The sequence below is a fragment of the Cylindrospermum stagnale PCC 7417 genome (assembly GCF_000317535.1).
GTDB classification, from domain to species: Bacteria; Cyanobacteriota; Cyanobacteriia; order Cyanobacteriales; family Nostocaceae; genus Cylindrospermum; species Cylindrospermum stagnale.
This window is the reverse complement of record NC_019757.1, coordinates 6,051,603-6,166,083: the sequence shown is the minus strand read 5'-3', so window position 1 is coordinate 6,166,083 and position 114,481 is coordinate 6,051,603. Positions and strand designations below refer to the sequence as shown.

The 114,481-nt window shown below is 41.9% G+C and carries 121 protein-coding genes, 2 tRNA genes and 8 pseudogenes (1 of these 131 running past the window's edge); 61 read left to right on the top strand and 70 right to left on the bottom strand.

Annotated elements, in window-relative coordinates; all coding sequences use genetic code 11:
- Positions 1-50 precede the first annotated feature (50 nt).
- The gene (locus CYLST_RS26080) at positions 51-659 is read left to right on the top strand and encodes a class I SAM-dependent methyltransferase (RefSeq protein ID WP_015210734.1); all 609 of its coding nucleotides are present in this window, start codon (positions 51-53) and stop codon (positions 657-659) included.
- Between the two features lie 19 nt (positions 660-678).
- Here CYLST_RS26080 and CYLST_RS26075 read toward each other — a convergent pair whose 3' ends face one another.
- The 4 genes from CYLST_RS26075 to CYLST_RS26060 form a co-directional block, all read right to left on the bottom strand.
- Positions 679-1,098 carry a type II toxin-antitoxin system VapC family toxin gene (locus tag CYLST_RS26075; protein WP_015210733.1) on the bottom strand — a complete coding sequence of 140 codons (420 nt, stop codon included), beginning with the start codon at positions 1,096-1,098 and terminating at the stop codon, positions 679-681.
- Positions 1,095-1,379 carry a hypothetical protein gene (locus CYLST_RS26070; RefSeq protein ID WP_015210732.1) on the bottom strand — a complete coding sequence of 95 codons (285 nt, stop codon included), beginning with the start codon at positions 1,377-1,379 and terminating at the stop codon, positions 1,095-1,097. The genes CYLST_RS26075 and CYLST_RS26070 overlap by 4 nt, the downstream gene beginning before the upstream one ends.
- 119 nt (positions 1,380-1,498) lie before the next feature.
- Positions 1,499-1,786: a type II toxin-antitoxin system RelE/ParE family toxin gene (locus tag CYLST_RS26065; protein ID WP_245587435.1), complete on the bottom strand. Its 288-nt coding sequence runs from the start codon at positions 1,784-1,786 to the stop codon at positions 1,499-1,501.
- The gene (locus tag CYLST_RS26060) at positions 1,761-1,991 is read right to left on the bottom strand and encodes a hypothetical protein (protein ID WP_015210730.1); all 231 of its coding nucleotides are present in this window, start codon (positions 1,989-1,991) and stop codon (positions 1,761-1,763) included. The genes CYLST_RS26065 and CYLST_RS26060 overlap by 26 nt, the downstream gene beginning before the upstream one ends.
- A gap of 317 nt (positions 1,992-2,308) precedes the next feature.
- On the opposite strand from CYLST_RS26060, the gene CYLST_RS26055 reads away from it, so the two are divergent.
- The gene (locus CYLST_RS26055; RefSeq protein WP_015210728.1) at positions 2,309-3,319 is read left to right on the top strand and encodes a hypothetical protein; all 1,011 of its coding nucleotides are present in this window, start codon (positions 2,309-2,311) and stop codon (positions 3,317-3,319) included.
- 19 nt (positions 3,320-3,338) lie between these two features.
- Entirely contained in the window at positions 3,339-6,089 is a 2,751-nt protein-coding gene (locus CYLST_RS26050; protein ID WP_015210727.1) for a dynamin family protein, read from the top strand.
- A gap of 164 nt (positions 6,090-6,253) precedes the next feature.
- Here CYLST_RS26050 and CYLST_RS26045 read toward each other — a convergent pair whose 3' ends face one another.
- Together CYLST_RS26045 and CYLST_RS26040 are read right to left on the bottom strand one after the other, a co-directional pair.
- The gene (locus CYLST_RS26045; protein WP_015210726.1) at positions 6,254-6,667 is read right to left on the bottom strand and encodes a type II toxin-antitoxin system VapC family toxin; all 414 of its coding nucleotides are present in this window, start codon (positions 6,665-6,667) and stop codon (positions 6,254-6,256) included.
- Complete coding sequence (locus CYLST_RS26040) at positions 6,667-6,957, bottom strand: hypothetical protein (RefSeq protein ID WP_015210725.1); 291 nt, start codon at positions 6,955-6,957, stop codon at positions 6,667-6,669. Before CYLST_RS26040 ends, CYLST_RS26045 begins: the two co-directional genes overlap by 1 nt.
- Before the next feature lie 359 nt (positions 6,958-7,316).
- Here CYLST_RS26040 and CYLST_RS26035 point away from each other — a divergent pair, with 359 nt between their 5' ends.
- Positions 7,317-12,950 carry a trifunctional serine/threonine-protein kinase/ATP-binding protein/sensor histidine kinase gene (locus CYLST_RS26035; protein ID WP_015210724.1) on the top strand — a complete coding sequence of 1,878 codons (5,634 nt, stop codon included), beginning with the start codon at positions 7,317-7,319 and terminating at the stop codon, positions 12,948-12,950.
- Positions 12,951-12,999: 49 nt separating this feature from the next.
- Here CYLST_RS26035 and hypB read toward each other — a convergent pair whose 3' ends face one another.
- The 11 genes from hypB to CYLST_RS25975 all read right to left on the bottom strand — a co-directional run bounded on the left by hypB (position 13,000) and on the right by CYLST_RS25975 (position 23,832).
- On the bottom strand, positions 13,000-13,836 hold the full coding sequence (hypB, locus tag CYLST_RS26030; RefSeq protein ID WP_015210723.1) for a hydrogenase nickel incorporation protein HypB: 837 nt from the start codon (positions 13,834-13,836) through the stop codon (positions 13,000-13,002).
- On the bottom strand, positions 13,827-14,168 hold the full coding sequence (gene hypA, locus CYLST_RS26025; protein ID WP_015210722.1) for a hydrogenase maturation nickel metallochaperone HypA: 342 nt from the start codon (positions 14,166-14,168) through the stop codon (positions 13,827-13,829). The genes hypB and hypA overlap by 10 nt, the downstream gene beginning before the upstream one ends.
- A 76-nt stretch (positions 14,169-14,244) precedes the next feature.
- A complete protein-coding gene (gene hypE / locus CYLST_RS26020) occupies positions 14,245-15,336 on the bottom strand; it encodes a hydrogenase expression/formation protein HypE (protein WP_015210721.1) in 1,092 nt (363 codons plus the stop codon).
- A gap of 49 nt (positions 15,337-15,385) precedes the next feature.
- Positions 15,386-16,504 (bottom strand): hydrogenase formation protein HypD, encoded by a 1,119-nt coding sequence (hypD, locus tag CYLST_RS26015; protein WP_015210720.1) that lies wholly within the window; start codon positions 16,502-16,504, stop codon positions 15,386-15,388.
- A 129-nt stretch (positions 16,505-16,633) separates the two neighbouring features.
- Positions 16,634-16,882: a HypC/HybG/HupF family hydrogenase formation chaperone gene (locus CYLST_RS26010; protein ID WP_015210719.1), complete on the bottom strand. Its 249-nt coding sequence runs from the start codon at positions 16,880-16,882 to the stop codon at positions 16,634-16,636.
- Positions 16,883-17,032: 150 nt separating this feature from the next.
- On the bottom strand, positions 17,033-19,417 hold the full coding sequence (hypF, locus tag CYLST_RS26005; RefSeq protein WP_015210718.1) for a carbamoyltransferase HypF: 2,385 nt from the start codon (positions 19,415-19,417) through the stop codon (positions 17,033-17,035).
- Positions 19,418-19,532: 115 nt separating this feature from the next.
- Complete coding sequence (locus CYLST_RS26000) at positions 19,533-20,723, bottom strand: NHL repeat-containing protein (RefSeq protein WP_041233913.1); 1,191 nt, start codon at positions 20,721-20,723, stop codon at positions 19,533-19,535.
- A gap of 286 nt (positions 20,724-21,009) precedes the next feature.
- Positions 21,010-21,876, bottom strand: coding sequence for a NifU family protein (locus CYLST_RS25995; protein WP_015210716.1), 867 nt, complete (start codon positions 21,874-21,876; stop codon positions 21,010-21,012).
- A gap of 428 nt (positions 21,877-22,304) precedes the next feature.
- A complete protein-coding gene (locus tag CYLST_RS25985; RefSeq protein ID WP_015210714.1) occupies positions 22,305-22,529 on the bottom strand; it encodes a hypothetical protein in 225 nt (74 codons plus the stop codon).
- Positions 22,530-22,537: 8 nt separating this feature from the next.
- Complete coding sequence (locus CYLST_RS25980; RefSeq protein ID WP_015210713.1) at positions 22,538-22,804, bottom strand: asr0689 family protein; 267 nt, start codon at positions 22,802-22,804, stop codon at positions 22,538-22,540.
- Between the two features lie 56 nt (positions 22,805-22,860).
- Positions 22,861-23,832, bottom strand: a complete 972-nt coding sequence (locus CYLST_RS25975; RefSeq protein WP_015210712.1) for a tetratricopeptide repeat protein — start codon at positions 23,830-23,832, stop codon at positions 22,861-22,863.
- A gap of 609 nt (positions 23,833-24,441) precedes the next feature.
- On the opposite strand from CYLST_RS25975, the gene CYLST_RS25970 reads away from it, so the two are divergent.
- Both CYLST_RS25970 and CYLST_RS25965 read left to right on the top strand, forming a co-directional pair.
- Entirely contained in the window at positions 24,442-25,404 is a 963-nt protein-coding gene (locus CYLST_RS25970) for a hydrogenase small subunit (protein ID WP_015210711.1), read from the top strand.
- Between the two features lie 260 nt (positions 25,405-25,664).
- A pseudogene (locus CYLST_RS25965) lies at positions 25,665-26,174 on the top strand (nickel-dependent hydrogenase large subunit); the annotation flags it as partial.
- A 191-nt stretch (positions 26,175-26,365) separates the two neighbouring features.
- On the opposite strand, the gene CYLST_RS25960 reads toward CYLST_RS25965, so the two are convergent.
- The 8 genes from CYLST_RS25960 to CYLST_RS25925 all read right to left on the bottom strand — a co-directional run bounded on the left by CYLST_RS25960 (position 26,366) and on the right by CYLST_RS25925 (position 32,866).
- Complete coding sequence (locus tag CYLST_RS25960) at positions 26,366-26,878, bottom strand: DUF1993 domain-containing protein (protein WP_015210710.1); 513 nt, start codon at positions 26,876-26,878, stop codon at positions 26,366-26,368.
- A gap of 515 nt (positions 26,879-27,393) precedes the next feature.
- Positions 27,394-28,245 carry a hypothetical protein gene (locus CYLST_RS25955; RefSeq protein ID WP_015210709.1) on the bottom strand — a complete coding sequence of 284 codons (852 nt, stop codon included), beginning with the start codon at positions 28,243-28,245 and terminating at the stop codon, positions 27,394-27,396.
- A gap of 181 nt (positions 28,246-28,426) precedes the next feature.
- Positions 28,427-28,945 (bottom strand): DUF2059 domain-containing protein, encoded by a 519-nt coding sequence (locus CYLST_RS25950; protein ID WP_015210708.1) that lies wholly within the window; start codon positions 28,943-28,945, stop codon positions 28,427-28,429.
- A gap of 184 nt (positions 28,946-29,129) precedes the next feature.
- Positions 29,130-29,477, bottom strand: a complete 348-nt coding sequence (locus CYLST_RS25945; protein WP_015210707.1) for a hypothetical protein — start codon at positions 29,475-29,477, stop codon at positions 29,130-29,132.
- Positions 29,474-29,818 (bottom strand): DUF5674 family protein, encoded by a 345-nt coding sequence (locus CYLST_RS25940; RefSeq protein WP_281172834.1) that lies wholly within the window; start codon positions 29,816-29,818, stop codon positions 29,474-29,476. Before CYLST_RS25940 ends, CYLST_RS25945 begins: the two co-directional genes overlap by 4 nt.
- 26 nt (positions 29,819-29,844) lie before the next feature.
- Positions 29,845-30,063: a hypothetical protein gene (locus tag CYLST_RS25935; protein ID WP_015210705.1), complete on the bottom strand. Its 219-nt coding sequence runs from the start codon at positions 30,061-30,063 to the stop codon at positions 29,845-29,847.
- A 215-nt stretch (positions 30,064-30,278) separates the two neighbouring features.
- A complete protein-coding gene (locus CYLST_RS33735) occupies positions 30,279-31,223 on the bottom strand; it encodes an HNH endonuclease (RefSeq protein ID WP_051056155.1) in 945 nt (314 codons plus the stop codon).
- Positions 31,224-31,399: 176 nt separating this feature from the next.
- Positions 31,400-32,866 carry a site-specific integrase gene (locus CYLST_RS25925; RefSeq protein ID WP_015210703.1) on the bottom strand — a complete coding sequence of 489 codons (1,467 nt, stop codon included), beginning with the start codon at positions 32,864-32,866 and terminating at the stop codon, positions 31,400-31,402.
- Positions 32,867-32,982: 116 nt separating this feature from the next.
- Between CYLST_RS25925 and CYLST_RS25920 the strand changes: the two are divergent.
- Positions 32,983-34,083: pseudogene (locus CYLST_RS25920) on the top strand (nickel-dependent hydrogenase large subunit); the annotation flags it as partial.
- Between the two features lie 183 nt (positions 34,084-34,266).
- Positions 34,267-34,689 (top strand): hypothetical protein, encoded by a 423-nt coding sequence (locus CYLST_RS25915; protein WP_015210702.1) that lies wholly within the window; start codon positions 34,267-34,269, stop codon positions 34,687-34,689.
- A gap of 187 nt (positions 34,690-34,876) precedes the next feature.
- On the opposite strand, the gene CYLST_RS36140 is transcribed toward CYLST_RS25915, so the two are convergent.
- From CYLST_RS36140 to CYLST_RS25900, 4 genes are all read right to left on the bottom strand, one after another.
- A complete protein-coding gene (locus CYLST_RS36140; RefSeq protein ID WP_245587434.1) occupies positions 34,877-35,113 on the bottom strand; it encodes a type II toxin-antitoxin system PemK/MazF family toxin in 237 nt (78 codons plus the stop codon).
- A 20-nt stretch (positions 35,114-35,133) separates the two neighbouring features.
- Positions 35,134-35,430: a ribbon-helix-helix domain-containing protein gene (locus tag CYLST_RS25905; protein WP_015210701.1), complete on the bottom strand. Its 297-nt coding sequence runs from the start codon at positions 35,428-35,430 to the stop codon at positions 35,134-35,136.
- Positions 35,431-35,453: 23 nt separating this feature from the next.
- Positions 35,454-35,555 carry a DUF6887 family protein gene (locus tag CYLST_RS36865; RefSeq protein ID WP_425389055.1) on the bottom strand — a complete coding sequence of 34 codons (102 nt, stop codon included), beginning with the start codon at positions 35,553-35,555 and terminating at the stop codon, positions 35,454-35,456.
- 184 nt (positions 35,556-35,739) lie between these two features.
- The gene (locus CYLST_RS25900) at positions 35,740-36,108 is read right to left on the bottom strand and encodes an SET domain-containing protein (protein ID WP_015210700.1); all 369 of its coding nucleotides are present in this window, start codon (positions 36,106-36,108) and stop codon (positions 35,740-35,742) included.
- Between the two features lie 162 nt (positions 36,109-36,270).
- Here CYLST_RS25900 and CYLST_RS25895 point away from each other — a divergent pair, with 162 nt between their 5' ends.
- Positions 36,271-36,747 (top strand): hydrogenase maturation protease, encoded by a 477-nt coding sequence (locus tag CYLST_RS25895; RefSeq protein ID WP_015210699.1) that lies wholly within the window; start codon positions 36,271-36,273, stop codon positions 36,745-36,747.
- Positions 36,748-36,761: 14 nt separating this feature from the next.
- On the opposite strand, the gene CYLST_RS25890 is transcribed toward CYLST_RS25895, so the two are convergent.
- From CYLST_RS25890 to CYLST_RS25880, 3 genes are read right to left on the bottom strand one after another with little or no spacing between them, the layout of a single operon-like run.
- On the bottom strand, positions 36,762-37,136 hold the full coding sequence (locus CYLST_RS25890; protein WP_015210698.1) for a hypothetical protein: 375 nt from the start codon (positions 37,134-37,136) through the stop codon (positions 36,762-36,764).
- Between the two features lie 18 nt (positions 37,137-37,154).
- A complete protein-coding gene (locus tag CYLST_RS25885) occupies positions 37,155-38,441 on the bottom strand; it encodes a nitroreductase family protein (RefSeq protein ID WP_015210697.1) in 1,287 nt (428 codons plus the stop codon).
- Positions 38,428-38,892: an ankyrin repeat domain-containing protein gene (locus tag CYLST_RS25880; RefSeq protein ID WP_015210696.1), complete on the bottom strand. Its 465-nt coding sequence runs from the start codon at positions 38,890-38,892 to the stop codon at positions 38,428-38,430. Before CYLST_RS25880 ends, CYLST_RS25885 begins: the two co-directional genes overlap by 14 nt.
- An 803-nt stretch (positions 38,893-39,695) precedes the next feature.
- On the opposite strand from CYLST_RS25880, the gene CYLST_RS25875 reads away from it, so the two are divergent.
- Complete coding sequence (locus CYLST_RS25875) at positions 39,696-39,905, top strand: TOBE domain-containing protein (protein WP_015210695.1); 210 nt, start codon at positions 39,696-39,698, stop codon at positions 39,903-39,905.
- A gap of 175 nt (positions 39,906-40,080) precedes the next feature.
- Here CYLST_RS25875 and CYLST_RS25870 read toward each other — a convergent pair whose 3' ends face one another.
- From CYLST_RS25870 to CYLST_RS36135, 13 genes and pseudogenes are all read right to left on the bottom strand, one after another.
- The gene (locus tag CYLST_RS25870; RefSeq protein ID WP_015210694.1) at positions 40,081-40,338 is read right to left on the bottom strand and encodes a FeoA family protein; all 258 of its coding nucleotides are present in this window, start codon (positions 40,336-40,338) and stop codon (positions 40,081-40,083) included.
- A 137-nt stretch (positions 40,339-40,475) separates the two neighbouring features.
- On the bottom strand, positions 40,476-40,775 hold the full coding sequence (locus CYLST_RS25865) for a 2Fe-2S iron-sulfur cluster-binding protein (protein ID WP_015210693.1): 300 nt from the start codon (positions 40,773-40,775) through the stop codon (positions 40,476-40,478).
- Positions 40,776-41,089: 314 nt separating this feature from the next.
- Positions 41,090-41,461 (bottom strand): HesB/IscA family protein, encoded by a 372-nt coding sequence (locus CYLST_RS25860; protein WP_015210692.1) that lies wholly within the window; start codon positions 41,459-41,461, stop codon positions 41,090-41,092.
- 118 nt (positions 41,462-41,579) lie between these two features.
- Positions 41,580-42,368 (bottom strand): HesA/MoeB/ThiF family protein, encoded by a 789-nt coding sequence (locus CYLST_RS25855; RefSeq protein ID WP_015210691.1) that lies wholly within the window; start codon positions 42,366-42,368, stop codon positions 41,580-41,582.
- Between the two features lie 10 nt (positions 42,369-42,378).
- Positions 42,379-42,696, bottom strand: coding sequence for a nitrogenase-stabilizing/protective protein NifW (nifW, locus tag CYLST_RS25850; RefSeq protein WP_015210690.1), 318 nt, complete (start codon positions 42,694-42,696; stop codon positions 42,379-42,381).
- A complete protein-coding gene (locus tag CYLST_RS25845; RefSeq protein ID WP_015210689.1) occupies positions 42,693-42,893 on the bottom strand; it encodes a CCE_0567 family metalloprotein in 201 nt (66 codons plus the stop codon). The genes nifW and CYLST_RS25845 overlap by 4 nt, the downstream gene beginning before the upstream one ends.
- A 163-nt stretch (positions 42,894-43,056) precedes the next feature.
- The gene (locus CYLST_RS25840) at positions 43,057-43,533 is read right to left on the bottom strand and encodes a NifX-associated nitrogen fixation protein (protein ID WP_015210688.1); all 477 of its coding nucleotides are present in this window, start codon (positions 43,531-43,533) and stop codon (positions 43,057-43,059) included.
- Positions 43,530-43,943 carry a nitrogen fixation protein NifX gene (nifX, locus tag CYLST_RS25835; RefSeq protein ID WP_041233910.1) on the bottom strand — a complete coding sequence of 138 codons (414 nt, stop codon included), beginning with the start codon at positions 43,941-43,943 and terminating at the stop codon, positions 43,530-43,532. Before nifX ends, CYLST_RS25840 begins: the two co-directional genes overlap by 4 nt.
- 37 nt (positions 43,944-43,980) lie before the next feature.
- Positions 43,981-45,309: a nitrogenase iron-molybdenum cofactor biosynthesis protein NifN gene (gene nifN / locus CYLST_RS25830; RefSeq protein ID WP_015210686.1), complete on the bottom strand. Its 1,329-nt coding sequence runs from the start codon at positions 45,307-45,309 to the stop codon at positions 43,981-43,983.
- Positions 45,310-45,412: 103 nt separating this feature from the next.
- Positions 45,413-46,780, bottom strand: coding sequence for a nitrogenase iron-molybdenum cofactor biosynthesis protein NifE (gene nifE / locus CYLST_RS25825; protein WP_015210685.1), 1,368 nt, complete (start codon positions 46,778-46,780; stop codon positions 45,413-45,415).
- Positions 46,781-46,918: 138 nt separating this feature from the next.
- On the bottom strand, positions 46,919-47,248 hold the full coding sequence (locus tag CYLST_RS25820) for a Mo-dependent nitrogenase C-terminal domain-containing protein (RefSeq protein WP_015210684.1): 330 nt from the start codon (positions 47,246-47,248) through the stop codon (positions 46,919-46,921).
- Between the two features lie 168 nt (positions 47,249-47,416).
- Positions 47,417-48,952, bottom strand: a complete 1,536-nt coding sequence (gene nifK / locus CYLST_RS25815; RefSeq protein WP_015210683.1) for a nitrogenase molybdenum-iron protein subunit beta — start codon at positions 48,950-48,952, stop codon at positions 47,417-47,419.
- A gap of 254 nt (positions 48,953-49,206) precedes the next feature.
- Positions 49,207-49,368: pseudogene (locus tag CYLST_RS36135) on the bottom strand (nitrogenase molybdenum-iron protein alpha chain); the annotation flags it as partial.
- 414 nt (positions 49,369-49,782) lie between these two features.
- Here CYLST_RS36135 and CYLST_RS25800 point away from each other — a divergent pair.
- From CYLST_RS25800 to CYLST_RS25755, 10 genes are all read left to right on the top strand, one after another.
- On the top strand, positions 49,783-51,084 hold the full coding sequence (locus CYLST_RS25800) for a site-specific integrase (protein WP_015210682.1): 1,302 nt from the start codon (positions 49,783-49,785) through the stop codon (positions 51,082-51,084).
- A 216-nt stretch (positions 51,085-51,300) separates the two neighbouring features.
- Positions 51,301-52,443 carry an AAA family ATPase gene (locus CYLST_RS25795; protein ID WP_015210681.1) on the top strand — a complete coding sequence of 381 codons (1,143 nt, stop codon included), beginning with the start codon at positions 51,301-51,303 and terminating at the stop codon, positions 52,441-52,443.
- Complete coding sequence (locus tag CYLST_RS25790; RefSeq protein ID WP_051056154.1) at positions 52,436-52,756, top strand: hypothetical protein; 321 nt, start codon at positions 52,436-52,438, stop codon at positions 52,754-52,756. The genes CYLST_RS25795 and CYLST_RS25790 overlap by 8 nt, the downstream gene beginning before the upstream one ends.
- A 379-nt stretch (positions 52,757-53,135) precedes the next feature.
- Complete coding sequence (locus CYLST_RS25785; protein ID WP_015210679.1) at positions 53,136-53,435, top strand: hypothetical protein; 300 nt, start codon at positions 53,136-53,138, stop codon at positions 53,433-53,435.
- A gap of 588 nt (positions 53,436-54,023) precedes the next feature.
- Positions 54,024-54,602, top strand: coding sequence for a hypothetical protein (locus tag CYLST_RS25780; RefSeq protein WP_015210678.1), 579 nt, complete (start codon positions 54,024-54,026; stop codon positions 54,600-54,602).
- Between the two features lie 326 nt (positions 54,603-54,928).
- A tRNA-Thr gene (locus CYLST_RS25775) sits at positions 54,929-55,004 on the top strand.
- Positions 55,004-55,077, top strand: a tRNA-Ile gene (locus CYLST_RS25770). The genes CYLST_RS25775 and CYLST_RS25770 overlap by 1 nt, the downstream gene beginning before the upstream one ends.
- Before the next feature lie 426 nt (positions 55,078-55,503).
- Entirely contained in the window at positions 55,504-57,030 is a 1,527-nt protein-coding gene (locus CYLST_RS25765; protein ID WP_172642201.1) for a slipin family protein, read from the top strand.
- A gap of 287 nt (positions 57,031-57,317) precedes the next feature.
- Entirely contained in the window at positions 57,318-57,656 is a 339-nt protein-coding gene (locus CYLST_RS25760; protein ID WP_041233271.1) for a hypothetical protein, read from the top strand.
- On the top strand, positions 57,619-58,338 hold the full coding sequence (locus CYLST_RS25755) for an AAA domain-containing protein (protein ID WP_041233270.1): 720 nt from the start codon (positions 57,619-57,621) through the stop codon (positions 58,336-58,338). The genes CYLST_RS25760 and CYLST_RS25755 overlap by 38 nt, the downstream gene beginning before the upstream one ends.
- Before the next feature lie 255 nt (positions 58,339-58,593).
- Here the strand turns inward: CYLST_RS25755 and CYLST_RS25750 are convergent.
- Positions 58,594-59,142 (bottom strand): annotated as a pseudogene (locus CYLST_RS25750) (nitrogenase component 1); the annotation flags it as partial.
- A 242-nt stretch (positions 59,143-59,384) separates the two neighbouring features.
- On the bottom strand, positions 59,385-59,552 hold the full coding sequence (locus CYLST_RS34855; RefSeq protein ID WP_015210676.1) for a hypothetical protein: 168 nt from the start codon (positions 59,550-59,552) through the stop codon (positions 59,385-59,387).
- A gap of 216 nt (positions 59,553-59,768) precedes the next feature.
- On the opposite strand from CYLST_RS34855, the gene CYLST_RS25745 reads away from it, so the two are divergent.
- The 9 genes from CYLST_RS25745 (at position 59,769) to CYLST_RS25705 (ending at position 65,174) form a co-directional block, all read left to right on the top strand.
- The gene (locus tag CYLST_RS25745; protein ID WP_015210675.1) at positions 59,769-60,419 is read left to right on the top strand and encodes a hypothetical protein; all 651 of its coding nucleotides are present in this window, start codon (positions 59,769-59,771) and stop codon (positions 60,417-60,419) included.
- Between the two features lie 45 nt (positions 60,420-60,464).
- A complete protein-coding gene (locus CYLST_RS25740) occupies positions 60,465-60,839 on the top strand; it encodes a hypothetical protein (protein WP_015210674.1) in 375 nt (124 codons plus the stop codon).
- A 59-nt stretch (positions 60,840-60,898) separates the two neighbouring features.
- Positions 60,899-61,270, top strand: a complete 372-nt coding sequence (locus CYLST_RS25735; RefSeq protein ID WP_015210673.1) for a hypothetical protein — start codon at positions 60,899-60,901, stop codon at positions 61,268-61,270.
- A 100-nt stretch (positions 61,271-61,370) separates the two neighbouring features.
- The gene (locus CYLST_RS25730; RefSeq protein WP_015210672.1) at positions 61,371-61,694 is read left to right on the top strand and encodes a hypothetical protein; all 324 of its coding nucleotides are present in this window, start codon (positions 61,371-61,373) and stop codon (positions 61,692-61,694) included.
- Positions 61,695-61,718: 24 nt separating this feature from the next.
- Positions 61,719-61,997: a hypothetical protein gene (locus CYLST_RS25725; RefSeq protein ID WP_015210671.1), complete on the top strand. Its 279-nt coding sequence runs from the start codon at positions 61,719-61,721 to the stop codon at positions 61,995-61,997.
- Between the two features lie 182 nt (positions 61,998-62,179).
- Complete coding sequence (locus CYLST_RS25720) at positions 62,180-62,986, top strand: Arm DNA-binding domain-containing protein (protein WP_015210670.1); 807 nt, start codon at positions 62,180-62,182, stop codon at positions 62,984-62,986.
- Positions 62,987-63,897: 911 nt separating this feature from the next.
- Positions 63,898-64,260 carry a hypothetical protein gene (locus CYLST_RS25715; protein WP_015210669.1) on the top strand — a complete coding sequence of 121 codons (363 nt, stop codon included), beginning with the start codon at positions 63,898-63,900 and terminating at the stop codon, positions 64,258-64,260.
- A gap of 142 nt (positions 64,261-64,402) precedes the next feature.
- Positions 64,403-64,585 carry a hypothetical protein gene (locus CYLST_RS25710; RefSeq protein ID WP_015210668.1) on the top strand — a complete coding sequence of 61 codons (183 nt, stop codon included), beginning with the start codon at positions 64,403-64,405 and terminating at the stop codon, positions 64,583-64,585.
- 139 nt (positions 64,586-64,724) lie between these two features.
- Positions 64,725-65,174: a KilA-N domain-containing protein gene (locus CYLST_RS25705; protein ID WP_015210667.1), complete on the top strand. Its 450-nt coding sequence runs from the start codon at positions 64,725-64,727 to the stop codon at positions 65,172-65,174.
- A 207-nt stretch (positions 65,175-65,381) separates the two neighbouring features.
- On the opposite strand, the gene CYLST_RS34850 is transcribed toward CYLST_RS25705, so the two are convergent.
- Complete coding sequence (locus CYLST_RS34850) at positions 65,382-65,531, bottom strand: hypothetical protein (RefSeq protein WP_157162641.1); 150 nt, start codon at positions 65,529-65,531, stop codon at positions 65,382-65,384.
- Positions 65,532-65,639: 108 nt separating this feature from the next.
- Between CYLST_RS34850 and CYLST_RS25700 the strand changes: the two genes are divergently transcribed.
- Positions 65,640-66,254, top strand: a complete 615-nt coding sequence (locus tag CYLST_RS25700) for a Uma2 family endonuclease (protein ID WP_015210666.1) — start codon at positions 65,640-65,642, stop codon at positions 66,252-66,254.
- Here CYLST_RS25700 and CYLST_RS25695 read toward each other — a convergent pair.
- From CYLST_RS25695 to nifB, 8 genes and pseudogenes are all read right to left on the bottom strand, one after another.
- Entirely contained in the window at positions 66,237-67,640 is a 1,404-nt protein-coding gene (locus CYLST_RS25695) for a site-specific integrase (RefSeq protein WP_015210665.1), read from the bottom strand. The genes CYLST_RS25700 and CYLST_RS25695 overlap by 18 nt on opposite strands.
- A gap of 77 nt (positions 67,641-67,717) precedes the next feature.
- Positions 67,718-68,653, bottom strand: a pseudogene (locus tag CYLST_RS25690) (nitrogenase component 1); the annotation flags it as partial.
- Positions 68,654-68,826: 173 nt separating this feature from the next.
- Positions 68,827-69,720: a nitrogenase iron protein gene (nifH, locus tag CYLST_RS25685; protein WP_015210664.1), complete on the bottom strand. Its 894-nt coding sequence runs from the start codon at positions 69,718-69,720 to the stop codon at positions 68,827-68,829.
- Positions 69,721-70,018: 298 nt separating this feature from the next.
- Complete coding sequence (locus tag CYLST_RS25680) at positions 70,019-70,372, bottom strand: group I truncated hemoglobin (RefSeq protein ID WP_015210663.1); 354 nt, start codon at positions 70,370-70,372, stop codon at positions 70,019-70,021.
- A 188-nt stretch (positions 70,373-70,560) separates the two neighbouring features.
- Complete coding sequence (gene nifU, locus CYLST_RS25675) at positions 70,561-71,472, bottom strand: Fe-S cluster assembly protein NifU (protein WP_015210662.1); 912 nt, start codon at positions 71,470-71,472, stop codon at positions 70,561-70,563.
- A 171-nt stretch (positions 71,473-71,643) separates the two neighbouring features.
- Complete coding sequence (gene nifS, locus CYLST_RS25670) at positions 71,644-72,849, bottom strand: cysteine desulfurase NifS (protein ID WP_015210661.1); 1,206 nt, start codon at positions 72,847-72,849, stop codon at positions 71,644-71,646.
- A 56-nt stretch (positions 72,850-72,905) separates the two neighbouring features.
- The gene (locus CYLST_RS25665) at positions 72,906-73,250 is read right to left on the bottom strand and encodes a 4Fe-4S binding protein (protein WP_015210660.1); all 345 of its coding nucleotides are present in this window, start codon (positions 73,248-73,250) and stop codon (positions 72,906-72,908) included.
- A 148-nt stretch (positions 73,251-73,398) separates the two neighbouring features.
- On the bottom strand, positions 73,399-74,868 hold the full coding sequence (gene nifB / locus CYLST_RS25660; protein WP_015210659.1) for a nitrogenase cofactor biosynthesis protein NifB: 1,470 nt from the start codon (positions 74,866-74,868) through the stop codon (positions 73,399-73,401).
- Between the two features lie 1,085 nt (positions 74,869-75,953).
- Between nifB and CYLST_RS25655 the strand changes: the two genes are divergently transcribed.
- The 4 genes and pseudogenes from CYLST_RS25655 (at position 75,954) to CYLST_RS25640 (ending at position 78,396) form a co-directional block, all read left to right on the top strand.
- Positions 75,954-76,901, top strand: a complete 948-nt coding sequence (locus tag CYLST_RS25655) for an NAD(P)-dependent alcohol dehydrogenase (protein ID WP_015210658.1) — start codon at positions 75,954-75,956, stop codon at positions 76,899-76,901.
- 211 nt (positions 76,902-77,112) lie between these two features.
- A pseudogene (locus CYLST_RS25650) lies at positions 77,113-77,686 on the top strand (Uma2 family endonuclease).
- Positions 77,687-77,749: 63 nt separating this feature from the next.
- Positions 77,750-78,007, top strand: a complete 258-nt coding sequence (locus tag CYLST_RS25645) for a type II toxin-antitoxin system Phd/YefM family antitoxin (RefSeq protein ID WP_015210657.1) — start codon at positions 77,750-77,752, stop codon at positions 78,005-78,007.
- A complete protein-coding gene (locus tag CYLST_RS25640; protein ID WP_015210656.1) occupies positions 77,992-78,396 on the top strand; it encodes a type II toxin-antitoxin system VapC family toxin in 405 nt (134 codons plus the stop codon). The genes CYLST_RS25645 and CYLST_RS25640 overlap by 16 nt, the downstream gene beginning before the upstream one ends.
- Before the next feature lie 479 nt (positions 78,397-78,875).
- Here the strand turns inward: CYLST_RS25640 and CYLST_RS25635 are convergent, their stop codons facing one another.
- Complete coding sequence (locus tag CYLST_RS25635) at positions 78,876-79,127, bottom strand: DUF6364 family protein (protein WP_015210655.1); 252 nt, start codon at positions 79,125-79,127, stop codon at positions 78,876-78,878.
- 598 nt (positions 79,128-79,725) lie between these two features.
- On the opposite strand from CYLST_RS25635, the gene cysE reads away from it, so the two are divergent.
- From cysE to CYLST_RS25600, 7 genes and pseudogenes are all read left to right on the top strand, one after another.
- Positions 79,726-80,493 (top strand): serine O-acetyltransferase, encoded by a 768-nt coding sequence (gene cysE, locus CYLST_RS25630; RefSeq protein ID WP_015210654.1) that lies wholly within the window; start codon positions 79,726-79,728, stop codon positions 80,491-80,493.
- A 2-nt stretch (positions 80,494-80,495) separates the two neighbouring features.
- Positions 80,496-80,753: an Asr1405/Asl0597 family protein gene (locus CYLST_RS25625; RefSeq protein WP_015210653.1), complete on the top strand. Its 258-nt coding sequence runs from the start codon at positions 80,496-80,498 to the stop codon at positions 80,751-80,753.
- Between the two features lie 328 nt (positions 80,754-81,081).
- A complete protein-coding gene (locus CYLST_RS25620; protein ID WP_015210652.1) occupies positions 81,082-81,279 on the top strand; it encodes a DUF2949 domain-containing protein in 198 nt (65 codons plus the stop codon).
- 377 nt (positions 81,280-81,656) lie between these two features.
- Positions 81,657-82,790 (top strand): homocitrate synthase, encoded by a 1,134-nt coding sequence (gene nifV / locus CYLST_RS25615; protein WP_041233901.1) that lies wholly within the window; start codon positions 81,657-81,659, stop codon positions 82,788-82,790.
- Positions 82,777-83,065, top strand: a pseudogene (locus tag CYLST_RS25610) (nitrogen fixation protein NifZ). The gene nifV and the pseudogene CYLST_RS25610 overlap by 14 nt, the downstream one beginning before the upstream one ends.
- Positions 83,040-83,243, top strand: a complete 204-nt coding sequence (gene nifT, locus CYLST_RS25605; protein ID WP_015210648.1) for a putative nitrogen fixation protein NifT — start codon at positions 83,040-83,042, stop codon at positions 83,241-83,243. The pseudogene CYLST_RS25610 and the gene nifT overlap by 26 nt, the downstream one beginning before the upstream one ends.
- A 137-nt stretch (positions 83,244-83,380) precedes the next feature.
- Complete coding sequence (locus CYLST_RS25600) at positions 83,381-83,920, top strand: (2Fe-2S) ferredoxin domain-containing protein (protein WP_015210647.1); 540 nt, start codon at positions 83,381-83,383, stop codon at positions 83,918-83,920.
- A gap of 272 nt (positions 83,921-84,192) precedes the next feature.
- Here CYLST_RS25600 and CYLST_RS25595 read toward each other — a convergent pair whose 3' ends face one another.
- Positions 84,193-84,621 carry a hypothetical protein gene (locus tag CYLST_RS25595; RefSeq protein ID WP_015210646.1) on the bottom strand — a complete coding sequence of 143 codons (429 nt, stop codon included), beginning with the start codon at positions 84,619-84,621 and terminating at the stop codon, positions 84,193-84,195.
- Between the two features lie 236 nt (positions 84,622-84,857).
- Positions 84,858-85,544, bottom strand: a complete 687-nt coding sequence (locus tag CYLST_RS25590; RefSeq protein WP_015210644.1) for a hypothetical protein — start codon at positions 85,542-85,544, stop codon at positions 84,858-84,860.
- A 424-nt stretch (positions 85,545-85,968) separates the two neighbouring features.
- Here CYLST_RS25590 and CYLST_RS25585 point away from each other — a divergent pair, with 424 nt between their 5' ends.
- On the top strand, positions 85,969-86,544 hold the full coding sequence (locus CYLST_RS25585; RefSeq protein ID WP_015210643.1) for a Uma2 family endonuclease: 576 nt from the start codon (positions 85,969-85,971) through the stop codon (positions 86,542-86,544).
- 151 nt (positions 86,545-86,695) lie between these two features.
- On the opposite strand, the gene CYLST_RS25580 is transcribed toward CYLST_RS25585, so the two are convergent.
- Both CYLST_RS25580 and CYLST_RS25575 read right to left on the bottom strand, forming a co-directional pair.
- Positions 86,696-86,908: a hypothetical protein gene (locus CYLST_RS25580; RefSeq protein WP_015210642.1), complete on the bottom strand. Its 213-nt coding sequence runs from the start codon at positions 86,906-86,908 to the stop codon at positions 86,696-86,698.
- Positions 86,909-87,217: 309 nt separating this feature from the next.
- Entirely contained in the window at positions 87,218-88,597 is a 1,380-nt protein-coding gene (locus CYLST_RS25575) for a hypothetical protein (RefSeq protein ID WP_015210641.1), read from the bottom strand.
- A 95-nt stretch (positions 88,598-88,692) separates the two neighbouring features.
- On the opposite strand from CYLST_RS25575, the gene proS reads away from it, so the two are divergent.
- Together proS and CYLST_RS25565 are read left to right on the top strand one after the other, a co-directional pair.
- The gene (gene proS, locus CYLST_RS25570) at positions 88,693-90,501 is read left to right on the top strand and encodes a proline--tRNA ligase (RefSeq protein ID WP_015210640.1); all 1,809 of its coding nucleotides are present in this window, start codon (positions 88,693-88,695) and stop codon (positions 90,499-90,501) included.
- Between the two features lie 677 nt (positions 90,502-91,178).
- Positions 91,179-91,790 carry a GerMN domain-containing protein gene (locus CYLST_RS25565; protein WP_015210639.1) on the top strand — a complete coding sequence of 204 codons (612 nt, stop codon included), beginning with the start codon at positions 91,179-91,181 and terminating at the stop codon, positions 91,788-91,790.
- Positions 91,791-91,864: 74 nt separating this feature from the next.
- On the opposite strand, the gene CYLST_RS25560 is transcribed toward CYLST_RS25565, so the two are convergent.
- From CYLST_RS25560 to efp, 3 genes are all read right to left on the bottom strand, one after another.
- Positions 91,865-92,212, bottom strand: coding sequence for an ArsR/SmtB family transcription factor (locus CYLST_RS25560; protein WP_015210638.1), 348 nt, complete (start codon positions 92,210-92,212; stop codon positions 91,865-91,867).
- 57 nt (positions 92,213-92,269) lie between these two features.
- The gene (accB, locus tag CYLST_RS25555) at positions 92,270-92,788 is read right to left on the bottom strand and encodes an acetyl-CoA carboxylase biotin carboxyl carrier protein (protein WP_015210637.1); all 519 of its coding nucleotides are present in this window, start codon (positions 92,786-92,788) and stop codon (positions 92,270-92,272) included.
- A 112-nt stretch (positions 92,789-92,900) separates the two neighbouring features.
- On the bottom strand, positions 92,901-93,458 hold the full coding sequence (gene efp / locus CYLST_RS25550; protein ID WP_015210636.1) for an elongation factor P: 558 nt from the start codon (positions 93,456-93,458) through the stop codon (positions 92,901-92,903).
- Between the two features lie 287 nt (positions 93,459-93,745).
- On the opposite strand from efp, the gene CYLST_RS25545 reads away from it, so the two are divergent.
- Complete coding sequence (locus CYLST_RS25545; protein ID WP_172642200.1) at positions 93,746-94,852, top strand: peptidylprolyl isomerase; 1,107 nt, start codon at positions 93,746-93,748, stop codon at positions 94,850-94,852.
- Positions 94,853-95,279: 427 nt separating this feature from the next.
- A complete protein-coding gene (gene thiL, locus CYLST_RS25540) occupies positions 95,280-96,302 on the top strand; it encodes a thiamine-phosphate kinase (RefSeq protein ID WP_015210634.1) in 1,023 nt (340 codons plus the stop codon).
- A 60-nt stretch (positions 96,303-96,362) separates the two neighbouring features.
- Here the strand turns inward: thiL and CYLST_RS25535 are convergent, their stop codons facing one another.
- Positions 96,363-97,376: a type I glyceraldehyde-3-phosphate dehydrogenase gene (locus CYLST_RS25535; RefSeq protein ID WP_015210633.1), complete on the bottom strand. Its 1,014-nt coding sequence runs from the start codon at positions 97,374-97,376 to the stop codon at positions 96,363-96,365.
- Between the two features lie 116 nt (positions 97,377-97,492).
- Positions 97,493-98,119: a nicotinate (nicotinamide) nucleotide adenylyltransferase gene (gene nadD, locus CYLST_RS25530; protein WP_015210632.1), complete on the bottom strand. Its 627-nt coding sequence runs from the start codon at positions 98,117-98,119 to the stop codon at positions 97,493-97,495.
- A 405-nt stretch (positions 98,120-98,524) separates the two neighbouring features.
- Between nadD and murC the strand changes: the two genes are divergently transcribed.
- From murC to CYLST_RS25510, 4 genes are all read left to right on the top strand, one after another.
- Positions 98,525-99,982, top strand: coding sequence for a UDP-N-acetylmuramate--L-alanine ligase (gene murC, locus CYLST_RS25525; RefSeq protein ID WP_015210631.1), 1,458 nt, complete (start codon positions 98,525-98,527; stop codon positions 99,980-99,982).
- A 126-nt stretch (positions 99,983-100,108) separates the two neighbouring features.
- On the top strand, positions 100,109-101,110 hold the full coding sequence (murB, locus tag CYLST_RS25520) for a UDP-N-acetylmuramate dehydrogenase (RefSeq protein ID WP_015210630.1): 1,002 nt from the start codon (positions 100,109-100,111) through the stop codon (positions 101,108-101,110).
- Between the two features lie 185 nt (positions 101,111-101,295).
- Positions 101,296-101,643 carry a YbaB/EbfC family nucleoid-associated protein gene (locus tag CYLST_RS25515; protein ID WP_015210628.1) on the top strand — a complete coding sequence of 116 codons (348 nt, stop codon included), beginning with the start codon at positions 101,296-101,298 and terminating at the stop codon, positions 101,641-101,643.
- A gap of 95 nt (positions 101,644-101,738) precedes the next feature.
- Complete coding sequence (locus CYLST_RS25510) at positions 101,739-102,254, top strand: low molecular weight protein-tyrosine-phosphatase (RefSeq protein ID WP_015210627.1); 516 nt, start codon at positions 101,739-101,741, stop codon at positions 102,252-102,254.
- Positions 102,255-102,261: 7 nt separating this feature from the next.
- On the opposite strand, the gene CYLST_RS25505 is transcribed toward CYLST_RS25510, so the two are convergent.
- Positions 102,262-102,945: a response regulator transcription factor gene (locus CYLST_RS25505; RefSeq protein WP_015210626.1), complete on the bottom strand. Its 684-nt coding sequence runs from the start codon at positions 102,943-102,945 to the stop codon at positions 102,262-102,264.
- 343 nt (positions 102,946-103,288) lie between these two features.
- On the opposite strand from CYLST_RS25505, the gene CYLST_RS25500 reads away from it, so the two are divergent.
- From CYLST_RS25500 to CYLST_RS25485, 4 genes and pseudogenes are all read left to right on the top strand, one after another.
- Complete coding sequence (locus tag CYLST_RS25500; RefSeq protein WP_041233267.1) at positions 103,289-103,489, top strand: hypothetical protein; 201 nt, start codon at positions 103,289-103,291, stop codon at positions 103,487-103,489.
- A pseudogene (locus CYLST_RS25495) lies at positions 103,462-103,998 on the top strand (RNA-guided endonuclease InsQ/TnpB family protein); the annotation flags it as partial. The gene CYLST_RS25500 and the pseudogene CYLST_RS25495, both read left to right, overlap by 28 nt.
- A gap of 250 nt (positions 103,999-104,248) precedes the next feature.
- Complete coding sequence (gene smpB, locus CYLST_RS25490; RefSeq protein ID WP_015210625.1) at positions 104,249-104,716, top strand: SsrA-binding protein SmpB; 468 nt, start codon at positions 104,249-104,251, stop codon at positions 104,714-104,716.
- A gap of 128 nt (positions 104,717-104,844) precedes the next feature.
- Positions 104,845-105,315, top strand: a complete 471-nt coding sequence (locus CYLST_RS25485; protein WP_015210624.1) for a DUF4079 domain-containing protein — start codon at positions 104,845-104,847, stop codon at positions 105,313-105,315.
- A 91-nt stretch (positions 105,316-105,406) separates the two neighbouring features.
- Here the strand turns inward: CYLST_RS25485 and CYLST_RS25480 are convergent, their stop codons facing one another.
- Positions 105,407-106,096: a DUF1997 domain-containing protein gene (locus tag CYLST_RS25480; protein WP_015210623.1), complete on the bottom strand. Its 690-nt coding sequence runs from the start codon at positions 106,094-106,096 to the stop codon at positions 105,407-105,409.
- A 179-nt stretch (positions 106,097-106,275) separates the two neighbouring features.
- Here CYLST_RS25480 and CYLST_RS25475 point away from each other — a divergent pair, with 179 nt between their 5' ends.
- Both CYLST_RS25475 and CYLST_RS25470 read left to right on the top strand, forming a co-directional pair.
- Positions 106,276-106,935: an SDR family oxidoreductase gene (locus tag CYLST_RS25475; RefSeq protein WP_015210622.1), complete on the top strand. Its 660-nt coding sequence runs from the start codon at positions 106,276-106,278 to the stop codon at positions 106,933-106,935.
- Positions 106,936-107,164: 229 nt separating this feature from the next.
- Positions 107,165-107,782 carry a glycoside hydrolase family 24 protein gene (locus CYLST_RS25470; protein ID WP_015210621.1) on the top strand — a complete coding sequence of 206 codons (618 nt, stop codon included), beginning with the start codon at positions 107,165-107,167 and terminating at the stop codon, positions 107,780-107,782.
- Between the two features lie 394 nt (positions 107,783-108,176).
- Here CYLST_RS25470 and menH read toward each other — a convergent pair whose 3' ends face one another.
- Both menH and CYLST_RS25460 read right to left on the bottom strand, forming a co-directional pair.
- Positions 108,177-108,989 (bottom strand): 2-succinyl-6-hydroxy-2,4-cyclohexadiene-1-carboxylate synthase, encoded by an 813-nt coding sequence (gene menH, locus CYLST_RS25465; protein WP_041233266.1) that lies wholly within the window; start codon positions 108,987-108,989, stop codon positions 108,177-108,179.
- A gap of 361 nt (positions 108,990-109,350) precedes the next feature.
- Positions 109,351-109,752 (bottom strand): metal-sensing transcriptional repressor, encoded by a 402-nt coding sequence (locus CYLST_RS25460; RefSeq protein WP_015210619.1) that lies wholly within the window; start codon positions 109,750-109,752, stop codon positions 109,351-109,353.
- 395 nt (positions 109,753-110,147) lie between these two features.
- Here CYLST_RS25460 and CYLST_RS25455 point away from each other — a divergent pair, with 395 nt between their 5' ends.
- The 5 genes from CYLST_RS25455 to CYLST_RS25435 form a co-directional block, all read left to right on the top strand.
- Entirely contained in the window at positions 110,148-111,362 is a 1,215-nt protein-coding gene (locus CYLST_RS25455) for an HhoA/HhoB/HtrA family serine endopeptidase (RefSeq protein ID WP_015210618.1), read from the top strand.
- A gap of 171 nt (positions 111,363-111,533) precedes the next feature.
- Positions 111,534-111,812 (top strand): hypothetical protein, encoded by a 279-nt coding sequence (locus CYLST_RS25450; protein WP_041233265.1) that lies wholly within the window; start codon positions 111,534-111,536, stop codon positions 111,810-111,812.
- On the top strand, positions 111,797-112,195 hold the full coding sequence (locus CYLST_RS25445; RefSeq protein WP_015210617.1) for a type II toxin-antitoxin system PemK/MazF family toxin: 399 nt from the start codon (positions 111,797-111,799) through the stop codon (positions 112,193-112,195). Before CYLST_RS25450 ends, CYLST_RS25445 begins: the two co-directional genes overlap by 16 nt.
- 164 nt (positions 112,196-112,359) lie before the next feature.
- Positions 112,360-113,070, top strand: coding sequence for a hypothetical protein (locus tag CYLST_RS25440; RefSeq protein ID WP_015210616.1), 711 nt, complete (start codon positions 112,360-112,362; stop codon positions 113,068-113,070).
- A gap of 499 nt (positions 113,071-113,569) precedes the next feature.
- Positions 113,570-114,481, top strand: partial view of a GH116 family glycosyl hydrolase gene (locus tag CYLST_RS25435; RefSeq protein ID WP_015210615.1) — the 5' portion only. It continues 1,539 nt past the right edge of the window; the window shows 912 of its 2,451 coding nt (coding positions 1-912); it begins with the start codon at positions 113,570-113,572; the stop codon falls past the right edge of the window.

The window sequence follows — 114,481 nt, the reverse complement described above, 5'->3', positions numbered from 1 at the left end:
TCATTAATATAAGTGCAACACTCTTATTTAATCCGGAATTAACAAAAGCAATGATTAACAATTTTATCAATAACAAAAAGCAACTTTTTGACCGCTGGGCACCAAGCTATGATTGGACATTCCCATCTATTATTTACCAAGCAATTCATAAAAGATTACTCACAAAAATAGAATTACCAACACAAGCAAACGTACTTGATTTAGGCTGTGGTACCGGACGTTTACTAAACCGCTTGGCAACTAATTATCCTGAATTGCGCGGCACAGGATTAGATTTTTCTCCCCAGATGTTGCGGGTAGCTAGACAAAGCAACCGCCATCATCCCCGCTTAATTTATCTTGAGGGAAATGCTGAATCTCTACCCTTTGCCGAAGGTCAATTTGACGCAGTTTTTAACTGTATCAGCTTCTTACACTATCCAGAACCACAACAAGTTTTAAATGAAGTAGCGCGGGTGCTTTCTCCCGGTGGACGTTTCTACTTAGTTGATATCACCTCCAAAAGTGAAACAGCATCTCAACTAATAGCAACCTCCCCCGCCAAAATTAGATTTTACAGCCCAAAAAGCCGGGAAAACCTAGGCGCAGAAGCTGGATTATTCTGTTTAGGTCACTATTATTTATTAGGCCCAGTTTTACTAACTATTTTTGAAAAATAGGAAACCTGGTGTAAGTAAGTCAAGGAGTATTTGTTAATTCCTCAATCAATTGCTCAGGAATTAGAACTCGCGGAGTAACAACAGGGAAATCTTGAGGATTACGGGTAATAATTGCATCTAATTGATTTAATACAGCAGTGGAGTATTGAATAGCATCTTCAAAATCTCTAAAATTAGCTGTGAGAGCCATTGTAATTACAGCCTGATTTACTGTAGCAATTTGACAGAAGGTAACTAACTGATTTAAATAAGTAAGCGTCCAATCTCGACCTCTTGCCCTACGGATAATGTAATACAAATCACTAAAAGTTGAAGCTGAAATATAACCTTCTATTTGCCCTTGTTCAATCTGTGATAAAACTTGCTCGCTAGCATCCCAAAAAGGTTCTCTTTCCAGAGCATCATCAACAATAATATTAGTATCTAGCAAGACTTTCACAGGTTATGTTTCTCCTTTAAATATTCCCATTTGGCTTGTTCTGGATCAAAGTCTGCTGGAACGGGTGGGGCATTTTCAAATAAACCCTCAAATGCTTTTATCCTAGATTTTCTCTTTGGTGTTTCTGGTGCTGGTTCACTTGCTGGGACTTTAGTATTATCAAGCGTCTCAGCAGTTGACCAGACTATCACCTCCACATCTCCGGGGGGTAAATTCACAGGTTCGGTAATTACCAAGTTACCAGATGAGTCAATTTTTCCTTTGAGTTTGTATGCTTGCATAATATTTTTCCTATAACTCTGTTTTTAAATTATCTCGCGTAAGCTCGTCTAAAGCAAAACCTACCTTTACTAACTGTATTTTATCTCTAAATTCAAAGACTCTGTCTCGATTTTACCATTTAATAAACCTCATCGTGACTGCCAATATCAATCAATAAAAGAACCATTTCTAACAACTTTTTATCCTCAGTCAAATTAAAAATAATTCTACAATCATAAGTAACCGAACAAGACCAAAATCCCGCTAAATCTCCTCCTAACTTATGAGACTTCAAAGACGGTGTAAATGGATCATCTGCCAAAAGCCTTAATACCTTAACAATTTGATTTTTTAATCGCGGGTTATTCTTTGTAATCTTCCTAAAAGACCGCTTAAATCCACTACTCCAGACAACTTCCATCATCATCTCCTAGTAAATCAGCAATCAAATCATCAACGCTTCCCCGCGTTGCTGTTCCATCCTTAAAAGCCTGCATCACCTCCTGAGCATTAGCCAAAATTTCAACCCGCCGATTCTCAATTCGTTGCTGTCGAAGAAACTCAAATAAATACTCTCGCTCTTCTGTAGGCAAACTTTCAATAGAATTAATAATTTCTTGTAAAGTCATCATAGAACCTCCTTTAAACTAAATCTTACCTTTGATAACTCTATTTTAATCTCTAAATCCAAAGCCTCAGCCTCTAGCATCTGTGCCACCAAATCCGTAGTTAAAGCCCTCATCCACCACCTCATCAGGAATCCCTAGCGGTATGGGTTTCAATCCCGGTTTTATGCAAATTGAAATTTACCTAAACTTTATATTCATTCGTGAATTAGTATATTCTCCCAGCATTGAGTATAATTTATGATATTAAACGCTGCTACTAAATTTGATGGCAGCCCATTATTAGTACATTGCAAAAAATAAACTAAAAAAGGTAATTACCCGTGTCTGAAGATTCCCAGCGGAATGCTGCTGTCAATGCTGCTGCGACAACCAACATTCACCACGCCAATTTACAGGATTTACCTTTAAGTACAGCACGTAGATTTTATAAAAGTGGAATTCGCCCTGGTGAACCTACAAGAACTAGAGTACAAGCCCAAGAAATGTTAGAGAAGATTCCCCCTTCTCAACGCGCAGGTATAGATAGCCAATCTGCGGCTAGTAATGCCGAACAGTACCTATCTGATAAGCACGCTAGTCACATCAAACCTCACAGCAAAGGAGGTTCTAATAATCCGAACAATATCAAATGGGAGAACGGCAAAGCCAATATTGCTCGTGGTAGTAAAACCATGACTTGGCAAGAGAAAATGAGATTAGATGCCAAATGGCAATTTGACAACCTAACTGGTGCTGTCAAAGCCGGTTTTCAAGCTGCACCTATGGGGGCTGCTGTAGGTGCGTTAACAGCCGCTCCTTTTTCGCTTCTAACTAATGCTCTGCGTGTAGTCCGAGGCGAAATTTCTGCACAGGAAGCGACTACAGCAACGTTAAAAGATACCGTTATCGGTGGTGCAGTTGGGGGTACAACAGCATTTGCAACTGCAACATTAGCAGCAGCTTTTCCACCAATTGGAGTTTTATTAACCACAGTAGCACCTGCATTAGCTGTTGTTGGTGCTGCGGGTATGGTTTCCGAGTTTTTCAAAATCCTCGATGACCATAAACAGGATGTAAGAGTATATTACGAGTCTTTAACTCAGCACGAACTAGCGCATTTGCAAGCAATTGAAAATGAACTGATTTATGAACACAATAAAAATCTAGAATTTTTGGCTGAAGCGGAAGCAATTAATCAAAACATTACAAATCGCCCTATTGCACCAGGTGTAGAAGGGGCTATGCAACGTTTGCGGGAATCAGTCGCTATTGCGAAATCTTTAGGACTCACATCAGCAGATAGTAAGTTATTGCCTGATTCTCAACTTCCTTACCTTCCTCCTCATTCCTAGATAATTAGTCAAAAAATCTATGATTTTTATCCTACCTTTTGTTTTCGGTGCTGTAGGTGTAGCCGTTGGTGCTGTTGCAGGTGCTTTTACTGCTCATGCTGTTGGCGAAAAGGACAGACAAGCAGCCAAACATCACAGACAAGTTGCCAATGAATTAACAGAAAAATACGCAGATTTAGAGAAAAGATATCATAAATTTGCTGATGAAAGCAAAAAGCAGATTAATGATTTAACTCGTCAACACGCATTAAGTGAAATAGAAAAAGACTGTTTGCGTTTAGCAGTGAGATTGCAACAGAGTTTGATTTATCTGATGTGGGAGATTGATAGAGAACCTACAGTAGATGTCTTAAAGCAATTTATAGGAGCAGTAGAACATACAAATAATGTTCTCTCCCGAATCAATGAAGAATTAGTTAGCGTACCTAGTGATTACTATGAACGCAATTTCACCAAAGCTGTTAAATCTACCAGAGAAACAGCAGAATTTCCATCAGATAGACCAAAACAAGAAAAAACTTCCCCAAACAAAAAACCTAATCAGGAGAAACAAGTAATGAAATCCTATTCTCAAGAATTTCAGGATACCTATAACAGAGTTAACTTTACAGGTAACAGACTCTTAAGTTATCTAAAAGAACTGCGTGCGGGAAGACTCAAAGAAGGAGATAGTACCCCAGGATTGCAAAGCGTTGAAGATAGTATTTCAAAAGCTTTGCAAGCCTTAGTTAAACAAAAATATCAGGTAGCTGTAATTGCAGCGATGAACGCAGGTAAGAGTACTTTCCTCAATGCCTTAATTGGTGCAGATGTGTTAGCAACTGACATGGAAGCTTGCACAGTTTTTCGTACAGATATCCGTCCAATTGATGCGGGACAAACACCCAGGCTTTTAGAATATCGACAAAGACAAGAAAATCCTCACATTCTAGCAATCGGTGATGCAGGAGAAATTAAGCATAAGTTTATAGAACGTACAAATCAGATACGAAAAACTCAGAAAAATTCAGATCAAACTATACGCTTTGAATTAGAATATCCCATTGAAGCAATTAGTAAATTGCCATCTCTAGCTGGTTTTACCTTAGTTGATACTCCTGGCCCAAATGATTGGGATGCCGAAAGTTTTGACACAGTAAATTTAAAACAAACTGCTCTAGAAGCACTCCGTACCTGTGATGCTATCTTATTTATTCTGGATTACACATCCTTCCAAGACGATATAAACTTAGAATTGCTTCAAGATTTAATTGAACAGCGTCGGGATTTTTTGTTACAGAATACAGGTCAAATTTATTTTGTGCTTAACAAAGTAGATAGGAAAGAGGAAAGTAATAGACCTATTTCTGATGTTATTGAATCTTTAAGAAAGAGTTTAGTTAAATTTGGCATTCCTGAACCAAACATTTACTCAGCCAGTGCAAGACAAGGGTTGTTATCGAAGCTAATTCTTCAAGAAAAGGCAACTGATAGCGATATTCAAGACTTTAAGATTTTTTATAGTGCTAGATATGCAACTGAAGATGAAGAAGGAAACCAGATTATACCTGCACCGCGTAAAATTGCATCACAAGCTTTAAAAGATAGTGGTATTCCCAAAATTCAAAATACAGTAATTCAAAATATCTCTCAAAATTCAGGATGGAATTTATTGAGTGATGTCTTGGCTGTTTTTAACAAAGCTGCTCAATCTGTAGCTGATACACTGATTACGGAAATTCGCGGATGGGAGTTAGAATTTGCGGAATTACAAAAAAAAATAGAGGCATATAAACAACGTTCTGATTCAGCTAGGAATAAGGTGGCAAATGTAAAAAAGTCTGTAGAATCACAAAAGCGAATATTAGTCACCACCTTTAGCCAAGGAATTAATGAATTTGCAGAAATGGCTAAAAATCGTATAGCAGTAGAAATTGATAAGGTAGCAGAAAATCAATTTAAAAAATCTATTTCTTTATCTAGTAAAGAAAACCAAAACCTTCTCTTAGCTATCTTGAATAAAGTCAGTTCGTTTTTTGAAGATGATTCAAATTCAGACAGATATAAAATCAAGGCTAATAACAAAGAAGATGCTGAGAAAATCGGTAAAATTATTAATGAATACTGCACTCCTATTATCCACAATTTCTGGTTAGACACACAAGACAGACTGGTAAGAGAGGGAACAAAGATTCGTGAGGACTTAGTTAAACAAATTCAACAAGAAATCCAGTCTATCTCTGATGAACTTTCTGAGTTTATTGGTGATGCTTTACAAGTAGAAATTGGTACTAATGCAATTCAGTTTCCTAAGTTTGAATTTTCTGGTATTGATGCCAAGATTCAAGAACAGCAAAAAGTAGTTGTAAAAATTAAGGACGAAGTAAAAACAAAGAGTATTCCCTGTAAACCTGATAAAGTTTATACAGTACAAGTACCTTATGAGGAAAAGGTATTTTACCATGAAATTGATTTAAGACAGATTGCTCAAGGAATTCATAAAAAGATAGATGAGCAAGTGCAGAGAAACCTGAAGTTACTTGAGCGCGTTATTGAAAAACAAGTAGGAGAAGACTTTCGGAAAGGGGAACAGCAAATCAATGATTACATCAATAGATTTCAGGCTGATTTTGACAACTTGCTGATAGAACGGGTAAACAGGGAAGCAGAATCTCATGAGATTGTTTCTACTCTTAAGAGTCAAAAATCTCAAGCGAGTGAATATCTAAATGAATTGATATTTATTAGAGAAATGCTGGATAATTGGAAGCCATCACCTATTAACCGATAGGATGAAATACAATAAAGGGCGGGGAAACCCCGCCCCTACTTTGCGATTTAAAACTGTACCTCATTGATCTGAAAATCGCTATATAATATTTACCTCGTTCCCAGTCTCAGACTGGGAATGCCTTCTAGGAGGTTCTACCTCCCGTTTAAGCGGAAGAACCGTTTTTAATGTATTTCCAAACTAATACCACAGCGAGTAGCTGCCTCTGCTAATCGAGTATCAAGTGTTGCTAATGGTAATTGCAACCTCAAAGCTAATTCTAAATAAGCCGCATCATAAGCTGCTAAACCTTCCTGTCTTGCTAAATTTAGGGTTGCATCTAAGGCTTTAGTATCTGTAGCTGTATCAACTTGAATTAAGAGAGACTGTAACAAAACAATAGCTTGCTCAGATTGTCCTTTGGTCATGCGATTACGTCGTTCAGCTACAACAAGAGTATTAGCAATCTCCAGTGACCAAATTCCTGGTACAAAGGCTTCAGAATCAGGTATTATTGCTAATATCGCGTTAGCATAATCATTATTTTCATCTACCAAACACCAGCTAATTGCTACAGAACAATCTAAAACAAACTGCATTAAAATCTTCTGCCTTCTTCAATCATTTGACGAATTGAGTTTTTATCTAAAGCAACTTCTTGCCGCAGTTGTTGCATTCTATTAATTGCTTCTTGAATTGATTTTTTAGTGGTAGGTTTTCCCCAAGCATTATATTTGGGTAAACTTTCCTCTTTAGATGAAACTTTTATATTATCTAATGGTTGCACAACTAACAGCACTTCTACAGATTTATCTTTAAAATCTGTATGTGTCTGGATTTGTAATATCCCATCTGCACCAATATGTGTCAGCAATTTTATAGTTTCCATTTCTCACCATGCGGATAGATAATTTCAGCTTTTTATAAACTCTATCAATCGAGGACTTGTTTCTACCATCATCTTAACGTTTATTATATATTTTAAATAACTGCAATAGCATTAACACTTAACTATACAAAAAATTAACCTGTTTTAACGGGTTAAATTCCTATTTCCTATGGAACACTGCGCTTATCGACCACAGGAGATAGAGAGGGCTGAAGCCCTCACTACAAACTTTTAACGCTACTTTGAGAATCAATTAGGATTTGTAACGGCTTGTGAAAGAGTGCGTAGTTTTGTCTCAAATACTGTAGTTATAAACTTGCATGGGCACTTTAAGGATACTTCTATTGCCCCCGAATACAATGACAGCCACTTTATCCGGTTATCAACTCCTTGAAACCCTTCACTCCGGTAGTAAAACCGTCATTTATCGTGGACGGAGAGAAACCGATAACGCTTCTGTCGTGATCAAAACTCTGCTGTGCGAACATCCACCCCTAGAAGATGTGGCTCGACTGCGCCACGAATATCAAATCATTGAGCCGCTGCGAATTCCAGGCATTGTTAAACCTTATGAGTTAAAGAATTATCAGCATGGTCTGGCTTTGGTTTTGGAATACGTTCCCGGTTACTTGCTCAAGGAAGTGATTGCAACTCAAGCAACTACATTGATTACTTTTCTCAAGGTGGCGATTAATCTGGCGCACACCTTAGGAGAGTTGCACGCCCAAAAGATTATACATAAAGATATTAAGCCACACAATATTTTAATTAATCCTGAATCTGGGGAAGTTAAACTGATTGACTTCAGTATTTCCTCGCGCCTTGATCAAGAAAATTCAACCTTGAGCAATCCTAATTTGCTCGAAGGTACTCTTGCTTATATGTCACCTGAGCAAACGGGTAGAATGAACCGGGTATGCGACTATCGCACCGACTTTTATTCTTTGGGTGTCACCTTGTATGAAATGCTGACGGGTACTTTGCCGTTTCATGCTGCTGACCCGATGGAGTTGATTCACTGTCACATTGCCAAAATGCCAGCCGCACCCTGTCAAGAAACCGTGTGTCGTGTTCTGGGAGAAGTGCCAGAGGCGATTAGTGCGATTATTTTGAAGTTGTTAGCAAAAACAGCAGAGGAGCGGTATCAAAGCGCTTGGGGACTGAAAGCGGATTTAGAGGAATGCTTGTTTCAGCTGCAAGTGACTGGCAAGATTGAAAACTTTGTGCCGGGAAGACGGGACAAATCTGGGCATTTTTTGATTCCGCAAACTCTGTACGGACGCAAGGCAGAAGTAACAACTTTGATGACTGCCTTTGAGGGTGTGGCAGGTGGTAGCAGCGAAATGATGCTCGTCTCTGGTTATTCAGGGATTGGCAAAACAAGCGTTGTGAATGAAGTTCATAAACCGATTGTGGGCGCAAGGGGTTATTTCATTACAGGCAAGTTTGACCAGTTCAAGCGCAATATTCCCTATGCGTCGTTGATTCAGGCGTTCCAATCTTTGATTCAGCAATTGCTCACCGAAAGTGCTGCCCAAATCCAAGGGTGGAAAGAGAAACTGTTAACTGCGTTGGGGGAGAATGGGCAGGTCATTATCGATGTGATTCCGGAAATCGAACTAATTATTGGTACTCAGCCACCTGTAACACAACTGGGGGCGACAGAATCTCAAAATCGCTTCAATCGCGTCTTTGGGCAATTCATTGGGGTATTCACGACGCAAGATCATCCGCTGGTTGTTTTCTTGGATGACTTACAGTGGGCTGATTTGGCATCGCTGAACTTAATTGAGTTATTGATGACGGATTGCGATGGGCTACGCCCCGCTGTTCGCGATCGCACTCCGCACAGCACCAAAGGCGATGGACTACGCCCCGCTGTTCGCGATCGCACTCCGCACAGCACCAAAGGCGATGGGCTACGCCCCGCTGTTCGCGATGCCTACGGCGGCAAGCTACGCAACTATTTACTGTTAATCGGCGCATATCGCGATAACGAAGTTTCGCCCACCCATCCACTCATGCTCAGTTTAGACAAGATCCAAGCAGCAGGTGCGGTGGTGAATAACATCGTTTTAGCACCGTTGCAGTTAACGGATGTGGCAGCGTTAGTTGGCGATACGTTGAATGACACAGAATGCACAAAACCCCTAGCAGAGTTACTGTTCCACAAAACTGGGGGGAATCCGTTCTTCTTAACGCAACTGCTGAAAACCCTGCATCAAGAAGACTTGTTAACCTATGACTTCGAGTCTGGAATGTGGCAGTGGGATATTAAACATATTCAAGCGATCGGCATTAGCGACCTGAATGTGGTTGAATTAATGGCGAGAAATATTCGCAAACTCTCACTCCAGACGCAAAAAGTCCTGAAACTGGCGGCTTGTATTGGCAACACCTTTAACTTAGATGTATTAGCGATCGTCAACGAAGCATCTTCCCTCACAACTGCGGCACAATTGTGGTCAGCGCTGCAAGCTGGGTTAATTTTGCCCTTAACTCATGACTACAAAATTCCCTTAGTGTTTAGTCAAGAGGAATCTGGCGGAATTGCTTTAACTGACATCAAGGTTGACTACAAGTTTTTACACGACAGAGTGCAGCAAGCAGCGTATTCTCTGATTCCCGATGAACAAAAGAAAGTAACGCATCTGAAAATTGGTCAATTATTGCTGCAAAATACTACACCAGAAGAACGCAAAGAAAATATATTTGCTTTAATTAATCAACTCAATTACGGTACTGAATTACTAATATCTGAAACAGAAAAATATGAACTTGCACAACTCAATCTCATCGCAGGTCAGAGAGCGAAAGCAGCCACAGCACACGATTCCGCTGTTAAATATTTGCAAGTGGGTTTAGGACTTTTAGCAGCAGATAGCTGGAATTGTCAATATGAACTGACATTATCACTGCACTCAGAAGCAGCAGAGGCAGCTTTTTTGAGCGGTGATTTTGCAGGAATGCAAAGATTCGTTGAAATAGTCCAAAACCACGCTAAAACGCTGCTGGACAAAGTGAAAGTGGATGAAGTCCAGATACAAGCTTATATAGGGCAGAACAGACTATTAGAAGCGGTTAATATAGGGCTACAAGCTTTAAAACTGTTAGGGGTGGAGTTTCCCCAAGAGCCAAACCTGTCAGATATTGGGCAGGCACTAGGGGAAACTGCGGCAATTTTGAGTGGAACACAAATTGAGGATTTAGTTGACCTGCCTCAAATGACCGATCCCTATAAATTAGCAGCCATGAGACTGATATCAAGTATCTTTGCTCCTGCATACATGGCTGCGCCAGAACTGGTGCCTTTGACGGTGTGCAAACAAGTAAATTTATCCGTCCAATATGGTAATGCTTCCGTATCTGCGTTTGCTTACGCCAATTATGGTCTTCTTTTGTGCGGAGTTGTGGGAGATATTGATTCAGGTTATCAGTTCGGTCAATTGGCTTTAGCTTTAGTGTCAAAGTTAAATGCTCAAGAAATCAAAGCCAAGACACTCCTGATAGTAAATATATTTATCCGACCTTGGAAAGATCATCTGAGAGAAACCTTAGAACCTTTAGGGTCAGTTTACTCTAGCGGAATGGAGACAGGTGATTTAGAATTTGCTGCCTATGGTCTACTAATGTACTCCTGTTTCGCTTACTTTAGCGGCAAAGAACTGACTGTCCTGGAAAGAGAGATGGCAATCAATAGAGATGCTATTCATAAAATCAACCAAGAAACACCGCTTCATTATCTAGAAACCTATCGGCAGGCTACATTAAATCTGCTCGGAAAAAATGAAAATCCCTGTTTTATAAAGGGTGAAGCCTGCGATGAGCAGATTGCGTTCATATTGCACGAGCAAGCGAAGGATAGATTGGGAGTTGCCTACATATATTGGCACAAACTTTTACTTAGTTACTGGTTTGAAAATTACTCAGAAGCGATTGAAAATACTGTTATAGCAGAGAAGTATTTAGACGTAGTGGTGGGATTGCCCCTTGTTCCTCTATTCCATGTTTACGATTCTTTAGTACGGCTAGCGGTGTATCCCAATAGCCAAGAGTCAGAGCAAAATGCAATTCTTGATCGCGTCCAAGCTAATCAAGAAAAAATGCAAAAATGGGCGCATTATGCCCCAATGAATCATTTACACAAATTCTATCTAGTAGAGGCTGAACGGCATCGGGTTTTAGGGGAAAAAGTAGAAGCGATGGAGATGTACGATCGCGCGATCGCCCTGGCCAAAGAAAACGAGTACATCCACGAACAAGCACTGGCCCTCGAACTCGCCGCTAAATTCTATCTGTCATGGGGTAAAGTGGCGATCGCACAAACCTACATGACAGATGCCTACTATGCCTATAGCGATTGGGGTGCTGTTGCTAAAGTCAAAGATTTAGAAGCACGCTATCCGCAATTGATTATGCGGGCAAACACAGAAAAGTTAGAAACGAATTACCGGCAAACTATTCAAACAAACTCCACAACCACCGGAGACTCTCACATTCTCGATTTGATGACAGTGATGAAAGCTTCACAGGTGCTGTCAGAAGAAATAGTGCTGAGTCTCCTGCTCGAAAAAATGATGAAAATTGTCATCGAAAATGCAGGCGCTCAACAAGGTTACTTTATTGCCAAGCATAAAAATCAATGGATGTTAGAAGCGGCGGGAATGCTTGAAGGTCAGGAGGTTAGCGTTGTTGTTAACCCAGCGGATAAACCTGATTTACCCTTACTCCCAGTTGCCTTATTCAATTATGTCGAAAGAACTAGAAAGAATCTGGTTTTAGACAATGCTGTTAAAGACCCGCGCTTTGCGGCTGATGCTTATATCACCACTCACCAATCCAAATCGATTTTGTGTCTACCGCTAATTCACTCTCTTCAGTTTACTGGTATTCTTTACCTGGAAAATAATCTTATTCCTGGTGCCTTTACCCCCGACCGAGTGAAGGTACTGGCTCTGTTAAGCGCCCAAATTTCGATTGCGATTGACAACGCCCGTCTCTACACCAATCTGCAAACTTACTCGCAACAACTGGAAGCCAAATCACAAGAACTCGAAGCTAAAAACGAAGCTTTCCAAGCATCCGAAACGCGATCGCGAGAAAAAGCCGAAGAACTCGCACAATACCTGCACAAACTACAACAAACCCAGGCTCAACTTGTGCAGACCGAGAAAATGTCAAGCTTAGGGCAACTGGTGGCAGGTGTTGCCCACGAAATCAACAATCCGGTCAATTTTATCTTTGGCAACCTCACCCATGCTAACGACTATACCCAAGATGTCCTGGGACTGCTGGAACTTTACCAGAAACATTACCCAACTCCCCATCCAGAGATTCAGGAAGAAGCCGAGGCAATTGATCTAGAATTCTTGCTAGAAGACCTACCTAAGCTACTGTCCTCCATGCGGGTTGGGGCAGACCGAATTCGCCAAATTGTCGCTTCCCTGCGAAACTTTTCACGCATGGACGAAGCCGAGATCAAAGCCGTGAATATTCATGACGGCATTGACAGTAGCCTCATGATTCTGCAACATCGCTTCAAAGCAAAGTCAGACCGTCCCGGTATTGAGGTGATCACAAACTACGGCAACCTGCCCCAAGTGGAATGCTATGCAGGACAACTGAATCAAGTGTTTATGAATGTATTGAGTAATGCCATCGATGCTTTAGAGGAGTCATTAATCAACAATCCAGGACAAATTGCTACCCCAAGCATTAGCATTAACACTGAACAAGTTGATAATGATCAAGTCGAAATCCGCATCGCAGATAATGGTTCTGGTATGCCAGAGTCTGTTCAGCAAAGCTTGTTCAATCCTTTCTTCACTACAAAACCTGTGGGCAAAGGTACAGGTATGGGCTTGTCGATTAGCTACCAGATTGTCACAGAAAAACATGGTGGTTCACTCTCTTGCACCTCAAAACCCGGAGAAGGAACGGAGTTTATCATCCGTATTCCTGTTTCTCAGTTCAGCAGCGACGAGAAAAAGTGAGATCAAACCAAAAAAAAGCGTGCCGCAGGTATCGCATTCCTGACAACCTTTAGCCAAAATATGCTTCGGGTATTTTTGAGTTAGCCACTTTTTCTGTTAACCAACTATACAAATCTGCTAACCCCTCACCAGTGGTTGCGGAAACCTGAAAAATCTGAATTTGCGGGTTTACTTGTCGGGCATATTCAATGCAGCGTTGTACATCAAATTGCACATAAGGCAGCAAATCAATTTTGGTGAGAATCATTATCTCACTCGCGCGAAACATATGGGGATATTTGATTGGTTTATCTTCTCCCTCGGTGACTGAGAGAATTACCACCTTTGCCTGTTCGCCTAAATCAAATAAAGCGGGACAAACTAAATTACCCACATTTTCAATCATCACTATTGAATTCAATGGTGGATTTAGTTGCTGTAAACCTCTTTCTATCATTGATGCATCTAAATGGCAGCCTGTACCTGTGTTGATTTGCACAACTTTACAGCCTGTTGCTTTGATTTTTTGGGCATCGTTAGTTGTTTCTTGGTCGCCTTCAATTACACTGATAGACAACTGATGTTTTAAATCGTTGATAATGCGAGTTAACAAGGTTGTTTTTCCAGCACCAGGAGAACTCATTAAGTTTAAAGCGAGTATATTTCGACCTTTGAACCATCCCCGATTTTGGGCAGCTAATAGGTTATTTTTGGCTAAAATATTCTGTTCTAAAGATATGGTTGTATTATGTATTTTGGCGTGAATTTGTGATTCTGGGCTGTGGGAATGGGTGATAACTGTTCCATCAGCTAAGGTGTGGGTATGATGGTTGTGTTCAATTTCGCTTTTTTCTAAATTGGTGATTTTGGCTTCGGCATCATCGGCACAACCGCAGGTTACACACATATTTCTTCTATTTCTATTTCTTTAATTTTTAGTTCTTCGCCGGCTATTAAGTCTAGTTGCACGCTACCACAGTTACAAGTTCCAAAGGGTTTTTCTAAAGGAATTTCTGTGCCGCATTGGCGACATTTTGCTAAACCGGGAATTTCTCTAATTTCTAATTTGGCACTTTCGAGAATGGTTCCTTTAGCGCAAATGTCAAAGCAAAATAATATGGCATCGGGCATGATGGCTGAAAGTTTGCCAATTTCTAATAGTACTCTCTGCACTTTTCGGTTTTTGGCTTGTTCGGTGACAATGGCTATTATGTTTTGGGTGATTCCTAGTTCGTGCATATTTATTCCTTTAACGAACCGCAGAGGCGCAGAGGGCGCAGAGGGAAGAGAGGAGGAGTGAGGAGATGAGGGTGTATTAACAAATTCGGGGTAGTTGGTCTCCTACTAGCATATCAACTATGCGTTCGGCGTTAAAGGGGGTTTTTAATAATACGATTCCTTGGGGTGAGGGGATGGCTTTGCCAATAATACAGGCGTGTTTTCCGGCGGGGTGGGATTTCATGGCTGATAAAACTTTGTTGGCATTTTCGGCGCTTACTGCTATGACTAATTTGCCTTCGTTTGCTAAATATAGGGGGTCTAAACCGAGAATTTCACAAATTCCTTTTACTTCTTCTCGTACTGGGATGGTCTGTTCATCTAGGCTAATTCCGATGTTGGAACTAATGGCAAATTCATTTAAGACTGTGGCTAATCCGCCGCGTGTGGCGTCTCGCATGGCATGAATTTGAGGACAGGCTTTGAGAATGGTTTCTACTAATTCATGTAATGGCTGGCAGTCACTTTCTATATTGGTTTCTAGTGCTAATTCTCCACGGGCAATTAAAATTGCTGCTCCATGATTTCCTATTTCACCGTTGACAATTATCGCATCTCCGGGTTGAATGTTGGTCGCAGAAATGGCGATTCCTGCGGGAATAATACCAATCCCAGCGGTGTTAATAAATATTTTGTCGGCGGCACCACGATGGACAACTTTTGTGTCTCCTGTGACAATTTGCACGCCAGCTTTTTGGGCGGCGGCTTTCATGCTTGCAGCTACACGCCGCAAAATTTCTACAGGTAATCCTTCTTCTAAAATGACGCTACAAGTGAGATATAAGGGTTTGGCACCACTAACTGCTAAGTCATTAATGGTGCCATTTACGGCTAGTTCTCCGATATCAGAACCTGGGAAAAATAACGGGTCTACTACATAAGAATCTGTGGTAAAAGCTAGTCTGTCTCCATGTTGCAAGAGATTGGCTAAGTTGAAGGTGGCTTGGTCTTCTAATTGGGAGAGAATCGGATTATCAAAACTCTTGACAAAAATATCATCTATTAAATCGCGCATGGCTTTACCACCACTACCATGTGCAAGGGTGATATGGCTATCTCTCACTTTTCCTTGGCGTCGGCGGATTTGTTCGATTTTGTCAAATAGGGGATTTTGGGCTGATTTATTCATCTTGAAAATTAATTTATTTTTTAATTGTTAATTTTTAATTTTGAATTGTTTAAGTTCTCTTGGCTATGGTTGAAAGTCGCCCGTATTTGTAATAAGCTGCACAAGCACCTTCGGAAGATACCATGCAAGTCCCAATGGGGGTTTCGGGGGTGCAAGCTGTACCAAATACTTTGCATTCCCAAGGTTTGAGAACTCCTTTGAGAATTTCGCCGCATTTACAAGCTTTATGGTCGGCGACTTTTAAGTTAGGTATGGTAAATTTAATTTCTGCGTCAAATTGGGCATATTCAGCCCGAATTTTTAAGCCGGAGTTGGGTATTTCTCCTAAACCTCGCCAATCAAAGTTTTCTCGCACTGCAAAAACTTGGTTCATGGCTTCTAGGGCTAAGGTGTTTCCGTTTGTTTGTACTAGGCGGTTATATTGGTTCTCGACTTGACAACGATTTTCTACTAGCTGCTTTAACAGCATCCAAATTGATTGGAATATATCTAATGGTTCAAAGCCAGAAACGACTATTGGTTTATGATATTTTTGAGAAATAAACTGGTATGGTTCGGTGCCAATTACCATGCTGACATGACCGGGTCCGACAAATCCATCTAACTGTAAGTCTGGGTTTTCTAGCAGTGCTTTGAGGGCGGGTATCACGAGGACGTGATTGGAAAACATACTAAAGTTAGAAATTTTTTCGGCTGCTGCTTGCAGAATGGTGAGGGCGGTGCTGGGGGCGGTGGTTTCAAAGCCTAGGGCGAAGAATACTACTTCTCTGTCGGGGTTGTCTCTCGCGATTTGCAGGCTGTCTAGGGGTGAGTACACCATGCGGATGTCTGCGCCTGTGGCCCTGGCTTGTAGTAGGCTGGTTTGGGAACCGGGAACTCTCATGGCGTCGCCAAAGGTGGTAAAAATGATGTTAGGATTTTGTGAGATGGCGATCGCATCATCGATTCTTCCTTTGGGCATGACGCATACCGGACACCCAGGCCCATGAATCAATTCGACGCTGTTGGGTAAGATTTCTTCTATGCCATATTTGAATATGGAATGGGTATGTCCTCCGCATACTTCCATTATTTTGAGATGTTTTCCTAGCTGTTGGCTGAGTTTTTCGATTTCTCGGCGTAGGGCTTCGGCTTTTTCTGGTTGGCGAAATTCATCTACGTATTTCATGGGTTGGGAATTTTTTAACGAACCGTGAAGGCGCAAAGGGCGCGAAGGAAGAAGGAAGAAGGAAGAAGAAGGAAGAAATTATTGAATTTTGAATTTTGAATTTTGAATTTTGAATTTTGAATTTTGAATTCATATTTGTGAGTCTGCAATTTCTTGCAATAGTTTTAATGTTTCGGCGGCTTCTTGTTGGTTAATTCGATTCATGGCAAAGCCGACGTGAACTAATACCCATTCTCCTATACAGGTTTCGGGGGGATGTTGTTCGTCAACGATGCAGGCTATGTTTATTTGGCGTTTGACTCCACTAATGTTGACTATGGCTAGTTTGTTTTCGGGGTTGGTGATTTCAATAATTTGTCCGGGAATTCCTAAGCACATTTTTATTTTCCTTTTTTAAGAGATACGAACCGCAGAGGCGCAGAGAAGCCAGTGCGTTGCGGAGCCAGTTGCGTGGGCGGGTTTCCCGACTTGAGCAAACTGGCGTGGGGTTCCCCCCGTTGTAGCAACTGGCACGACACAGAGAAAATACTAAGAAGCAATTGATTGGGCAGATGCAATAACGGCTTGTCCTAGTGATAATCCGCCGTCGTTACTAGGGACTAAGCTGTGTGTGAGTACGGTAATTTCTAATGTTTGTAGGCGTTTGGTAACTTGTTCTAATAAAATCCGATTTTGAAATACTCCTCCTGTTAAGATGATTTGATTAATCAGGTTTTCTTGGGAAAGTTTCTTAACTATCTCTACAATGGCATTGGCTAAACTTTTATGGAATTTTGCCGCTATGATTGCTTGAGGTGTTTGCTGCTGTAAGTCATTAAGCAAGGCTTGCCACATCGGGGCAGGGTCTATACAATAAATACTATCTAAAATGTCTAAGTTAAAAGGATAATTTAGCGTTTCTTCAACTTTATTTAAGCGGTTAACATCGACTAAGGCTTCCATTGCAATCGCTGCTTGTCCTTCATAGCTACATTCTTCTCGACAAATACCGATTGCTGCTGCTACTGCATCGAATAACCTCCCCACTGAGGAAGCTGGAGGTGAATTAATACTTTTTTCTATCAGTTGATTAAGTAGTTTTAGTGGTTTTTTTTCTAAAAATTTTAATATTTCTAAATTACTGTGTTTTTCTGTTAATTCTTCCCAATTAAACGCGGATATTAATTGGGCATAGGTATTCCGCCACGGCTGATAAATTGCTTGTTCTCCACCTATCATTGCTACTGGTTTAAATGTTGCTAGTCGCTGAAACTTCCGGTAATCAGCTAACAAAAATTCTCCGCCCCAAATTGTGCCATCTTCACCATAGCCTAATCCATCGAAAGCGATTCCTAAAACTGGGGCTGAATTTAAAGGAATACCGTTTTCTGCCATGCAGGCTGCTATGTGGGCGTGATGATGTTGAATAGAATAAAGTTTGATTTGATTGGCGGTTGCAAGTTCTTTACCAAGTTTGCTTGAAAGATATTCGGGGTGTTTATCTATGGCAATAATTTCTGGTTGATGTTCAAATAAGTTTAAGTATAATTTAAGTGTTTCTTCATAAGCATTGAAAGCCGCCGCATTTTCTAAATCTCCTAAATGTTGAGAAAGAATTGCTTCACCTTCTCGCAATAAACAAAAGGTATTTTTTAACTCACTACCCATTGCTAAAATTGGCGGTATATTTTCAAATCCTGGCGGTAAACTAATCGGTGCTGGTGCGTATCCTCTAGCGCGGCGAATTGTTTGCACTTTATCACCAACAACGCGCACTACTGAATCATCTACCCGGTTAACAATCTCCCGATTATGCAAGAGAAAATAATCCGCAATTTTATTTAACTTTTCTCGCGCTTCTTGATTATCAATACATTGCGGTTCATCAGCAATATTGCCACTGGTTAAAACTATCGGGCGATTCATCCGCCTGAGAATTAAATGATGTAAAGGCGTATAAGGTAGCATAAACCCAAGGGTATTTTGCCCTGGTGCAACGGATGCGGCAATTATAAAATTTTTCTGATCTAATCCCCGTAGAACAGGCGTCTCGCCTGTTCTTATCTTATCTAATAAAACAATCGGCGCAGCCGAACTAGCTAATAATTCTTTTTCCTTACTATTAACAGTACAATATTCTTGAATTACTTCTATATCTCTCGCCATTAAAGCAAAGGGTTTGTCATAACGCTTTTTCCGTTGACGCAGTTTTTGCACGGCTGTTTCTTGCGTCGCATCGCAAGCTAAATGAATCCCACTTAAACCCTTAATGGCGACGATTTCACCTTTTTGTAACAGAGTACAAACGGCATCAACATCATCTAACATAGAGAACATAGAAGCGGTAACAGTTTTACCATCAGCACGTTCTAACCAAGCTTGAGGTCCGCAAATATGACAGGCTATAGGTTGGGCATGAAAGCGGCGATTTTCTACATCATTATATGCTTTCTCGCATTCAGGACACATAGCAAAAGCTGCCATGCTGGTATTTTGTCTGTCGTAAGGAACGGCACGAATAATGCTTAGACGAGGGCCGCAATGAGTGCAGTTGGTAAAGGGGTAACGATAAAATCTACTAAAAGGATCAAAAATTTCTTGTTGACATTCTAGACAAGTGGCAGCATCAGGGGTAATTTCTGTTTTGATGGCGTTGCTAACACTATGAGAAATTACAAAATCATCAAAGTTGAATTCACCTGTATAGGGAATGCGCGTTAGTTGATTAATTTTGGCTAAAGGTGGGCATTCTTGTTTTAATCTGGTGACAAATTCTGTTAAGGCTGTCTCACTCCCAGATACCCGAATTAAAACTCCTTGTCCATCATTACAAACGTCTCCATACAACCCGCAAGCTTTAGCGAGACGATAGACGGTGGGGCGAAAGCCTACTCCTTGAACTGTGCCGCGAACTCTAATTTGTTCTATTGCCATATAGCAGTTTTATCTGAGTTATGAAAATCATTTTTATAACCATAGATTTTTTGATGCGTCAGGGGACGCATCCTACCCATACATAGCTTTTTTCGTCAAGGCGTAAGTCATAAAATCATTTAGTAGGGTTGCTATGGTTAAATTTGCAAATCAAAATTCGATTGTTTCCAGAATCAGCTATTACCGCTGTTTCTCCACAAATTTTGATGCCATAACACCAATTTAAACTTTCTCGCGTTGGTAGCCCAAAGTGACGATTTTCATTCTTACTTTGAAAATCCTTTTGTCCAACGATAGCATCTGCTACTTTACATTGTAGTGATAAAATCGATTCTGGTTTTTTCCATCCTAGCAAGCGCGAGTTAGCTGTATCTGCAACTACCAACCAATCATCTGTAACTCCTACACCATAAGGCATACTCAAACTGCTAGCGTTGGGGTAGTAGCCTCCTTGATTCATTTCTACAACATCAAAGTTTTTTTGTCCCAAAACTACTGCACAAGGGGCGTTATTTTCTGTCGGCATTCCTTGCCAAATCATCACGCGGTGATTACCGGCATCGGTGACAACGAGATTTTCTCCCCAAAAGGCAATATCATGACACCAACGCATACTCGCTGCTGAGGCAGAATTGCCGCCGTTTTCATTGCGAGATACCATGTCTGGTTGTCCCAAAACTAAATCAGCAGGTTGACCGTTTTCTGTTGGTAATTGCTGCCAAATCAACACCCGGCGATTTCCTGTATCAGCAACAAATAGCCGTCCTTGATGATAGAAAACTCCATAAGGCCAGTGCATTGTATTGGCAGATGCTTGTTGAGTTCCCCGGTTTGGTTCGTTCTCAATAAAATTAGCTTGTCCTAATACTAAATCTGCGGGAACATTACTATCTTCTGGTAAGTTTTTCCAAATTAAAATCCGATGATTCCAAGCATCTGCCACTGCTAATCCTGTTCCACAAGCACAAATTCCTGTGGGTACACTCAAGGTTGTTCTTCCCGGTGTGCTTTTAGCATTTTGTCCTTCAGAATTAAAGTCAGGTTGTCCAATTACCCAATCAGCAGGTTGACTATCTGTGGTGGGTAAATTTCGCCATCCTAATAAGCGATGATGTCCCGTATCTGACACCCACAATGGCCCAGATTCAGATAGCAAACAAGCACCACGGGGGCCAAACATTGTTGTGGAACTTGGTAATATGGGTATGGCTAATTGTTCGGGTTCAATAATATTGCCTAAAATCACCTCTGCACCTTGAGGTGAGAGGGGAAAATTTGGGGAAGCTTCTCTAAATTGTTGCTGCAATTTTGGTGTGGAATTAATTTTGATAAAGGTGTATAGCAATCCTAAATAAATCGTGAAAATTTCTCTTTCTTTATTCTCTCTGTGTCCTCTGCGCCTCTGCGGTTGGTTAAAAAAATATTTTCATAAAGCGGTTCTCGTTTGGATGCAATAAACACTGACCTCTCCCCTACCCCTCCCCTACAAGGAGAGGGGAAATAGTCTCTACATTCGCAGAGAAGGGGGTGAGATTTCTGGTGTTTTAATTGATTTGACTAAGAACTGCTATATTACCCGCAGTTGAGTTAGATTATTGTTGCATTTGTACAAAAACGTTATCACCTTTAATTCGTACCTGATATGATTGGAGAGAAACGTCAGGGGCGGTTACACATTCGCCAGTTTCTAACTTATACTGGAATCCGTGGGAGGGACAGGTAAGAATTGCGTTTTCTACCTTACCCGCATCTAGGGGATAACCTAAATGAATACAGGCATTATAGTAACAGGTAATGTTTTCACCTTGACGGTGTAAAATCAGGGATTTATCAGCAATTTGTACTGCTAATACGCTAGATTCGGTAATTTGCTCAACGGTAGCCACTTTCACCCAATAGGTTGCTTTCGTTGGGGCAAATGGACTTGTTAAATTAGCATTGCTTTGATTAACAGTAGGGCTATTATTGACCGCAATTACTTTGGTAATTTCTGGACAATGATTTTTAATTGCTTGTTCAATTCCTTGAGATAAAGTTAAGGTAGAAGCTGGACAACTACTGCAAGTGCCGATTAATCTAACTTCGACCGTATCAGGTGGTTTAATAGCTACTATTTCTACATCCCCATGATGGCTTTGTAAGCCGGGGCGGACTTCTGCGAGGGCTGTTTGAATACGTTCTATCAGGGGTGGTTTTGGTGGTTTGACTAATTCGTGATAAAGCAGGACTGCATATACTAATTCATCAGTTACAGCATGACGCAAAGCTGACATTGATTCTTGCTTGAGGCTTTTAATCAAACGCGTCAAGGCTGCTTTGTGTAAGGCTTCAATTGCTCGTTTTAGTCCGACAACTACACAACGCTGGCTTTCATCCCATTCGGATACAATTGCCTCAAAGCGATTTATTTCTTGAACTAATTCTTCTAATGTAGCTGTGTGTTGAATGAGGTTCACCATTAGTTATTAATCAAACTTGAATGTTGGCGATGAATAGACTTATTGCAAAAATAAATTTTTATTATTTAAAACCTCAGATAAACAGTGATGTGGAAGAGTGTTCCATAAAAACATCCCAAACATTTGTAGAACAGGCGTCTCGCCTGTTTAGAGAAGGCAAGATGCCCCACGGGATGAATTTATTTGATTTTGTGGATTACTCTCGTATTTTTCTGTGGGTGAGCAAAAAGAAGATCCCCCCAACCCCCCTTAGAAAGGGGGGCTTAATTTTTTATTAAAAAGGGGGCAAGCTGTGGGGAAGTGAGTTTTAACTGAGAAGTATTGCACCAATAAACACTGATAATTTATCTGTGTTTATCTGTGGTTTTATTTTCATGAAATTGAATGAATGCAAATTGAATACAACCGTTAAACACTCAACTCACTACTTATTTCATTTTGAAATCCTTGAGGAGAAAAGGCATAGCTGCACCTGTGACTAAGCTAGATACTGTGATTGGTATCCATAAGGGAATTGGCGCTTGTGCTAGTGAGACTAATAGTAGGGAACCTATGCTAAAACCAATGGCGGTTTGACGGACAAAATATAAGGGGTCGCGTAGTAGCTTTCCTTTAAGAAATAACTTCGCGGAGAACCACCCAATTTCTAACATGATTCCTCCTAGAAATTTGTCAATAAATTTAGCACAGTTAGCCCAAATATAACGGCGGGAATAACGCCAGCGGGAGCAAATAAGCTCCCAAGCATGGCGGCGAATTGATAACCTATATCTTTGCCAGCTAATAGCATTCCGCCAATAGCGCCACCAATCATTGATAAGGCTATGGCTATAACTACCCATGCACATTCTGTGGCTAGGTTCAGTTCACCAGATGCTAAAGTTGTGAGAAAATCTTTTAATTCCAAGCTGGTCAAAATCTGGCTCATTTTGGATGATACTCCCCATCTAGTCTAAAGTAAGCAATTATGGCTGCTACTTACCGTTACCAATGAGCTATTTCTGCCTCAATTTCTTGCAAAGCTTGGGCGACAACTTCTGCTTGTTTTATCTGTTGCTGTTGGGTGAAGATTTCCCTGGCTTGTTGACAGTAAGTACGGGCTTGCAAGAGATTTTGCAGATTACCAGCTTCTGGTTTTTCTGGGTCGTCGGGTAAGTTGAATAAGGCGTTGGCTTTGTTAGAAATTGTGTTAGCGTATTCTAGGGGTGTATCTTTGGGGTTACGCACTTTCAGGGCTTCGTCATAAGCAGCGATCGCACGCAGGTTGTTTTCTAGGGGATGGGAACTCACTAGATATTGCAATGCATTACCCAGGTTGTTCTGCAACATCGCATATTCTCTGGGGTGATCAATCAGCTGTATATGCTTCAGGGCTACTTCAAATGACTGCACAGCTAACCCTTGACGCAAGTATTCCCGTTCTGATGCTAGGGGCATGGACAGGTAGGCGATCGCAATATTGTTGTACAAAATCGCGTATTCCTGGGGGTAATCTTGCCAGGTAAACACCCGCAAAGCCTCATGATACGCTTGGATGCTGTCTACAATCCGCGCCAAATTGAACTGTACCAACGACTGTAACACCAACCCCATATTCATCTGGGCTTCTGCTACTTCCACAGGCGTTGCTAACTGTTGTAAAATCGGCAACGCTTCCTCATAACCAATTTTCGCTTGCAGCAGCAGTTGCGGCCCGTTATCGGGAATCGTCTGTAATGTCCCCGCCATCCCCGCCTGGGCGCGGGCTTTTAGCAAGGGATATTCATCACCACACATTTCATAGGCCCGGTAAAACAAGGAAACTGCGTTCCGCAAGTCTTGGGCGGTTTCTGGCTTTTTTTGAAAGCCTTGGCCCATCTCGATCAGCATCTGGATTTTTTCTGCTGTCGTTGCTGACTCCGATGCGATCGCGGCCACAGCAGCCTTGACGCCTGAATCTGTAATGCTAGGGGTCATAATTAGCGGCCGGTTGGGGAATCGAGTCTGTCAACGCCCACAAGTCAGGGCGATAGATAGCAAACCGATTTACGCAGATTTTGAGTTTCCTCTTAATTCCCCAATCTCAAATCTTCCCATCTTTTTTTTAATTCCCTAAGGAAATAAAATCCGGGAAGCCACAGTTTTAATCACCAGGCATTTTTACCAGAGGTCTAATAAATGCTCCTTGGATTTGATGAATCAAGTTTTATAACTATACGGCACTCTATCTAAAAATATCTAGAGGGAAAATACCAATATTAAAGATAGTTTAAAGTTATTTAAAACTTTATGAAAAGTTCTTTGTATCAACGCCCAACAAAATTAACAAGATCCCCGACTTCTTAGAGAAGTCGGGGATCTGCAATTCATACTTTTTGAGAAAAGTCTGCTATTAACTTAACTTTTATATAAAATTATTAATTAAAAATGAATGTAATTGAGTGATTATAAATTCTTGATTAATAAGAATCAAGTGAATCAAAAAATACGTTATTTTAAAATAATAAATATTGATAGACGGGTGAGACTCTACAAGCCTGAATCACCTAGATCATGCATGGTAAACAATACAAAAACACTTAGCCGATGACTAATGTACTATGGCTACAAGGTGGTGCTTGTTCTGGTAACACCATGTCATTTCTTAACGCCGAAGAACCGACAGTTTGTGATTTGATTGCCGACTTTGGCATTAATTTACTTTGGCATCCTTCTTTGGGGCTGGAACTGGGCGCAAATTTGCAAAAACTTTTGTGGGATTGCGTTGAAGGTAAAACTCCTTTGGATATTTTGGTATTTGAAGGCAGCGTGATTAATGCCCCCAACGGCACCGGCGAGTGGAATCGGTTTGCCGATCGCGCCATGAAAGATTGGTTAACAGATTTAGCCGCTTCAGCTAAATTCATTGTGGCTGTAGGTGACTGTGCCACCTGGGGCGGAATTCCCGCCATGTCACCCAACCCCAGCGAGTCACAGGGTTTGCAATTTCTCAAGCGTCAGGAAGGCGGTTTTTTAGGCAGAGATTTTTTGACACAATCTGGCTTACCTGTGATTAACATTCCCGGTTGTCCGGCGCATCCTGACTGGATTACACAGATATTAGTGGCGATCGCAACTGGACGCATCGCCGACATCGCCCTAGACGACCTCCATCGCCCCCAAACCTTCTTTAACACATATACCCAAACAGGCTGCACCCGCAACGTTCACTTCGCCTACAAAGCATCAACCGCCGAATTTGGTCAACGCAAAGGTTGTCTATTTTATGACTTGGGTTGTCGCGGCCCCATGACTCATTCCTCTTGCAACCGCATTTTGTGGAACCGCGTTTCTTCCAAAACCCGCGCCGGCATGCCTTGTTTAGGTTGCACAGAACCAGAATTTCCCTTCTTTGACCTGAAACCAGGAACCGTATTTAAAACCCAAACGGTGATGGGTGTTCCTAAAGAATTACCACCAGGGGTGAACAAAAAAGATTACGCCGTCTTGACAGTTGTTGCTAAAGATGCCGCCCCAGCATGGGCAGACGAAGACTTTTTCACCGTGTAAGGCATCATTTGTATTTGTAGGGCGGGCGTCTCGCCTGCCATTTTACAAATAATTCATTAATTTTCACCAATCACTTAATTATGTACAGGCGAGACGCCTGTTCTACGAGTGATTCATTAATTTCTCTCATCACTTAATTATGTACAGGCGGGACGCCTGTTCTACATTATGTACAGGCGAGACGCCTGTTCTACATTATGTACAGGCGAGACGCCTGTTCTACGAGTGATTAATCAACTTTTCACCAAACACCAAAAAACATGGCAATTGAAACATTAGATATTTCACCGGTGGGAAGAGTTGAGGGCGATTTAGATGTGCGAGTCGATATTGAAAATGGGCGAGTAGTGAACGCCTGGACTCATGCCGAACTCTTTCGCGGATTTGAAGTGATTTTGCGCGGCAAAGATCCCCAAGCCGGATTAATTGTTACCCCGCGAATTTGCGGAATTTGTGGTGGTTCTCACTTAACTTGTGCATCTTGGGCATTAGATACAGCTTGGGAAAGTGAAGTTCCCCGCAATGCAATTTTAGCTAGGAATTTAGGTCAAATAGTCGAAACCATTCAAAGCATTCCCCGCTACTTTTATGGTTTATTTGCCATTGACTTAACCCATAAAAATTACCGTCGTAGCCGCTTTTATGAAGAAGCCGTTCGCCGCTTTGCTGCCTACACTGGCAAATCTTACGAACTCGGAATTACAATTTCTGCCAAACCTGTAGAAATTTACGCCCTTTTAGGCGGACAATGGCCTCACAGCAGTTATATGGCAATAAATTGGGGAATTGCTTATATAGTAGGGATTTACAAGGATAGGTTGAATGATTCCCTGGCTTTTCCTTAAATTACGCGATAAACCTATGGTTAGCTACGTTAAAAGCGGAGATAGCAAGCAGTAAATCCATTTATTTTCCGATACTAAAAGTTATTTGGTTTTCTCAAACGTTACCTAATTTTTCCCTAATGCTTCAGAAAAGGGACTAAATGAATCATAAAGTCGCGCTTACCTACTGTTGCTCCTGCCATACGCAGGATATTGTACGCCGTTGTTATGTGGAAATAAAAGTTGGGTATGAGAAAATCATCTACATACGAAAGTCCAGATAATTCTGCATATAGCCCTTGCCCAAGATCGAGCCGATTGATTTCTGACAGCTTAGAATCAGCAACATTGATACTTGCCAACAATTCCTTAGTTGATGAAATGTGACCACGCGCCTCAACAAGAGATGCGACATTGGGGTTCAAATTGTTTGCCGGCAATCCTCCGCACCACAATGCAAAGTTACGAGGCTGATTGCAAACAAACGCTATTTGTGTGCCGAAAGGAAACATATCGGGCGCGATGCGACGCTGCAATAGAGACTCTACATCGTCTGCGAAATGACTCTCTGCTACCTCTAACAGATGACTCAATGTATCGAGCCTAGAACTGAAGATATTTTGTAGTGCTATGATTTTCTGATTTTCCATACAATTTCAAATTTCAGTAACACAACTTTCATAATATCAGGACTTCCGCCAACAAAATTTGTCATTGCATAGACGAGTGATGGCTTCTCTTTGAGTCCAAAACGCAGTCTAGGGAAGCAATCCCAATATTTTGGACAATTATTTTCCCATCCCCGGAAATGAGGTAAAACCAAGATTAGCGAACTGACAAGTCAGCGCTGGCGCGATCGCAGCGATGCCTACGGCGATCGCAGTTAATCGCAGTTAAGGAAGTTCAAATCAATTATTTAAGTATAATTATTTTCTTGCTATTGAAGTATAAAGCCGTGTTTTTCTCAATATAAATACGCAAATAGCAATATTTGAGTTTAAATAAGTACAAGTCTGTTTATGTATAGAAGTATTGATTTATTTGGATATTGAGCGATGGTCGAAGACCGGGCTTTACCCATCGCTTTTCACCCACCGCAAGTAACCTCTCAGATTCACCGACCAACCTGATACAGTCGGTGTGCAACGGGATTGTTAGAGATCGCTTATGGTTTTTTCAAACGCTCCGGCACTATGTCAATCTCCGTTACCGAATAAGGTTTACCATTCAAGCACTTACGCAATTCATCCTTTACCTTTAGCCCACTATGCCACATGGTCTTAGCAACAGACTTACCATCTATTTTTACATCAAAGTTCTGGACATCTTCTATCCCCGCTAAAGCTGCATCAATTGACGGCACAGCAAAAGCAATCACCCCAAATGGCATATTTGGCATTGTGTAATTGAACGCCTTGACAGTAGCAGGGGGGTCATTGTTTTGAATCAAAGTAACCGTGATTGTTTGTATCGTTTTAGGTCTAGGAATTCTTTCGGCTGCAAATGTAAGAAGAGCAAACTTTTCGTTGCCACTTGGCGCCAACAAATTGATCATTACTGGGGCGTCTTTAGCTTCTGGGTCCATTGATGCCTTGAAAAAGGATGCAACACAAGAGCCACCTGATTTTACCCCCTCTAACCTTGAAGTAGGAAAAAGCCTCCAACTGCCCGATAGATATTTCAGATACTTTGGATCTTGCAATAATTCAAGTTGTTGTTGCAAATTGATCATGGCAGAAGCGGCTTGAAACTGTAGAGCCGCAAACTTAGGGTCGTAATAACGAGAACTATCACTCCCTCGATCTTCTGGCTCCTCTTGATAATTCGGGTCGCTCTCACAAAGGAGAACAGATGCGACACCATGCCCACCTTGGGTTCTGCCAACCACTCTCTCTCCAGGCCCAGCGCCACCGCAAGTATATTCAGCTTTTGCTTTCGGTGCAAGGAAAGTCATGAGGACGACAAGAGAAAAACTAACTGATAAACCTTTACAGAACAAGTCTTTAGATAAATTCATCTTGGAAATTTCAAGCTGAGGTTAATGTGAATTTTTTAAACCGAGTTCTTTTATAACGGTTGAATTGAGCAGCTAGGCGTTAGCGTAGCTTACCGCAGGTATCGCTTCCAACTCAAAACTAAAATATCATATTTGTCTAGTCCAATGATTTGTTATAACCCTTCTGAATGGGGCTGGAAGTCTAGTCTGGTGGTAAACTTATTTTGCCATTATTATATTTATCCCACAATTCAAATCCCATTTTGAACCTTTGTTTAGATGTATCCATATATGCTTGGACTTCAGACTTCAACAACTTTTTCATCACAGGTTGCTTTGATAAATTTAACAGTTCCTTTAATTCATCTTCCGAAAAATCGGCTTCCAGTTTTGCTGCATAGGCATCTTTGAAGTGTCTCCACCCAATTTCTCGTACAAACATCTTCCTAAACCTTGTATAAAGCTTAAAATCATCGCCCTTACCAATTAGCGTGCCTATCAAGTGGTCGAAATGGGTATCGTATCTTTTTGCGATTCCTATCTCTAGTAGTACCTCGGTTGCTAATTTATACTTGGAGGTTTCTCTAGCAAATGTTTTGGATTGGTATTCAACTAAAGGGAGTTGTTGAGAATTCGCTACATATACCGTGAAGAAGGTAAAGCAGACGACCAGTAACAATCCGACGAGAAACCTTGAAAATTGTAACTTTACTTTTAACATCGGAATTTAAGTACCTAAAGTTCAATATACAATAATATCCACCTAATTATACAGAATTTTCCAGATAAATACTTAAATGTTAAACCGTATTATTACTTATGTTAAAACGGGTATGACTTTAATTTGTCACCAATGATCATACTAAGAAGATTAGCGAACTGACAAGTCAGCGCTCTTAAAAAGCTTAAACCAGAACTCCTGCCATCTCCCTAATTCGATTTACCCAGGTTTGAGACAAATTTGAAATTTCCAGACGACTAGAATCACTTGCCCAAGTTGACCACCAATGAATATGCCATCGAGACAATTGACGTTGCATTTGAGCCAGTTCAAAGGCACTGTCCACATCTAAATCAATCGCTGTCAGTTCTAAAAATACTTTACTTTCTCTAACAATCCCAAGTACCGCTTCCCCATTAACGCCATCCAAACTGAGAGATGCCATTTGCAGAAAGTTCTGTGCCAATCGTTCAAGACGTACAGAAAGGCGATCGCACCGAAAGGCAATTTGTTCTACAGTCCAGTTATTCATAAGCCTCCTAATAACTTGTGGATGATTTGTTTGACCTGTTCCCTAATTGCTGGATCTAAAATCTCCATCGCTCTATTTTGACGCGGACGGAGATTTACCATTGATTCATAAAAAATTTCTTGAGAAATAGGATTCCAACTCGCACCCCAAATATCCTGCTGTTGACTTCCATTTTCAAGTAAAATAGTTTCGCAGTCCGAGTGCATTTCACCTCCACCTGCCAAAATTTGATGACGTATATCTACGGCTGTTTTAATATAAAAACGATTGGCTTGAAGCATCTCGTTGATTTGGCTAGGTGTTGCAGGTTCTTGTAAAATATGAATTATCAAGGGTAAAATACGAATCAATTTATTAAATTAGTCTCTCATATTACCTTAAACAAGTAGTTTTTATAGTTTTTAGAGAGGTCTGTTTCAGCTTCTATGCAACCGATAAAGTCTGACCAGTCTTGCGAGGAATTTTCTGAAGATTCGGGTTGATTCAAAAGGTAGCGTTTTTTCAGGACTTCTACGAGTTCCACTATGATTAGTTGTGCATCGGGAGGAAGAGACGCAATATCTTGTTGAATTGTATCTAAGTTCATGATCTCATCTTGCTCTTTCCCTGATTATAGTTTATCAAAAAAGCGTATCGCACAAATAATAAGCATCAAAAAAGTACATTAATGAAATGTAATGCACCCTACAAGATTAGCGAACTGACAAGTCAGCGCTTGCGCTATCGCTTTTCTCAAAGATGTTTAACGGTGCGCGAGCGGTTGCAACGTCAGGTTGAGTGACTGGTTATACCGCAACCCATTTATTTTAGAAACCTTTTTATTTCTTCTTTCGTTAACCAAGGTCTTGTGCGATGTATCATCTTATGACAATTAGAACATACCAAAATTAAGTCTTCTAATTTCGTTTCTGTTGCTTCAGTCAATTCCGAAATAGGAAAAATGTGATGGGCTTCTATAAATTTGTCTCCAAGTTCCCCATACCGTTCCTTAAAAGAGAATTTGCATATCTCACAAGGCAGATTTGGGTTTACTGATAACGCTTCTTGCTTTTTTCTAGCGACAAGTTTTTGATTTCTCTCTTTTGACTTGTGAACGCTATACTTCTCCTTCCCTTCAGAGAAAACTTCTTCTTCATCTAAATCTTTAAATCTTTCAATAACTTCCAAAGAAATCGTTTCCTCAATTGTTGTGTCGATTGTCCAATGGTAGTCACCCGATAATATCCAATTAAATACTTTTCTAGGCTTTGAAGTGTCCTTTGTAGGAATATCAAATTTTTTTATTTTAAGATACTCTACAACATCAACCGCTTTTCGTGAACAATTGTCTTGTTTAACAATATATTTTCTCTTGACAGTATCGACAGTAACACTAATTTCCGAATTTTCAATTTGACGTTTGAATGTATACAAAATATTTTTAGGCAAAATAACCTTGGGAGTATCAAAATCAAGATCAAGTATCTGTTTAAAAGCAAGAGATGTTAATTTGTAATTGCCTTTTCTAATGCCAGTCCAGTTTGATGAATCTTTTTCAATGAATCCTTGCAAGTTTTCTTCCGGTGCGTCTTTGATATGAGATTGCACGAAAGCAAACAAAGAAAACCTATGAATTGATTCGTTTTCTTTAAGCCCATATGCCCAAGCCGCTATAAGCAATGACTTTTCAGTCGAAATACTTAATGACTCTTCAGTCGAAATACTTACCGATTCTGGTTTCTGTCCCGAAGTTTGAATTTTAATCATCAGATTTTGAGTGTACGCACGTTGCGGTATAACGGCTGAATTGAGCGGCAAGCGATCACCCCTAATTCAAACCCAAAATATCATATTTGTTCGCTCCAATAATTTGTTATACACTGATAGCTTGACAATTATTTATGCTACCGGAGCGGAAAAGCTGTCCGTAGTCCTCTGGATTGCTAAACATTTTCCGAGAATTTCAACTTTTCAACTTCCAATTTCAACCTTTCATTCTCCGTCCGTAGCGCCAATATTTCATTTTTCTGTAACTCAATTAATGACTTTTGACTAATTACCTCACCAAAGGCTTTTTTCCGGTTTTCAATCCCAAACCATCTTTGATAGGTTTTTGTGTGTTCATCAACAGTATGACCTAAATTGTCTGCTGCGGCTTTGATGGGTATTCCTTGAAGATGCGCTCGAATCGCGCAAGCATGACGCAAATCGTAGGGTTGAAACTCAATTCCCACCTTTCTAAACCATCTGGATATATCTCTCCGCATCCAATTAATATTTTGCACAGATGCAATTTTTGTCACCTTTTTTTCTAAAATCTTTAATGGTTTGGGATTTTGTAAATCAAATAATTCTATCCATTCAGGAACAAAAGGGATAACTTCTCGATATCCAGTTTTGGTATTTTTATTGACCTTCCAAGTATGATCTATATTTTGGGGAGACATCCACCAATTAATATCTGGTTCCACAAATAATTCCCTTGGTCTTAACCCAAAAGTCGCCAACATTCCATATACCCAACGCCACATTTCCCAGGTGTCTATTTCATCAGTGATATTTGTATTTTTGCGATTGAGGGCGAATTTTTCAAAGAGGTCAAAAGCAGATATTATTTTATCATTGTCAGGTATTTCTCGATGAGCAGGAGTGACATGATCCCGCGTCACATCAAGTATAAATCCCAACTGAAAAGTTTTAATAAAAACAGAAGTTACCGCAATTAATTCATTTTTTTTATTTCCCTGAAATGAATTAATAATTTCTTCAAGATGATTTTTTGTTGCTAAAGTTGTTGAAGGAAAGTTTCTTTTAATAACAGATATATAGTTAGCAAAAGTATTTTGACTGGTTATGGTTTTCTGGCGGGTTTGATAATATTTTTCATCAAATGTATCTAATAATTCACCAATATTTTTTATCTCTTGCTTCTCTCTAGACTTAATTCCTAAATACTTCTCATTCCACTCGAAGGTATGACGAGCAATTAATTTACCCAACTCGTAACTTTCCTCGATGGCGGTTTTCAGTCCTTCTAAATTTGCTGGTATCCCTAGAGACAAATCATATTGCTTTTTTTCCTTACCCAAACTGCAATCGCCTGGTTTTAACGGTAGGGTAGCCCTTAACTGGAGAGAATTGCCAGTTTGTTTAATAGTAACTCTAATTCTATCCCTTTTTAAATTAGTATTAGCTTCGACAAACTTCTGCTGAAAAACTTCTTGATACTGTAATTCTGTTGCTTTTATTTTCGCCATTGTTCCTCTATAGCTACCGTCTGTAGTGTTCTGCGGCTCAAAATCTGCAAACATATCTGCGAACCAGTCGGTTGAGTCTGCATTTGCATATTCATCTGTAGATGTGGAATATGTCCCCTCGCAATTACCCTGGTTTTGATTTTGTCCGCTCATTCCCTAAATATTCCCTTATTTATAAACTGAAATGGTGAAAATAAAATGTTATTGTTGAGCAAAATTCCTTTACACAACAAGTTACTCATGAACATTTTCAGTATATAACCAGTTGCCATAGCAGTTATATGGTGCCTGGTGGTGTGATGTGCGCCCCCACCCTAACAGACATTACCCGCGCTTGGGCACTTCTCGAATATTTCCGCACCAATTGGTTAGAACCTGTTTGGTTGGGTTGTTCTTTAGAACGTTATGAACAAATCCAAACTTATGATGATTTTCGGGATTGGTTAGATGAAGACAAAAATCACCGAGAATCAGATTTAGGTTTTTATTGGCGCATGGGTTTAGATATCGGTTTAGATAGATATGGCGTTGGTGTTGGTAAATATGTGACTTGGGGATATTTGCCACACGAAGATAAATATCAAAAACCAACTATTGAAGGTCGAAATGCGGCGTTAATTATGAAAAGTGGTGTGTATGACAGTGTTGCAGACACACACACCTTGATGGATCAGGCTTTTGTCCGCGAGAACACAACCCGCTCTTGGTATGATGAAGGCAACGAGGATATTCATCCAAGCGATCGCACCACCAAACCCACCGCCAACAACGCCAAAGACTTCAGCGGTGCCTATTCCTGGTCAAGCGCAGTACTCCACCAAGACTTCGGACGTTTAGAAGCAGGTGCCTTAGCCCGTCAACTAGTCGCCGGTGGTAAACATGGCGAATCTTGGCAACACCAAGACGGCTTTATTCTCGACGTCTTCAAAAAAATGCGCGGTGCAAACATTCATGTCCGGCAACTAGCACGAGTTCACGAACTTGTCAAATTATATCGTCAAGCCGAACATTGCCTACGCGAATTCAAATTAAACGACCCCTGGTACATCAAACCCAAAGAAAAAGATGGACGCGGATGGGGTGCAACCGAAGCAGCGCGGGGTTCCCTATCCCACTGGGTAGAAATAGAAGGCGGTAAAATCAAAAACTACCAAGTTATCGCCCCCAGCACCTGGAACCTCGGCCCCCGTGACAGCCAAGAAACACGCGGACCCCTAGAACAAGCCTTAATCGGCACACCCATCCACGACTCCGCCGATCCTGTAGAAGTAGGACACGTTGCGCGATCGTTCGACTCCTGCTTAGTTTGCACAGTTCACGCCCACGACGCCAAAACAGGCGAAGAACTAGCCCGTTTTCGCACAGCTTAAATGATGTTTCGCGCAAAGACGCAGAGAAAAACGCAAAAACTCTCTTAGTTTCCTCTTTCTCTGCGTCCTCTGCGCCTCTGCGGTTCGTTTCTCTTAACTGTCAGTTCCATTACAAAACGAACAGAAACAGTAAGCTACGCTGTTAACGCGCTCCAAAAAAACTAACATTTATAAGGTAAACTAGTGTCCGATTTAGAACTACACAAACATCTTCCACTCCTACCCGAAGCAGCACTACAAGAATTTACAGAATGGTGTGTATTAGATCAAGCAACAGCCGCCGGATGTAAACTAACACCAGATAAAACCAAATTAGATAACTTACCCCCAAGCGAATACATCCCCAAACTCATAGATCAATTCATGAAAGTCAAACCAGACCCCATCAAAGCTGGTTTAGTTGCAGTTATCGCCGGACAGCAATCAGACAAACACAATTTATCTGGTTTAGCAGCCCTAGTTGATTTTGTATCACTTTACGTCAAATACTTAATTCCCAAAGACGGCAGCACACCAGAACAAGCAGAAGAGATATTAACAAAAGCCGGACAACACCAGTGTGAAAAACTAGTAGAAATTGCCACCAAACACGGCGTAACCTTCTAGATTTCTAATTCTAAATTCCCTCGTTCCTAGCCTCCGGCTGGGAACACTATTTTAGAGGCTTTGGGAGATGTATATTTTACAATTGCAAACTTCCTCAAAGGTTCACCAAACCAAGACTTATCTGAATAGCTTTATCTACCTGTTCCATTATTGCTGGAGGTAAAATTCCCAGACGTTTTATTAGTCTTTACCTGTCAATTGAACGAATTTGATTGAGGAGTACCACCGAATCTATCTGTAAACCCCCTTCTGGTACTTTAATCAGCACTTCTGTGGGATACAAAGGTTCTGTAAACTGGGAGGTGATAGCAGCGACAACAGTTATAGGACTGTGCTGGTTAGAAACATCGTTTTGTAAGATTAAAGCTGGACGTGTCTTTTTAATTTCTGCCCCAACAGTTGGATCGAAATTGACCAAATACACTTAGCCACGTTTAGGGTAAATTATTTTTCGTTTATCTGACACGCTTCTTCTTCCAAATCAAACCACTCTTCAACCAACCCCAAATCACGTTCTGCACGTTGGATAGCGCCTTGTTTCAACTGTTCTCTAACGCGGGCTAAGGCTTTCTCATTAATATAGTATTGTACTGCTTCATTAATAAATCGACTGCGTACACTTTCAGCGGGCGTTTCCGCGCCATCGTCTAGTGTCTCCTCTGGAGATTCGCCTTTTTCGATAACTTGATCAATTAGTTTAATCGTCTCTTCTGGCAAGGTGATGTTAATCCGGCGATGCATGATTTATGGCTTTGGCTTGCACATCAATTCTTATTGTACACATTTATAATGTATGTTTTGGAAAAAACTGCGGCTTTATCTTGCCGATGTTTCAGGAAATACTGTCTCAACTCTTGGTTAGACATAGAAGCCTAATTAACTTGACTTATTAAAGTACCTCACCATTTAAAGAATTGTAAAATTGTAGATTGGGTTAAGCAGATCGCAACCCAACAATAAACGTGTAAATGTTGGGTTCTCGCACGGTAAGCCCAACCTACAATTGCTTTCTTCCTCTTCCTTTGCGCCTTTGCTACGAGTGCGTGAAACTCATTCCACCGCATCAAACCAAACAGGCGTAACATCATCCACAACACCATTATAATTGACAGTAACTTCCTCGCCTTCAGCTATATCCTGATAAGCAATCACCTCAATCACCCTTTTAGCAAAATTTTTCACATAAAGCGCATTAGGATGATAAGAATGATTAAAAAGTGACGCCAAACCTAAAGCTATAGCGCCACTTTCTCCATGCCAATTAAAATAATAATTAAATAAAACCGTATGAGTAATTAATTTAACTTGCTCTTTGGGGATAACAATCACACAAGCTTTTTCAATAACTTCTCCTTTAGCAAAATCCTTATGGGCAAATATACCTCTACCTTTAGCCTCTGTATCACGAACTACTAGCATGATTTGTGAAGAGTATTTTAGGGGAATAACACTCCAGATGCAGAGAAATAAAACTAGATTTTTGTCAAGGATTTAGGACTGCTAGAGTAACTATATAGTTAATCAGAGTGCTGCCATACAAAAGTTCCGTAAATATTAAGAGTTGAACTTGATAAAAATCCCATGCTAACTATTATCGGCTGTGGTAATCTCAACCGTAATGATGATGCCGTAGGCGTAATTATTGCCCAACGCCTACAGCAATTTATCGCCCAAAATCCTCACCCCAACGTGCGCGTTTATGACTGTGGCACAGCCGGCATGGAAGTGATGTTTCAAGCCAGAGGCAGCAAAACATTAATTATTATTGATGCTAGTGCCACAAATTCCGAACCAGGTGCTATATTTAAAGTCCCAGGTAAAGAACTAGAGGCACTGCCAGAACCTAGTTATAACTTGCATGATTTCCGCTGGGATAATGCTTTAGCTGCCGGGAGGAAAATCTTTCAAGATGACTTTCCCCAAGAGGTGACAGTTTACCTCATTGAAGCAGCAAATCTTGGTTTTGGATTGGAGTTAAGTCCTGCTGTCGAACATGCTGCTAATTTGGTTTTTGAGGAATTAACCGAACTTATCAGCAATCCAAAATCTAAAATCTAAAATCCAAAATCGCCTTATGCCCAATCGCGGTAAACTGATAGTTCATCTACCCGCATTTCAAACGGCATCCCGTTACTCTCAGGGGGACAGACGCGGATTTTAGCGCTATCGATAATGCCGTTGAGTAAAGTCCCCATTGGCACGATTTTTTGCAAAACTCGCCAGTTAGTAACTTGATCAGGACACTCAATTACCAACGTCAGCACACCCGCACGGGTTGTGACATACCACCGACAATTAGATAATAGAGTTTGAATTGTGCGATCGCAAGCTTCATAAAAGTATCTACTAATAGAATACTCCAGTTGCTGCCGCAGGATAATATCTGCTGATGACGGTTGCATAGGATGGGAGTCATCATCATTGGAGAAATATTTCTTTCTAGCCATCTCGCTTCAGTGTCCTAGTTATATTCCAATTGTCATTGCATAAAGTACAGCCTTATCAGTTCCGAGAAACTCTTGAGTTTCATCATCATAGTAAGCACCAATGCCACTACACTCAACTCCCCAATAGTTACTAAATAGATACACTCTTTGTCCTAAAAATCCGGCTAATTGCAGAGCAGTTTGATAATTTATATAATCGGACACAAAAAATACAGTTACCGCGCCATCTCTAGCAATAGCTTGGTTAATGCACAAGTAACCCGTCTTTTCGCTAAAGTTACCCGCCTTAATTAAATGTGTACCTTTATATAACCCAGGTGACATCCCCTCTACTCGATGCACCACCGAGTAAATTTCTATTTCCTCAAAATTCTCAGTCGGTATTGGCTGCTGAACGGCTTGGAAAATTTGCCAATAATCTTTCTGGGAAATAGAGTACTTTTGAAACCGTCTAATAGAACGTCTATTCCAAACGGCTTCAAAAAACTTATCTTGACACAAATCAAATTGAGGATACTCTAGTTTTTGCTGACGACTAGGTTGTACAGATGTTGCTTGATAAGCATCTTCAACAAATTGATTAGGTTCAAAATAATCAGTCCCAGACACAAAAGGAACTTTTAGCCTTAAGCGTCTGACTTTCTTCTCTTGCGCTTCTCCCGATATCACACAACCAGTAATAAACTCTTTATTCTCAAAGCCTAAATCTGCATTTAAACCGAGTTTATCAAAATCAAAGATTAATTGGGTGTTTTTCTCGTGAAGATAAGCTGAAGCAGCAATTGCACCTAAATGATGTCCGCTATCTAGAAAGCAATATCTCATGCTTCTGTCTTGATATTTCCAGCTAGACCTATAATAAACACAACCGATTAAAAAAATGAATCCGTTGATACTTTTTCCCGGTATAATATAACTCTCCAACCCATCATCAATTAATTCATAAATCAGAGTTAGATAATTATTCTCAAGTTCTAGATGGTAGATACCATCGATTATCCCCTCCACACCACGAATCTGGACGTAAACCTCTGTCGGATACAAAGCACCTGCTGATGGATTTACCCGCAGTTTATAGGGGACATCTTTATACAGCTTCTCAAAGGTAATCGCACTACTTAACCAGATGAAAGTATGATTTGGATTATCGCCATTTAATTTCAATCTCCGATAAAACTTGGGATAAACTTTAAATGCAGATGGTTGGGTTGATGCATCTACATAATTTGGATCAATCTGTACCGATAAGTAAGAATGTTTAGTTTTTTCGTGATAGTTTTCCCTATAAATCTTATTTTGTGGCATTCTTAATCAGCCTTAATACTTCTATATTGCTAGCAAAATCAATAGCTTTGTAATCATCCAAATTTCGTAAATTCATGTTAGGATGATGCTCTAGCAACAACTTTACAACTTCTGTTTTGCCGGCTGATGCTGCATACATTAAAACAGTTGCCCCATTATCATTTTGGTTGTTAATGTTAATTTTGGCGGCAATCAGTAAATTAATTAAATCGTAGTGATTGCCAAAACAAGCAAACCACAAAGCATTATTGTTATCGTTATTCTTGGCATTGATATCCGCACCTGCATTAATTAGTTCTTGAACAACTGTAGAAACGCCTTCTCTAGTAGCTTTCATCAAAGCTGTATCACCATTATCACCAGGCTGATTTAAATCTTCAGCATTGTAGCCTTTTGCTATTAGCCATTGGCTGGTGAATGTACTCAAGTCTTGTCTACTTTTTTGACTCATAACTATTTATACTCATGAAAGAATGGGTAAAAGTCATGGCGGATATTACCCACCATGCTTAAAAAATGATATTTGAATCATCAAAAAATTGTGGTAGCTTACGAACCATTTAGTGCTGCAAGTAAACATAAATTTAATAATGCTAGATTTACCTCAGCATCTAAACATTACCTATCTATTCAACAAAAGGATTTTTACTTTTTGAAAACAGACAAAAAATATACTAATTTAGAACAGACTTACCTGTAGGGTGCGTTCCCTAACGCACGAGTTTAAACTCAAACGCTAATAACTTCTATTTTTTGTCAATGCGTAAATCCTATAATTACTCAAGGTTTTAATTATTAAATTAATGCTGTAAGTAGCATTAATTGCCTGGTTAGCTTATTAACCCATATTCACTGGTTAGTACTTTATACCCATTAGTAATTCGACTCAAAATTAAGGTAAAAATCTTTGAGATAATTCTGCAATCGTTTTTTGTTGAAGTCTAGGTTGACTAGCAACTTAGTTATATATTATCACCCTAATAAGTTTGAATAATGAATGATTTATGAAGATCCCTAGACATAAAAAATTAAAAAATGCAGAATAAGTAATAATGTTTACATTTAATTTTCTGAATTTAGGATATTAGCAAGTCAGTAGGTTTGTTCTATATTCCGTGCTGTATTCAAATAATAAGTAATATATGTAACCGTCATATCTTGCTAATGATTTATTAAGAAATTTCAAAGAACTTACTGAGCGATATAAAATTTTGCTAGTCTATACAGTGCAAATAACTAGAAAGTCAACAGAATATGGAAGTTAGCGCTCGTAATTTTCTCAAAACTACTGTGAAAAAGATTGTAACTGGTTCAGTTAATACTGAAGTGACTTTAGAACTAGCACCAGGAGTAGAAGTGGTGTCAATCATCACAAAATCATCAGCGGAAAAGCTGGGACTGGCAGAGGGTAAGCAGGCTTATGCTTTAATTAAATCTTCAGACGTGATAGTTGCTGTTGATTAGAAAATAGTTGCTTTGCTCCAATTGAAAATTCAAACCTCAAAAAATAATTTATTAATTATTGAATTTTAGATTTGGTTAAAATTGGAGCAATTACAATTATAAAATTATTTTATTTAATTAGGTTGCTAGTCTTGAATATATCTGATTAATTTAAATAAATCTGTTAAAATCCTAATTATACATGATCAATAATCCGCAGATAAATAGCGCGGGCAGTTTCTCTGTCTATTGTTAAGGATGTAGTGTTTTTAATTTTAATAATCCAAGCGGGAAAGCGTTGTTCTAAAGTGATGTTAGTGCCTGAAGTTATCCCCATTGAAATCAGTTTTTTCCGGATTGTTTCATCTTGAGACTTACAGAAAATGACGATTCCTCGCTCTCCTGGTTTCAGCAATTCTAATGAGCAGCCGATAATAGTAAAGGGGGTATACATTTGTAGAGTTAAGGGTGAAGTTTATAAATATCTACAGTGTACTTTCTAAAAGTAAGGATGAAGGATGCAAAATATCCTTCATCCTTTTTTAAGCTATGACTTCAACGCTTACCAAGAATAGTAAACGAATCAATGCTTTATACGAGATAAGCTTCTTGATGTGTTTTGATTGTGCAATTAGAACGGGGATAAGTAACGCAAAGTAGAGCGTATCCCTTTTCCATTTGCTCATCATCTAAGAAGATTTGATCTGATTGATCAACTTCACCTTCTGTAACTTTACCAACACAGCTAGAGCAAGAACCTGAGTGACAAGAGAAAGGTAACTCAATACCGTTTTCTTCTGCTGCCGCTAGGATGGTGGTATCTTCGTCAACTTCAATTGTGGAGTCGAGGTTGTCTTTTTTGTTGATTAATCTAACTTGATAGCTTGCCATTTTCCGATTCTCCTCAAAAGTTATAGGATTAGATTTATTTCTTGAAGTTGTTAAATATCCCCAACTTCAAAGCCTGTCGATATTGATTTAATGGGTTCGTAGAATCGCTGTTTTGGCTGTAGATGCGTAGCGGCTTCTTGTGGAGTGGCGCTACTAGGAACTACGCTCACTAATCAATATCGCCATGACTTACTACTACTCTTCAAGAAACTGCGCTCTCTGCGTCTACGGGGAGTCTCTACAGATGACTTGTTGCTCAGGAAATTGTGAAGGACATCCACACTAATATTTTCCCAAATCAATCCCCAATGGGATTAGCTGCAAGGTACGCCGGGTGGTGTACAGTCACCTGTTTTAAAGGATTTTCCACAACCGCAGGTATCTGTTGCATTGGGGTTAGTGAACTTAAAGCCACTTTCCATTACTCCCTCAACAAAATCGATAACCATTCCGTCTAATAACGGCATACTTTTGGCGTCAATGTAAAGCAAAACACTGCCTTGTTGAATTGCTAAATCATCTGGTTGTGGTTTGCTGGTAATATCGATTCCATACTCATAACCATTGCAACCACCATCTTTTGCGGAGATGCGGACACCTTTGTTTGCGTCGTTAGTTTCGGGAGCGGAACCCCGGACGAACGCCCGCAGACGAAATTCTGCTTTTTCAGTTAAAGTAATAGTCATCAAATCTCCTGATTAGTAGCGATTAGTTGTTGTGATTTATGGTGTGGGTTGTTTGGGGGTGATGTAGCTTTAAACCCACGAATTATCGTTTACGCGCTATGTGAAGAGAAGTGGCGCTTTAGACTTCACACTCAATTGATGGGGGGTGCGAATATCTCCAGGGTGCAGTATTACCGCATACTGGACAAGCGCGATCGCGATATGAACGACGTTTGGCAAATTCCAGCCGAACTAAATCCATTGTCAGCAGTTGCGACAATAGCGGCTGACTAAACCCGGTAATCAGCTTGATAGCCTCCAAAGACGCCAGACAAGCCAGTGTCCCCGAAACAGCCCCCAGCACAGAAAAGCCGCGCCGATCCCAATCAGGCTTTTCTGGAAATAGACAGGATAAACAAGGAGTTACACCGGGAATAATCGTCGTCAGGTAAGCTTCCATCCCGTCCATTGCGGCTTCTACCATTGGCTTACGCCAGCGCACACAAGCCTCATTCAACAAATTGCGCTCTGTAAAATTGTGGGCGCAGTCAATAGCCATATCAGCGGATTGCACCAACGCATCTACATTTTCCGGGGTGACGTAATCATGCACCGCTTCCACTTGGACATCAGGATTAATCGCATCCAGAGTTTCTTTGGCTTTGAATACCCTTGGCTTTCCTATCCAATCGTCTGTCATGAGAACTTGACGATTCATATCATCTCGCCGCAAGTCACCACCCCGGACTAAGATTAGCCGTCCGACACCCGCTACTGCTAGGTAAAGTGCCGCTGTACCACCTAATCCCCCCACACCTGTAACCAAAACTGTCGCTGACTTCAGGCGTTTCTGAGCTGCTTCACCAAAATTAGGGAGCATCATTTGGCGACGATAGCGTTCTAATTCGGTAGGCGTCAGGTTTACCACTTTTTACCTCCTAATCAGAAGTGATTTCTGTCAGCTTGACTACATTCTTCGCCTTGTCATTAAAGACTTTGAACAGCTTTTGTTCCTGGGGTGTTGATTCAAGAAATACTTCATAGGCTTTTTGGAAAGCCGCAGAATATTGATTTAATTTTTCTTCTGGACTCAAGTCAGCAGAATTATCATCAATTTCATTGATGTATTGAGAAAACTTTTTCAAAATGTGTAACCGATTAACATGCACAACGTCATGGTCGTAGGGCAGGTTAAAAAAGTGAAAAAACTCTTCTGCATCTACGAGTTTCTTGAATTCATCAATAGTTCCGCTCATTTACCATTCTCCAATTCTTTTAGCTGTTGCTTGAGCTTGTCTAACTTGTCGTAGATTTCAAAAGTTTCAGCCGCAACATCCATAAGTGTTTTGTAATCTGTTGGCAGCCCTTCTGCTAAATCATGCAGATCCATCTTCATTTGACCAGCTTTGCTGTTTAGCTTTCTAATCTGCCCTTTCAGTTCCTCAATCGTCATTAGTTGTTTGTCCTTTGTCCCTTATGCTTTTTTATTAGTCATTAGCCCTTGACTAATGACCAATGACTAATGACTAAATTAGTTGTTTGTCCTTTGTCCCTTATGCTTTTTTATTAGTCATTAGCCCTTGACTAATGACCAATGACTAATGACTAATGACTAATTACAGGCTGCCTACTTCGGGAAAGCGCTTCGCTAAATCAATTCCTTTTTGGACAAAACCTTCTCCCTCTTCTGCTAATTTTTCTAGGGAGTCAAAGCCATAGCGATGAGCATCACGCAAGGTTTTTACAGTTAGTAACAGACGACTAGAAAAGACTAGCGCCCAGCCAAATCCTTCATGGCTCAAATCAACTACAACCTGAGAAATCAAACCTGTTTCTTGTTCAATACCAGCAGCTACAGCCCGAAAAAATGCCATGATTCGTGCTTGAGTTGCCGGATCAACTTCACCTTCAATAGAAATTTCTCGTTTCTTTTGTTTGGTGACAATAAAGGGTTTGAGAATCAAATCATCCGACCAAGTGCGATAAAATCCATAGCTATCTTGACCACGGATTTGTTTGACTAATGTCTTGAGGAAAGGTGAGTTTAACTCGGCAATTGTGGTGGTTCCGGGTACACTATTATTTGCGGTCATACGGTTGCTTCGTCTTCAACTTCATCGAGAAATGTAGCGGTTTTTGGCTGTAAAGCTTTACGCAGCCAAGGGGGAGGATTGCCTTTGAGAGTTTGCACTAACTTATTTAGTACATCAGCAATTTCTTCTTCTTCTGATTTCGCCTTGACTGGGGTAACACCCTTTTTGATTAAACGAGCGGCAGCACTACCACCAATTGCGAGAACATAAACAATGGTGCAGTCAACTAAGGCGTCAAGTTTGGGTGTGATTTTATCTTCATTCCCGTCTTCTTTGAGGTCGCCTTCAAATTTCAGAGTTTCGAGAAATTGATATCCCTTATCGGTGATTTCATAAACATCAATTTCTTTGGCCCATCCGAAGTGGGCATTAATATGAATCCGGTCACTGGTGGTGAAGGCGATTTTCATCCTAATTTGTCCTTTTTCAGTTGTCATTTGTCAGTTGTCAGCTGTTAGTTATTAATGAAGATGGATTCATGACTAATGACTCTTCTTGCTCTAAAAATAGGTTGCCGATGCCAAACAAAAGTTCCATCGTGCCGCGATAGCCAACCTTTGTGAACTGACCATTGCCTAAACGGTCATAAATGGGCAGTCCGAGACGATAGAGAGGAATAGAGAGCCGTTTAGCGATCGCCTTTACATTAGAATTACCAATCAGCAAATCAGACCCTATCGCCAATTCTTCAAAGTCTTCTAAGTCGCCAATGGTCACGCTTTTGACCGGAAGTTTCTCTAGCAATGGTGAGCGTGTAGTTGTCACCGCTGCATGAATTTGACTTCCCATCGATTGCAAAAAAGCTACCATTGACCACAGCAAATCTGGTTCTAAAGCTAAGGATACCCGTTTAGCACCAAAGTAAAAGTGCGTGTCCAACATCGCATCTTGTAATTGACGGCGTTGACGGCGGTATTTTTCTGGGACGCTATTACCGCTGAGAACAGCTATTGCTTGGAGGAACTCGTCCACCGGCTCTAATCCCGTCAAATCACTAAATACTTCGTAAGCTGTGCCAAACTGCTCTTGCAGTATCTTGGCTGCACCGCGCATACTCTCACCCAAAGCGATGGTGAAAGCCGAACTACCCAAAGAACGTAGCTGTTTGAGAGTTGTCCCGCTAACCGTCATCGCACTATAACCATCTTCTAGATGTCCATCTAGTGAAGCACCCAAGTCAGGTACAAAAATCGGTTCTAGTCCAAAAGCGGTGACAATTTCTCTAATTTCCTGCACATCCCCCGGTGTAAAAGTGGAACCTGCCAAAATCGTTACTTGCTCAGGTTTAACACCACCAGCTTGGGGAATTTCCTTAACTATGCTTTCAACAGCAACAGCAAAGCCATCTTGCAAAGCACCTTTAAAATCTGGGGTTGGGGCGTAAATGACCGCTAAATGATTTAGTTCAGGATGACGTGAGCGAATTTCTTTTAAGAAACCCTCAATATCATCCCCCCTAGTTTCTGTTAACCCAGTGCTACATAAACCAATAATTTCCGGGTTAACCTTTTCTACCAAGGTGAGAATTGCCTGTTCGACATTTTCTTCACCACCCAAAATGGTAGTTACTTCTGTCATCGCTGTGGTAGCTAGGGGAATCGCTTCCCGGAAATGCCGCACTAACACAACTTTGGCGAAAGCAGTACAACCTTGGGAACCGTGAAATAAAGGTATTGTCCCCTTCAATCCCAAAAAAGCTAAAGATGCACCCAAAGCTTGGCTTTGCTTCAGTGGATTAACTGTTAGAGCTTTATTCTCAAAATTAACGATCGCCATGATTGAATTTCAAAGGGACAGAAAAGAGGAAGAGAATCACAAATTAAAAATGCCTTATCCCATAATTGAGATTCTTCATTTTTAATTTTGAATTTTGAATTGCTTAGTCCCAAGGTGCGGGCTTACGGATTTGCTCCCACACAGGGCTGTAAAGGGCTTCGTACAGTTCCCGTGCCATTTCAATCATCCCCACGTAACCTGCATAGGGATGGTGGCGTTCTTGGTTAATATCGAGGAAGGGAATCCGCGCTTTTAGAGCGGTGTACTGGTTCCGTCCCCCAGCAATCAGCATATCTGCTTTAGTTTCTTTAATCAGTTCTAGCAATTCCTGGGCGTTACCCTTTTCCAGCATGATGCCATCTTGACCGATTAATTTCTTAATCTTGGCTTTGTCTTCTTCTGTGCTTTTGCGAGTGCTGGTAGCGACAACTTCTATCCCCACATCCTTAGCAGCGGAAATAATTGACCAACTCTTGACACCGCCAGTATACAGCACCACACGCTTACCTTTGAGGCGATCGCGATAAGGAGCCAACGCCAAATCCAAAGCCGCTGTTTCTTCAGCAATCAGCTTTTCTGTCCGTTCTTGCAAATCGCGATCGCCCAATTTAGCCGCAATATTCCGTAGACACTGATTGACATCATTAATGCCGTAGAAAGACTCTTCAATATAGGGGATGCCGTAACGCTCCTCCATCTTTCTCGCCATATTCAGCAGCGCCCGTGAGCAAATCATCACATTCAGCTTGGCGCGGTGAGCGTAACGAATTTCATTGTAGCGAGCATCACCCGTAATTTTTGATAAAACCCGAATGCCTAACTTTTCTAACAACGGCAATACACCCCACATTTCCCCAGCGATGTTATACTCGCCGATTAAATTAATATCATAGGGTGTAGTAAATTCCGGTTCAGCAGTGCCAACTACATATTCCAGCAAAGATTCACCGCCAAAGCGGTTACCTAAATTTTTACTACCAATAAAGCCAGGAGCAATCACCGGGATTACAGGAGTACCAGTTTTCTCAGCCGCAGCCTTGCAAACAGCATCGATATCATCACCAATCAAAGCCGTTACACAAGTAGCATAGACAAACACCGCCGCCGGTTGATAGCGTTTCTGAAGTTGCAAAATCGCCTGATAAAGCTTTTTCTCGCCCCCGAAAATCACATCATTTTCACCCAAGTCAGTCGTAAAGCCCATCTTGTAAAGCTGCGGCCCAGAAGAGAGACTACCACGACTACCCCAGGAATTACCAGCACAAGCGATCGGCCCGTGAACCAAATGAGCAGCATCAGTAATTGGCACTAAAGCAATCATCGCTCCATCAAAAGCACAACCCCCTTGAGCCGCACCTGGTTGGGCTTGTTGCGCGCAAGACTTATTTTTCTTTTCACTTTGTTTATGCTGATTATGTTCGCATCCTGGCTCACTAAGCAGCTCGTTAACTTTGCCTTGGGTAGTTTTCATCTATATTCTCGTGCTGGATAGAAATTGTTTTTTTGTCATTAGTCATTTGTCCTTTGAATAACGAATAACCAATAACTAATAACTAATAACGAATGACTAATGACTAATGACTAATGACTAATGACTAATAACTAACAACTAACAAATGTATTTCGTGATATCCTCACCACAATCATCAGCAAGATAAGATAAAGCCCGAAACCGCATACCCACAAACTCGTCATACAAAGGATTGAGTTTGCACAGTGGTGGGATATCGAAGCTCCGCCCAAATACTTGAATACTGCGCTCAAAGGGGCAGCAGCAAGGAATTACCTGACAAACTAGGTGAGCAAAGCGGGAATTTTTAACCGGGATTCCATCCACCAAGCGCCGCAAAGGATTGAGGAGACGTTGGATGGGGTTTCCTGATCTAACATTAGGGGGGGAGTAATGAGGGTGAGAATGAGAATGAGTAGTAGATTCCATCTGACATACCTGATATAAATGCGAGAAATGAGAACGGGGATTGGGTCGTAGATAAATTTCCTATTTCCCAACCCCCAATAATTACTTGATGAGTCCTTCATCAAAAGTCAATAGTCAGTTATTTTTCCCTAATGACTAATGACCAATGACCAATGACCAATGACATTCTTAACGAATCAAGTCGTAAGAAATATCGGTCTTAGAAGGAATGTTGGTGTTGTGGTCGATATCATCGAAGATTGTGTTCACAATCCAGTTGAGCAAGTTGATCACACCTTGATAACCGATAGTGGAGTAGCGGTGTAAGTGGTGGCGATCCATGATGGGGTAACCAATTCTCACTAAAGGAGTCTTGGTGTCACGCCACAGGTACTTACCATAGGAGTTACCGATCAACAGGTCAACAGGTTCAGTGAACATCAAAGAACGCATGTGCCACAAGTCTTTACCACCCCAGATTGTTGCGCTCTTACCGAAGGGGCTAGCATCTAGCACCGCTTGCAGTTCTTTCTCGAACACTTCATTGGAGTTGTTAACCAAGATATGCACTGGTTCAGCACCCATTTCCAGCATGAAGCCAACAACGCTGTAAACTAAATCTGGTTCACCGTAGATAGCAAAGCGCTTGCCGTGTATCCAAGAGTGGGAGTCAGTCATCGCATCAACTGCGCGACCACGCTCAATTTCCAATTCTTCAGGAATAGCAATACCTGACAGTTCGCTGAGTTTCATCAAGAACTCGTCAGTAGCCTTAATACCCCAAGGACGGCAAACTGTAACTGGTTGCTGCCACTCTTTTGCAATGTACTCGCGGGTTTTAGGGGTAGAGTGAGCTTGCAGTGCGATCGTTGCCTTAGCATTGATTGAATCTGCTGCATCTTCCAGCTTTGTACCACCTGGATACATATCAAACTCACCAGTGTTAGGTGAATCTAAGTAGTCGCTGTTGTCAGCCAGAATTGTATAGTCAAAACCGAACAAACCAGCAATCCGCTTGATTTCTCGGTTGTTGCCAACATAGGTATCAAACCCAGGAATGAAGTTGATTTTACCGTTGCTTTTTGCCTTCTTCTTGCCTGCTGTCAGGTTAGAAAGAATACCCTTCAGCATGTTGTCGTAACCCGTAATGTGGGAACCAACAAAGCTAGGAGTGTGAGCGTAAGGAACTGGGAAATCTTGAGGAACTGAACCAGCTTGCTTGGCGTTGTTGATGAACGCTTGCAAGTCATCCCCAATTACTTCTGCCATACAGGTGGTGCAGACAGCAATCATTTTTGGCTTGTAGAGTTGGTAAGAGTTAGCCAACCCATCAATCATGTTTTGCAGTCCACCAAACACCGCTGCATCTTCAGTCATTGAAGAAGACACACCAGAGAATGGTTCTTTGTAGTGACGGGTTAAGTGGGTACGGAAGTAAGCCACGCAACCTTGAGAACCTTGGACAAAAGGCAGAGTACCTTCAAACCCAACAGCAGCGAAGATAGCGCCTAAAGGTTGACAACCTTTAGCAGGGTTAACAGTTAAAGCTTCACGAGCGAAGTTCTTTTCACGATATTCCCAAGACTTCGTCCATTCTGCAACCCGTTGTACTTCTTCGGGGCTGTGGCCGTTTTCAAACTGCTTTTTGTTTTCAAATAACTGCTGATATTCCGGTTGGTGGAATAGCTCGACGTGATCTTGAATCTTTTCTGGATTTTGTGGCATTTCTAGTTCTCCAAGCTTGCTGTAGTTTCTTACCGGGAATGAGGATGCGCTGTGGAAGTCGTAGGGGGTTTCCCCGCCCTCTTGCTCTTGCTTTGGAGGAGAGTAGAAATACAACTCAAAACTCAAGATACAAAATTCAAAAATTTGAACTTTGAATTTTTAATTTTGAATTTCCAACTCCCCCTGGAGTGTTTACCACCCCAGGCTATCCCTGTACGGACGGGAGAACCCCGCCCCTACTCTCTCCCAGTTCCCTAGGCTTTAGCTGTAGCTTTAGCTGTAGCTTTAGCTGCGGCTTTCTTATTCCAAGGAGCGCCGATTAATCCCCATGTTGGGCTGTTAAGAGCCAAATCCATGTCACGAGCGAAAATAGCAAATCCGTCGTAACCGTGATAAGGGCCGGAGTATTCTTTTGATGATTTAATCGCTTTCAACAGCTTTATGTTTGCAGTAAGCAGTGTCAGTGCTAAACATTGCTCGCTAATAACACATTTATTTTTAGGCTAAATATAGGCTAAAGACTCAGCCAATATAGTTCAAAGAATATCCCCCCGCCTATGGCGACCCCCTTAAAAAGGGGGTGAAGGAAGAAAAATTCCCTTCTTAAAAAGATGGGTGAGCAAATTTAGCCCTCCTGCTTTTTAAGGGGTAAAGGAAGAAAAAAGCCCCCTTTTTTAAGGGGGGTTGGGGGGATCTTCCGTATTGAAAACACATCTGTGCATAACCAGGGTAAGGACAAGTAACAATAAGCTGTCGCAGATTTAGAGCCTGTTTCATCTACCGACGCAGTTTTCTTGGCTCAAGTCTGCAATCACCACAAAAAGTACATCATGATAACAAAATTAACACTGGAATTAGAGCAAGTAAATCTGCGATTGAAGTCTGCAAAGACAAGGGTAACAATCCGGGAATCAAATGGATCTCTGCAATTACGGGCGACTTTACCAATTAAACCGGGAGACAAGGACATCAGGAGTACTGCGAGAAAACAATACAACATCACTTTGAATATTCCCGCTAACTTCGATGGACTAAAAACCGCTGAAGAAGAAGCTTATGAATTAGGAAAGTTAATTGCTCGAAAAACCTTTGAATGGAATGATAAATATTTAGGAAATGAAGCAATTAAAAATAACTCTGCCACCATAGGAGAATTACTCGAACAATTTGAAGCAGAGTATTTTAAAACTCATAAACGCACTACCAAAAGCGAACATACATTTTTTTATTATTTTTCCCGGACAAAACGCCACACTAACCCCCAAGATTTGGCAACCGCAGTAAATCTAATTAATTCAATCGAAAACATTGATAAAGATTGGGCGAGATATAATGCAGCCAGAGCTATATCTGCTTTTTGCACAACATTCAAAATCAAAATTGATTTATCTCATTTTTCCAAAATGCCTGAAAATAATTCCCGCAACATCCCTACAGATGCAGAAATCTCAGCGGGATTTTTCAAGTTTGACATTTACCTGACTAACAGAGGTAAGCAAGTTAATGGAAATGTTAAAGATAGCTGGCAACTTTGGCGCTGGACTTATGGAATGTTAGCTGTTTTTGGTTTACGTCCACGAGAACTCTTTATTAATCCTGATATTGATTGGTGGTTGAGCCAAGAAAATGTAGATTTAACCTGGAAAGTCGATAAAGATTGCAAAACTGGCGAAAGAGAGGCTTTACCGTTATATAAACAATGGATTGAGGAATTTGATTTAAGGAATCCTAAATATTTAGAAATGCTAGCAATGGCAATTAGTAAAAAGGACAAAAATAATCATGCAGAAATCACGGCATTAATCCAGAGAATTAGTTGGTGGTTTAGAAAAATTGGCTTAGACTTTAAGCCCTATGATTTACGTCACGCTTGGGCAATTCGAGCGCACATTCTAGGAATTCCCATCAAAGCAGCGGCGGATAATTTGGGGCATGGTGTGCAAGTTCACACCCAAACCTATCAGCGTTGGTTCTCCCTAGATATGCGAAAGTTAGCAATAAATCAAGCTTTAAATAAGCGAAATGAAGTTGATTTGATTAAGGAGGATAATGCCAAGTTGAGCATGGAGAATGAGAGGTTGCAATTAGAGGTTGAAAAATTAAAAATGGAGATGGTTTATAAACGGAGTTAAAGTTTTGTTGCAAATCAGTGATGCTCATACAAAAATATATGCCACTGTAGTAATATCTGAATATGCGGTTTTAATAAACAGCGATTTTCAGGTAAATAAACCAGGCTTTTTATCTCACGCAGAGACGCAAAGGCGCAGAGAGAAATCAAGAGTGTGTTCTAGATACGTGAAACCTGGTGTAAGCTGACTGTTATATTTGAGGCTATTAACTATCAAATGCTAGAAAAAGTAATACTTCATAATTTCAAAAGCCATAAATCTACAGAACTTAATTTCGATAGTTCCCGATTACATGGACTTGTAGGAAAAAATAGTGCTGGTAAAACAAGCGTGTTACAGGCAGTATATTATCTAAGTATGCTTACTAATTCATCATTTAGGGAAATATTTAAGTATGATAAATCACCCCAATTCATTACAACAATTGGGGAAACAGATATGTCTGTTACTGCGAGTGGTTTTTGGCAAGATGTAAATCAAGATAATTGGGAAGTTTCTTATTCCTATCATTTGAGACAGGACGGTATTAAGAGTTGGATTCCAGCAACATCATGGAAAATAGATGGAAATGAAGCTAGTTGGTATAAAGAAGAGACAAAAACACCAATAAAATACCCGGATGCAATTTGTAAATCTTTAAAACCTACTGTTTACCTAAAATTAGCTGCAAGTAATCTTGCCAAACCAGCTTACAGTGATAAAGTCAAACCCAAAGTTGAGTTTGATGGTTCGTTATTAGCACCAACTTTAGATTTTCTGCGTGATGAAGCTCCAGATAAATTTGAATTAATAGAAGAAAAGCTGAGTCGAATTGTACCAAATGTACGCAAAGTTGGCATCAAGCGGGCAAAAGTTCCAGTCATTCGCAAACGTTTAATCGAAGTTGATGGTAAATCTATTTCCTATGACGAAACTCAGGAAATGACAGGGCAAGAAGTTATATTAGATATGAATACAGGTGAACGTATTCCAGCCCATGCAATTAGTGAAGGAACAATGCTAACTTTAGGTTTGCTAACTGTGATAATGAACCCTAATCAACCTAATTTAGTTTTACTAGATGATATTGAACAGGGACTTCATCCCAAAGCACAACGTGACTTGATGACTGTTATTAAGCAAATAATTCAAGAAAATCCCAGCCTGCAAATTATTTTCTCTACTCATTCCCCATATATTATTGATGAACTTGTTCCTTCTCAAGTACATATATTGAATAACAGTAATTCAGGTTTCACAATCTCCAAACGCTTAGATGAACATCCTGATGTAGAATGGGCAAAACAAACCTTGACAACTGGTGAGTTTTGGGATGCTGAGGGTGAAGATTGGGTTGTTGCAGGAGAAGTCAGTGATTGAGTTTATTGTAATAGTTGAAAGTGGTGCAGATGCCAGAACAGCTACCAAATTAGCCGAGCGTGTTTTGATAGAAAAAGTCGATTGGTTAGAGGATGATACTCTTCAGTATTATTTTCAGTGGACTGGTTTAGAAGAAGGAACACAATATTCAAGATGGGACAAAATTGAGTTGATTGTAGAATCATTTAAGTCATCAGGTTTAAAAGTTCCAAAATATCGAGGTCATCATAGTAATGGTGTACCATTAAAAGCTGATGGAGCAACATCTAGGAAGGTTCTGAAATGCAACCTATCCTATTTCGTCACCGCTTAATTCCCATGTAGCCGCACATCAACTTGCTCAACTACTAGAATCGGACGAGCAAAAGCATAATGGCTAAACATCAAAGATTTTCCTTTACAGAGGGATATGATACCTTTGGTGTTCCTGAGCTAGCGTGATGTCTACGACTAGCTGAAAGCCTACGCATCCCTCTTTTCACCTATCGTAACGCAGCATCATCTCTGCAACCCCAATCTAATATGATATCCAGTAAATCACCCATAATGTAGAGACGTTGCATGCAACGTCTCTACATTAGTTAGCTGAATCATGTGTTTATCTGTAGGGTACGATTGTAAAGTTACTTAGAGATTTTAAATATTTTTGAATAAAGTGCTACATTGTGGCTGTTGGGAGTTGCGTAAACTTTATGGCAGACATTTCCTTCACAGATAAAAGTAAAATTGCTGAAATCATCAACACATCACCTCGGCTTAAATATCTTCTAGCGTTTACCTATCAAATTTCTCTAGATGATATCGTTTCTATTCGAGTAGATGGCGATAACTTCAAGGTTGATGTCAACACGAAAACAGATATGTTTCGTTTCAAACCGAAAGGGATAGAAAATGTGATTATGAAAAATCCTGAAATTGGTATTTTACAATTGCAATTTGATCCTGCATTAGCCCAAGGGATTTACAATATTGTTGATGAGTATGTACAGTAGTGCGATGGTGTAGTCGTAAACATCGCATCCCTCCTTTAACCTAGCCCAACGGGTAAATCTATGGCAAAAATAGTTAGAATATATACTTCTAAATAATATGAATCGCGTCAAGTCTAATCCAACAAGAATGTTTGCCAGAGCTACGATAATTCTGCTGCTGCTCTCAGTTGTAAGTGCTGTTTTCTTCAATTAGTCAGATGATATCAAAAAGGTACTAATAGGATTTTGGATTATTATTCCGCCCCTCTGGTTGTGGTTCGAGTTCTGTTACTTATACGAGCGGGGTATTACTGCATTTCCCAATGATTTCGAGAAATTTAAGTATAGTCAAGAACTTTCAAAAAACCTGTGGCTGTCTATCTCAGCAATCTTGTTATTGGTCTATTTTGGGAAACTTCCAGGTTTTTAGTAATATAAGTTTGAGATTATACAGTCATGTTCAAACACCCCTTTATAGAGTGGACAGTGTAATCAAGCAACTTGCAACTTAGGCGACAATGTACCCTAGGTTTGAACTTACCTTTTGTTTATATTCGACATCTGGGAATTTGGTACTATTAACAAAGCAGCAGATTCACAAAAACCACTATGGCAAAGCGCAAGAAAAGCAATCTCCAGTGGATTAAAGAAACCCTTGAATTAAAACCAGATCATCATTGGGACGGGACTCCTGGCTATAAGATTTTTGTAGCAGGTAGGGGGGCTGTTCGCTTCAATGTTCCTCAGAATTGGGTGTTTGAGCCACAAGAAAAATCATTCAAATTTATGGATCAAAAACCCCCCAATGATGATTGCTGTCTAGAAGTATCTTTCAATCATCTACCACCGGGAGACTGGAGTCTGTTTCCCATAAAATCCGCTTTGAGGAAAGCGATGGAAGAAGACAGTCGCAATATTATTGAAAGGGGAAAAATCATCACCGTCAAGCGGCAAACTGCCCGGATTGTCTGGATGGAGATTAAGTTTATCGACACCCAAGAAGAACCACGGGATGCTTTTTCGCGGACTTGCATTGGTTTAGGCTCGAATGTTCAGTGCTTGATTACCTTTGATTATTGGGCAGATCAAGCAGAGCAATTAATACCTGTTTGGGATGAAGTGATGCGTAGTCTCACCCTAGGACTGTATATCCGCGATCCTAGAACAGGTTTAGCTTTCCCTGACTGAAATAATGATAAACCACAAAAAATTGCCCTGAGTGCAATGTCTACAACAGGCGTAGCTGCAACACCGTTATTCTAGGGTGCGTTGTCGCAAACCGCAACGCACCATAATTTCAAACATCGCAAATGCCCGACAAAAGCTGATTTTTGCGATCGCCATCTCCATCTAAGGCCATTTCCACTACAAACTGCACCTACATCTCCTACAATGTGCTACATTTGGAGCGGGATAGTAACAAAGTTGCAAAGCTATAGTTTAGGTTCTATACACCTGACTGGTGCGCCATCCTTTGCGATCAGCGTATACCGCCTAGTACTTTAAACTATATCGTTTGATTAGCTCAGTTGGTAGAGCGATCGACTCGTAATCGATGGGTCACAGGTTCAAATCCTGTATCAAACCCCAGAAAGTTAGCTCAATTGGTTAGAGCAATCGACTCATAATCGATCTGTAGCAGGTTCGATTCCTGTACTTTCGCACAACCCTGTCCGGGTTAAAGGACACTACCCTTTTAAGGTAGCCAATATGGTACAGATCCCCAAAGGTCTGAAACCCTCCTTTTCTAAACTCTGTGGTGCAAGTGTTTTGCTGTCGGTCGTTGCTCGTAAGGGTGATGTTCGGTAGCTACAGTAAATGAGTTAGTGCAACTGCATTTCTCCCTAACTTGAGTTTGTCCCTTCGTTTTCCACATGGTCAACTGAACGGCATATTTGAGCGCGGTTTTCTTGATCTGGTTTGCTACGGTGCAGCCAGGACAAGGTTACAGCCATCTTAATCCAGTTTTGGAGCAGCTTTTGTCCACTCATGAACTGTCAACACTTGCGATCGCAGAGTTAAAAAAATGTTGTAGTATTGTATTACAAGCAGCTAAAATAAATCTGATATTGCAAATATGCAAATTACTATGTGGCAAACATTTTATATCAAACCTAACGAAATCGGCATTTTATATCACCGCAGCGACTTTAAGAAAATCTTGCAGCCTGGTACATATACTTACTTTGGTCGCCATTGGCAAGTCAAAACATACGACCTCAACCAGCCGGAAGCACAGATTGAAAACCTAGAACTATTATTGCGAAATCATGCAGATGAACTGCAAAAACATTTATTGATTGTCAGAACCGCATTTAATCAAACTGCTTTAGTCCACTGGGGTCGGAATTGGTTAATCATTACCCCAAATCAATTACGGGCATTTTGGCGTGGTTTTATTGAAGTAGAATCTCATCTCTTCAATTTAGAAGAAAGCTTAGAATTGCCTAGTTCTTTTGTGCAGCAATTGCGCTCAGTTGCATTGACTGGAATAAAAAAGTTCCAAATCTCTGAATATGAGATTGGTTTGCTATATCTGCAAAACAATTTTGTGCAACCTCTGGAACCAGGAGAGTATGCTTTTTGGTCTGTAGCTCAAGATGTGACAGTGCGGACTCTCAGCCGGATTGTGCCTAATCCAGATTTCCCCCTAGAAGATGTACTAATTGAAAAACATCCCAACTTTGTTGATGCTTACTGTGAAGTCGTACAATTACAGAGTCATCAAGTAGCGATTGTGCGATATCGGGGTAAGGTAATTTCTATTTTGCCACCTACAAGCCGCAAGTTATTTTGGCAAGGTGTGGAAGTGGAAGTTGTAGACATCAGCACAAATGCAAAGTTACCCTTTCCCTTGGTTGCAGAGTTAGTTGAAGGTGCAGCAGATGTAAAATTGCTCAGTCGCAACTGTTTGCATATCTGCCAAGTTCCCGCACAGCACGTCGGACTACTGTACATTAATCAAGAATTTCAAGCACAACTCCAACCAGGGGTAAACGCTTGGTGGTTGTTTGGACGTTCTTTTCAAACCGAAGCCATCGACCTGCGACTACAAAACATGGAAATCTCTGGTCAAGATATCCTTTCTAAAGATAAAGTACCTCTGCGTTTAAACTTAACTGCTGGCTTCCGCATTCAAGACCCATTGAAGGCAAAAAACGGGTTATCAGATATTTCCGGTTTCTTATACAAAGAATTGCAATTTGCCTTGCGTGGTGCAGTGGGTGAACGGACTTTAGATGCTTTATTAGAAGATAAAGGTGCAATTGATAGAAGTATCTCTGAATATATTCGCCAAAAAGCTGCTGAATATGGAATTGAAGTTGATTCTGTAGGTGTCAAAGACATCATTTTACCTGGGGAAATTAAGGCTATTTTGAGTAAGGTTGTTGAGGCTGAAAAAGCCGCTCAAGCCAACGTAGTCAGACGCAGAGAAGAAACTGCTGCTACTCGCAGTATGTTAAACACTGCCAAGGTGATGGAAGATAATCCGGTTGCATTGCGTTTGAAGGAATTGGAGGTTTTAGAACGAATTGCCGAAAAAATTGATCGGATTCAAGTTAACGGCAGTTTGGATAATATTTTGACAGACTTAATTCGCATGAATCCGCAGTGATGGGGGCAACTGCTTACAGGCAACAAGGATAGTATAATATTGGACAGTAGGTCTATTTACGAGAAAAGCGAGTATGCGACAGTCAGCTTCAAACTCTCAACAAAACCTTGCTCAAAAAATTGCAAAGTGGAAAGCTGGGCTGGCTGACTTGGGAATACGAAATCCTCTCATCAAGTTTCGGCAAGATAGTCCTCGAACTTTAGAAATTCTGTAATGAAAGTGACATCACAGATTCTTACCGATCTCGTAATCAAATTACTTTTGCCGAACTAGACAGCTTCTTAAACTTGGCTCAATCTGAACTGCCTTATTTTCAAGAATGGCTGACCTATAAAGAAACTTACCAGAAATTAGAAAGTCTGGGGAATAATAAGTTTTTGAATGCTTTACGTGACAATCAAATTCAACCAGAGCAATGGTTTCCAGCTTTAGAAAAGCGAATTTATCAAATATGCCTTGATGCTATTCTTGCCAAAAAGCCTGAGTTAAAAAACTTTAATATTCAAGTACACGAACGGCAAATTAAGGAGTTTTCTAAACTCGATTTTAACCAACTAGAAACTGCTAGAGAACGTCTAAAACAACTTCATGTGCAGCGCTGGGAAAACTGGGAAAGAATATCCTGATCTGGAGACGTTTTGTAGTGATAACTCACCACAGTTTTTTCTGAAAGCACTAGAAAATGTTCAGGGTGATGAGCGAGATGCAATCATACTCAGCGTTGGGTATGCTCGTGATGATCAAGGTAAGCTTTCTCTCAACTTTGGCCCCCTGAATCGGCAAGGTGGAGAACGACGGCTCAACGTCGCTGTCACGCGGGCGAAAAGTAAAATTACACTCGTTTCTTCCATACAGCCTGGGGACATCGACACTACACGCGCCAAAAGCAAATGCATAGAAGCACTACATAATTACTTAAAATATGCAGCGAGTGGCGGAGAAGTATTGCAAGGTAACTCTTCCACAGATACGCTTCGCTTTGAATCGCCATTTGAAGAAGATGTTTACTATACTTTAGTCCAAGAGGGATACACTATCCGCACCCAAGTTGGATGCTCAGGATACCGGATTGACTTGGCTGTAGTCAATAACAATTGCCCTGGTGAGTTTTTACTGGGGATTGAGTGTGATGGGGCATCATACCATAGTTCACCAACTGCCAGAGATCGCGATCGCCTCAGACAAGAAGTGCTTGAAAGGCTCGGTTGGAAAATTTACCGCATTTGGTCAACAGACTGGTTTCGTAACAAACCTGTTCAAGTTCGTCTGTTGATAGAAAAGATCAAACAACTACAACAAATCAGATAGAATCTCGTTGCTCCAGCTACTCATCAATTAGTACAATTCTAGGCAACGCATACTTGGATTATTCAGGAGCTTTTTAATTACCTCTACAATGCGATCGCTATTTAGTCTAATAAATCATCAATCAAAATAGTCTTTCACTTTACAATTTTTGATTTAAGCCAAATTTAAGCCACGCCTCAAAACCAGGCTGAATAAGAGTTATACTAGATCCAGTATCAAACAAACATTGTTACTCACGAACCCTACAGATCCCATTTAGGCTAGAAATAGACTCCCTTCTCTCCCATCCTCAAAAAACCTTGATTTACCTGACTTCCAACCCCCATCACCAAGTTCGGAGTAATCCCAAGAGTGCATTTGACGGAAAGGAAGACCCATCTTTTGGAAGACATACTTCTCTTTCACACCAGAAGCGATGAGGTCAGGCTTCAATGCCTTAACAATCTCCTCGAATTCATAAGCGGTAACGTCGTCATAAACGATGGTACCATTTTCGATGTAGTGAGTAGTACGTTTGTAGTCGTCATTATGAGCGAACTCATAACCTGTACCAATCATCTTCATGCCCAAATCTTGGAAAGCTGGGACAACGTGACGAGGACGTAGACCACCAACCATCATCGCAACAGTCTTACCATCCAAACGGGGGCGATACTTCTTGAGGATCGCATCCATTGTGGGTTGGTACTTAGCAATTACCTTCTCAGCATTTGCTTGGATTTTTTCGTCAAACTTAGAAGCGATTTCCCGTAAAGATTCAGCAATCTTGGTGGGTCCGAAGAAATTATACTCAAGCCAGGGTAGATAAAGTTTGACGCCGTAAAACGTTTACTGTGTAAGCATTCTGGAGAGAGCGCAGTTTTATGGCTTAATTTTGGCTTAAATTGCCTTGTTTTAACGCCTGAAACCCAGTCGAAACAGTAAATTGATTTATTAATTGTGGCTTAAGTTTTAACACCGTCAATGATCATCATATTTGAATACTTCCTTGACACCGTGGGTAGTCGGCGGTCAGTCTAACCCTATGGTGACTGTTAAGTCTGCACTCAATACAACTGTTTTAGCAGCCAATCTCTTTCCTCTTTTATTTGGTTACGTACTGCTTCCTCTGTCCATCCTAGTTCTCTCGCTAGTCTCTGCACTAAGTCTTGGCGGGGTACATACTGGTATCCTCGCCCCCATTTTGAATGCCGCCGCCTGACTATGCGCGTCATACACAATCTGCTTCTTTGCTGCATTAAAGGGTAACAGGTAAGTTTCATAAGATATTTTAATCAATGGCTGAAACAGAGTCTTTTACTTCTGTGGAACCCTAGGGTTCCTGATGATTTTCCCCAGGCTTTTAACCTTGCCTAATCGCTGTAATGTGCGTTGCATATAGATTGTAAATGTGTTTAGCTTGTTTTGTTCAAGCATGAGTGAGGAAAGGCATGGGAAGCACTACAAAATACGATCCAAAGGATTTGTGTACGGTTTCAATCAATCCTGGAGATGAGCAGGGCGTGGGCGCTTTAACTTATGCGTTTTACACCAATATACCTAAAGCCAGCCGAACTATTTTAGGTATCTCGACAATTACTGACACAACTCAATTGCCCGTTGGAACGGCATTGACCCCTAGCTATCCTAAACCAGCCAAGGCTAGCAAGCGGTTTCAAACTAAATCTTCATCCAGTTACGTTGCAGCGGCAAATTTTAACGGCGCTCGTGTAGATGGTTGGACGGTTACCAGGAATAGAAAACTTCCATCTGTGCACTTGACTGCTGGAGGGTCAAGCTTTGTTCGCACAGTGTACGTCACTATTAGGGGTATTAAATATGCTTGGCATATGCCCAAAGTGACAATAGGAAGAATAGGCGACGCTGATTTAGCGGCGCTAGGTATTAAATATGCCACAGAAAACGACGTGAAAGATTTGGTATTCGGTGCTGAATTTCCTAAACCAGGGAAAGCTAGAAAGCTAGTTGTTTCTGGGGCAGGCGATTCTGCAACGGCATCAAATGTCATAACTTTTTATGACCCTGAGAAAGAATTCCCCGCTAATTGGTCACCAGTTAGTAATGCCTACGTTATTCTCTAGTGAGCAAGATTGACAATAGTTACATTTTAAATAAAGGGCAATGAAATGAAAGTATTATCTACTGATGAATGTTTGGAAATAATGGATTTAGCTATTGATCATGTAGCCAAAGAGTCTGGTAATGATGCAAAATCATTAACTGAGAAGTTTAATGTATTAGTTAAGGTTGACAAGGAAGCTAGGAGATACTGGATTAGTGAGACCGCTTATGGGTATTTACAAAAACTGCCAGAATGGCGGCTTTTAGTAGAACAAATAGTTTCTAAATATGGATATTTTTCGCAGGACGAATGGGGGGAAGGTGCTCATATTAGATTTCCAAAAGATGATGAAACTTTTTCGGACAAGCTGGACATCAAAGACATTATAGCTGTCTTGTTGCCTGAAACTGTATCACCACCAATAACACCACCGGGCTAACGGACGATAGTAATGGTGTTACTGTAACTCTTGCTGTTTCTTAAGTCCTTGGATTAAAAATGTTTCAAAATAGCTTTGATTGGATTTTAATATTTTCTAATACTCTGAGTGGAACATTTAATAATCCAATCCCTGAAATCGAGCCTTTACACATTTTTACTTCTTCAATTATTGGCATCCAAGTAATTTCAGCATCAGCAGGTGACACCTGGATTAAAGGCGGGTATTTAAGCCAGGTTTTAGATGCGCCGCTAGGGATAGCAGGCATGGCAGAGGGAGAAAGGCTGTTTATCCCTCTCTACACTCCTAAAATAATTAAATTTCTGTTGTTTTCCCCTCCCTACAAAGTTTCGTTTCAAACGCCAAAATATTTTAGGGACTGCACTGTAAGCATTTGGGAGTTTACAGGAAATGATAATAATCCTAGCTAAGGCTTGACTAGGATTAAATCAGGTGTAGCAGCTATCAAGGATTTGTTAGAGGATAGCGCCACATCCTCAGATTAAAGTGTTCAGTTAGTGTGTTCTTAAGATGATTACCAAAGAATTGATGGTGGCAATTTTAGCTGTGTTGGGCGGCGGCGGGTGGGTTGTTGCTAATTACCTTAATTCAATATTAAGGGCAATTAGTGACATTGACAAACACCATACAATTGGAATGCAAAATTTAGCTAGTTCACTGGATGCTCATGTTCTGGAATACAAATATGAGCGCGAGTTATCAAAGCTAAGGTTCGACACTTTGACATTAAGTCTGGAGGAGGAGAACAGACGGCAGAATAGCGCCATCAAAGACATACAGGCATTTCTTTCAAAGACAACTGATTTTACTGTCAGGCTTAATGAAAAGGAGTAGCAATCTTGTTGAGAGTAAAACCTCATGAATACCTCAGATAGAATTGCAATTGGGACACTGGCGTTTACTGTTATAACCCAAGGGGTTTTGGTTCTTGTCTGGTACATTGGTAATGAAAAATCTTTTGAGCGCAAAAAATATGCGGCGGAAAGAGATTTTAATCACCTTAAAAATAATCAATTGCAAATATCCAACGCAATTAATGACCTGTTGCAGGAGGTTAAAAGCGATTTTAATATATTGAGTCGAGATATTCTTGAAATAAAAATTACTCTGGGCATAGACAAAAAACATTCAGAGTAGACATGAAGCACTTGCTGCTAGTAACAAAAAGCGATCGCACTTCACCCCAGAAATGCGATCGCATTTTTATTGCCAGTCCCCAGATGCAACCCTGACGGTTAACAATAATACAAATCTATCGTATCTAGATATTCAATCAATTTATATAATAGTATATAACTATACCATAGACACTGTTCACGATGCTGTCAGTACCTGAAGAAACCGCCGATTCAATTAAAGATGGACTGTCCAGGCTTAAACGAATAGAAGAAATTGTTCATAGCTGGGATGACATCTTTGACTATGTCGTCAAGAAATCTCCTAGAGGTATCCTACCAATGGAGTACTACCAGGCTAAAGAGTTGCTAGGTGACTTAAGAGAGTGCCTGAAACTCAAAACTGTCAGTAAAGCTAACCCCATTACTCCCCTTGCCAGTGAAGTAGAGGAACCAATTACTGCTGATGCCAGTGAAGTGACTCCCCTCACCAGTGAAGTAGAAGAACCAATTACCGCTGATGCCAGTGAAGTAGAGGAACCAATTACTGTTGATGCCAGTGAAGTAACTCCCCTCGCTCAAGATGAGCAAGAGATTGACCAGCGGACAAAAGAGGATAAATGGATAAGTATCGACTCACGGTCTAACCTGTTGGCCCTGCGGTTTAGGGTGAAGGGATTTGATAAACAGTTCTTTCTACGCACTGGGCTAGAAGATACCCCGGCTAACCGCGAGAAGGCGCGATCGCTTAGGGATGAGATAAAAGACGATATTTGGACGGGTGACTTTGACTCGACACTATCCCGCTACAAAACTCACAAACCAAAACTAGACAAGCCAGCCAGCGACGCAGTAATTGACAAACCACTAGCACTAGGGGCAACAGTGGAGCTAGAGGAACGGATGGTACTTGTTCCTGTCGTTGACCCAAATAGGCGTAACGGTTTTGTAACGGGTAAATTCGCGCTGACTCAATTACTGGTTGTTAGACCTGTGGATTCTGAAACCTAGCGTGGGTCTGTCTGTCTGGGTTGATGCAAATACTATTGAAATTGACGAATTTTAGACAGAAATAGACAGAATCCTTACAGGTCAATGGACAGACACAGACAGACAATAGACAGAATTTAGACAACAGACAGAGATTAGACAGACAACAAGTAATGGGAGAGAAGTTAATGAAAAAAGCGATCGCACTCCCTAAGAAACGCGATCGCTTTTTGTTGTCTGTGTGTTGTCCAATTGTTGTCTGTCTCTGTGCATTGATACATAAGGATTCTGCCTGGTTCTGTTGTCTGTTGTCTGTTGTCTAAATTTTGCTGATTTTAATAGTTTGGGTGTGAATGCAGCCAGACAACAGATGCTGATCGCATTCCCCTAAACGCGATCGCTTTTTTGTTCCGCCTGGAACAAGTGCGGAACAAACCCGGAACAGCTAGGAACAAGACACAGTAAGCTGTTCCGTCTGTTCCTGATTGTTCCGTGTTCCGGCTCTAAGCGGGTAATCTGTACCCTTCTGCCTTTGTTCCGGTGATAAGTTCCCCCTCTTGTTCGGTTCAGAAGTTAATCAGATGCAAGCACTGCTCATAAGTAAGCTTGGTGGCGTGTTTGAACTGGTTCACATTTCTTGCCTAACCCTTGTCAGTCCGTTGGTTCAGCGGTTCAGGAGTGTCTGAACTGGGTTCAGGCGGGTGAAAGGACTTGTAATCAATGCCAGAACTTGTTTTCAGTAATTTATCTGGCGGTTCAGCGGTTCAGAATTGATCGCTAAAGTTAAAAAGTCAGGACACGTTGCAGCTGTAACGTCTGGGTGACAATAGTACGCCAAAACCATTTGTACGGTATCCCCGATCCAGTACGCCATCACTGAAGATGAGTTACCTGCATTAGAGGCAAACCTAATAGACCTGTTAGAACCTGATTTGAATTGGGAGCCAGTAATCGCGGGTAGTGGCACTAGCAAGCTATTCTCATTCCGTCTCCAAGATTTTGAGGTTGAGGCATTGCAATTGCAGCAGACACCGGAAGATAAAGACTCCCTGAATCTCACAGCTAAAAGGCTGTTAATGGGTGCTTTGGGATTTCCGTCGAATGGCAATAAATCCATAAACACCGTAATTACACAGGAATTGGTTAAGCAAGAAGTAGAGCGTATTCTAGCTGAGTCTACTAATACTGCTTTAAACGACGTGGACATCCAGAATTTGGTTAAGCGGGAAGTGGAAAGCGCGATCGCAGATGTTAGGCGGGAGTTAGATGAACGCCTGGGGGAGTTGACCGCCTGAGAGATAACACCCAATCTCTGAGGCAACCAGTAGATTATGATGCGGCGCGGGATAAGGTGCTGAAAAAGCTGAAGGTGGGGAGGCAGTCAACAGCGGGAAAGGCGATCGACGCATTTATCAAGGAAATCTCTACTTCTGCCTAATGAATTTGATTGAAGACGGGGGACGGGGAAAGTTGAAAACTAAATTCAAGGATTCTAAAACTTTTGGTCAAAACACCATTACCCCCGGCACACCCGGCACAGCCTTACCAGACAAGGATTACAGCCGTGTCACCTCTGTGCCGGGCGGTGGCACACCCGGTGCAGAGTTAGAAAACAGTTAACCATCTGTTACGGCAGTTACGCTACCTGTAACAGAGGTGTAACAGCCACAACCTTTACAGCAAGCCGCTGTTACACCTGTTACGGGTGCTGGCTGCTTTAACTCAAAAGAAAGAAATTCAACTATCAAGAGTTTAGCCCATGTCAGAAATAGAAAAGTTTAGTGAATTGGTGCAAGATGCCCAGCGCGGCGACGGTTATATCAACGCTACAAAGTGGTGTAAGGCTTTTGGCTCCCGATTGGATAAATGGAAACAGTTACCGGAGACAAAAGCAAAAGCAGACGATCTTTCTCACACCCTAAAAAATAGTGTGTCAAACTCTGAGATTTTTCACACACCCCAGGCGGGTGTGTCAAATTTTGAGAGCGTAAAAATCACGGGGTCAGAAATCAGCCTTGCACTAGAACTTAAAATCGATATTGGTGTTCGGGACGCAATATCCATCGTCAAAGACCTTGCCATAGCCAACACCTATCCTTTGATGAATGAGGCGGATCAGCAGAAATTTAAAAGTAAATACTTCTGGAGTGCCAGACGTTTCAACTTTGTACCAACAGAAGATTGTCCAACGCCGCCACTAATTGATTAAAGCTTCCAAGTTTTCAGAGATAACCCCTGGTCATTGGTCGGGGGTTATTTTTATAGGCGATCGCTGACGACGGATATTAAAATTCAAAACTTTTAACTTCTTGCTCAAGGGGGGCGTCACACCCGTAACAGGTGTAACAGCGGCTTGCTGTAAGGGTTGTGGCTGTTACACCTCTGTTACAGGTAGCGTAACTGCCGTAACAGATGGTTAACTGTTTTCTAACTCTGCACCGGGTGTGCCACCGCCCGGCACAGAGGTGACACGGCTGCAATCCTTGTCTGGTAAGGCTGTGCCGGGTGTGCCGGGGGTAACGGTGTTTTGACCAAAAGTTTTAGAATCCTTGAATTTAGTTTTCAACCTTTCCAGCCGCTAGCGTTGCATTAGCCCAAAGCCCCCCTTCATTGCACCAGGTAGAGAAATGATGGCAACGAGTAAAATAAAAGCGATCGCACAAGAGGGCGAACTATGGTTCAAGCTTTACCAAAACCAGTAACCTTTGAACAATTTGCAGAATGGTACCCCGACACAGGATTACGCTACGAACTGCACAACGGAGCAATTGTCGAAATGAACCAGCCATTAGGGGAACATGAACTCATCATCGCCCTACTAAGTCGCAACTTAACAGCAGAGATAGTTAGGAGAAACCGGCCTTACGTCATCTCTAAAAATGCCTTTGTTAAAACCCCAGCAACGGAAACAGCTTATTGCCCCGACATCCTGCTGTTAAATCTAGACAACTTGGCCAATGAACCCTTGTGGCAGAAACAGTCAACCGTCAGCCAAGCCGCATCAGTTCCATTCGTCGCCGAAGTTGTTAGCTCTAATTGGGGCGTTGATTACGGGAATAAAGTTAGTGACTATGAAGCCATAGGAATTCCTGAATATTGGATCATAGATTACCTGGGAGTAGGCGGCAGAAGATTTATCGGCAATCCCAAGTTACCCACACTATCAATTTATTCCTTGACTGAAGGTGAATATCAAGTAACCCAGTTTAGGGGAGACGATTTTATAGTATCTCCAACCTTCCCAGAATTACGCCTGACCGCCAAAGAAGTTTTACAACAGAACCTCTGAAATTTGCTTCCGTGCCAACGCATGTTTAAGTCGCTCAACCTCAGCCCTTAAACGTGCGTTCTCTTCTTTCAACGCCTCAATATCATCCTTCTTATCCACCGCCTGCCTAATTACCTTCTTCCGGTTCTCCAAACTGAACCACTTCTGATAAATTTCAGTGTGAATCTCCACTGAATGCCCCAAATTATCAGCCGCCGCCTTAATCGGCACACCCATCATGTGCGCTCTAATTGCCCAGGCGTGACGCAAATCATAGGGAGTAAACGGAATCTTTACCCGCCTAAACCATGACGAACAGTTGACCCGAATCGTGTTGATTTCCGTAAAACTCGTTCTGTCGTAAGTTTGCGATCTCAACATCTGCAAAGCTTCGGGATTCTTTAAATCAAACAACTCCACCCATTCAGGATGGAGCGGTAAGGCTTCTCTATATCCTGTCTTAGTATCTGGGTGAACCTTCCAAGTATTATCCTTATTCTCAGGATTTAACCACCAATCAATCCCCGGATTAACAAACAGTTCTCTCGGTCGTAAGCCATAGGTTGCAAGCATCCCATAGACCCATTCCCACATCTTCCAGCTATCTATGCAATCCTTCTTAATTGTTAGACTTCTAGACAACGAATAATTGTGAAACGATTCATAATACCTGACTATATCTTCATCACTGGGGATATCTCTAACCTGACTCTTGGGCTGTGTACTCTTGATTCCATCCAGGCTAAAGCTAGTCAGGTTGAGAGTTGACCTTAATACCTTCAAACTTTTAACAGCGTGATATTTTGCAGAATCATTAGTTATCTCTGCAATCTTTTTATCTATAGAAACCTGACTTAATAGCGTGTCAGTGCCAACCAGTCTTTTTAAATGGTCTTTGTAATAAGAGAAAGTATGCTTACTTTTTTCTGTCAACTTGTGAGTTTTAAAATATTCAACTTCAAACTCCTCTAATATCTCACCAACAGTTTGTGGCCCGTTCTCCACCTTGGCGAGTTTACCCAAATATTTATCATTCCACTCAAACTGCTTACGGGCGATCAGCCTGCCTAACTCCTGTGCTTCCTCCTCAGCCGTCCTCAGTCCATCCAAGTTTGCAGGGATGTTGAGCGAGATTTTGTATTGCTTGTCCCCAGTCCCCTTGGTGTCGGTGTCCCCAGGCTTAATTGGTAGCGATGCCTGCAATTGAATAGTATCCCCAGCCACCACAAGCCCGACCTTAACCTTACCTGCCTTCAACCGAGCCTTAACCTCAGCCAAACCTTTCTCAAACTTCTTCTCTAAATGCTGCCGAGTCGCTTTCATCTGTTCCCGATTCCCTAGATAGCTGCCATCGGTAGATGCTGGCGGTGTGAAATCGCCGAAAACGTCCTGATTGCTAAATTCCATTGTGTCTTAAATTTGGCTTAAAATTTAGTCCATTTGGAACAATGTTTGAATTGAGCAAAGTCAAGCCTGGACTAAATCGTGGGTTCAAAACACATTAAATCATATTCTGTACAGGGTATACCATAAGCTTCTTCCATGTGACGGCTGATGTAGTTCATCGAGCGGTAACAGTGGATGAGGTTCATCTTCACGTTGGGGGTCATCAACATTTCGTTGATGGTGCCATCACCAGACCACTGAGCGACTACGCGCAAGCCGATTTCTTCTAACAGGATGCGGCTAGCCCAAGCATCACCACCGATGTTGTAGTCACCGATAATGGCTACATCATAGGGGGTACCTTCAAACTTGAGTGTACCATCTTTCTTCGCTTGGTCTGCTCTGGTGAAAACCCAGTCACGAACCATGTCGTTAGCGATGTGGTGACCCAAAGACTGGGAAACACCCCGGAAGCCTTCGCAACGAACGGGAACAACTGGCTTACCAATTTCCTTGGAGGTCTTTCTAGCAACAGCTTCGATGTCATCTCCAATTAGACCGATGGGACATTCAGATTGAATGGAAACACCACGGTTTAAAGGGAAAAGATCGTCTAGTTCTTGAATCAATTTGACTAGTTTCTTGTCACCACCAAAAACGATGTCCCGTTCTTGGAAGTCAGAGGTGAAGTGCATGGTACCAAAGGTATCAACACCTGTGGTACCGATGTAGTAGTTACGACGACCAGACCAAGACCAGTAACCGCAACCTACAGGCCCGTGGCTGATGTGAATCATGTCCTTAATAGGACCCCAAACCACACCCTTGGAACCTGCGTAAGCACAACCACGAGCGGTCATCACACCTGGTAAAGATTTGATGTTAGATTTAACGCCGCAGTCAGCCTTACCTTCTTCATATACATTGAGGTGCTTTTCCCGCTTTTTAGCAGCTTTTTCGGGATAAGCTTTGAGAACTTCTTTAACTAGTTCTTTTCTTTCTTCGATGATTTTCTTGTTGTCTGGAGGAGTCATTTTCTGTCTCTCTTGCTCCTAAGGAACGGGAATAGGGAAGGGGTTTTCCCCTGTGGGGTTGGGGACTTAAAGTCCCCTTAAGGGATAGAAGAAATGTTGGTCAAAGGTGAGAGCAATGATGTGGCACTCTCTGCCTTTTTCCTGTTGCTAGAGTTTTATTTCTTAGCAGCAACTTATGCTACAGGAGCTTCAGTAGCAGTCTTACCAACCAGCATGGCGGTATTTTCATCGCTTTCGAGAATACCAAATTCAATCAACAATTCTTCTAATTCTTCCATTTCGATAGGTGTAGGAATAGCTAGATTCTTGTTGTTGATGATCTTGGTAGCCAATGTGCGATATTCGTTAGCTTGGTTGCTTTCTGGTGCGTACTCGTTAACAGTCATCCGGCGCAATTCTGCGTGTTGAACGATGTTGTCGCGGGGTACGAAGTGAATCATTTGGGTGTTCAACCGTTTTGCCAAGGTTTCGATAAGTTCGATTTCCCGGTCAGTGTTACGGCTATTACAAATCAAACCACCCAAACGCACGCCACCGGTGTGAGCATACTTAAGAACACCACGAGCGATGTTGTTAGCAGCGTACATCGCCATCATTTCACCAGATGTAACGATGTAGATTTCTTGCGCTTTACCTTCACGGATAGGCATAGCAAAACCACCGCATACAACGTCACCTAATACGTCGTAAGATACGAAATCTAGGTCTTGGTAAGCACCGTTTTCTTCTAGGAAGTTGATGGCGGTGATGATACCGCGACCTGCACAACCTACTCCGGGTTCTGGACCACCAGATTCTACGCAACGTACACCACGGAAACCGGTGAGCATTACTTCTTCGATTTCGATATCTTCAACGGCACCACGTTCAGCAGCCAAGTGAAGAACGGTTGTTTGAGCCTTGCTGTGCAGCATCAAACGGGTGGAGTCAGCTTTGGGGTCGCAACCAACGATGAGGATGCGTTGGCCCATTTCTGCCATAGCTGCCAAGGTGTTTTGGGAAGTGGTAGATTTACCGATACCGCCCTTACCGTAGAAAGCTATCTGTCTAATCTTTTCGTCAGTCATGGTTCGTGTTTTCCTACAATTGGTTGGTTGGTTGGTGGGTGAAGTTTTGTCTCTGGACTTCTCACGCCTGTTGAGCTACAGCAGTGAGTATTTGTAGAACGTATCGGGAGGCGATCGCTCTACCGCCAAAACTATTGTGGTTGAAAGCATTGATTTTCCTAGATAAAATTATGTTTACCCTAAGTCCCTTGTGGGAACAAAGAACTTAGGCACTTTACAAATACACCGAAATATGCAACAGCCTGTAGAGATAGGTAGGACTTGACGAAGTAATTCGTCAACAATCAATGGTTTAGTCCTACTTGCCTAAAATAGAGCCTTTCAAAGCTTCAACGTTAGCCATTGCAGCGGCTGCGTCAGCAGATGATACACCACTTGCGGTCATTGCAGCGTTCAAGTGTTTGACGATAGTATCAAACTGAGCTTGTTGTAGCTTCATGCCTGTGTGGGTTTTTTCCATTGGACGACCAGCGTATTGGCTTGGTCCTTCCAGAATTTGAGAGAAGAAAGCAATTTGATGAGCGCGTTGTTTTGCCATATCTGTTTTAGCAAAGTAACCGCTAACGCTGCTGTCTGCCATGATGTTTTTGTGGAAAGCATCAACGACTTTTTCAACTGTGGCTTGTCCGCCGATTTTGTCGTATAAACCCATAATCTTTCTCCTTTCCTGTGAAGCGAGTTGGATGGTGAAACTTGCAATTAAGCGTTTAATTTTTCCGCTTAGATGCTGTTTGTTGTTAGCAGGACTGAAGTCTTGATTGTTGAGAATTATCTAGGTCAAATCCTAGTTGCAGTTCCTGGCTGATACAGATAAATGTATCTTCGTAAAGAGTGTTTTTTCTACAGCAAGGGCGAAACTGCTTCGACTACAAGGTTTTTGCTAACACGATCTTGTAATCTGGCTTCGATGGCAATCTTGAGTGTGGCAGTGCTGCTAGAACAAGAACCGCAAGCACCTTGAAGGATAACCTTCACGCGATCGCCTTCTACGTCATAAAGTTCTACATCTCCCCCGTCGGCGATCAATACAGGTCTGACTTCTTCATCAAGTACTTTTTGAATTAGGGCAATTCTTTGCACATTGGTCAGCGGTTTTTGCTTTCCAGAAGTCGAGATATCTGTAGTGGTCTTCACGCCATTGTTGTTGAGGAGTGATGTGGCGACTTCTTGCTGTACTTCTTTGATAATATCATCAATGTTGGCTAAACAAGAACCGCATCCGCCACCAGCTTTTACATAATTTGTTACCTGTTCCGCACTGGTGAGTTTATTTTCTAAAACTGCACGGCGAATTTTGGAGTCGCTAATACCAAAGCAGCTACAAATCAGGGCACCTTCATCATCATCATGGGTGGCTAGGGGAATGCCTCGGTAATTGTAGATGGCTGCTTCTAGGGCTTCTTGTCCCATGACTGAGCAGTGCATCTTGGCTTCTGGTAGTCCGCCTAAGTAATCTGCAATGTCTTTGTTGGAGACTTTCAGGGCTTGATCTAAGGTTAAGCCTTTGATCATTTCGGTTAATGCACTCGAAGATGCGATCGCACTGGTGCAACCAAATGTCTGAAAGCGTGCATCGAGAATTGTGTCAGATTGTACTTCAACTTTCAGGTGCAATCTCAAAGCATCACCACAAGCAATGCTTCCTACCTCTCCAGTTGCAACCTTAACTCCAGCTTCGCCTGTTTCTTCAATTGCTCCCTGATTTTTGGGATCGTAAAACAGCTCTAATACTTTATCTGTGTAGTCCCACATGGTCGATTTTAGATTTTGGATTTTAGATTTTGGATTTAAGATTAGTCAGTAGCTAGCAGGACTTACAAATAGGAGTTTTACGAACCGCCAAGACGCCAAGAACGCCAAGAAATGGAAGGTTATGCGTAAGTCCTGGTTAGTTATGATTTACTACTGACTAATGACTAATAACTAATGACTAGCGACGACTGACTGTTGTTGTAACCAACCCGCCTCGTCATTTTTGAAGGGTGAAAGGGCGCGTAAACGTTCAACAATCTCAGGCATGACGGCGATAACTTGATCAATCTCAGCTTCTGTGGTGTAGCGACTCAGGCTGAAGCGAATGGAACCGTGCAAAGTGGTGTATGGTAAGCCCATAGCCCGAAGGACGTGGGAAGGTTCCAGTGAGCCAGAAGTACAAGCAGAACCAGAGGAAGCACAGATACCGTACTTATTTAAGGAAAGCAGAATTGCTTCACCTTCGATATACTTAAAGCCTATATTGGTGGTGTTTGGCAGTCTGTGCTGAGGATCACCGTTAACTTCGCAGTGGGGAATTGCGGCGAGTAAAGTTTTTTCTAGGCGATCGCGCAATTTTCTTTCTCTCTTGGTCGCATCGGGTAAATGTAGCATCTCTAGTTCCGCCGCTTTGCCCATAGCAATAATTGCTGGGACATTCTCTGTTCCCGCACGGCGTCCCCGTTCTTGGTGTCCCCCAATCAGTAAAGGACGGAACCTTACCCCGCGTCGCACATACAAAGCACCAATACCTTTGGGTGCGTGCAGCTTGTGACCAGACAGAGTTAACATATCAATAGTGCTAGTCTTCATATTCAGCGGGATTTTTCCCACTGCTTGCACCGCATCGACATGGAAGATCGCGCCATGTTCTTTAACTCTTAACCCAATTTGCTCAATTGGGAAAACCGTACCAGTTTCATTATTCGCATACATAATCGACACCAAGGCGGTGTTACCTGTCAGGGAGGCTTCTAATTCATTTAGATCCAACTGTCCCTGAGCATTCACCGAAAGATAGGTAACACTATAACCTTGGGTTTCTAGTTGTTTGCAGACATTCAACACCGCTGCGTGTTCTACTTGGGTGGTGATGATATGTCTCTTATCTGGCTGTGCTAGCAATGCTGCACGGATAGCGGCGTTATCTCCCTCAGTTCCGCAACTGGTAAAGATAATTTCTGATTCATCGGCTCCCAGGAGGGCTGCAAGTTGTTCTCTTGCTGTTTTTACACCTTTGCCGACTTGTCCGCCAAAGGAATGCATACTAGAGGGATTACCGTAAAAGTCCGTCAGGTAAGGCAGCATTGCCTCTACAACTACTGGGTCTACCTGGGTGGTGGCATTATTATCGAGATAGATGCAGTTCTTTTGCATTGTTTCCAATTTTATTTCACAAGGGCCATGTAGGGGTTTCCCCGCCCAATGCTTGATTAAGCTGCTACTTGGCGTTGACGTTTTTGTAATTGCTCAGAAAATGTCTGGGAATAAGTGTCAAACCAACGCTCCCAGTAATCTTGTTTATTGGTCAACTTGGCTAAGACGCGGTTATAATTGGCAAACCAACCTTCCCAATAATCGCTGGGCTGTTTAACGCAACCGTTGCAGGTGGGACAACCAGCTTTACACTGAGGTACGGTATAAATACTACCAACGCAGTTTGTGCAAAGTTCAGGATCAATCCAGCGCTGGTCGTCAACTATCTTAATTGCATTGGTGGGACAGGCAGACAGACAAAGATCACAGGAAATACACTGGCTAGTGATTTGGTAAGCCATGATTATTTACCTTTTTTGGGGATGAGGAATTGGGAATTGGTAATTGGGTATTAAGGATTGGGAATTGGGAATATTTAGTTAATAGTTGATTTGTCTTTGGGTTGGATTCTTTCCCAGAATCCAATACCCAGTACCCATTCCCTATTCCCTATTTCCCTAGTTCTTTGACATATTGCTCGTAAAACTCGAGAGCAACCTTCTCAATTACGTCGTAAGCTTCAATGGTTTGGATGCCAGCTTCTTGCAGTTTTTCTTGAGGACAGTTACCAATCTTGGAGACTAAAACTGCTTTGCAATCGGCGATCGCTTTCATAATACCTTCAAAGGTGGCTTCTTCGCTGTATCCACCTTGACAATACTGGTCAATCTTGCGGTGACTGACAAAGCGAGCTTCGTTACCATCCACTTCATAAATCTGGAATTCCTTCGCATGACCGAAGTGTTGGTTAACCAATCCACCGCCCTTAGTTGCTACTGCCACCAAGATTTTTGGATTGTTTTGTAGAGACGTTGCATGCAACGTCTCTACAGCAGATGCTTTCGCCTTTTCTTTAGCTACTTTGATTTCTTCTTTGAACTTCTCAATGCCTTCGTGAACTGTAGCGCGTTGTTCTAGGTCATATTCTGGAGTCATTTCCAAGAATTTATCTTTGGTAAATTCCTGGCTGCGGTCTTCTCCTAACAATCCTACAGCATCGGCTCGGCACTGGCGACAGTGGCGCATCATCTTCATGTTACCGGCGCAATTGTCTTGTACGTCCTTTAATTCTTTGGGTGAAGGGCCGCGTTGACCGGTTAAACCGAAGTGTGTGCCGTGTTCTGGTGCAGAAATCAGCGGCATGATGTTGTGCAGAAATGCACCATTCTCACGAATGTATTTATTCACTTCCACCAAATGCTGGTCGTTAATTCCCGGAATCATTACCGAGTTGACTTTGCACAAGATGTCGGCTTCTTTCAAAGCTTGCAATCCTTCCATCTGCTTTTCGAGCAGAATCTTAGCACCTTCAACGCCTCTGTAACGCTTGCGTTTGTAGTGAACCCAAGAATAAATCTGGGCGCCGATTTCTGGGTCTATGGTGTTAAAGGTGATGGTAACGTGGTCGATATTTAATTGTTTGATCCGATCAATGTATTCAGTTAGCATCAAGCCGTTGGTTGATAAGCAAAGCTTAATGTCTGGTGCTTTGTCTGCAATCAACTCAAAGGTGCGGAAAGTTTTTTCTGGGTTCGCTAAAGGATCACCAGGTCCAGCAATTCCCAAAACTGTCATTTGGGGAATCTTGCCGGCAATTACCAAAGCCTTGTGTGCGGCTTCTTCTGGCGTTAGCAATTCGCTAACTACTCCAGGGCGACTTTCATTGGCGCAATCATATTTGCGGTTGCAGTAGTTGCATTGAATGTTACAAGCTGGCGCAACTGCAACGTGCATCCGGGCATAGTGATGATGCGCGTCTTCGCTGTAGCAAGGATGTTGGGCGATGCGTTGTAGGAGCCTTTCGTCCCTTTCCACGGTGGCGCTAGTGTTGCTGTCGCAACCGCAACCACCGGATTTTGCTTGGGTTACTATTGGTTCCTGATTATCAGATGTGAGGAGTCCTGTAGCCGGTAGTGTCATTGAATTTCGCAAAAGTTCGGTGGGCTGGCTGCCACTGTGGGAGATGCCGTTGCTACTCCCTATGCTCGTGAATTGAAGTCACCTCTGATACTCACTCTGCCCTGAGGTGTGATAACCCTGGAGCGATAGCGTAGGCACCTGATGAGGGTGACTAGCAGAGTAGGGCAGGCTGAAAATCTTTGAGAACCGTCGGCTGGTGTGTGTCAACGTTTGGGTTTTGGGTAGAATTTGTGTGTACAGCCGCAACTTCTATTCACAGAAACATAGTGCTATCTCATCCCTCCACTCACTTGTCGCTTTCTTTTTTTGGATTAGAGCGTTGGGTGATTGGCGATATAAGATTTATATCAGCCATCAATTGCTAGGCGACTTATCTATCTGGGCTAGAAGTTATTGGATATATTAAGCTTGTACTCAAAAACTGAAACCCTCCTTATTTAGGCATTACAAGAATTAAAAAATATTTTTTCGGGTAGGGGTTCTAGTATTTTCTACTTGGGGTACGAGTATTTATGGAAAGGGGTTCAGGATTTCTTTGTACTCATTTAAAACTCAATACCAACAAGGGATTGAGCTTTATTTTGGCTGTTTTTTGTATCTGCTAGCCTGTACTCAGATATGCCTTAATCCCGCTCGGAGAAATAATTTATAGGGGATTTAAGGGGGGAAAACTGGAGCGTTCTCAGTCGTGCCACTCCAGATACTCGCGAAATTCAATTCTGTATCCAACATATCATTTTATTTTGGGGAAAAATGCAATTCATAATTTTTTAATTTTTGGTTTAATCATGCTATTCAATGGCAGTTACAAGCTTTGCTGCATAAGGTTTTCACGCTCCATAAATAGGTGCATTGATGCAGATGATTTTCACATAATTTAATTTTTCACTGCTCTTTTTTTTGTTCTGGGGCTACTGCCTAGGAATAAATACTAGAAGCTGATACCGTCTGCTTCCTTGTTTCTAGGCTCTACCGAACGGCTGATTTTCCGGTGAAAGTGCCACAATTGCTGACCGTGAACCTGGCGCGATCGCTAAACTGTAATTATGACCAACAAATCAAACAGGGTGGCAGGAGGAAAAGCGATGAAAGCAGTTGTGATCCGGCAGTATGGCTCTGCTGAGGTGTTGCAGTATGAAGATGTGGAACCACCAAAAATTAAGCCTCACCAGTTACTCGTCAAAGTCCGCGCCAGTAGTGTTAATCCCATTGATTGGAAAATCCGCCAGGGGATGTTGAGCTTGATTACAGGCAGCGCATTCCCGAAAATTCTGGGGTTTGATTTGGCAGGTGATGTGGTGGAAGTTGGCTCTCAAGTCACGCGCTTTCAACCAGGAGACGCCGTTTATGGCAGCACTGGCTTACCTGGGGGAGCTTATGCAGAATATGCCGCGATCGCCGAAAATTTAGTAGCTCTCAAACCCAGCAACCTCACCTATGAAGAAGCTGCTGCTGTTCCAGGCGGGGCACTAACGGCTCTGCAAGCCCTGCGCGACCAAGGTCACATCAAATCAGGTCAAGCGGTATTGATCAATGGCGCAGCAGGCGGTGTGGGCAGTTTTGCCGTGCAAATTGCCAAAGCTTTGGGGGCAGAGGTGACGGGAGTTTGCAGTACTAAAAATGTCGATTTGGTGAAATCTCTGAACGCAGATATTGTGATTGACTATACGCAACAGGATTTTACAAACGGTAATGTGCAGTACGATCTGATTTTTGATGCGGTAGGCAAGCGATCGCTATCTCAATGCAAACGTGTCCTCAAAGCCAACGGCATCTACATCAGCACCCTACCTACGCCACAAAGCGTTATAGAAACCCTGATCACCGCATTTTTCCCCGGTCAAAAAGCTAAACTGGTCTTGGAAAAACCCAATAGTCAAGACTTGGCTTATTTAAAAGATTTGATTGAAGCGGGCAAAATCCGTGTAGTGATTGATCGCACCTATCCCCTGCAAGAACTAGCCGCAGCCCATGCTTATAGCGAAACGGAGCATGCTTCTGGAAAAATTGCGATCGCCATTAATCCCATTTGATTTGGCAGCATCTTAATATCATGTCCGTTTAATTTAGTTATAATTTGTCTTACAGCGATTTTCAGGTAAATAGACCACGCGCTAGACAGCACTGCTGTGCCCCTACAAGAAATATGGTTCAAATAGATGAAAACTGCTAAAAATTGGCAATTAAAAATTAAAAATTAAATTTCCTTGTCATACATACAGCCAATGTAATTGGTTACAACCCATGATTACCACCGTTAAGCGTCGCTACACTTTAGAAGAATATCGCGCCATAGAAGAAAAAGCAGAAGGACGCAGCGAATATCGTAATGGAGAAATTGTACCAATGCCCAGAGGATCACTCACCCACAGCCGTATTGGTCGGAATATTTTGACCTATCTTACCTATCTTTTGCGAGATACTAAATTTGAGCCAATTAACAGCAATTTACGGCTATGGATTCCTGAACATCAACGCGGAGTATATCCAGATGTGATGGTTTTTGAGGGTGAACCACAACTAAATGATAATCGCTTAGATGAAGTTTTAAATCCTATCTTAATTGTTGAAGTTCTCTCCCCCTCAACAGCAGATTACAACCGCCAAAGTAACTTTCGGATGTATCGATCAATTCCTAGTTTTTGCGAATGAATATTTATTAGTCGAGCAAGATGAAATTTTTATAGAAAGTTATAGTAAGCAACCCCAAGGTTGGTTACTCAGTGATTTTAACGATTTAGAAAAATCTATTTCTTTAGAATCAGTTGGTGTTGAATTACCAATGGCAGAAATTTATCGCGGTGTTGATTTTGGGTAACTGACATCTTGCACCAATCTGAAAATTAAATTAAACTTAGTTTATAGACTTAGCTATAAAACTGTGGAAACTGTAAATATCCATCAAGCTAAAACAAATCTCTCAAGCCTCTTATCTCGTGTAGAACTTGGCGAAGAAATCGTTATTTCTAACCGGGGTGTTCCTATCGCCAAGCTAGTTCCGTTTAGTGTCTCATCTAATAGACGGGATAGTTTAGGGCAAGATCGAGGACTGTTTGTAGTACCAGAAGACTTTAATGCCCCCTTACCAGAAGACATTTTGGCGGCATTTGAGGGCAATGAGGAGTGCAACTTTTATTAGATACCCAGTGTTGGTTATGGTGGTTTGCCCAACCAGAGCGTTTGAATGAAGAGGTAATTACGCAAATCGCCAATGAAAGCAACGAAATATGGCTTTCTGTTGCTAGTGTCTGGGAAATGGGAATAAAAGTTTCAATTGGTAAGTTGCCATTACCAGAAGCACTGGACAGTTACATTTCTAGCCGCATGGTGCGGTTGGGTGCTAGTTATCTGGAAATTACAACTAAACATGCACTACGAACGGCCACTTTACCCTTACATCATCGCGATCCTTTCGACAGAATGCTAATTGCACAGGCACAGATGGAAGACATGACCCTCGTTAGTGCCGATTCAATATTCAGAGAGTATAAAGACACTGCTATTCTTTGGGCAGCCAATAAAAGTTAGGAAAGTCAGACTAGATAATTTTGATTATGGTGCGTTGCGCTTTGTGACAACGCATGCTGCAAACCATTGTTAGTATTATCATTTAGGAGGGATAGGAGGGAGAACTTCATATCCGAACGTAACGCTATCAAGATTATATAACTGAATAGGTCTCTTAGAGGATGTCTGAAAAGTATCAAAATTGATCGAGATCCCCCCTAACCCCCCTTTTTAAGGGGGGAACAAGAGTCAAAGTCCCCCCTTAAAAGGGGGGAACAAGAGTCAAAGTCCCCCTTTTTAAGGGGGATTTAGGGGGATCTACCAGTGTTTGATTTATCACTAACAACTTCTCAGACATCCTCTTAGAGAGTTTTCTGTATTCCTTAATTCTCTGCTAATATCCACTTGTGTTTTTATTAATGCTAACTATAATATTAGTAAACAGAAAAAATACGTAAATTTTCAAGAATTACACTGCAACAGAAGTATCTAAAGCTATTTCACCATTCATTGGTATCCACCTGCTCAAACTCTGCTGCAATTACCTGCTGCAATTCTCCAGCTTCAGAATCACTCAAAATCCCAGCAAACTTGGCTAAAGGATGTTCAGTTTGGGGTATTACATCAGGTTCTGGTAACTGACGGAGTAAATTTGCAATCACATCAGAAAGTGAAAGTTGCTGTTGCTTTGCCCAACATTCTGCCTTTTTGATCAAAGCTTCATCAATGTCAAATGTAATTTTTGTAGTCATGTCTATGTATGATTTTAAACTATTTCATTTTAGCATTGTCAAAGGTTAATTGGTCATCGTTTGTAGAGCTAGTGAATTCTATTCTGTATCACACAGAAAAAATCCCCAAATTCTCTAAGAAGTCCGAGATATGAGACTGATAAATTATGTATCTCTGCATACAGCCAAAAAACCCTAAAACAAAATAACTAAAATAGTTTTTTAACTACCAAAATCATAAAATAACAATCGTAGCTGAGTATACAGAATTGCTAGTTGTAGTCTTGTCTACATTCGAGTTCCGGGCAAATGAGTACAGCTTAATATATCGCAAAATATCTTGGCTAAATCACTGCAAACTCTAGTAGACAAAGGTTTTAGTGTTGAGTACATAAATTCTGAACCCCCCACCCGATAAAAGCTAGTACCCCTATTTTAAAAAGCTAGCACCCCTACCCCAAGGCAAATTTTAAATGTGCTTGGAGCGGGGGTTTAAGGTGGTTGAGTACAACCTTAATTAATCCAATAAATCCAATCAGCATCTGATGTACTGTCCAGTTTGGAGTGGCCTGATATAAGCATAAAAATAGCACATAGCTTTTTTACCCAGACAGTAACGATGCAACAGTCTTTAGACAGTGACAGTAAAACCCAAACAGCAAAAATTCAGGATTTAGCACCTACTTCCCTGATCAAAAATCTACTCACTGGCAGTTTTTTTCAGCCATTCTTGAGCGATTTTTACATCATTTTTGAGCGAGATCCAGCCGCACGCAATTGGTTAGAGGTGGTGTTTTGCTACCCTGGATTCCATGCACTCTGTTTGCATCGTCTTGCTCACTGGTTACACCTGGGGGGAGTGAGTTTTATCCCCCGCTTAATTTCTCACTTGGGGCGCTTTTTGACAGGAATTGAAATTCACCCTGGTGCAGAGATTGGTAAAGGTGTGTTTATCGACCACGGGATGGGTGTTGTGATTGGTGAAACTGCCATTGTGGGAGACTATACACTAATTTATCAGGGTGTCACCCTTGGGGGGACTGGGAAAGAAAGCGGTAAACGTCATCCTACCTTGGGCGCAAACGTGATTGTGGGAGCGGGTGCGAAGGTTTTGGGTAATCTGCAAATTGGCGATCGCGTCCGTATTGGCGCAGGTTCCATTGTCTTGCGGCATGTCCCCCCAGATTCCACTGTAGTCGGGGTTCCGGGACGAATCATTTCCCGGAAACAAAATGATCAACTCTGTCCCCTAGAACATGCATTGCTACCCGATTTGGAAGCAACTGTGATCAGTTCTCTGCTTTCTCGGATTGAGCAACTAGAAAAACAACTGCAAACCCTGAAGCGTAATCAACAGGATCAAGCACCTTTGGTAAAGGATCGTTGAGTATGTACCCAAATTGTAGTTATGTTGCCCTCGGTGAGCAAGTTTTGCAGATTCCTTTATGCGATCGCTATTCAATACATCATCGGTTGCAAGAGTTGATGATTCCCTCCTCCTGTCTCCCTGATGGTTCTTTGCACGTACAGGTAAATAGTTGGTTAGCAGCAATTCTTGTTTGCAGTACAGTTATGCAATTTCTTGCCCCTCGCCAGGAATTACTAGACTGGCTAGAGTATTGCTGGAATTACAGTGCTGAGTTTTGAGTGTGAACTAGAAAAGGTCAAAATCTTGTGTTTTGAGGTTTGCGTGAGTGATAGCACATTAGTCTTTTTAGAAGACTTCATCAACAGAATATCAGAGCAAAATAAATCATGCAAGTATGATTTATTCTCCTGAAAAACTGAAGTTAATCTTCACTCATAAATTCGCTTGCAGATTGCAGATAGTTAGTCTAATCTTGGGTTTCATCCACTCTGCTGAATCTAAAAATTTTCTCACATATCTTTCCTGATCAAGGCCGAACTAGCAAGTATAACTTGGAATTTCAATTATTTAGTGTTCTCTTAAATCAATAAATTTAAACGTCCGATTATGGTACATCGTAACAGCAATATAAAATTAATCAATTTTTTGCACAACGAACTCGAACTTTCAAATGCTGATATTGCTGTAGCATTGCGACACCGTGAGTTAGAAAATGGCCCTTTGCCAATGCTCCTCTGGCAGTATGGTCTCGTTAATTTAGAGCAGCTTGAGCGAATATTTGATTGGCTAGCAGACCACCCTTAGTTGAGCTACAAGTCAAACTTTTAGGTAAATTGTTGATCTACACATTAACGACAAAAAAAATACGAGGCTACTAATATGATTTCTAACTTAATTGCTGGACTGAGCATCTTAGTTTTTCTGGGATTTACTAATAGCTACGCCATCTATTTATTACTCGCAGAAATTCCGACACCTCCTTCTCAAAACCATTCGTAAATTATACCAATTTTTTGTTCTTTGTCATACAGATGTAGCATTACTTAATTGGGTAATATTTAAGAATGAAAAATCATGCATTAGGCATGGTGATAATTTTAGCATTTGATTAAGCATCTACATTACTAGGAATTGTAGAGAAAAAACCTATTATGAATAATTCCGACAAAGGGATGGTTGGCATGAATCAAATCACAATTAATGACACTACATTACGTGACGGTGAACAAGCAGCAGGCGTTGCTTTTACCTTACAAGAAAAAGTAGCGATCGCCAAATTTCTTGATGCTATTGGCATTCCCGAATTAGAAGTCGGTATTCCGGCAATGGGTGAAGCAGAAAAACACGCCATCATGGCAATTTCCGACTTAGGTTTAGAAGCCAAACTCCTAGGCTGGAACCGTGCCGTGATGTCAGATATTAAAGCTTCTATCGCCTGCGGACTCCAGCGTGTACATATTGCTATTCCCGTTTCTGGTATCCAAATTGCTGCTAAATTTCATGGTCAATGGCGGGTAAGTTTACAAAAACTAAAAGACTGTATTCACTTCGCTCTTGATAATGGTCTTTGGGTAGCTGTAGGCGGTGAAGATTCTTCTAGAGCCGATGAAAGTTTTCTCTTAGATGTAGCACTAAATGCTCAAGAATGGGGTGCATCAAGGTTTCGTTTCTGCGATACTGTAGGAGTACTTGACCCCTTCAGCACCCTAACAAAAGTCAAGCGATTAGTATCAGCTTTATCGATTCCTTTAGAAATTCATACCCATAACGATTTTGGTCTAGCAACTGCTAATGCTTTAGCGGGTATTAAAGGTGGAGCTACATCTGTAAATACCACCGTCAACGGGTTAGGAGAAAGGGCTGGAAATGCAGCTTTAGAAGAAGTTGTGATGGCGATGAAACGCATCTATGGTATCGATTTAGGCATTGATACTCCGCGCTTATTAGAACTTTCTCAATTAGTTGTTGCTGCATCAGGTGCTAACGTTCCACCTTGGAAAGCAATTGTTGGAGAAAATACCTTTGCTCACGAGTCTGGTATTCATGCTCATGGTGTGTTGCAAAACCCCGTCACCTATGAACCCTTTGCTCCTGAAGAAGTAGGTTGGGAAAGGCGTTTAGTGCTGGGTAAGCATTCTGGTAGGCATTTAATCTCTAATTTGCTAGAACAGCACGGCATCTTTTTGAACCCAGAAGAAACTCAGTCTGTGTTAGATGTAGTGCGCCAAGAGTCGGTACTAAAAAAACGCTGCCTCACTACAGAAGAACTGTTGACTTTAGTAAGAGAACAGAGGTTTTCTCATGCAACGCGATGAATTAGAACTAGACTTACCACCCGCTTTTGAAATCGGTCAAAAAGTCCGAATTCGCAAGCTGATCAAAAATGATGGGACATTTCCCGGTCAAGAAATTGGGGCAGTTTTAGCGAAAAAAGGAGAAATTGGCTATGTAGCGAGTATCGGCACATATTTGCAGAGTTCCTATATTTATGCCGTGCATTTCTTAAATACAGGGTTCGTTGTCGGTTGTAAAAAGAAAGAAATAGAATCTGTTGAGGAAACTCCATGAAAGTAATGCTACGGATGAATGATGCTGGTACTTTGGTTGTCTACGTTGCCAAAAAAGACCTAGAAGAAGAAGTTGTCAAACAAACAGACTGTGAACAAGGGAAGATTTTAACTTTAGCAAATGGTTGGGAATTAGAATTTGCCAATTTGCCAGAATCTAAAAATTTACCCCAAACTGTAGAAGCTAAACGCCTCGCATAAAATCCCGACACGACAATAAAGAGAGAAGGTAAAAGGTAAAAAAAGATTTTTACTTCTTCCTTCTTCCTCTAGATGAGCAACATCACCCCATTAGAGTGGGGTTTATTATTTTCTATTTGGAATTTGAGTTGCTGAACATGAGTCAAAAGTACTTGACGTTATCGGAGTTGAACATCGAGGGGCAGTTTCTCGGTTTTGTGGGAGATAAGCCTGGAAAATATAAATACTTGCAATTGGCGATTCCCTCAGGAAATGTGCTGATTAAATTGCCTAAAGAGTTACGCTTATCTCTGGGTTTATCTTTAGTGCCTGGTGAGCAAGTTACGGTTTGTGGTCTTAGTAAGTTAAACCCACGCACAAGTGAAATAAAACTCGAAGTTTCGCGGGTAAATCAAATTGGTTTTTGTCCAGTTGACAATCTAGCACCGCAACCCAAAGCCAGGATTATGGTATGTCAAAAATCCGGTTGCCTGAAGCGGGGTGGTAAAGGGTTATTATCAGAATTAGAGAAGACTTTGTGCGATCGCGGTTTGTTAGACAAAGTCACAATTGAGCATACCGATTGCCAAAAACGTTGCAGCAGCGCCCCTAACTGCGTTTTGACCATTGGTAAAAAGGAGTACAAGAAGATTCAACCAGCTGCGATCGCATCTTTGCTAGAAAATCATTTGACTTAACTATACAGTCTTTGCAACAAGTCTAGCTGCGCGATCGCTGCCAGATTCGTCATAGGTGATGTATTACTTACTCAAAAACACCCCGACTATAACTAAGTTTAGTCGGGGTGCGTTTCAATAGCTTCTACAAGCGTTACTCTGAAAGGATAAACATATCAGAAGCACTGGCGAGTCATAACTTGGCAATTGGAGCCAGAAGCTTTCATTGTGTATGCAAAGACTCTACCTGAAAGTACTATTTCTTCGTACTCCCATTTTTAGGTAGTGGATCTTCAGTATTGAGATAGTGGATCTTCAGTGTTATACACATCAACTTGAAAATCTGCTGTTGCATTTTCAGGATTTGCAATATAGAGACTTCTTGATGAGTGTTTTCTGGTTACTTTACCGTTATCCACATTAGAATGAATCAATAGATCTGTTCCAGATTTGTCTTCCATGACCTTGAATTTGATGCTACCAGGAACTCTCCACTTAAGTCTAGGCCCTGGGCAATCCTGTGCCGAGAAGTTTCCGCTTGATCTATTGTTTTGACCCGATTGTGGATGTGGTTGGCTCACTATCAATGCACATCGACTGTCCACAGCATATGATGGGGCGTTGAAACTAACAAATATCACAGCGGTTAGAACTAATATGCTAATTACTGTTCGCACTTGCTGAATCATACTTACTCTTTTTGGTGCAACTGGGTTTGTCATGATTGGAACCTTCTAAATGATTAAGTTGTGCTTGCAATTGGCGCTTTTCGTTGTCTTCAGAGAGGACAGGACTCTCTGAACCATGGTTAACCATCAGAAATTAGACTTCTTTCTGACTTGGAGATGAAGTATGAATGCAGGTATCAACTAAACATTAAATACCTTGTTTATCTCTAAACTCGGCGTAATGTTAATTGCATCAATCCCTTAGTAGTTGAAAAATTACCTATTCAGAGTTAGAAATGTCCAGGCTCTAGAATATAGAGCGAACCATCGCTCTTAGAAACAGGAGGATATTGTGTTGGAATATACGTCTCGGCTCGGTCGTAGAACTGTTCTTCTATTTCCTCTGTTGTCGTTTCACCGTAAAATGTAGTGACCTTCTGTGATCGCAACAAATATACATACTCTGCTTGCCACCAAGATGCTGAAATTTCACCACTTGGAGGCGCTAGGCTGAAAGTCGTTGTTATTGTTGTTGATGTAGATAGTTTTATCTCTCTTGCAAAGGTTGTAGTCAGGGTTGCGCCTAAATCACCAATTCCGCCAATACTTACTCCCATCGACAGTTCAAGAGCAAGCGAAAAACTTGTAGTCTCTTCTGCACCCACCGTTATGCTGTATGTTCGACTAAAAGGCGTACTTGGCGACGCGGTAGCATTCAAAAAGTTATTGTACCGCGCCATTACTATTAAGCACTGATTTGTCAATTTCTCCTGATTGGTAATCTGGCCTTCATACTTATCTTCAACTAAGATTCGGTCTGGTAAGCGTCTTCTAGATACCACTTCAGGTGGAGGCGTAAGGGGAAATTGGTTAATCCCTGTAGGAGCCGGTGGTCCTGCTATGCTTTGCCAATCTTGATCAGCACATCCCTGTGCTAATTTATCTAATAACTCAGAATACTCTGGTGCTAAAGACATCTAGACCTCTTGTTAAGTCTTTATAACTAAGGTTTCGCAGAAGATTGTTACTTTTGGCTTTCTTGATCAAGCACTAGTATGTGCGTACAGCACTCAACTTCCACTTAACCTTCAAACAATATCTCACACAAAATATACAATGTCAACTCCATAACTAAGTGCGGAGGCTCTAAGACGTTGAATATCCAGCAATCATCAAGGTTTCAGGCAAATTTTGTCGTAGAAATTACAGCCTAAGTTGGTTGGGTTGAGGAACGTATCCCTAAGGGGAGCAGGAGCCATAAACCAACATCTCCCGTTTTGGTTTATACCTCCGGCACGCTACGCGTATCCCTTCGTTCTATCCAACCTACAATATTAGTAATACTCCATTGAATGGTTGCAACAGTTAAAATATCAATAGCTCTGTACTCCCATAGTTCTTATGACTGTAGTCACTGCTAAACGCTTCACCATATCTGAATATCACCGTCTAGCAGAACTCGGCTTCTTTGAGGAGAATGACCGAGTTGAGCTAATTAAGGGGGAAATAATTCAGATGGTTGCAAAAGGTAGACCGCATTCTGTTTGCAATACTCGCTTGTATCGAGAGTTATTCAAGATAGTCGTAGAAAAGGCGACTATTAGAGGACAAGAACCAATTATTATTTCTGACAACAGTGAACCAGAACCTGATTTGGCGATTGTGCAAAATCATCCTGATGACTATCTGGCAAATCATCCCAGCCCTGCTGATATATTACTTTTAATTGAAATTGCAGATTCCTCTTTAAAATATGACCAAGAGGTGAAATTACCTCTTTATGCAGAAGCAGGTATTTCTGATTATTGGATATTTAATTTATTAAATAAATGTCTAGAGTGTTACAGCGAACCTTATCAAGATTCACAAGGTAAATTTGGCTATCGCCGCAAGTTAATTTTTCTACCTAATGAATCAGTTAATCTGCCATCTTTCCCTGATTTAGTTCTGGATTTATCTAAAGTGTTTCCGGGGTAAATTATGAAACCCTGGCTAATACAGCATTTTTCAGGTAAATGAAGTACACGGGTAGGGGCACAACATTGTTGTGCCCTTACTTACGATAATCTGTACTAGCAGAACTTTGCAATAGTATGTTTACGTACTATTACCATTATAATGGTAGTATTTAATTGCCTAGTTTTACTTCAGGAAGTAAATGTGCAACTCCGAAGAGTTTTCCCAAAGATGATGTTTTCAAAAAAGTTTGCCTTTGAGCATGAGTCATCATCTCGCTTGAACCTGCCCTAATTTCATCACTACGCATATAGGTTTTTTCTTCTTTATCCGCTTTCATGTCACTGATAAAATTTTGCTGCTGTTCATGAAAATCTGAAGCCATATAAATTTTCCTCATTCCCTATAGGTTGCATACTTTTTCTTTGAGGAATTTACCCAAATCTGTTGCTTCTAATTCTTCTAAAGTCATCTCTTTAGCTATTCGCCAATTTTCCTTAAAGTTTGCATACAATCCTATATTCCTGGTTGAGTGAAATCACATTGAGTAAGCTTGCAAATTAGCAATGCTAAACCTCTCAAGCTAGCTTGGTTAGCCAAAATTAAGGTAGTCACAATAATGCTGTGGCTACCTCATGATTACTAGCTATTTATTATACTACATAAAATGATCAGGTTAGAATAATTACCCCTATCATTCCTTAGTAATCATTGCCTCTAAAGCTTGCTGCAAATCATTTGTTAACTCAGCCACAGCTTGTTTAGCACCGACGCGATTAGCTTTATAACCTGGAAAACGGTCAGAAACAGATAACGGTTTACCCACAGTTATTTTGACTTTTTGCTTGCCCAATTGCGGACGCGGGGTAGGATTATGTCCCTGAATTTTAGCTACCATATTCCATAAAATTAAAGTTGTTTCAGCAAACCTGTCAACTGTTGGTTTTTCGCGGATATAGTTAGTAGAAACCGCCACAAAACTTTCTACCAACCTCATGTGCCACATTCGAGAATTTGCTTCCTCAGCTATGCGATCGCCTAAAGCTTTCTCGATGGGAGATAATGCTGTAATATCCTTAAACTCTTCTCTAAATATATAATTCCATCCCGCTTGTTCTACCCGCCGACAACGGTCTGTCCAATTACCTCTTGATGGTAAATCAAAATACTGCTCTGAGATAAATAAGGCTACGTTCATTAAAGCTTGTAATCGATGGGCTAAAGCTTCATTTCTATCGGTAATTTCTTTATCTGTAATCTTGGCATCTGGCAGTTTTTGATGATAGAAACGGGTGTAAAATTGTTCCATCAAAGATAATAAATGCTCTGCCAAAGTCAACAGCCGGGGATAAAGTATCTCCATAGAAGGGACATTACCTTGATTTACAGGTAAACCACTAGCGGCTTCTAATTCGCTTAACAAATTAGCGATCGCATCCCAAGGCGCATCCACGTAACTATATTTAATCCCAACTGGTACAATTAAAACCTGCTCAGAGCGTCCAGCCTTCAGTAAATCTTCAGCGCACCAAAAACCCATTTGGGCGATTCCCGGTTCTAAAGGGCTGATAATCTCCGATAAACCATTAGTTGCACCTTCTGGGGCCGCAGCCATCGGGAATTTGCCATTAGCAAACAAATCCCGCGCTGAACGTAACCCCGTCCAGTCAGCCTTACCCCGCTGAATGGGAGTACCACCCAAGCGAGAAGCCACCCAACCAACATAGCTACCCGCCCATAGAGGAATTCCGCGATCGTAGATAAAATGGGCATGAATCGGAGACTGTAGCGTTATACCTTGCGATCGCGCTATCTTGGGTACGAGTTGCGAAGACAAGTAGGTTAAAGCAAATGGATCATCCGTTTTCGGATGGCGAAATGCCAGCATAAACCGGATTTTACCCTCCTGAAACTGGCGATAAAGATCCACCAACTCTTCGACATTGTCTGCTTCAATTTCGCTGATAGGTGTTTGCCAGCGGATCAAGTTCGGTAGCAAAAGATGAAAAAATCGCAGAAATAAAGGATTAAACGCCGGCGGGATAAACTCAAGGGGTGGTTGTGCCTGATACATTACATCGGACAAGGTAGTTTGCTCCTGAAGTTGTGATGACACATTTTAGACTTAAACAATTTTAGAAATTAGCGATTCTGGAAAGGTAAAAAACGATGCGACTGTCACAAATGTTATTTGTAACTCTACGGGATGATCCTGCTGATGCGGAAATTCCCAGCCATAAATTATTACTCCGTGCAGGTTATATCCGTCGCATCGGTAGCGGTATCTATGCTTATCTGCCGCTGATGTGGCGGGTACTGCAAAAAGTCTCCCAAATTGTCCGGGAAGAAATGAACGCCACCGGCGCACAAGAATGTCTGTTACCCCAATTACAACCGGCTGAATTATGGAAAGAATCAGGACGTTGGGACACTTACACTAAAGCTGAGGGAATTATGTTTTCCCTAATTGACCGTCGTGAGCAACAATTAGGATTAGGCCCCACTCATGAAGAAGTAATTACAACTGTTGCCCGTGATATGATTCGCTCATATCGTCAACTACCGCTGCATCTCTACCAAATTCAAACCAAGTTCCGCGACGAAATTCGTCCCCGCTTTGGTTTGATGCGCGGACGGGAATTTATCATGAAAGATGGTTATTCTTTCCATACTGATGAAGAAAGCTTGAAAGCAACTTACCAAGATATGTACACAGCCTACAGTAATATGCTGCGGCGTTCTGGTTTGGCTTTTCGCGCAGTTGAAGCTGATTCTGGTGCAATTGGTGGTTCTGGTTCGACAGAATTTATGGTGTTAGCGGAAGCTGGAGAAGATGAAGTTCTCTACACCGAAGATGGCAAATATGCCGCTAACGTTGAAAAGGCGGTTTCTTTAGCTGCTGATGCTGAAAATTCAAGATTTACAAGTTACGAAAAACAAGCAACACCGGGAACTGACACAATTGAGAAGTTGTGTAAATTACTCAATTGTTCTCCTACCCAAGTTGTGAAAAATGTCCTTTACCAGACTGTTTATGACAATGGGTTGACGGTGTTAGTTTTGGTAAGCATTCGCGGTGATCAAGAAGTGAATGAGGTCAAGTTGCAAAATGAATTGACCAAAATTGCTCCTCAATTCGGTGCTATAACTATTATCTCTTTAACTGTACCCAATGAAGAAGCGCAACAAACCTGGGCGGCGAAATCTCTACCTTTAGGCTACATTGCAACCGATATCGCTGATGACTATATCGTTGGTAGTAAAACGGTACATTCCCAGTTTGTGCGGTTGGTGGATAAAACAGCCGTGGAGTTAAAGAACTTTGTCACCGGTGCCAATGAATCGGGTTTTCACTCAGTTGGTGCTAATTGGGGTGAGCAATTTAACGTACCTTCCACTTCAGTAGATATCCGCAAAGCAAGACCAGGCGATCGCGCAATTCACAACCCAGAACAAACCCTACAAAGCGCTAGGGGAATCGAAGCCGGTCACATTTTCCAACTCGGCACAAAGTACTCCGAAGCGATGGGTGCAACTTATACCAATGAACAGGGTGAAGAGAAACCTTTATTTATGGGTTGCTATGGGGTGGGTGTGTCCCGCTTGGCACAATCGGCGGTAGAGCAATCTTACGATAAAGATGGGATTATCTGGCCAGTTGCGATCGCACCTTATCATGCGATCGTCACCATCCCCAACATTAAGGACGCACAACAACTCGAAGTAGCCCAAAAACTCTACACAGAACTGAATCAAGCCGGTGTGGAAACCCTGCTAGATGACCGCGACGAACGGGCGGGGGTAAAATTCAAAGATGCTGATTTAATTGGCATTCCGTTTAGAATAGTCACAGGGAGAGCGATCGCTAATGGCAAAGTAGAAGTTGTCAAACGCGCTACCCGCGAAGCTCAAGAAATTGCCATTGATGAAGTCGTAAATACCCTCAAACAATGGGTTAAAGCCGCCACGGAACGGTAAAATTAACGACAAAATATAACTGTCAGAATCAGGATTTACAGGATTTGAGGATGAAGAGGATGATGAAAATCTGAGAATCTAAGAATTAAGGAGTTAGCTAACCCAAAGATAAAATCCTGTTCATCCTGTAATCTGATAAATCCTGATTCTGACAGTGGAGAATATTAGGATTAATGAGTCATCCAAACCAAAGATAAAATCCTGCTCATCCTCAAATCCTGTAAATCCTGATTCTGACAGTGGAGTAAATTCATGTAGCAGGCAAGGATAAAAATTAAACGCAGAGGTACGGAAAGGTTTAGATACTACAGACATCTGGGAGGATGGAGAGTATTAAATATCTTCCCCTCCCCCCTCTTAGTAACCGTATTTCAAGAAACGATTATATTTACATCAAGGTTCGGGTGACGGACTAGAACTGTCAACCTAAAATTAAAGATGAGATAAAGTGACTATGGGAGCGGGATAACAAATTGCTGAAATAGCCTAACGAAGAGGATTCCTAATTTAAAATCCAAAATTGGTATTAAACAGGCAATATTCAACTTAGCAACATTTTCGTTAAATCAAGGCATCTCCAGGTTTCCGGAAACTCTCCGCACGTCAGTATCGTCCTTAACCAGGCTGCTCCTCATAAAAAATACCATTTCAGCCCACAGTCAAGCAGGTTTTACATTATGAAAGGCCAACAAGGATCTAACCGTATTTCTTCAGGAGTGATAGCAGCAGTCTCAGCTGCGGTTGTAGCGGTAGGTGGCGGTGCGGCTTGGGTTGCTTCGCAATCTGGTAATGCACCTGCACCGCCAAACACCACTCAAATTATCAAGCAGCCGGGACAGGTAGTAGCAACACCACCAAGTAATGAGCAAACAGCTAATATCTATTGGCTGAAACCAACTGAAAAAGGCGTTGATTTGGTTCCCCAGCCGGTAAAAATCGCCGCTACACAACCCAACCAAGCTTTAGAAGCCGCTTTCCAAACTTTGTTAGCAGGCCCCACAGAGGGGACAGAATCAACAACCATTCCTAAAGACACCAAGTTGCTGGGGCTGAAAATGGATAATAATGAAGTCCACGTTAATTTATCAGAAGATTTTACCACTGGTGGTGGTAGTACCTCAATGATGGGTCGGGTGGGACAAGTTGTCTACACTGCGACAACTTTAAATCCTAATGCCAAGGTGTACATTGAGGTGAATGGTAAGCAGTTGGATGTTTTAGGTGGCGAAGGAGTGGAACTCGATCAGCCGCTGACTCGTGAAAGCTTTAAGCAAAACTATCCACTTTAGACAGATGTCAGTTGTCAGTTGTCAGTTGCTTGCGAAATTGATAGACCACTGACCACTGACGATTAACTACTGACTTAGCGTTTGCTATTTAACACACGAAAGCTACGGGCTTGCTGTTCTAGCCTGGTGGCCAGGCGATCGCAAACCCGATTGCACAAATCAAAGATCATTTCGTCTTCCACCCGGTAGTAAGCGCAAGTTCCTTCACTGCGGCGGCTAAGGATGCCTGCTTGCCACATTACCTTCAGGTGTTTAGACACATTTGCCTGAGACGTCTGTGTTGCCTCTACCAACTCTTGCACGCATTTTTCTTCATCCTTCAGTAAGTGCAATAGCCGCAGGCGCATCGGCTCACTTAACAGGCTGAAGTATTCGGCTACTTGTTGCACCACTTCTGGTGGTACAGGCAACGCTTGTTTCATCAGGATTAACCCACAAAAACTGAGAGTATTAACAATGACTGATATATAGATTAATACTTAATCAGGGTTAATTCGCATTAAAGGCTGACCATATTCTACAGGTTCGCCATTTTGCAACAGAATTTCCATCACTTGTCCAGAAACTTCGGCTTCGATTTCGTTCATCAGCTTCATGGCTTCAATGATACAGACTGTTTGACCACTACGAACGCGATCGCCTACTTCCACAAATGCCGCTTCACCTGGAGCCGGGGCGCGATAAAATGTTCCCACCATCGGGGAAGGAACATCTACTAATCTTGCCGAGGGGGTATTAACTGACAAAACGGCATTATCAAAGGCTCGGCCTGTCGCCGCTTCTGGTAACGGCGTGGCTAGCGTCTGGTTGGCCGTAGGTGATGTTGTACTAACCACACTGCTTAACGCTGCTTGACCTACCGATACCACTTGATTGCTGACGTTTACAGCCTTACGTACCGTTAGCTCAAACTCATCGCTTTTGAGCGTTACTTCAGCAATATCTGTTTGGGCTATAGTTACCAGTAGCTGGCGGATTTCATTAAAGTCCAATGGCACAGTTTTTTTACCTCGACCTATTCATAAAATTAGAATTTGAAGTCTGGCAGGGATTTAATCCCTCTAGATAAGGGATTGAAATCGCGAGCAAGCATCTCCTGCGAGATGAAAATTATTCCCTGCCTAAGTACTTGTCTTCACGAGTATCAATTTTGATACGTTCTCCTTGGGAAACAAACAAGGGAACCATGACAGTTGCCCCAGTTTCGACAATTGCTGGTTTAGTACCACCTGTTGCCGTGTCACCTTTTACGCCTGGATCTGTTTGCACGATTTCCAGAACTACAGAGTTGGGCAATTCTACTTCTAGCACTTGCTCACCCCAACGAATAACGTTGACTTCCATACCTTCTTTGAGATATTTTACGCGATCGCCAATTTCCGCTACGGTCAATCTACCTTCTTCGTAGGTTTCCATATCCATAAAGACCAACTCATCGCCCTCTTTATAGGTATGCTGCATCGTGATTTTTTCCAGAGTAGCTTGGGGCACAGTTTCCCCAGCCCGGAAAGTTTTTTCGAGTACTTTCCCACTCTGGACATTTTTTAGTGTGGTTCGCACAAAAGCGGAACCTTTGCCTGGCTTAACGTGGAGGAAATCTATCACTCGCCAAACAGAGCCATCTAAGACAATTGAAACACCGGGTCGAAAGTCGTTACTAGAGATCATGAAACTTTCAATTTTTGGAAGACAATCGGCATTTATTGTACCCTTCAAAGGTAGTCTGTGGTCAGTTGTCAGTTGTCAGTCGCAAATTAAGAAGTGATTGATTACCAGCAACCAACTACTGATAAAAAACTTAACACTCAGCAACGCCAGTTGCTGCCCCTTGCTCCAAGTGCTACGCTAACAAGTCGGCGGAGCCGATGCAGTGGCTCTTCAGCACTCTTACTGTGGGAAGATTATAGATGGGTTACTTCCTTCTCAACAATTTGATGCTGCTTTTGATTTATCCCATGTTTAACTCATTAAAGTCCTGGCTGAAAAACAGCCTCATGACAATACTGCTGGTAACAATATTTTTAGGCATCAGTGCATCTGGGTGGACTCCCTCCAGTAATGCCGCCCTACCAGCCGGAAACGCCATTACCGACGGCAAAGCTTTGTTGCGGTATGCACTCCCGATCAATAATCAACCTGTAAGGCAACTGCAAGCCAGTTTAGAAGATATTTCTAACCAACTGCGGGCAAATCGGCGCTGGGGTGCGATCGCCAATGACCTCAGCAAAGCATCACGGATTCTCGATAAACCTTCCCAAATCTTAGCAAGCGTACCCAAAGAACGCCAACCCCAAGCCGAAGCTTGGTTAGCTGAGTTGAAATCTGGTGTAGTTGCTGTCCAAGAATCGGTGAAAGTCAAAGATAAAGAACAAATTCTCCAAGGCAGAGCCAAACTACTAAATCTCGTGACTCTGCTAGAAGAGTCAATGGTGAAGGAATACCCCTTTGAAGTACCTGCCGAGTACAGCAACCTGCCCCAGCTTAAAGGTCGTGCCACCATCGAAATGAAAACTAACAAAGGCAATCTTACCTTGGTAGTAGACGGCTACAGCGCCCCTGTGACCGCTGGTAACTTTGTCGATTTGGTGCAACGGGGTTTTTATAATGGCTTAGAATTTACCCGTTCTGAAGAATCTTACTTTGTGCAAACTGGAGATCCACCAGGAAAAGAGGTGGGTTTTATTGACCCCAGCACAGGCAAATATCGCGCCGTTCCCCTCGAAATCTTAGCCGAAGGTGACAAAGAACCTACCTACGGCATTACTCTAGAAGAAGCTGGTCGTTACCTCGATATGCCAGTTCTACCTTTCTCTTCCTTCGGTGCCGTAGTCATGGCTCGTCCTGAAAGCGAACCGAATGGGGGTTCTTCGCAATTTTTCTTCTTCCTGTTTGAACCAGAATTGACCCCAGCCGGACGTAATCTCTTGGATGGTCGTTATGCCGTTTTTGGCTATCTCACTGAAGGCAGAGAAGTTTTGGATAAACTGACGGCAGGTGACAAAATTGAATCCGCATCTGTGGTTCAGGGCATAGAAAATTTAGTCGAGCCGCAAGCAACATAATCAACTTTAGATTTTAGATTTTGGATTATATCTGAAATCTAAAATTCATTCAGATTTTTTTCAAAAAGGGAACTTAATATCCCTTTTTTGTCAGAGTGGGAAGAAAAAACAATTCCCTAGTTTTGAAATCCAGATGTCTTCAAGGTTTCAACATTTTATTTATCACCAAAAATTTAAAATGTTATTAAATCGCTAAAACCTTGATAAATAATGGTTTTAGATTTGGCTCTGGCGAAAGTGACAGAAGAGGGATATTTAATTTTTTAGGCTTCCAAAAATTTTAATTTAATGAAAAGTAGCTCCCACTAATTGTCTTTAATTTTGAATTTTGAATTGGAGCGAAGCGACTTGACCTTTTTATAGTGTTCGGCATTCTTGTTAACTTTTAAACTTCTTCTTAGCACTATTCTTCTGCGGAAAATTGCCTGTGAACAGTGATTTATCTTCCCTGAAAATTCAAGATATTGGCGAACAAGGTCTTTTAGAAAGATTGCAGCGTTTTTGTCCTCCAGAAATTATTGGGGATGATGCAGCAGTGCTGTTGACTGCACCGGAGAAATCTTTGGTAGTCACTACAGATATGCTAATTGATGGTGTGCATTTTAGTAATCTCACCACTTCCCCAGAAGATGCTGGCTGGCGAGCTGCTGCTGCTAATTTATCAGATTTAGCGGCAATGGGTGCGAAGCCATTGGGAATTACTGTTGGACTGGGACTCCCTGGGGAAGTGATGGTGAGTTGGGTTGAGCGCTTGTACCAAGGAATGACAGAATGCCTGCATAAGTACAACACCTCAATTGTCGGTGGTGATCTTGTGCGATCGCCGATCATTACTCTAGCCATCACAGCTTTCGGTCAAGCTACCCCTAATTTGATTATCCACCGCTCTACTGCAACTGTAGGTCAGGCGATCGTTGTCACAGGTATCCACGGAGCCTCCCGTGCAGGTTTAGAATTACTGTTGCATCCCGAATTAGGACAAAACCTCAACGCTGAAGAACAGCAGTTTCTGATCAAAGCACATCAGCGTCCCAACCCACGTTTAGATGTCCTACCCATTTTGTGGGAAATTTTAGAATCCCAATCTATAATTGCCGTTGCTGGAATGGATAGCAGCGATGGTTTAGCAGACGCTGTGGTGCAAATCTGCCACGCCAGTGGTGTCGGTGCTATCTTAGAAACTAGGCAAATTCCCTTAGCAACAAGCTTTGACCACTGGTTGACAAAAGAGCGATCGCTAGAATATGCCCTACATGGTGGCGAAGACTTTGAATTAGTGCTGTGCTTACCACAACAGCCAGCATCTGATTTAGTGCAAAAACTGGGTCAAGGCGCAGCAATTGTGGGCACAATTACACCAGGGTCAACAGTAATATTGCACGATGAACACGAAAAATTCCCCGACAAAGTGCTGAGTCTTAGCCAGGGATTTCAACATTTTGGTCAGTAGTCAGTAGTCAGTTGTTAATTTTTTTCTAATGACCAATGACTAATGACTAATGACTAAATATTAAGCCCACTTCACGGCTACTAATTCTGCCAAATCTAGAACTCGTTGGCTATAACCCCACTCGTTGTCATACCACGCCATGACTTTGACCATGTCATTACCCATGACCAAAGTTAAGCTGGCATCAACAATCGAAGAAGCGTCACAACCTTGATAATCGGATGATACTAGCTCTAGTTCGCTGTAATCTAAAATGCCTTTGAGTTCACCTTCAGCAGCAGATTTTAGGGCTTGGTTAACTTCTTCGGTAATAGTACGCTTCTCAACCTGAACCACGAAATCTACCATGGAAACGTTCGGGGTGGGTACGCGCAAAGCAACCCCATTTAGCTTACCTTTGAGGTCTGGAATTACCAATGCTACTGCCTTTGCCGCACCGGTGGAGGTGGGTACAATGTTAATCGCTGCTGCCCTCGCCCGGCGCAAATCACGGTGAGAAGCGTCTAATAACCGCTGGTCACCAGTGTAGCTGTGGGTGGTAGTCATCGTACCTTTAATGATGCCAAATTTATCATTCAACACCTTGGCGATGGGAGCCAAGCAATTGGTGGTACAGCTAGCGTTACTGATGATGTTGTGTATGTTGTGGTCATAGTCGTGATGATTCACACCCATGACAAATGTGCCATCTTCATTTTTACCAGGAGCGGTGATCAGTACCTTCTTGGCTCCGGCATTAACATGCTTGAGCGCTCCTTCTTTGCTAGTAAAAACACCAGTTGCTTCAATAATCAGGTCAATTCCCCAGTCTTTCCAGGGCAAGTTTTCTGGGTTGCGATCAGATACGCACTTAATTGTCTTGCCATTAACGGTGATTGAGTTATCATCAGCGCTAATGTCAGCATTCTTTAACTTACCTAGCATTGAGTCATATCTCAGCAGGTGAGCATTAGTTCTAGGGTCTGATGTGTCATTGATAGCAACTAGGTCGATATTGCTATTCTCTCTTCCCACCCAGCAGCGTGCAAAGTTACGTCCAATGCGCCCGAAACCGTTGATTGCAACTCTAATCACAGTGTCTTGCCCTCTGTATTTATGCTTATAAGTTGATATCGTTGACCCCAATCATATCGCAAAGGGGGGGAGTACTTTTAACCTTAAAGTGTTAGATCAAAAAAAAAAAACACAATTTATTCAGAATTGTTGGTGTAGAGGTTGTGTTCGGCAATGTACGATCTGACCGGTTCCGTCAGTAAATAACGAATCGACCGACGTTCGCGGCAAAGCTTGCGGATCTGACTTGACGAAATGCCTACTAACGGTATATCCAGGAATTGCCAGTTAATGCTAAATGACTGCTCTCTAAGTTTTTTCTCCACTTGCTTGCAGATTAACTCACTTTGAGCTATAGTCTCACCACCTAGCAGTCGGGGTGCGATTAACCAATCACACATTTGTGCTAGTTCGTGTCCACGGTACCAACGGGGTAAGGTTTGGAAAGCATCTAAACCAATAATCCAGTACCAGTGAGTATTTGGGTGCAAAGCAGATAAGTCGATCAGGGTGTTGATGGCATAGGAAATCCCAAAGCGTTTGATCTCAATTAGTGAGACTTTAAACGCTGGGTTGTTTTCTGTGGCTAGTTTCAGCATTGCTACCCGATGCTCAAACAAAGCCGCTTGTTTGTGAGGAGGATTTAGGGATGGCACCCAAATGACCTGTTCTAGGGGTACTTGATGCAAAGCTGTCTCAGCGACGAGTAAGTGTCCCCAATGAATTGGATCAAATGTGCCACCAAAAATTGCTAGCTGCTGCATCCAGTCACGCCATAGCTCTCTATGCAATTGAAAAATAGTTTCACTGCCAATGTACTATTGTAGTCAATTCACAGCTAGAGTTTATGCAATTTAAAATCAGTTTCACTACCAATGTAATCTTGTAGGCATTACCAGTAAGGCGACCAAAAATATGTATTTGACATTACAAGAATTTCTTTCCCGACGTGGCAGAAATTTACAGAATAATCATAAAAACAGGTCAGAAATTGAAAAAACCTCCCACAGAGGTAAAATCTTTTTGAACCAGCAAAACCAGAGTGAAAAAATCAACCATTTATCAGATATAAGAATAATGCAGGAGATGTATCGGTAAAAATCAAAATCCTGTTATGATACGCGTGTCATTTGTGATTATGGTGTGGTGTGGTATAAGAGGAGCAAACAATGAGTAATTCTATAGATTTTAGCGGTAGACCATTTCATTTCATTGGGGTTGGCGGTATCGGGATGTCTGCTCTGGCATACGTTCTGGCAAAGCGTCAATTACCAGTATCCGGTTCGGATCTGCGTCCAAACCAGATGACACGAAAGTTGGAATCTATCGGAGCTCATATTTTTGGTACGCAAGAAGCAAGCAATTTGGAATTCTTTCTGACTCAGGTATCGCCGAATGGAGTATTAAACTCACAAGAGAAATTACCTGCCCTCAAGTCAGTAATGCCCCAAGTAATTTGTTCAACAGCTATTAACACAAATAATTCCGAATACGCAGCAGCCCTAGAATTAGGCTGCCCAATCCTACATCGTTCAGATGTACTAGCTGCCTTGATTGCTGATTACTACAGCATTGCCGTAGCCGGAACCCACGGCAAAACAACGACTAGTAGCATGATTGGTTATATGTTACTGCAAGCTGGTCTAGACCCAACAATTTTGGTGGGTGGTGAAGTAAATGCTTGGTCTGGCAATGCGCGACTGGGAGAAAGTCGATATCTAGTCGCAGAGGCAGATGAATCAGATGGCTCACTGGTAAAACACGCTCCAGAAATTGGCATTATTACTAATATTGAACTGGATCACCCTGACCACTACGACACATTAGAGGAAGTAGTTGACATCTTCCAAAAATTTGCCCAGGGTTGCAAAATTTTGGTTGGTAGTATTGATTGTCATACAGTACGCGATCGCCTAAAACCAGAAATTAGCTATAGCTTATACCCAGATACAGAAGCTGACTACACAGTTACCAATGTTGACTATCGTGCTGATGGCACTACGGCTCTTGTTTGGGAACGAGGTAAAGCCTTAGGTGTGTTGAATTTGCGGCTGCTGAGTCGCCACAACCTGAGTAATGCCCTAGCAGCTGTGGCTGTGGGACGCGCCCTGGGTTTAGAATTTGGCGCGATCGCCAAAGGGATCGCCACCTTTGAAGGTGCAAGACGCCGCTTTGAGTTCCGGGGTGAAGTCGATGGTATTACCTTCATCGATGACTACGCTCATCACCCCAGTGAAATTCGCGTTACTCTTGCCGCAGCACGCCTTCAGGCCAGACCAGGACAAAGAGTCGTTGCTATTTTCCAACCCCATCGCTACAGCCGCACACTGACCTTTTTAGAAGAATTTGCTGAGTCCTTTGGTCATGCTGACTTGGTCGTGCTGACTGACATTTACAGTGCAGGGGAACCTGATTTAGGCCAGATTAGTGGTGAGCAACTGGCGGCGGAAATTGCTAAACAGCACCCGCAGGTAGTTTATCAACCAACTTTATCCGCAGTGTGCGATTTCTTGTTGCAAACACTGCGTCCTGGAGATTTGGCGCTGTTTCTGGGAGCCGGAAACTTGAATCAGGCGATTCCTGAAGTCATGGCGACACTTCGCGAGCCAGCTAAAGCTACATCCTAAGTTAACGAGACTTGCTAGGTTTTGTTTCTGAGCAAAGTACCCAACTAGCAATGCTTCCATTAGTTAATAAGCTTACCGTATCTATACGGTAAATAAAAAGTAAAAAATTCATCATTTGAAGTAAAGATGACAACCTCCCAGGCAGCTGGAAACCTTTGCACAGTTTCTGCTTTGACTACAAAGAAACAGGAAACAGCTAATTCTGTCGATAGTGAAATAATTTACTTACCCAGTACGGATTGTGTGATTAAGTCCCAGGCTTCCTTGTCAGCGTTTACTTCCTATAGGGTCGGCGGAGCAGCTGAATGGTACGTTGCCCCCCGAAACTTAGAAGCGCTACAAGCAAGTCTTCAGTATGCAAAAGAACAGGCTTTAAAAGTAACAATACTAGGGGCGGGTTCTAACTTATTGGTAAGCGATCGGGGTATACCCGGCTTAGTCATCGCTACTCGTCATTTCCGCTCTAACTACTTCGACCCCCAAACAGGTCAATTAACCGTCGCTGCGGGAGAATCTATTCCCAGCTTGGCATGGGAAGCAGCAGATAGGGGGTGGGAAGGATTGGAGTGGGCTGTTGGTATCCCTGGAACCGTCGGTGGGGCTGTGGTGATGAATGCAGGGGCACATAATAGCTGTATTGCAGATATGTTAGTCAGCGCCCAAGTGCTTTCAGCCGAAAGTACACTGGAAACTCTCACCCCTGACCAGTTAGGTTACCAATACCGGAGTTCATTACTGCAAGGTGGCAGTCGCATAGTTACTCAAGCTACCTTACAACTTCAACCAGGTGCTGATCCAGTAAAAGTTTTAGCGGCAACCAAACAGCACAAGCAGCATCGGCTGTCCACCCAACCCTATAACTTCCCCAGCTGCGGCAGTGTATTCCGTAATCCCACACCTTACACCGCTGGCTGGTTAATTGAACAAACTGGTCTAAAAGGCTACCAAATTGGTGGAGCACAAGTAGCACAACTGCATGCCAATTTTATCGTTAATCGTGGTGGGGCTAAGGCTAGTGATATTTTTTGCCTCATTCGTCATATCCAATACCAAGTACAAGAACGTTGGTCAATTTGGTTAGAGCCAGAAGTGAAAATGATCGGCGAGTTTCAAGCTGCAAATTGTTGAAACTTTCCATAAATTGTCCGGAAAATGGTGTATAGAAACTGGAAAATGGGAAATTTTGCCTTCTTCCAATGCTCGACAGATCCCGCAGATAGTGCATTAATTATTGGCAACAGAAGAGGCAAATTACCCACCGCATCTATAATTGAATTTGATTTGTTATTCAACGCACAAGCGAACAATCAATTATGACAGGAAAAGGACAGGGTTTTGGCTTTGGCTTGGGAAAAATGAAAGAACTGGCCGAAGCTTTTAAAAAAGCACAGCAAGTTCAAGAAGGTGCAAAGCGACTCCAAGAAGAATTGGAGCAGATGGAGATTCAAGGAGAGTCTGGCGGTGGTCTGGTCAAGGTGATTGTCAGTGGCAATCAAGAACCCAAGCGAGTGGAAATTTCTCCAGATGCTCTAGGAGAAGGTGCAGAAGTACTTTCCGATCTGGTGACAGTGGCAATGAAAGACGCCTACATCAAGTCCACTGCCACAATGCGGGAACGGATGGAAGAATTAACCAGTGGATTGGAGCTTCCTGGATTTTAGTCAATGGTCAATGGTCAGTGGTCAATGGTCAGTTGTCAGTAGAAAAAACAACTGACAACTGACACCTGACAACTGATAAACGAAGTGAAATATTTATGCCTTACAAGCTGCTGTTTGTCTGCTTGGGTAACATCTGCCGATCGCCATCGGCAGAAAATATTATGAATCATCTGATTGAGCAAGCTGGCGTGAGCAATGGCTGCGCCGACGCCAAAGGCGTACGCATTCTCTGTGACTCTGCTGGTACATCTAGCTATCACATTGGTAGCTCACCTGACCGCCGCATGAGTGCTGCGGCGGCTACGAAGCTGGGATTTAAACTGCGTGGTCAAGCTCGCCAGTTTCAAAAGTCAGACTTTCAAGAGTTTGATTTGATTTTGGCGATGGATCGAGACAATTATGAGGATATTCTCTCTGTTGACCACTCTCGGCAATATCACTATAAAGTCCATTTGATGTGTGATTTTTGCTCAAAACACACCCTCAAGGAAGTTCCAGACCCCTATTATGGCGGTACAGAGGGGTTTAATCAGGTGATTGATCTACTCGTTGATGCTTGTGAAGGTCTGCTGAAATATGTTACTAGCCAGCAACAGCAACCAAGTGAGTGATTAGCTGTTATTCGACCAGACCATGCTTCATCGCAAAACGTACCAGTTCCGCTCGGTTGTTAGTTGAGGTTTTTCTCAATAAACTGCTCACGTACTTTTCCACTGTTCGTGGACTTAGGTGTAGCTGATGACCCATTTCGGCATTAGATAGACCATGAGTCAATAGCTCTAGGACTTCCTGTTCTCTGGAAGTCAGTGAGGACAGCATCTGGGATTCGTGAATCTGAGTGAACGGAGGATTATGGGCATCCACTGCTTTTGTTGAGATGGAAGTGCCCAAATTATCTTTATGAGAAAAGCGGTACTCTGATTGAATGATTTGCGATCGCGCTAGAAGATTGCGAATCGCTGCGGCTAACTCTTCTAGTTCAAAAGGCTTGGGCAAGTATAAATCGCATCCTGATTGGTAGCCGAGAATTCTTTCCTGGGTCTTTGTGCGTGCTGTTAACAAAATTACAGGCAATAAACGAAACGCTGGTTGTTGACGCACCCGGCGCACTAATTCATAGCCGTTCATCCGTGGCATGACAATATCAGTGACAATCAAATCAGGATGGTACTCCTCGACCATTGCCAAAGCCTCTTGACCGTCATCAGCCGTGATCACCGAGTAGCCAGACAGTTCAAGATAATCGCTAATAGACAGACGAGTGCCCAGGTCGTCATCCACTACAAGGATCGTCAAGGGCATGGACAGTACACCCCTAGCATTTTTTTTACTAAGAAATTTGCTTCTATGAACACTATCAATGAACACAGACAATAATAGTGTTCTTATGTTTCATACTATGACAGGATTACCAGCTAATGACTGCCTAAGGGGTGATTTATAAAGAAAATCTTAAATCCTCAGGAAGTGTTTAAGAAGTGTAACGCACCTGCGACTTCTGTGCTTCTTAGGTGCAGAGAGTTTTGTAATTCGTAACAACTTATCACTTAAATGGCGTAAATATTCACCATCCTTTGACACTCCGCAAATAAAAATAGCAAAGCTACGCTCATCTATTTCCAAAAATCTGGGGACTCCTATTCCCGTGACTCGCTCTCAGACAGCTTTCTTTTCACCCTTCGAGTATCGCCGCTTCATTTTATCTAGACAAAACCGGACAGGGTTTACTAGCGTAGCGAATAAATTTTTGGCAAGGTTGTCCGGTTTTGTCCAGGATTCCCCAAACCCTGCCAACACCAATCAACTTCCTGAATCACCAACAGCCCAAGGTACCGGAATCGCTTGAGTAGGAAACACCTCAAAGTAAGTAGGCAGCGTCAAGATTTTGCCGTGAAGTTGGCAAGATGCGTTATCCAATCTAGCGACTTGGTTGCTTATGTAGGCGCTTCGCCGTGCCGAAGGCTGGATTTGATGGTGCGGAACATGGTCAAAAACAAAAAGCTGTCCAAGTCCATTTCTGACGCTGCGTGGTCGGCTTTTCGAGATTGGTTGGAATATTTTGGCAAAGTGTTTGGCGTGGCGACGGTTGCCGTTCCGCCTCACTACACCAGTGCCAATTGCTCTAACTGTGGGGAAGTCGTCAAGAAATCTTTGAGTACAAGGACTCATAAATGTCATCATTGTGGGTTTGTGCTGGACAGAGACTGGAACGCCGCTTGGAATATCTTAGAACTTGGACTTCGTACCGTGGGGCACACGGGAACGCTTAACGCCTCTGGAGACATCGACCTCTGCATTGGTGGGGAAACTCCTCAATCTAAGCCGAGTCGTGGAAAGAGGAAGCCCAAAGAGTGATCTTTGGAATCACCGTGGCTTTAGCCCGGTGAGGATGTCAAACGGGTAAAATATTAGAGTATCAAATACCAGAAAACGAAATTTGTCATTAGTGCAGGTGAAGTTAGGAGAGATCTGACACCAAAGAAAAGATTTTGGTGTGGCAGGATGTCACTAAATCAAGAATCCCACGACTTTAGGGCGTGGGATGGTCAAAAGCCAGTCTAAATAATTTTTTAGGCATACATACATAACACAAGCAAAATTTTCAATGAGCGATCAGAACGACGGTTACAAAGTTATTAGCGACAATCGACAAGCTCGTTATCTGTACGAAATCCTCGAGACCTACGAAGCTGGAATTCAGTTGACAGGAACCGAGGTGAAGTCGATCCGCGAGGGTAAAGTCAATCTCCAAGATGGCTATGCCTTAATTCGCGATGGCCAAGCATGGTTAATCAATATGCATATCTCGCCTTACAACGCCAGTGGACAATATTTTAATCATGAACCGCGCCGCACGCGCAAGCTGCTGCTACATCGCCAGGAGATCCGCAAGCTAATTGGTAAGGTGGAACAGCAAGGTTTAACATTAGTCCCTTTGAAAATGTATCTCAAACGAGGCTGGGTGAAAGTGAGTATCGCCCTTGGTAAAGGTAAAAAGCTCCACGACAAACGCGAAGACCTGAAACGACGCCAAGATCAGCGCGATATTCAACGGGCAATGAAAAATTATTAAGCGTTGGTCATGGGTAACGGGTAATAAGTAACCGGAAAAAACTATTACCCCCTACCGCGCTTTAGGCACACAAAATCAAGGTATACTAAATTTTATGAAGATTTAATAATTAGAAGAGAACACGCACGATGAGTCTAGAACTTTCCCCATCGGTGAAATTTGTGCTTACCTTTTTTCACCCGCTGATGATGTGGGTGCTATTAGCAGTCTCAATTTACGCTGCGTACCTGGGGCTGCAAATACAGCGTACCAGAAATGCTCAAGGCGAAGAAAAGAAAGAACTGATTAAAGGTAGATATAGCCTCAAACACCACCAAATCGGGTCGATACTTTTAGCTTTGATGGTTGCAGGTGCCATTGGAGGGATGGCTGTCACCTACATCAATAATGGTAAATTGTTTGTCTCGTCTCACCTGCTAGCAGGACTTGGGATGACTTGTATAATTGCTTTTTCTGCTGCCTTATCTCCTTATATGCAAAAAGGGGCAAATTGGGCACGGGTGACGCACATTCTGCTTAATTTTGGGCTTCTGGGGCTTTTCGTGTGGCAGGCCGTCTCTGGGGTGGAAATTGTCCAAAGAATTCTCAGTAAAGCATAGTCATTAGTCATTAGTCATTGGTTATTAGTCATTAGTCATTGGCTTCGCCGTCAGCCTCAGCCGAACGATCATTAGCTATTGACTAATGACATTAATGAGAGCGCTTTTTTTGAGATTCGACAGAAAACGGTATACCCAAAGATTGATGAAAATCTTCCTGGACTTTTTTAGTTAAGCGACGGGAGACTTGGCGAACAATTTGGTTAAGTAAGCGATCGCCAGTAGATTGAATTAAAGACTGGGGTAATCGCTGAATAAATCTGGGAAAGTGCAGATCAACCGTCAAATCCAAATCCCATTCCACTCGTGTAATCTCACCAACATTAGTAGATACATCGCTAGCCAGATTTTCTGTTAACTGTAGCGATGCCCGATAGTCCACATCATAACCAGGTGGCTGGTAGTCAGGTATGGGGATAGTACGGATGCGGTATATACCTGCATCTGCGGGCAATAATTCCAAACCAACCTTCGGCTCTACTTCATAACCAAAAGAGCCAAAACGACCAATTACTAAAGCATAGCCATTTTCCCCTAATGGTTGCACCTTCATGGGTTCAGCGCAGCGATAAAACCATGATTGGTGAGCACCAATATACTCAGCAACCACCTCTATCGGGGCATGCATTTCCATAAAGTCTTGATAATGACCATAAAATTTTGTTGTCGTAGATACATTTACTTCTTTTAATTGGTTCTCGTCTTCTGCGACGCTTGACACCACTGGTAAAATTGCTTCTTTTATTTCTAAAGATTGATATTCGCCCTTTCTTGCCAGCATAAATGCGTTTCCTATATACTTTGGCGTTTGCCTACATTAATAATTCCCAGGTTGGGCGGGATTTTTCGCACTAAGATTCCATTTTGACGGAAACCTCAACAATCTGTCATAATCTTCAGAAAATCACTAAAATAAAAAACGAAACAAACACATATTAGTTTCTCAGGATAGCGTTTATCATGAAAGCATTTGTAGCAGGTGCAACAGGTGAAACAGGTCGCCGGATTGTGCAAGAACTGATAGCGCGGAATATTCCCGTCCGGTCCTTGGTGCGCGATCTAGAGAAAGCTAGGGGTATTTTGTCTCCTGAAGTCGAGTTGTTTGTAGGCGACATATTACAACCAGAAAGCCTGTCTGCTGCTTTGGGTGATAGCACTGTTGTGCTGTGTGCCACTGGTGCGAAACCCAGCTTTGACCCCACTGGCCCCTACAAAGTAGATTTTGAAGGTACTAAAAATTTAGTAGATGCGGCTAAGACAAAGGGAATTGAGCATTTTGTCCTTGTTTCTTCTTTGTGTACCTCCCAGTTATTTCATCCGCTAAACTTGTTTTGGCTGATTTTGCTGTGGAAAAAACAAGCTGAAGAGTATCTTCAGAAAAGTGGACTGACTTATACAATTGTCCGACCTGGGGGTTTGAAGAATGAAGATGATCTCAACCCGATAGTGATGCAGAGCGCTGATACATTGTTCGATGGTAGCATTCCCCGGCAAAAAGTCGCCCAAGTTTGTATTGAGTCCCTGTTTGAATCAGCCGCACGTAATAAAATTGTTGAGATTATAGCTAAACCTGAGGCTACCTCTAAAAGCTTTGGCGAGTTATTTGCTAACGTCGCCTGAGCGAATAAATATAGAACTTGAGACCTTGCATTGCAACGTTCTTATATTACGCGAACTTTGCCTCCAAGAGTGCGTCGATGATTGTTGTTAGCTAAGAGAGCAAATTGTAAGCAGGAGTCTAAATCTGAAAGGCGTTGAAAAACTGATTGGCCCAATAGCTGCGCTGCTCGGCTTCGTATATCTATTTCAGTGGTATGTTTTTGACGATTGGCGATTTGGGCCGATTCCCTTGGGAGGATCGCCTACTGATCCTGTTCTTGGGGGAAAACAGCTTCCCTTAGTGATGAAAGGCGGTGATCCTTACATCCGTGCTTTAATGCGAACCATCTCAGCAAGTGAGGCCAGTGGGAACCGTCCTTATTCTTTGTTATATGGCGGACAGCAAGTCAATGACCTCAGCCGTCATCCGGAGATATGCGTCACCATTGTCACAGGCCCGAACACTGGTAATTGTTCCACGGCGGCTGGCAGATATCAAATCATCAATACTACTTGGTATCATATCGCCCCCCGCTATCACCCAAAACCGACGCAGTTAATGTTTTGGACTGGTTATAGTTTTGAACCAGAGTATCAAGATGTGGTGGTTCACCGCTGGTTGAGTGACTCACGAGTTTGGGAAACTGACATTTCTCAACTGCTGCGTCAGGGAAAGTTAAATGAAGTTTTGCGGCGACTGTCTCCCACTTGGACAAGTTTGGGATATGGGATAGAAACTAATTCCAACACTCGTTATTTACCTAAGGTTTATCAGAATGTCTTGCAAGAAGAATTAACCGCAGCTAATCAACCAGCATCACCAAAGTTGACACCTACACCTACCAGCAAACTAAAATCTAAGAAGTAAAGGCACAGCATTGCTCATGAGTGTCAACTTAAGCTCAAATTCTTACTATATCTCGTTAAGAGTCTCCGACTGGGAATGTCATCACAGAGGCTCTACCTCTTCTGCTGTCATTGAAGGCAGAGCCGAATAGAATTCATTCCCATACAGAGTATGGGAACGAGAAAGGTTTAGATGAAACTTAGTTTTTACCAGGTTTTCACGTTAAGTTGACACCAATGAAGGGCAAGCAATGCTGTGCCCCTACAAATAGACTGTATTCTATAGGATTGAAAACGGCTATAGTCGCTAATATAATGTCCGTTTAATTGACCATAATAAAAAAGCTGCTAACCGATGTAGAAACGTTGCATGTAACGTCTCTACATTATGGGTGATTTACCGGACATCATATAACTTACTGCATCAAAAAATTTCTGACATTTTGCACAAAAGCCGAAGTGTTTTCAAAATGAATATTATGCCCAGCATTACTAATTACTTTTAGCTGGGCAAACTCACATCTGTTAACCATTGGTGTGTTAATAGCTATAAATTTATTATCATATTCGCCAACTAGCAAAAGCAAAGGAATTTTATTTTCTTCTAGCTTTTCCCACAAAGAGGGTTGGTAGCCAGTGCCCATAAAGCGCAGTGATTTCTCTAATTCCCGTGGATTATTTTCTAAACGGCTGGCTACCATGCGAGCGTATTCTGGGTGATTTTTGATATCACCAAAAATTGGCTGATTGTACCAATTGTCTAGAAAAGCAGCAAAGTCATTTTTAGCAACACTTCTAGTTAATTTTCTGGCTATTTGGGAATCTAGTTTAATGCGGTTTAATCGTTCTGCATCTGTTGGCAAACCTGGGGAAGCTGACTCTAGGACAACTTTTAGAAAACGTTCCGGGAAGTTTAGGGTGAGGTATAAAGCTAATCTACCCCCCATTGAATAACCAACTAAAAAGCATTGAGATATTTTTAACTCATCCAATAAGTTGATTAAACCATGAGCAGTATGTTCCATTTTATAGTATTCATCCCCACCGAAAACTTGAGTTTTGCCATGTCCGGGGAGGTCAAGTGTTAGATAAGAAAAATCATCAGATAATAATTTTATGGCTTGATCAAATTCATTGATGTTACCCATAAATCCGTGTAAAAAAAGAATTAATGGTTTATCTTGTTTAGCAATTAAAGAATAGTTAAATTGATAGTTTTCTAGGATCATATTTGGCGCCATGATAGATACTAGGAATCTCGATTAGGAATTCTGTATCTTGTCTGGAATTGGCAATACACCGTATTTGCCCATTATGTTCTTCAACAACAATTTGGTAACTGATGGATTGGTCAAAGAAATATTTAGGCAAGATTCGGTTAAATTTGGGTATTATGCTTTAGTTACTGAGAATTATCACTTGATAATCTCCTTTCAATGAGATAGCGCTCATCGTATAATTTATATCCAGATGCCCAAACTATCGCTAAAGATTGTGAGACAATTGTATGAATTATGGCACTAAAAACCAGAATAATCCAGCAAAATCACTAAAATACTTGTAGTAATAAGATCTATCTTTTTTCTTCCGCTAAGGTAAAAACCGATCTAAAGCAGCTTTAAGTTGTTCAATTTCAAATTCCATATTGCCTTCTTTGGCAGCTCTGGCAACACACTCAGTTAAATGTTCATCCAATACAATTCGCGCTACCCGATCCAATGCGCCTCTAACAGCGGCAATTTGCAATAAAACATCAGGACAAGGGGTACTTTGCTGCACCATTGTCTTAATGCCACGAACGTGTCCTTCGATCCGCGACAGCCGATTGACAATTCGCCGCAAAGACTCTTGACTATGGACGTGAGGATGAGCCGATTCTCCAGTCCCAGGAGTATGATCTGTGTGGTTGTGGTCTAGATCGTGATCGTGGGTGTGTTCTGCTTGCTGGGATGTTGGCAAGGATTCTTTAGCTAATCGGTTTGAGCTATTCATGGGTGATCAAGGTTCTGGTATTAATTAAGATCCTAGCAAGGGAGGCAATGATTCAGGGGTAATGGGTGCTGTCAGTTATTTTATCATCTGTCTTAAGTAGTAAATTGTGTATTTTATCACTACTTGTCACTGACCCACCAAGAATCGAAAATCTTGATTAATGGGTAAAACCCGAACCTTTTAAGGGTGAATCTCCATAATAGCTTTGTAGCTCAATCTTCCATTAAGTTGATTATAGGTAACTGGCGCTATGCCCTAAATCAAACCTGGGGACGAGGTGAGGAAACCTGTAGTAGAGTGCAAACTTCCATGACTGAGGGTTTTCCAACCAAGCTGTAAAAATAAGTGTAGATAGATTTGTCACGACTAAGTAAAAACTAGGCTTCTAGATCATTATGCAAATTCCCAAAATATCCCAGTCTATACGCCAACGCAGTATTTATGTTTTAGCAGTTGCTTTCGGAGTTTTGCTCACGGTTAGTAGTTTGTGGGTGTTACCTTCCCAAGCAGAATCTGCGCCCCGCTTGACGATAGCAGAAGCACCGGGACTCGTTGCTCAAAGGCAATCACCTGCAACGGCGGCTATCGGTACTAGTAGTTTTGTGACAGATGCAGTGAACCGTGTGGGAACAGCAGTAGTACGGATTGATACGGAGCGTACTATTACTCGCCGTGTTGATCCATTTTTGGAAGATCCGATTTTCCGGCGGTTTTTTGGTGAAGGTTTGCCCCAACAGTCACCCACGGAGCAATTACGCGGTTTGGGGTCTGGTTTTATTATTGACAAGAGTGGGTTAATTCTCACCAATGCCCATGTAGTGGATCAGGCTGATAAGGTGACAGTCCGCCTCAAAGATGGTCGCACCTTTGAAGGTAAGGTGCAAGGGATTGATGAAGTGACAGATTTGGCGGTGGTGAAGATTAACGCTGGGAATGATTTACCTGTGGCGCCTTTGGGTTCTTCTAATAATGTGCAGGTTGGAGATTGGGCGATCGCAGTTGGTAATCCTTTAGGATTTGATAACACCGTTACTTTGGGCATTGTCAGCACTCTTAAACGTTCCAGCGCCCAAGTGGGAATTACTGATAAACGCTTGGAATTCATTCAAACCGACGCTGCGATTAACCCTGGTAACTCTGGGGGGCCATTATTAAACGGTAGAGGTGAGGTGATTGGGATTAATACAGCGATTCGGGCGGATGCGATGGGGATTGGGTTTGCGATTCCTATTGATAAAGCTAAAGCGATCGCATCGCAATTGCAACGTGACGGTAAAGTTGCTCACCCTTATTTAGGCGTGCAAATGGTGACATTAACGCCCCAGCTAGCAAAACAGAATAACACTGACCCGAATTCGGCGATCGTCATTCCTGAAGTTAATGGGGTTTTGGTGATGCGAGTTGTCCCCAATTCGCCAGCAGCAGCAGCCGGTATTCGACGCGGCGATGTGATTCTCCAAATTGATGGAGAACCAATCACCACCGCCGAACAGTTGCAAAGCATTGTGGAAGATAGTCGCCTTGGTCAAGCGTTGCAGGTGAAAGTGCAACGGGGTAATCAGACACAGCAGATTTCAGTCCGCACCGCTGAGTTGCAAAACGCTTCGTAGAACAGGCGTCACGAGAGTTCAGGGACACTTGTTAAGTTAAATCGGCAATTAGAAACTGCAACTACACAGACAAGACGCGTAGCGACTTCCCGCCGGGAAGTCCGCCTGCGCGGGTTTCAAACGCTCCTAGAATCAGCATAGAGATTGTCTATTGCGGGAATATTAATCATCATGACGGAAGCAATTCAAACTAAAACGTTACGCGATGCATGGCAGCAAGGTTTGCAGCATGGTTTAACCCAAGTTGCACTCAATATGCTGCGGGAAGGTATTGATTTAGCTTTAGTAGCAAAATTAACTGGATTACCACTTGAAAAAGTTCAGAATTTGCAAGCTAGCGATTTAGAAAATTCTCAAACACTAGTAAAAGATTTTCTGGAATTGAGTGAGTCATCACTGAGTAAAGTTTGGCTAAATACAGAGGAAGACGAAGCTTGGAAGGATCTATAGAACATCTTGTCAAAGGTGATGTCATCTCTGTACCTTTTCCATTTTCTGACGCATCTGCTACTAAAAGAAGACCTGCGTTAGTAATAGCTGAATCAGATACTAATAATATTATCGTTTGTCCTATTACCAGCAAACCAGGTAGAGACTATGAAATTAAATTAGAAGACCAAGATTTCATATCTGGAAAATTAAATTTAAGTCCTTGTTATATTCGCCCTAACATTATTGCCACGATTGATAAAAGTAATGTTATTCGACATATCGGTAAATTGAACTTTGAAAAAATCAATGAAGTCATTACTGCAATTATTAAAATCCTTCAAAAGCTACCTGAACCACCACCAGCATCAAAAGCTTTAGAACGGGGCAGAAATCCAAAATGATAAACATTTTTGATGATGTTAGGGTGGGCAATTACCTAGAGCATGGTTTAGTAGAAATGGTGTAGGCGTAGCCCGTCCTAGATATCACTTTTATAATTTAGTGTATGGATCGCCTATTACTGAAATACTGAGTATACTAAGATTATTGTTCTAGAAATAGACTAATGTTGCTTTACCACGGTACGTGTTTTGAAAATGTTCCCGGCATTTTAAGTCAGGGATTGTTACCCAGAGCCTCTGAAAATGGCAATTGGTTTGATGAGTATAAGTCAAGACCCGACGCTGTTTATTTAAGTGATGCTTATGCACCATACTATGCTCACATGTGCGGTGTCCTCAAAATGAAAATCTGGATGGGAGCCTTAATCGAAATAGATATTGATTTAGTAGAAAAACATAATTTCTACCCTGATGAAGACTTCTTAGCACACTCAAACCTAGATTTGGAAGTCGGAAAAGAGATAACAGAACGTACAAAATATTTCAGTGAAAATTTAGAGTCCTACCAGTATCTTTGGAAAGACAGCCTTCAACAAATGGGTAACTGTTGTTATATTGGCGCGATTCCTCTATCAGCGATATCTCGCGTTACAACATGGCGCTGGGATGACGTGGAAATTCTAAAAAAATGGATCTATGACTATGTATGGTACAACAACGGCGTTTCAATATTTGCTGATCAGGCGGAGGAGCAACTTTATCGCTTGCTGACGAAATGTTTTGCCAAGCGAGAAGTCGATTTAGAACAACTGCTCTTGTTACAAAAAAAGTGTGCCCCAGAGGCAAATCTTGATGATGAATACAAAGCTACCCTCATCACAGAAATGAATAAGATTAACATCGAGTATGATAAAGACACATCAAGCAATAACTAACTTTAAAAGTTATATTTTGTACCATTCTTATTAAGCCTTCCTAACCCGCCTGAGAATGAATTCCCTCCTCTTATAGCCAAAGTCCTTTAAAACTAATATCTTGCACCAGACGATTAAAATCGCGGCTACCAGAACAAAGCCTGCCTACGCAGGCTTCAAAATTCTTTATTTTTGATTAGGCCAGGTCGGTAGACTATCCCTACGGGACGCTACGCGAACGTTTTTATAGCCGCGACTTTCAGTCGTTAGGGCTAGGTGCAAGATATGAGTTAAAACGGACTGAAATCCTTTATCAGTCGTTTTTAGACGACTTCTGCTATTAGCCTCAGAATGAATTCTGAGGTGATTATTGGTGCAAATGAGTAAATAGAAAATAATTTTCGGCTAAGTCAAGCTGTTTTTATTGTGAGTGATGAAAAAAAATGCCGCCCCACCGATGACTTGAGAAAAGTCACACATCGCGCTAGTGTTCATTAGCGTAAATCTGTGATATCAGGCGATGACTATTTTACCCTCCCCGGAAATTCCCGCTTGCACTTGGAACCGTCCCATTGGACTCGGCTGGGACAAACCCTATACAGTCCGCTACCCTAGCAATATTGATGATGGCCCGTGGCATGGGATGCCTTTAGGTGGCTTTGGTGCTGGTTGCATTGGTCGTTCTTCACGGGGAGACTTTAACCTGTGGCATATTGACGGCGGTGAACATACTTTCAAAAATATCCCTGCTTGTCAATTTAGCGTTTTTGAGTCTCATGGCGCCTCCTCTCAGGCTTACGCTTTATCTACCGAACCCCCGGAAGATGGCACTCTCTCTGCTTGGCAATGGTATCCGCGTAGTGCAGAATCAAAGGCGGGCAAGATGCCCACCCCACAAGATACAGGCACATATCACGCTTTGTATCCGCGTAGTTGGTTTGTTTATGAGAATGTATTTCAAGCACAGTTAAGCTGTGAGCAATTTTCCCCGGTTTGGGCGAATAATTACCAAGAAACTAGCTACCCTGTGGCGGTGTTTAACTGGAAAGCACATAACCCGACAGATGCACCTATCACTCTCAGTATTATGCTCACTTGGGAAAATATGGTAGGTTGGTTTACTAATGCCCTGAAATCTCCCAAAGTGCAGATACGGGATGATGGTAGTCCGGTTTATGAATATCAGCCACGGTTGGGAAAAAGTCAAGGAAATTATCATCAGTTAATTGAAAATACTCAACAAGTTGGTTGTGTTTTAGGTCGGGTGGCTAGTGATGCACCTGTGCAGGAAGGGGACGGGACTTGGTGTATTGCAACTCGCAAACATCCCCTGATTGAGGTATTTCACCACACTCGATGGAATCCTGTTGGTACGGGTGATGAGGTGTGGCAAAGCTTTGCTGCTGATGGTTCTTTGCCTAATTATGTAGAT

Bases quoted from the DNA above. Each gene is read 5' to 3' on its own strand.
- CYLST_RS26080 (WP_015210734.1), top strand. From the start codon at position 51: ATGATTAACAATTTTATCAATAACAAAAAGCAACTTTTTGACCGCTGG.
- CYLST_RS26070 (WP_015210732.1), bottom strand. From the start codon at position 1,379: ATGCAAGCATACAAACTCAAAGGAAAAATTGACTCATCTGGTAACTTG.
- CYLST_RS26065 (WP_245587435.1), bottom strand. From the start codon at position 1,786: ATGATGATGGAAGTTGTCTGGAGTAGTGGATTTAAGCGGTCTTTTAGG.
- CYLST_RS26060 (WP_015210730.1), bottom strand. From the start codon at position 1,991: ATGATGACTTTACAAGAAATTATTAATTCTATTGAAAGTTTGCCTACA.
- CYLST_RS26050 (WP_015210727.1), top strand. From the start codon at position 3,339: ATGATTTTTATCCTACCTTTTGTTTTCGGTGCTGTAGGTGTAGCCGTT.
- CYLST_RS26045 (WP_015210726.1), bottom strand. From the start codon at position 6,667: ATGCAGTTTGTTTTAGATTGTTCTGTAGCAATTAGCTGGTGTTTGGTA.
- CYLST_RS26040 (WP_015210725.1), bottom strand. From the start codon at position 6,957: ATGGAAACTATAAAATTGCTGACACATATTGGTGCAGATGGGATATTA.
- CYLST_RS26035 (WP_015210724.1), top strand. From the start codon at position 7,317: ATGACAGCCACTTTATCCGGTTATCAACTCCTTGAAACCCTTCACTCC.
- hypB (WP_015210723.1), bottom strand. From the start codon at position 13,836: ATGTGTGTAACCTGCGGTTGTGCCGATGATGCCGAAGCCAAAATCACC.
- hypA (WP_015210722.1), bottom strand. From the start codon at position 14,168: ATGCACGAACTAGGAATCACCCAAAACATAATAGCCATTGTCACCGAA.
- hypE (WP_015210721.1), bottom strand. From the start codon at position 15,336: ATGAATAAATCAGCCCAAAATCCCCTATTTGACAAAATCGAACAAATC.
- hypD (WP_015210720.1), bottom strand. From the start codon at position 16,504: ATGAAATACGTAGATGAATTTCGCCAACCAGAAAAAGCCGAAGCCCTA.
- CYLST_RS26010 (WP_015210719.1), bottom strand. From the start codon at position 16,882: ATGTGCTTAGGAATTCCCGGACAAATTATTGAAATCACCAACCCCGAA.
- hypF (WP_015210718.1), bottom strand. From the start codon at position 19,417: ATGGCAATAGAACAAATTAGAGTTCGCGGCACAGTTCAAGGAGTAGGC.
- CYLST_RS25995 (WP_015210716.1), bottom strand. From the start codon at position 21,876: ATGGTGAACCTCATTCAACACACAGCTACATTAGAAGAATTAGTTCAA.
- CYLST_RS25985 (WP_015210714.1), bottom strand. From the start codon at position 22,529: ATGTTAGAAATTGGGTGGTTCTCCGCGAAGTTATTTCTTAAAGGAAAG.
- CYLST_RS25980 (WP_015210713.1), bottom strand. From the start codon at position 22,804: ATGAGCCAGATTTTGACCAGCTTGGAATTAAAAGATTTTCTCACAACT.
- CYLST_RS25975 (WP_015210712.1), bottom strand. From the start codon at position 23,832: ATGACCCCTAGCATTACAGATTCAGGCGTCAAGGCTGCTGTGGCCGCG.
- CYLST_RS25970 (WP_015210711.1), top strand. From the start codon at position 24,442: ATGACTAATGTACTATGGCTACAAGGTGGTGCTTGTTCTGGTAACACC.
- CYLST_RS25960 (WP_015210710.1), bottom strand. From the start codon at position 26,878: ATGGAAAATCAGAAAATCATAGCACTACAAAATATCTTCAGTTCTAGG.
- CYLST_RS25955 (WP_015210709.1), bottom strand. From the start codon at position 28,245: ATGAATTTATCTAAAGACTTGTTCTGTAAAGGTTTATCAGTTAGTTTT.
- CYLST_RS25950 (WP_015210708.1), bottom strand. From the start codon at position 28,945: ATGTTAAAAGTAAAGTTACAATTTTCAAGGTTTCTCGTCGGATTGTTA.
- CYLST_RS25945 (WP_015210707.1), bottom strand. From the start codon at position 29,477: ATGAATAACTGGACTGTAGAACAAATTGCCTTTCGGTGCGATCGCCTT.
- CYLST_RS25935 (WP_015210705.1), bottom strand. From the start codon at position 30,063: ATGAACTTAGATACAATTCAACAAGATATTGCGTCTCTTCCTCCCGAT.
- CYLST_RS33735 (WP_051056155.1), bottom strand. From the start codon at position 31,223: ATGATTAAAATTCAAACTTCGGGACAGAAACCAGAATCGGTAAGTATT.
- CYLST_RS25925 (WP_015210703.1), bottom strand. From the start codon at position 32,866: ATGAGCGGACAAAATCAAAACCAGGGTAATTGCGAGGGGACATATTCC.
- CYLST_RS25905 (WP_015210701.1), bottom strand. From the start codon at position 35,430: ATGCATCGCCGGATTAACATCACCTTGCCAGAAGAGACGATTAAACTA.
- CYLST_RS36865 (WP_425389055.1), bottom strand. From the start codon at position 35,555: ATGTCTAACCAAGAGTTGAGACAGTATTTCCTGAAACATCGGCAAGAT.
- CYLST_RS25900 (WP_015210700.1), bottom strand. From the start codon at position 36,108: ATGCTAGTAGTTCGTGATACAGAGGCTAAAGGTAGAGGTATATTTGCC.
- CYLST_RS25895 (WP_015210699.1), top strand. From the start codon at position 36,271: ATGCTAACTATTATCGGCTGTGGTAATCTCAACCGTAATGATGATGCC.
- CYLST_RS25890 (WP_015210698.1), bottom strand. From the start codon at position 37,136: ATGGCTAGAAAGAAATATTTCTCCAATGATGATGACTCCCATCCTATG.
- CYLST_RS25885 (WP_015210697.1), bottom strand. From the start codon at position 38,441: ATGCCACAAAATAAGATTTATAGGGAAAACTATCACGAAAAAACTAAA.
- CYLST_RS25880 (WP_015210696.1), bottom strand. From the start codon at position 38,892: ATGAGTCAAAAAAGTAGACAAGACTTGAGTACATTCACCAGCCAATGG.
- CYLST_RS25875 (WP_015210695.1), top strand. From the start codon at position 39,696: ATGGAAGTTAGCGCTCGTAATTTTCTCAAAACTACTGTGAAAAAGATT.
- CYLST_RS25870 (WP_015210694.1), bottom strand. From the start codon at position 40,338: ATGTATACCCCCTTTACTATTATCGGCTGCTCATTAGAATTGCTGAAA.
- CYLST_RS25865 (WP_015210693.1), bottom strand. From the start codon at position 40,775: ATGGCAAGCTATCAAGTTAGATTAATCAACAAAAAAGACAACCTCGAC.
- CYLST_RS25860 (WP_015210692.1), bottom strand. From the start codon at position 41,461: ATGACTATTACTTTAACTGAAAAAGCAGAATTTCGTCTGCGGGCGTTC.
- nifW (WP_015210690.1), bottom strand. From the start codon at position 42,696: ATGAGCGGAACTATTGATGAATTCAAGAAACTCGTAGATGCAGAAGAG.
- CYLST_RS25845 (WP_015210689.1), bottom strand. From the start codon at position 42,893: ATGACGATTGAGGAACTGAAAGGGCAGATTAGAAAGCTAAACAGCAAA.
- CYLST_RS25840 (WP_015210688.1), bottom strand. From the start codon at position 43,533: ATGACCGCAAATAATAGTGTACCCGGAACCACCACAATTGCCGAGTTA.
- nifX (WP_041233910.1), bottom strand. From the start codon at position 43,943: ATGAAAATCGCCTTCACCACCAGTGACCGGATTCATATTAATGCCCAC.
- nifN (WP_015210686.1), bottom strand. From the start codon at position 45,309: ATGGCGATCGTTAATTTTGAGAATAAAGCTCTAACAGTTAATCCACTG.
- nifE (WP_015210685.1), bottom strand. From the start codon at position 46,780: ATGAAAACTACCCAAGGCAAAGTTAACGAGCTGCTTAGTGAGCCAGGA.
- CYLST_RS25820 (WP_015210684.1), bottom strand. From the start codon at position 47,248: ATGGAATCTACTACTCATTCTCATTCTCACCCTCATTACTCCCCCCCT.
- nifK (WP_015210683.1), bottom strand. From the start codon at position 48,952: ATGCCACAAAATCCAGAAAAGATTCAAGATCACGTCGAGCTATTCCAC.
- CYLST_RS25800 (WP_015210682.1), top strand. From the start codon at position 49,783: ATGATAACAAAATTAACACTGGAATTAGAGCAAGTAAATCTGCGATTG.
- CYLST_RS25795 (WP_015210681.1), top strand. From the start codon at position 51,301: ATGCTAGAAAAAGTAATACTTCATAATTTCAAAAGCCATAAATCTACA.
- CYLST_RS25785 (WP_015210679.1), top strand. From the start codon at position 53,136: ATGGCAGACATTTCCTTCACAGATAAAAGTAAAATTGCTGAAATCATC.
- CYLST_RS25780 (WP_015210678.1), top strand. From the start codon at position 54,024: ATGGCAAAGCGCAAGAAAAGCAATCTCCAGTGGATTAAAGAAACCCTT.
- CYLST_RS25765 (WP_172642201.1), top strand. From the start codon at position 55,504: ATGTGGCAAACATTTTATATCAAACCTAACGAAATCGGCATTTTATAT.
- CYLST_RS25755 (WP_041233270.1), top strand. From the start codon at position 57,619: ATGTGCAGCGCTGGGAAAACTGGGAAAGAATATCCTGATCTGGAGACG.
- CYLST_RS34855 (WP_015210676.1), bottom strand. From the start codon at position 59,552: ATGACGCGCATAGTCAGGCGGCGGCATTCAAAATGGGGGCGAGGATAC.
- CYLST_RS25745 (WP_015210675.1), top strand. From the start codon at position 59,769: ATGGGAAGCACTACAAAATACGATCCAAAGGATTTGTGTACGGTTTCA.
- CYLST_RS25740 (WP_015210674.1), top strand. From the start codon at position 60,465: ATGAAAGTATTATCTACTGATGAATGTTTGGAAATAATGGATTTAGCT.
- CYLST_RS25735 (WP_015210673.1), top strand. From the start codon at position 60,899: ATGTTTCAAAATAGCTTTGATTGGATTTTAATATTTTCTAATACTCTG.
- CYLST_RS25730 (WP_015210672.1), top strand. From the start codon at position 61,371: ATGATTACCAAAGAATTGATGGTGGCAATTTTAGCTGTGTTGGGCGGC.
- CYLST_RS25725 (WP_015210671.1), top strand. From the start codon at position 61,719: ATGAATACCTCAGATAGAATTGCAATTGGGACACTGGCGTTTACTGTT.
- CYLST_RS25720 (WP_015210670.1), top strand. From the start codon at position 62,180: ATGCTGTCAGTACCTGAAGAAACCGCCGATTCAATTAAAGATGGACTG.
- CYLST_RS25710 (WP_015210668.1), top strand. From the start codon at position 64,403: ATGAATTTGATTGAAGACGGGGGACGGGGAAAGTTGAAAACTAAATTC.
- CYLST_RS25705 (WP_015210667.1), top strand. From the start codon at position 64,725: ATGTCAGAAATAGAAAAGTTTAGTGAATTGGTGCAAGATGCCCAGCGC.
- CYLST_RS25700 (WP_015210666.1), top strand. From the start codon at position 65,640: ATGGTTCAAGCTTTACCAAAACCAGTAACCTTTGAACAATTTGCAGAA.
- CYLST_RS25695 (WP_015210665.1), bottom strand. From the start codon at position 67,640: ATGGAATTTAGCAATCAGGACGTTTTCGGCGATTTCACACCGCCAGCA.
- nifH (WP_015210664.1), bottom strand. From the start codon at position 69,720: ATGACTGACGAAAAGATTAGACAGATAGCTTTCTACGGTAAGGGCGGT.
- CYLST_RS25680 (WP_015210663.1), bottom strand. From the start codon at position 70,372: ATGGGTTTATACGACAAAATCGGCGGACAAGCCACAGTTGAAAAAGTC.
- nifU (WP_015210662.1), bottom strand. From the start codon at position 71,472: ATGTGGGACTACACAGATAAAGTATTAGAGCTGTTTTACGATCCCAAA.
- nifS (WP_015210661.1), bottom strand. From the start codon at position 72,849: ATGCAAAAGAACTGCATCTATCTCGATAATAATGCCACCACCCAGGTA.
- CYLST_RS25665 (WP_015210660.1), bottom strand. From the start codon at position 73,250: ATGGCTTACCAAATCACTAGCCAGTGTATTTCCTGTGATCTTTGTCTG.
- nifB (WP_015210659.1), bottom strand. From the start codon at position 74,868: ATGACACTACCGGCTACAGGACTCCTCACATCTGATAATCAGGAACCA.
- CYLST_RS25655 (WP_015210658.1), top strand. From the start codon at position 75,954: ATGAAAGCAGTTGTGATCCGGCAGTATGGCTCTGCTGAGGTGTTGCAG.
- CYLST_RS25635 (WP_015210655.1), bottom strand. From the start codon at position 79,127: ATGACTACAAAAATTACATTTGACATTGATGAAGCTTTGATCAAAAAG.
- cysE (WP_015210654.1), top strand. From the start codon at position 79,726: ATGCAACAGTCTTTAGACAGTGACAGTAAAACCCAAACAGCAAAAATT.
- CYLST_RS25625 (WP_015210653.1), top strand. From the start codon at position 80,496: ATGTACCCAAATTGTAGTTATGTTGCCCTCGGTGAGCAAGTTTTGCAG.
- CYLST_RS25620 (WP_015210652.1), top strand. From the start codon at position 81,082: ATGGTACATCGTAACAGCAATATAAAATTAATCAATTTTTTGCACAAC.
- nifV (WP_041233901.1), top strand. From the start codon at position 81,657: ATGAATCAAATCACAATTAATGACACTACATTACGTGACGGTGAACAA.
- nifT (WP_015210648.1), top strand. From the start codon at position 83,040: ATGAAAGTAATGCTACGGATGAATGATGCTGGTACTTTGGTTGTCTAC.
- CYLST_RS25600 (WP_015210647.1), top strand. From the start codon at position 83,381: ATGAGTCAAAAGTACTTGACGTTATCGGAGTTGAACATCGAGGGGCAG.
- CYLST_RS25595 (WP_015210646.1), bottom strand. From the start codon at position 84,621: ATGACAAACCCAGTTGCACCAAAAAGAGTAAGTATGATTCAGCAAGTG.
- CYLST_RS25590 (WP_015210644.1), bottom strand. From the start codon at position 85,544: ATGTCTTTAGCACCAGAGTATTCTGAGTTATTAGATAAATTAGCACAG.
- CYLST_RS25585 (WP_015210643.1), top strand. From the start codon at position 85,969: ATGACTGTAGTCACTGCTAAACGCTTCACCATATCTGAATATCACCGT.
- CYLST_RS25580 (WP_015210642.1), bottom strand. From the start codon at position 86,908: ATGGCTTCAGATTTTCATGAACAGCAGCAAAATTTTATCAGTGACATG.
- CYLST_RS25575 (WP_015210641.1), bottom strand. From the start codon at position 88,597: ATGTATCAGGCACAACCACCCCTTGAGTTTATCCCGCCGGCGTTTAAT.
- proS (WP_015210640.1), top strand. From the start codon at position 88,693: ATGCGACTGTCACAAATGTTATTTGTAACTCTACGGGATGATCCTGCT.
- CYLST_RS25565 (WP_015210639.1), top strand. From the start codon at position 91,179: ATGAAAGGCCAACAAGGATCTAACCGTATTTCTTCAGGAGTGATAGCA.
- CYLST_RS25560 (WP_015210638.1), bottom strand. From the start codon at position 92,212: ATGAAACAAGCGTTGCCTGTACCACCAGAAGTGGTGCAACAAGTAGCC.
- efp (WP_015210636.1), bottom strand. From the start codon at position 93,458: ATGATCTCTAGTAACGACTTTCGACCCGGTGTTTCAATTGTCTTAGAT.
- CYLST_RS25545 (WP_172642200.1), top strand. From the start codon at position 93,746: ATGTTTAACTCATTAAAGTCCTGGCTGAAAAACAGCCTCATGACAATA.
- nadD (WP_015210632.1), bottom strand. From the start codon at position 98,119: ATGCAGCAGCTAGCAATTTTTGGTGGCACATTTGATCCAATTCATTGG.
- murC (WP_015210631.1), top strand. From the start codon at position 98,525: ATGAGTAATTCTATAGATTTTAGCGGTAGACCATTTCATTTCATTGGG.
- murB (WP_015210630.1), top strand. From the start codon at position 100,109: ATGACAACCTCCCAGGCAGCTGGAAACCTTTGCACAGTTTCTGCTTTG.
- CYLST_RS25515 (WP_015210628.1), top strand. From the start codon at position 101,296: ATGACAGGAAAAGGACAGGGTTTTGGCTTTGGCTTGGGAAAAATGAAA.
- CYLST_RS25510 (WP_015210627.1), top strand. From the start codon at position 101,739: ATGCCTTACAAGCTGCTGTTTGTCTGCTTGGGTAACATCTGCCGATCG.
- CYLST_RS25505 (WP_015210626.1), bottom strand. From the start codon at position 102,945: ATGCCCTTGACGATCCTTGTAGTGGATGACGACCTGGGCACTCGTCTG.
- smpB (WP_015210625.1), top strand. From the start codon at position 104,249: ATGAGCGATCAGAACGACGGTTACAAAGTTATTAGCGACAATCGACAA.
- CYLST_RS25485 (WP_015210624.1), top strand. From the start codon at position 104,845: ATGAGTCTAGAACTTTCCCCATCGGTGAAATTTGTGCTTACCTTTTTT.
- CYLST_RS25480 (WP_015210623.1), bottom strand. From the start codon at position 106,096: ATGCTGGCAAGAAAGGGCGAATATCAATCTTTAGAAATAAAAGAAGCA.
- CYLST_RS25475 (WP_015210622.1), top strand. From the start codon at position 106,276: ATGAAAGCATTTGTAGCAGGTGCAACAGGTGAAACAGGTCGCCGGATT.
- menH (WP_041233266.1), bottom strand. From the start codon at position 108,989: ATGATCCTAGAAAACTATCAATTTAACTATTCTTTAATTGCTAAACAA.
- CYLST_RS25460 (WP_015210619.1), bottom strand. From the start codon at position 109,752: ATGAATAGCTCAAACCGATTAGCTAAAGAATCCTTGCCAACATCCCAG.
- CYLST_RS25455 (WP_015210618.1), top strand. From the start codon at position 110,148: ATGCAAATTCCCAAAATATCCCAGTCTATACGCCAACGCAGTATTTAT.
- CYLST_RS25450 (WP_041233265.1), top strand. From the start codon at position 111,534: ATGACGGAAGCAATTCAAACTAAAACGTTACGCGATGCATGGCAGCAA.
- CYLST_RS25440 (WP_015210616.1), top strand. From the start codon at position 112,360: ATGTTGCTTTACCACGGTACGTGTTTTGAAAATGTTCCCGGCATTTTA.